Annotated in this window: 97 protein-coding genes, 1 tRNA gene, 1 riboswitch and 1 other annotated feature (1 of these 100 cut by a window edge); of the genes, 52 read left to right on the plus strand and 46 right to left on the minus strand. The window is 68.7% G+C overall.

Features of this window, described 5'->3' with window-relative positions:
- Window positions 1-486: 486 nt before the first annotated feature.
- A complete protein-coding gene (locus ACO2Q1_RS14895; protein ID WP_423330273.1) occupies window positions 487-816 on the minus strand; it encodes a hypothetical protein in 330 nt (109 codons plus the stop codon).
- A gap of 137 nt (window positions 817-953) precedes the next feature.
- Here ACO2Q1_RS14895 and ACO2Q1_RS14900 point away from each other — a divergent pair, with 137 nt between their 5' ends.
- Window positions 954-1,730, plus strand: a complete 777-nt coding sequence (locus ACO2Q1_RS14900; RefSeq protein WP_423330274.1) for a transglutaminase-like domain-containing protein — start codon at window positions 954-956, stop codon at window positions 1,728-1,730.
- 9 nt (window positions 1,731-1,739) lie between these two features.
- On the opposite strand, the gene ACO2Q1_RS14905 is transcribed toward ACO2Q1_RS14900, so the two are convergent.
- Window positions 1,740-3,440: a M1 family metallopeptidase gene (locus tag ACO2Q1_RS14905; RefSeq protein ID WP_423330275.1), complete on the minus strand. Its 1,701-nt coding sequence runs from the start codon at window positions 3,438-3,440 to the stop codon at window positions 1,740-1,742.
- Window positions 3,441-3,632: 192 nt separating this feature from the next.
- On the opposite strand from ACO2Q1_RS14905, the gene ACO2Q1_RS14910 reads away from it, so the two are divergent.
- Window positions 3,633-4,016, plus strand: coding sequence for a hypothetical protein (locus ACO2Q1_RS14910; protein ID WP_423330276.1), 384 nt, complete (start codon window positions 3,633-3,635; stop codon window positions 4,014-4,016).
- 166 nt (window positions 4,017-4,182) lie between these two features.
- Window positions 4,183-4,761, plus strand: coding sequence for a hypothetical protein (locus tag ACO2Q1_RS14915; protein WP_423330277.1), 579 nt, complete (start codon window positions 4,183-4,185; stop codon window positions 4,759-4,761).
- Between the two features lie 78 nt (window positions 4,762-4,839).
- Here the strand turns inward: ACO2Q1_RS14915 and ACO2Q1_RS14920 are convergent, their stop codons facing one another.
- From ACO2Q1_RS14920 to ACO2Q1_RS14935, 4 genes are all read right to left on the minus strand, one after another.
- Window positions 4,840-5,124, minus strand: coding sequence for a DUF1153 domain-containing protein (locus ACO2Q1_RS14920; RefSeq protein WP_423330278.1), 285 nt, complete (start codon window positions 5,122-5,124; stop codon window positions 4,840-4,842).
- Window positions 5,125-5,296: 172 nt separating this feature from the next.
- Window positions 5,297-6,751 carry a flagellar hook protein FlgE gene (gene flgE, locus ACO2Q1_RS14925; RefSeq protein ID WP_423330279.1) on the minus strand — a complete coding sequence of 485 codons (1,455 nt, stop codon included), beginning with the start codon at window positions 6,749-6,751 and terminating at the stop codon, window positions 5,297-5,299.
- Window positions 6,752-6,789: 38 nt separating this feature from the next.
- Entirely contained in the window at window positions 6,790-7,455 is a 666-nt protein-coding gene (locus tag ACO2Q1_RS14930; protein ID WP_423330280.1) for a flagellar hook capping FlgD N-terminal domain-containing protein, read from the minus strand.
- Between the two features lie 4 nt (window positions 7,456-7,459).
- The gene (locus ACO2Q1_RS14935) at window positions 7,460-9,388 is read right to left on the minus strand and encodes a flagellar hook-length control protein FliK (protein ID WP_423330281.1); all 1,929 of its coding nucleotides are present in this window, start codon (window positions 9,386-9,388) and stop codon (window positions 7,460-7,462) included.
- Window positions 9,389-9,784: 396 nt separating this feature from the next.
- Here ACO2Q1_RS14935 and flgK point away from each other — a divergent pair, with 396 nt between their 5' ends.
- From flgK to ACO2Q1_RS14980, 9 genes are all read left to right on the plus strand, one after another.
- Window positions 9,785-11,881: a flagellar hook-associated protein FlgK gene (flgK, locus tag ACO2Q1_RS14940; protein ID WP_423330282.1), complete on the plus strand. Its 2,097-nt coding sequence runs from the start codon at window positions 9,785-9,787 to the stop codon at window positions 11,879-11,881.
- Window positions 11,881-12,810: a flagellin gene (locus ACO2Q1_RS14945; RefSeq protein ID WP_423330283.1), complete on the plus strand. Its 930-nt coding sequence runs from the start codon at window positions 11,881-11,883 to the stop codon at window positions 12,808-12,810. Before flgK ends, ACO2Q1_RS14945 begins: the two co-directional genes overlap by 1 nt.
- A 64-nt stretch (window positions 12,811-12,874) precedes the next feature.
- Entirely contained in the window at window positions 12,875-14,116 is a 1,242-nt protein-coding gene (locus tag ACO2Q1_RS14950; protein WP_423330284.1) for a putative DNA modification/repair radical SAM protein, read from the plus strand.
- Entirely contained in the window at window positions 14,116-15,561 is a 1,446-nt protein-coding gene (locus ACO2Q1_RS14955) for a UdgX family uracil-DNA binding protein (RefSeq protein WP_423330285.1), read from the plus strand. Before ACO2Q1_RS14950 ends, ACO2Q1_RS14955 begins: the two co-directional genes overlap by 1 nt.
- 84 nt (window positions 15,562-15,645) lie before the next feature.
- Entirely contained in the window at window positions 15,646-16,761 is a 1,116-nt protein-coding gene (locus ACO2Q1_RS14960) for an MlaE family lipid ABC transporter permease subunit (protein WP_423330376.1), read from the plus strand.
- Between the two features lie 5 nt (window positions 16,762-16,766).
- On the plus strand, window positions 16,767-17,576 hold the full coding sequence (locus tag ACO2Q1_RS14965; protein WP_423330286.1) for an ABC transporter ATP-binding protein: 810 nt from the start codon (window positions 16,767-16,769) through the stop codon (window positions 17,574-17,576).
- Window positions 17,577-17,589: 13 nt separating this feature from the next.
- The gene (locus tag ACO2Q1_RS14970; RefSeq protein WP_423330287.1) at window positions 17,590-18,528 is read left to right on the plus strand and encodes an MlaD family protein; all 939 of its coding nucleotides are present in this window, start codon (window positions 17,590-17,592) and stop codon (window positions 18,526-18,528) included.
- Window positions 18,525-19,202, plus strand: coding sequence for an ABC-type transport auxiliary lipoprotein family protein (locus ACO2Q1_RS14975; RefSeq protein ID WP_423330288.1), 678 nt, complete (start codon window positions 18,525-18,527; stop codon window positions 19,200-19,202). Before ACO2Q1_RS14970 ends, ACO2Q1_RS14975 begins: the two co-directional genes overlap by 4 nt.
- Before the next feature lie 70 nt (window positions 19,203-19,272).
- Window positions 19,273-20,253, plus strand: coding sequence for a copper chaperone PCu(A)C (locus tag ACO2Q1_RS14980; protein WP_423330289.1), 981 nt, complete (start codon window positions 19,273-19,275; stop codon window positions 20,251-20,253).
- Window positions 20,254-20,269: 16 nt separating this feature from the next.
- On the opposite strand, the gene ACO2Q1_RS14985 is transcribed toward ACO2Q1_RS14980, so the two are convergent.
- The 4 genes from ACO2Q1_RS14985 to ACO2Q1_RS15000 all read right to left on the minus strand — a co-directional run bounded on the left by ACO2Q1_RS14985 (window position 20,270) and on the right by ACO2Q1_RS15000 (window position 23,048).
- The gene (locus ACO2Q1_RS14985; RefSeq protein ID WP_423330290.1) at window positions 20,270-21,124 is read right to left on the minus strand and encodes a hypothetical protein; all 855 of its coding nucleotides are present in this window, start codon (window positions 21,122-21,124) and stop codon (window positions 20,270-20,272) included.
- An 85-nt stretch (window positions 21,125-21,209) separates the two neighbouring features.
- Window positions 21,210-21,863: a 3-oxoacid CoA-transferase subunit B gene (locus ACO2Q1_RS14990; protein WP_423330291.1), complete on the minus strand. Its 654-nt coding sequence runs from the start codon at window positions 21,861-21,863 to the stop codon at window positions 21,210-21,212.
- Between the two features lie 63 nt (window positions 21,864-21,926).
- Window positions 21,927-22,301 (minus strand): four helix bundle protein, encoded by a 375-nt coding sequence (locus tag ACO2Q1_RS14995; RefSeq protein ID WP_423330292.1) that lies wholly within the window; start codon window positions 22,299-22,301, stop codon window positions 21,927-21,929.
- A gap of 42 nt (window positions 22,302-22,343) precedes the next feature.
- Window positions 22,344-23,048 carry a CoA transferase subunit A gene (locus ACO2Q1_RS15000; RefSeq protein WP_423330293.1) on the minus strand — a complete coding sequence of 235 codons (705 nt, stop codon included), beginning with the start codon at window positions 23,046-23,048 and terminating at the stop codon, window positions 22,344-22,346.
- A 267-nt stretch (window positions 23,049-23,315) separates the two neighbouring features.
- On the opposite strand from ACO2Q1_RS15000, the gene ACO2Q1_RS15005 reads away from it, so the two are divergent.
- Genes ACO2Q1_RS15005 through ACO2Q1_RS15015 form a run of 3 tightly spaced genes read left to right on the plus strand, consistent with a single transcriptional unit; the run spans window position 23,316 to window position 26,286 of the window.
- Window positions 23,316-24,461, plus strand: a complete 1,146-nt coding sequence (locus tag ACO2Q1_RS15005; protein WP_423330294.1) for a GNAT family N-acetyltransferase — start codon at window positions 23,316-23,318, stop codon at window positions 24,459-24,461.
- Window positions 24,462-24,463: 2 nt separating this feature from the next.
- The gene (locus ACO2Q1_RS15010; protein ID WP_423330295.1) at window positions 24,464-25,408 is read left to right on the plus strand and encodes a glycosyltransferase family 2 protein; all 945 of its coding nucleotides are present in this window, start codon (window positions 24,464-24,466) and stop codon (window positions 25,406-25,408) included.
- A complete protein-coding gene (locus tag ACO2Q1_RS15015) occupies window positions 25,405-26,286 on the plus strand; it encodes a hypothetical protein (RefSeq protein ID WP_423330296.1) in 882 nt (293 codons plus the stop codon). Before ACO2Q1_RS15010 ends, ACO2Q1_RS15015 begins: the two co-directional genes overlap by 4 nt.
- Before the next feature lie 5 nt (window positions 26,287-26,291).
- On the opposite strand, the gene ACO2Q1_RS15020 is transcribed toward ACO2Q1_RS15015, so the two are convergent.
- The gene (locus tag ACO2Q1_RS15020) at window positions 26,292-28,136 is read right to left on the minus strand and encodes a vWA domain-containing protein (protein ID WP_423330297.1); all 1,845 of its coding nucleotides are present in this window, start codon (window positions 28,134-28,136) and stop codon (window positions 26,292-26,294) included.
- Window positions 28,137-28,333: 197 nt separating this feature from the next.
- Here ACO2Q1_RS15020 and ACO2Q1_RS15025 point away from each other — a divergent pair, with 197 nt between their 5' ends.
- From ACO2Q1_RS15025 to ACO2Q1_RS15035, 3 genes are all read left to right on the plus strand, one after another.
- A complete protein-coding gene (locus tag ACO2Q1_RS15025) occupies window positions 28,334-30,187 on the plus strand; it encodes a monovalent cation:proton antiporter-2 (CPA2) family protein (RefSeq protein WP_423330298.1) in 1,854 nt (617 codons plus the stop codon).
- 102 nt (window positions 30,188-30,289) lie between these two features.
- On the plus strand, window positions 30,290-30,655 hold the full coding sequence (locus ACO2Q1_RS15030) for a hypothetical protein (protein WP_423330299.1): 366 nt from the start codon (window positions 30,290-30,292) through the stop codon (window positions 30,653-30,655).
- A 77-nt stretch (window positions 30,656-30,732) separates the two neighbouring features.
- Window positions 30,733-31,722, plus strand: coding sequence for an SDR family oxidoreductase (locus ACO2Q1_RS15035; protein ID WP_423330300.1), 990 nt, complete (start codon window positions 30,733-30,735; stop codon window positions 31,720-31,722).
- A gap of 4 nt (window positions 31,723-31,726) precedes the next feature.
- Here the strand turns inward: ACO2Q1_RS15035 and ACO2Q1_RS15040 are convergent, their stop codons facing one another.
- From ACO2Q1_RS15040 to mutM, 3 genes are read right to left on the minus strand one after another with little or no spacing between them, the layout of a single operon-like run.
- On the minus strand, window positions 31,727-32,170 hold the full coding sequence (locus ACO2Q1_RS15040; protein ID WP_423330301.1) for a hypothetical protein: 444 nt from the start codon (window positions 32,168-32,170) through the stop codon (window positions 31,727-31,729).
- Complete coding sequence (locus ACO2Q1_RS15045; RefSeq protein ID WP_423330302.1) at window positions 32,167-32,727, minus strand: DUF1697 domain-containing protein; 561 nt, start codon at window positions 32,725-32,727, stop codon at window positions 32,167-32,169. Before ACO2Q1_RS15045 ends, ACO2Q1_RS15040 begins: the two co-directional genes overlap by 4 nt.
- Window positions 32,728-32,731: 4 nt before the next feature.
- On the minus strand, window positions 32,732-33,595 hold the full coding sequence (gene mutM, locus ACO2Q1_RS15050; RefSeq protein WP_423330303.1) for a bifunctional DNA-formamidopyrimidine glycosylase/DNA-(apurinic or apyrimidinic site) lyase: 864 nt from the start codon (window positions 33,593-33,595) through the stop codon (window positions 32,732-32,734).
- 173 nt (window positions 33,596-33,768) lie between these two features.
- On the opposite strand from mutM, the gene ACO2Q1_RS15055 reads away from it, so the two are divergent.
- The gene (locus tag ACO2Q1_RS15055; protein WP_423330304.1) at window positions 33,769-35,007 is read left to right on the plus strand and encodes an argininosuccinate synthase; all 1,239 of its coding nucleotides are present in this window, start codon (window positions 33,769-33,771) and stop codon (window positions 35,005-35,007) included.
- Between the two features lie 738 nt (window positions 35,008-35,745).
- On the opposite strand, the gene ACO2Q1_RS15060 is transcribed toward ACO2Q1_RS15055, so the two are convergent.
- The gene (locus ACO2Q1_RS15060; RefSeq protein WP_423330305.1) at window positions 35,746-37,056 is read right to left on the minus strand and encodes a PQQ-dependent sugar dehydrogenase; all 1,311 of its coding nucleotides are present in this window, start codon (window positions 37,054-37,056) and stop codon (window positions 35,746-35,748) included.
- A gap of 145 nt (window positions 37,057-37,201) precedes the next feature.
- Here ACO2Q1_RS15060 and ACO2Q1_RS15065 point away from each other — a divergent pair, with 145 nt between their 5' ends.
- From ACO2Q1_RS15065 to ACO2Q1_RS15080, 4 genes are all read left to right on the plus strand, one after another.
- Window positions 37,202-37,729 (plus strand): translation initiation factor IF-2, encoded by a 528-nt coding sequence (locus tag ACO2Q1_RS15065; protein ID WP_423330306.1) that lies wholly within the window; start codon window positions 37,202-37,204, stop codon window positions 37,727-37,729.
- An 84-nt stretch (window positions 37,730-37,813) separates the two neighbouring features.
- Window positions 37,814-38,422: a hypothetical protein gene (locus ACO2Q1_RS15070; RefSeq protein ID WP_423330307.1), complete on the plus strand. Its 609-nt coding sequence runs from the start codon at window positions 37,814-37,816 to the stop codon at window positions 38,420-38,422.
- Between the two features lie 130 nt (window positions 38,423-38,552).
- Window positions 38,553-39,149, plus strand: coding sequence for a LysE family translocator (locus ACO2Q1_RS15075; RefSeq protein ID WP_423330377.1), 597 nt, complete (start codon window positions 38,553-38,555; stop codon window positions 39,147-39,149).
- Between the two features lie 95 nt (window positions 39,150-39,244).
- Window positions 39,245-39,817 (plus strand): CC0125/CC1285 family lipoprotein, encoded by a 573-nt coding sequence (locus ACO2Q1_RS15080; protein ID WP_423330308.1) that lies wholly within the window; start codon window positions 39,245-39,247, stop codon window positions 39,815-39,817.
- A gap of 66 nt (window positions 39,818-39,883) precedes the next feature.
- Here the strand turns inward: ACO2Q1_RS15080 and ACO2Q1_RS15085 are convergent, their stop codons facing one another.
- Window positions 39,884-40,624: a DUF6065 family protein gene (locus tag ACO2Q1_RS15085; protein WP_423330309.1), complete on the minus strand. Its 741-nt coding sequence runs from the start codon at window positions 40,622-40,624 to the stop codon at window positions 39,884-39,886.
- Window positions 40,625-40,678: 54 nt separating this feature from the next.
- Here ACO2Q1_RS15085 and ACO2Q1_RS15090 point away from each other — a divergent pair, with 54 nt between their 5' ends.
- The gene (locus ACO2Q1_RS15090; protein ID WP_423330310.1) at window positions 40,679-41,200 is read left to right on the plus strand and encodes a prolyl-tRNA synthetase associated domain-containing protein; all 522 of its coding nucleotides are present in this window, start codon (window positions 40,679-40,681) and stop codon (window positions 41,198-41,200) included.
- A 4-nt stretch (window positions 41,201-41,204) separates the two neighbouring features.
- Here ACO2Q1_RS15090 and ACO2Q1_RS15095 read toward each other — a convergent pair whose 3' ends face one another.
- Window positions 41,205-44,081, minus strand: coding sequence for a M16 family metallopeptidase (locus ACO2Q1_RS15095; RefSeq protein ID WP_423330311.1), 2,877 nt, complete (start codon window positions 44,079-44,081; stop codon window positions 41,205-41,207).
- Between the two features lie 119 nt (window positions 44,082-44,200).
- On the opposite strand from ACO2Q1_RS15095, the gene ACO2Q1_RS15100 reads away from it, so the two are divergent.
- From ACO2Q1_RS15100 to ACO2Q1_RS15110, 3 genes are read left to right on the plus strand one after another with little or no spacing between them, the layout of a single operon-like run.
- Window positions 44,201-45,154 (plus strand): nucleoside hydrolase, encoded by a 954-nt coding sequence (locus ACO2Q1_RS15100; protein ID WP_423330312.1) that lies wholly within the window; start codon window positions 44,201-44,203, stop codon window positions 45,152-45,154.
- A complete protein-coding gene (locus tag ACO2Q1_RS15105) occupies window positions 45,151-46,002 on the plus strand; it encodes a ribokinase (protein WP_423330313.1) in 852 nt (283 codons plus the stop codon). Before ACO2Q1_RS15100 ends, ACO2Q1_RS15105 begins: the two co-directional genes overlap by 4 nt.
- Entirely contained in the window at window positions 45,992-46,627 is a 636-nt protein-coding gene (locus ACO2Q1_RS15110) for a class I SAM-dependent methyltransferase (RefSeq protein WP_423330314.1), read from the plus strand. The genes ACO2Q1_RS15105 and ACO2Q1_RS15110 overlap by 11 nt, the downstream gene beginning before the upstream one ends.
- 39 nt (window positions 46,628-46,666) lie before the next feature.
- Here ACO2Q1_RS15110 and ACO2Q1_RS15115 read toward each other — a convergent pair whose 3' ends face one another.
- The 4 genes from ACO2Q1_RS15115 to htpX all read right to left on the minus strand — a co-directional run bounded on the left by ACO2Q1_RS15115 (window position 46,667) and on the right by htpX (window position 52,492).
- The gene (locus tag ACO2Q1_RS15115; protein ID WP_423330315.1) at window positions 46,667-48,727 is read right to left on the minus strand and encodes an OPT family oligopeptide transporter; all 2,061 of its coding nucleotides are present in this window, start codon (window positions 48,725-48,727) and stop codon (window positions 46,667-46,669) included.
- Window positions 48,728-48,817: 90 nt separating this feature from the next.
- Window positions 48,818-49,657, minus strand: a complete 840-nt coding sequence (locus ACO2Q1_RS15120) for a phosphatase PAP2 family protein (protein WP_423330316.1) — start codon at window positions 49,655-49,657, stop codon at window positions 48,818-48,820.
- A 207-nt stretch (window positions 49,658-49,864) separates the two neighbouring features.
- Entirely contained in the window at window positions 49,865-51,349 is a 1,485-nt protein-coding gene (locus tag ACO2Q1_RS15125; RefSeq protein WP_423330317.1) for a SulP family inorganic anion transporter, read from the minus strand.
- Window positions 51,350-51,384: 35 nt separating this feature from the next.
- Window positions 51,385-51,448, minus strand: a sequence feature (sul1 is cis-regulatory element that is thought to sense ions involved in sulfur or methionine metabolism; They are found in Alphaproteobacteria).
- An 84-nt stretch (window positions 51,449-51,532) separates the two neighbouring features.
- Window positions 51,533-52,492: a zinc metalloprotease HtpX gene (gene htpX / locus ACO2Q1_RS15130; RefSeq protein ID WP_423330378.1), complete on the minus strand. Its 960-nt coding sequence runs from the start codon at window positions 52,490-52,492 to the stop codon at window positions 51,533-51,535.
- 176 nt (window positions 52,493-52,668) lie between these two features.
- Between htpX and ACO2Q1_RS15135 the strand changes: the two genes are divergently transcribed.
- The 3 genes from ACO2Q1_RS15135 (at window position 52,669) to ACO2Q1_RS15145 (ending at window position 58,511) form a co-directional block, all read left to right on the plus strand.
- Complete coding sequence (locus tag ACO2Q1_RS15135) at window positions 52,669-55,149, plus strand: prolyl oligopeptidase family serine peptidase (protein WP_423330318.1); 2,481 nt, start codon at window positions 52,669-52,671, stop codon at window positions 55,147-55,149.
- Between the two features lie 80 nt (window positions 55,150-55,229).
- Entirely contained in the window at window positions 55,230-57,260 is a 2,031-nt protein-coding gene (locus ACO2Q1_RS15140) for a TonB-dependent receptor plug domain-containing protein (protein ID WP_423330319.1), read from the plus strand.
- 180 nt (window positions 57,261-57,440) lie between these two features.
- The gene (locus ACO2Q1_RS15145) at window positions 57,441-58,511 is read left to right on the plus strand and encodes a branched-chain amino acid aminotransferase (RefSeq protein ID WP_423330320.1); all 1,071 of its coding nucleotides are present in this window, start codon (window positions 57,441-57,443) and stop codon (window positions 58,509-58,511) included.
- A gap of 215 nt (window positions 58,512-58,726) precedes the next feature.
- Here ACO2Q1_RS15145 and ACO2Q1_RS15150 read toward each other — a convergent pair.
- Window positions 58,727-58,802 (minus strand) — tRNA-Lys (locus ACO2Q1_RS15150).
- A gap of 189 nt (window positions 58,803-58,991) precedes the next feature.
- Here ACO2Q1_RS15150 and ACO2Q1_RS15155 point away from each other — a divergent pair.
- Window positions 58,992-60,413: an amino acid permease gene (locus ACO2Q1_RS15155; RefSeq protein ID WP_423330321.1), complete on the plus strand. Its 1,422-nt coding sequence runs from the start codon at window positions 58,992-58,994 to the stop codon at window positions 60,411-60,413.
- Window positions 60,413-60,766 carry an Hpt domain-containing protein gene (locus ACO2Q1_RS15160; RefSeq protein WP_423330322.1) on the plus strand — a complete coding sequence of 118 codons (354 nt, stop codon included), beginning with the start codon at window positions 60,413-60,415 and terminating at the stop codon, window positions 60,764-60,766. The genes ACO2Q1_RS15155 and ACO2Q1_RS15160 overlap by 1 nt, the downstream gene beginning before the upstream one ends.
- On the opposite strand, the gene ACO2Q1_RS15165 is transcribed toward ACO2Q1_RS15160, so the two are convergent.
- From ACO2Q1_RS15165 to ACO2Q1_RS15180, 4 genes are read right to left on the minus strand one after another with little or no spacing between them, the layout of a single operon-like run.
- A complete protein-coding gene (locus tag ACO2Q1_RS15165) occupies window positions 60,763-61,107 on the minus strand; it encodes a chorismate mutase (RefSeq protein ID WP_423330323.1) in 345 nt (114 codons plus the stop codon). The genes ACO2Q1_RS15160 and ACO2Q1_RS15165 overlap by 4 nt on opposite strands.
- Window positions 61,079-61,891, minus strand: coding sequence for a ferredoxin--NADP reductase (locus ACO2Q1_RS15170; protein ID WP_423330324.1), 813 nt, complete (start codon window positions 61,889-61,891; stop codon window positions 61,079-61,081). Before ACO2Q1_RS15170 ends, ACO2Q1_RS15165 begins: the two co-directional genes overlap by 29 nt.
- 60 nt (window positions 61,892-61,951) lie before the next feature.
- On the minus strand, window positions 61,952-63,505 hold the full coding sequence (locus ACO2Q1_RS15175) for an amidase (RefSeq protein ID WP_423330325.1): 1,554 nt from the start codon (window positions 63,503-63,505) through the stop codon (window positions 61,952-61,954).
- A gap of 28 nt (window positions 63,506-63,533) precedes the next feature.
- Window positions 63,534-65,777 carry a DPP IV N-terminal domain-containing protein gene (locus tag ACO2Q1_RS15180; RefSeq protein ID WP_423330326.1) on the minus strand — a complete coding sequence of 748 codons (2,244 nt, stop codon included), beginning with the start codon at window positions 65,775-65,777 and terminating at the stop codon, window positions 63,534-63,536.
- 108 nt (window positions 65,778-65,885) lie between these two features.
- On the opposite strand from ACO2Q1_RS15180, the gene ACO2Q1_RS15185 reads away from it, so the two are divergent.
- From ACO2Q1_RS15185 to mntR, 6 genes are read left to right on the plus strand one after another with little or no spacing between them, the layout of a single operon-like run.
- Complete coding sequence (locus ACO2Q1_RS15185) at window positions 65,886-66,233, plus strand: ArsR/SmtB family transcription factor (RefSeq protein WP_423330327.1); 348 nt, start codon at window positions 65,886-65,888, stop codon at window positions 66,231-66,233.
- Window positions 66,230-66,703: an SRPBCC domain-containing protein gene (locus tag ACO2Q1_RS15190; protein ID WP_423330328.1), complete on the plus strand. Its 474-nt coding sequence runs from the start codon at window positions 66,230-66,232 to the stop codon at window positions 66,701-66,703. The genes ACO2Q1_RS15185 and ACO2Q1_RS15190 overlap by 4 nt, the downstream gene beginning before the upstream one ends.
- Window positions 66,700-67,353, plus strand: coding sequence for a glutathione S-transferase family protein (locus ACO2Q1_RS15195; RefSeq protein WP_423330329.1), 654 nt, complete (start codon window positions 66,700-66,702; stop codon window positions 67,351-67,353). The genes ACO2Q1_RS15190 and ACO2Q1_RS15195 overlap by 4 nt, the downstream gene beginning before the upstream one ends.
- 51 nt (window positions 67,354-67,404) lie before the next feature.
- Complete coding sequence (locus ACO2Q1_RS15200) at window positions 67,405-67,890, plus strand: low affinity iron permease family protein (RefSeq protein ID WP_423330330.1); 486 nt, start codon at window positions 67,405-67,407, stop codon at window positions 67,888-67,890.
- Window positions 67,887-68,159 carry a SemiSWEET family sugar transporter gene (locus tag ACO2Q1_RS15205; RefSeq protein WP_423330331.1) on the plus strand — a complete coding sequence of 91 codons (273 nt, stop codon included), beginning with the start codon at window positions 67,887-67,889 and terminating at the stop codon, window positions 68,157-68,159. Before ACO2Q1_RS15200 ends, ACO2Q1_RS15205 begins: the two co-directional genes overlap by 4 nt.
- A 53-nt stretch (window positions 68,160-68,212) precedes the next feature.
- A complete protein-coding gene (gene mntR / locus ACO2Q1_RS15210; RefSeq protein WP_423330332.1) occupies window positions 68,213-68,659 on the plus strand; it encodes a manganese-binding transcriptional regulator MntR in 447 nt (148 codons plus the stop codon).
- Here the strand turns inward: mntR and ACO2Q1_RS15215 are convergent.
- From ACO2Q1_RS15215 to ACO2Q1_RS15230, 4 genes are all read right to left on the minus strand, one after another.
- Window positions 68,641-71,052 carry a glucan 1,4-alpha-glucosidase gene (locus tag ACO2Q1_RS15215; RefSeq protein WP_423330333.1) on the minus strand — a complete coding sequence of 804 codons (2,412 nt, stop codon included), beginning with the start codon at window positions 71,050-71,052 and terminating at the stop codon, window positions 68,641-68,643. The genes mntR and ACO2Q1_RS15215 overlap by 19 nt on opposite strands.
- A gap of 11 nt (window positions 71,053-71,063) precedes the next feature.
- A complete protein-coding gene (locus ACO2Q1_RS15220; RefSeq protein WP_423330334.1) occupies window positions 71,064-72,002 on the minus strand; it encodes an alpha/beta hydrolase in 939 nt (312 codons plus the stop codon).
- Complete coding sequence (locus ACO2Q1_RS15225) at window positions 71,999-73,504, minus strand: MFS transporter (protein WP_423330335.1); 1,506 nt, start codon at window positions 73,502-73,504, stop codon at window positions 71,999-72,001. Before ACO2Q1_RS15225 ends, ACO2Q1_RS15220 begins: the two co-directional genes overlap by 4 nt.
- 109 nt (window positions 73,505-73,613) lie before the next feature.
- Window positions 73,614-75,686 (minus strand): glycoside hydrolase family 97 protein, encoded by a 2,073-nt coding sequence (locus ACO2Q1_RS15230; protein ID WP_423330336.1) that lies wholly within the window; start codon window positions 75,684-75,686, stop codon window positions 73,614-73,616.
- Between the two features lie 77 nt (window positions 75,687-75,763).
- Here ACO2Q1_RS15230 and ACO2Q1_RS15235 point away from each other — a divergent pair, with 77 nt between their 5' ends.
- Entirely contained in the window at window positions 75,764-76,801 is a 1,038-nt protein-coding gene (locus ACO2Q1_RS15235) for a LacI family DNA-binding transcriptional regulator (RefSeq protein WP_423330379.1), read from the plus strand.
- Between the two features lie 173 nt (window positions 76,802-76,974).
- On the opposite strand, the gene ACO2Q1_RS15240 is transcribed toward ACO2Q1_RS15235, so the two are convergent.
- Window positions 76,975-78,624 (minus strand): alpha-glucosidase, encoded by a 1,650-nt coding sequence (locus ACO2Q1_RS15240; protein WP_423330337.1) that lies wholly within the window; start codon window positions 78,622-78,624, stop codon window positions 76,975-76,977.
- Complete coding sequence (locus ACO2Q1_RS15245; protein WP_423330338.1) at window positions 78,621-80,411, minus strand: alpha-amylase family glycosyl hydrolase; 1,791 nt, start codon at window positions 80,409-80,411, stop codon at window positions 78,621-78,623. The genes ACO2Q1_RS15240 and ACO2Q1_RS15245 overlap by 4 nt, the downstream gene beginning before the upstream one ends.
- A gap of 323 nt (window positions 80,412-80,734) precedes the next feature.
- Here ACO2Q1_RS15245 and ACO2Q1_RS15250 point away from each other — a divergent pair, with 323 nt between their 5' ends.
- Window positions 80,735-83,530, plus strand: coding sequence for a TonB-dependent receptor (locus tag ACO2Q1_RS15250; protein ID WP_423330339.1), 2,796 nt, complete (start codon window positions 80,735-80,737; stop codon window positions 83,528-83,530).
- A gap of 122 nt (window positions 83,531-83,652) precedes the next feature.
- Here the strand turns inward: ACO2Q1_RS15250 and ACO2Q1_RS15255 are convergent, their stop codons facing one another.
- From ACO2Q1_RS15255 to ACO2Q1_RS15265, 3 genes are read right to left on the minus strand one after another with little or no spacing between them, the layout of a single operon-like run.
- Window positions 83,653-84,426: an ABC transporter ATP-binding protein gene (locus tag ACO2Q1_RS15255; RefSeq protein WP_423330340.1), complete on the minus strand. Its 774-nt coding sequence runs from the start codon at window positions 84,424-84,426 to the stop codon at window positions 83,653-83,655.
- Window positions 84,423-85,400, minus strand: a complete 978-nt coding sequence (locus tag ACO2Q1_RS15260) for a FecCD family ABC transporter permease (RefSeq protein ID WP_423330341.1) — start codon at window positions 85,398-85,400, stop codon at window positions 84,423-84,425. The genes ACO2Q1_RS15255 and ACO2Q1_RS15260 overlap by 4 nt, the downstream gene beginning before the upstream one ends.
- Complete coding sequence (locus ACO2Q1_RS15265; RefSeq protein WP_423330342.1) at window positions 85,397-86,257, minus strand: ABC transporter substrate-binding protein; 861 nt, start codon at window positions 86,255-86,257, stop codon at window positions 85,397-85,399. The genes ACO2Q1_RS15260 and ACO2Q1_RS15265 overlap by 4 nt, the downstream gene beginning before the upstream one ends.
- Window positions 86,258-86,341: 84 nt before the next feature.
- Window positions 86,342-86,554: riboswitch (cobalamin riboswitch) on the minus strand.
- 107 nt (window positions 86,555-86,661) lie between these two features.
- On the opposite strand from ACO2Q1_RS15265, the gene ACO2Q1_RS15270 reads away from it, so the two are divergent.
- The gene (locus ACO2Q1_RS15270; protein WP_423330343.1) at window positions 86,662-86,985 is read left to right on the plus strand and encodes a YnfA family protein; all 324 of its coding nucleotides are present in this window, start codon (window positions 86,662-86,664) and stop codon (window positions 86,983-86,985) included.
- A 137-nt stretch (window positions 86,986-87,122) separates the two neighbouring features.
- On the opposite strand, the gene ACO2Q1_RS15275 is transcribed toward ACO2Q1_RS15270, so the two are convergent.
- Window positions 87,123-87,779: an OmpW/AlkL family protein gene (locus ACO2Q1_RS15275; RefSeq protein WP_423330344.1), complete on the minus strand. Its 657-nt coding sequence runs from the start codon at window positions 87,777-87,779 to the stop codon at window positions 87,123-87,125.
- Between the two features lie 207 nt (window positions 87,780-87,986).
- Between ACO2Q1_RS15275 and ACO2Q1_RS15280 the strand changes: the two genes are divergently transcribed.
- Window positions 87,987-88,514, plus strand: coding sequence for a hypothetical protein (locus tag ACO2Q1_RS15280; protein WP_423330345.1), 528 nt, complete (start codon window positions 87,987-87,989; stop codon window positions 88,512-88,514).
- Between the two features lie 67 nt (window positions 88,515-88,581).
- Here the strand turns inward: ACO2Q1_RS15280 and cydX are convergent, their stop codons facing one another.
- The 3 genes from cydX to ACO2Q1_RS15295 are packed head-to-tail and all read right to left on the minus strand — an operon-like array spanning window position 88,582 to window position 91,513.
- Window positions 88,582-88,719: a cytochrome bd-I oxidase subunit CydX gene (gene cydX / locus ACO2Q1_RS15285; protein WP_423330346.1), complete on the minus strand. Its 138-nt coding sequence runs from the start codon at window positions 88,717-88,719 to the stop codon at window positions 88,582-88,584.
- A 22-nt stretch (window positions 88,720-88,741) separates the two neighbouring features.
- Window positions 88,742-89,890, minus strand: coding sequence for a cytochrome d ubiquinol oxidase subunit II (gene cydB, locus ACO2Q1_RS15290; RefSeq protein ID WP_423330347.1), 1,149 nt, complete (start codon window positions 89,888-89,890; stop codon window positions 88,742-88,744).
- 30 nt (window positions 89,891-89,920) lie between these two features.
- On the minus strand, window positions 89,921-91,513 hold the full coding sequence (locus ACO2Q1_RS15295; RefSeq protein ID WP_423330380.1) for a cytochrome ubiquinol oxidase subunit I: 1,593 nt from the start codon (window positions 91,511-91,513) through the stop codon (window positions 89,921-89,923).
- 129 nt (window positions 91,514-91,642) lie between these two features.
- On the opposite strand from ACO2Q1_RS15295, the gene cydD reads away from it, so the two are divergent.
- Both cydD and ACO2Q1_RS15305 read left to right on the plus strand, forming a co-directional pair.
- On the plus strand, window positions 91,643-93,319 hold the full coding sequence (cydD, locus tag ACO2Q1_RS15300; protein ID WP_423330348.1) for a thiol reductant ABC exporter subunit CydD: 1,677 nt from the start codon (window positions 91,643-91,645) through the stop codon (window positions 93,317-93,319).
- Entirely contained in the window at window positions 93,316-94,947 is a 1,632-nt protein-coding gene (locus ACO2Q1_RS15305) for an amino acid ABC transporter ATP-binding/permease protein (RefSeq protein ID WP_423330349.1), read from the plus strand. The genes cydD and ACO2Q1_RS15305 overlap by 4 nt, the downstream gene beginning before the upstream one ends.
- Here ACO2Q1_RS15305 and ACO2Q1_RS15310 read toward each other — a convergent pair.
- A complete protein-coding gene (locus ACO2Q1_RS15310; RefSeq protein ID WP_423330350.1) occupies window positions 94,944-95,951 on the minus strand; it encodes an esterase-like activity of phytase family protein in 1,008 nt (335 codons plus the stop codon). The genes ACO2Q1_RS15305 and ACO2Q1_RS15310 overlap by 4 nt on opposite strands.
- Entirely contained in the window at window positions 95,948-97,849 is a 1,902-nt protein-coding gene (cobT, locus tag ACO2Q1_RS15315; protein ID WP_423330351.1) for a cobaltochelatase subunit CobT, read from the minus strand. Before cobT ends, ACO2Q1_RS15310 begins: the two co-directional genes overlap by 4 nt.
- Before the next feature lie 101 nt (window positions 97,850-97,950).
- On the opposite strand from cobT, the gene ACO2Q1_RS15320 reads away from it, so the two are divergent.
- Window positions 97,951-98,970 carry a UbiA family prenyltransferase gene (locus ACO2Q1_RS15320; protein ID WP_423330352.1) on the plus strand — a complete coding sequence of 340 codons (1,020 nt, stop codon included), beginning with the start codon at window positions 97,951-97,953 and terminating at the stop codon, window positions 98,968-98,970.
- A gap of 8 nt (window positions 98,971-98,978) precedes the next feature.
- Window positions 98,979-99,818, plus strand: a complete 840-nt coding sequence (locus ACO2Q1_RS15325; protein ID WP_423330353.1) for a PdaC/SigV domain-containing protein — start codon at window positions 98,979-98,981, stop codon at window positions 99,816-99,818.
- 55 nt (window positions 99,819-99,873) lie between these two features.
- On the opposite strand, the gene ACO2Q1_RS15330 is transcribed toward ACO2Q1_RS15325, so the two are convergent.
- The 3 genes from ACO2Q1_RS15330 to glmS form a co-directional block, all read right to left on the minus strand.
- A complete protein-coding gene (locus tag ACO2Q1_RS15330) occupies window positions 99,874-101,064 on the minus strand; it encodes a winged helix-turn-helix domain-containing protein (RefSeq protein WP_423330354.1) in 1,191 nt (396 codons plus the stop codon).
- 141 nt (window positions 101,065-101,205) lie between these two features.
- On the minus strand, window positions 101,206-102,102 hold the full coding sequence (locus ACO2Q1_RS15335; RefSeq protein WP_423330355.1) for a UTP--glucose-1-phosphate uridylyltransferase: 897 nt from the start codon (window positions 102,100-102,102) through the stop codon (window positions 101,206-101,208).
- A 104-nt stretch (window positions 102,103-102,206) separates the two neighbouring features.
- Window positions 102,207-104,024, minus strand: coding sequence for a glutamine--fructose-6-phosphate transaminase (isomerizing) (gene glmS, locus ACO2Q1_RS15340; RefSeq protein ID WP_423330356.1), 1,818 nt, complete (start codon window positions 104,022-104,024; stop codon window positions 102,207-102,209).
- Between the two features lie 167 nt (window positions 104,025-104,191).
- On the opposite strand from glmS, the gene glmM reads away from it, so the two are divergent.
- From glmM to ACO2Q1_RS15360, 4 genes are all read left to right on the plus strand, one after another.
- Complete coding sequence (glmM, locus tag ACO2Q1_RS15345; RefSeq protein WP_423330357.1) at window positions 104,192-105,541, plus strand: phosphoglucosamine mutase; 1,350 nt, start codon at window positions 104,192-104,194, stop codon at window positions 105,539-105,541.
- Window positions 105,542-106,294 (plus strand): hypothetical protein, encoded by a 753-nt coding sequence (locus tag ACO2Q1_RS15350; protein ID WP_423330358.1) that lies wholly within the window; start codon window positions 105,542-105,544, stop codon window positions 106,292-106,294. It abuts the gene before it with no gap.
- A 207-nt stretch (window positions 106,295-106,501) separates the two neighbouring features.
- Window positions 106,502-107,707 (plus strand): acetyl-CoA C-acetyltransferase, encoded by a 1,206-nt coding sequence (locus tag ACO2Q1_RS15355; protein ID WP_423330359.1) that lies wholly within the window; start codon window positions 106,502-106,504, stop codon window positions 107,705-107,707.
- 179 nt (window positions 107,708-107,886) lie between these two features.
- Window positions 107,887-110,091, plus strand: a complete 2,205-nt coding sequence (locus ACO2Q1_RS15360; RefSeq protein ID WP_423330360.1) for a 3-hydroxyacyl-CoA dehydrogenase NAD-binding domain-containing protein — start codon at window positions 107,887-107,889, stop codon at window positions 110,089-110,091.
- 160 nt (window positions 110,092-110,251) lie between these two features.
- Here ACO2Q1_RS15360 and ACO2Q1_RS15365 read toward each other — a convergent pair whose 3' ends face one another.
- A complete protein-coding gene (locus tag ACO2Q1_RS15365) occupies window positions 110,252-111,088 on the minus strand; it encodes an aldo/keto reductase (RefSeq protein WP_423330361.1) in 837 nt (278 codons plus the stop codon).
- 53 nt (window positions 111,089-111,141) lie between these two features.
- On the opposite strand from ACO2Q1_RS15365, the gene ACO2Q1_RS15370 reads away from it, so the two are divergent.
- Window positions 111,142-112,119: an alpha/beta fold hydrolase gene (locus ACO2Q1_RS15370; RefSeq protein ID WP_423330362.1), complete on the plus strand. Its 978-nt coding sequence runs from the start codon at window positions 111,142-111,144 to the stop codon at window positions 112,117-112,119.
- On the opposite strand, the gene ACO2Q1_RS15375 is transcribed toward ACO2Q1_RS15370, so the two are convergent.
- Window positions 112,116-112,418 (minus strand): hypothetical protein, encoded by a 303-nt coding sequence (locus ACO2Q1_RS15375; RefSeq protein ID WP_423330363.1) that lies wholly within the window; start codon window positions 112,416-112,418, stop codon window positions 112,116-112,118. The genes ACO2Q1_RS15370 and ACO2Q1_RS15375 overlap by 4 nt on opposite strands.
- A 448-nt stretch (window positions 112,419-112,866) precedes the next feature.
- On the opposite strand from ACO2Q1_RS15375, the gene ACO2Q1_RS15380 reads away from it, so the two are divergent.
- Window positions 112,867-113,260, plus strand: partial view of a protein kinase domain-containing protein gene (locus tag ACO2Q1_RS15380; RefSeq protein WP_423330364.1) — the beginning only. Its footprint extends 1,325 nt past the window's final position; only the first 394 of its 1,719 coding nucleotides appear in the window; its start codon is at window positions 112,867-112,869; its stop codon lies beyond the right edge, outside the window.

The raw sequence follows: 113,260 nt of genomic DNA on the forward strand, positions 1-113,260 counted from the left end.
AGATCGGCCGGTCAGCTGCGCTGGTTGGGGGCTGCGCTGACCGGCCTCTTGCCAACCCCAACAACCCCAGTTCAGATCAACCCAGGACTCTCGTTATGGCTGGATGAGAAACGGGGGTCACGTCAGTAGCTGAGGACAATCTTGCGATAGACCGTGGCACCACGCCGAGGACCTGCTAAGGATGACTCGTTCTCACTAGGCGTGCTAGCACATCGATTAGCACAAAGCGAGAAAAACGACTTAAATTACAGTGCTTCGATTGGACTCAAAATCCGGTTCCGCAAGGAGTGTCGGTTCGAGCCCGACCGCCCGCACCACCTTCGCGTGAGGTCAACCGTCTGGAAAGCGACTGACCTTCCGGCGTGGTCGGAAATCAGATTCGCAGAGTAGGGTCTGGCCCCGTGCTGAGCTAGGCGTGCCGGCTGAAGCGACGTCGGGGCCGTGGATGTGCGACGTAGACTGTGACCCCGCCGCGCGCCGTGACCCTCAATAAGCGGGCGGCTGCTTCGGCCCGGACAGGCTGTTCGGCAGTTCGGGCAGGCCCTGCATCTGGCGCAGCATCTCGCGCGTTTCCGCCGTGTTGGCCGCAGAATTGCGCGGGCCGCGGCACACGCGCACGGGGAAGCGCGAGCCGGTCACCGGCTCCATCCGGCAGACGCGGTCAGGCCCGGTCTCTTCCTGAGCGGGCGCGGTGCGCAGGTTGTCGCCGGCGCGGACGTTCGGCACCGACACCCGTTCGGTGGCTTGGGTCGCGGTGTTCTGCGTGCCGGGCAGGGCGGTCTGGATCAGGGCGGCGGCGATAAGGGCGGACAACATGGCGACGCTCCGGTCAATGAACACGGATCGACTATCACGGACGCGAGGCGCGCCTGTCAAATCCACATTCCACAGGCGGGAACGACGCGACCCGGCGGCTCGTTGACCTGGGGTCCGGCAGGGAGCAAAGGGCGGCGATGAAACTGCGTGTCCGTTCCGAGCTGCTCTATCGCTTCGATCCTCCCACGGACGCCATCTTCCTGATCCAGGCCGCGCGGTGGCCCGGCCAGAACGTGCTCGAGGAGCAACTGACCGTTTCGCCCGGCGTGGCGTTCCACGAGGACGTCGATCCCGACTTCGGCGCCCGCACCCTGCGCGGTCATCTGGAGGGCGAGGTGGCGGTCGTCTACGAGGCGGTGGTGGACAATGGCGTTCTGCTGGGCCTGCCGCCCGGCGTCAGTCAGCATGACTGGAACGACCTGCCGCCCGAGGTCCTGATCTATACGCGCCCCAGCCGCTACTGCCCGTCGGATCAGTTCGGCCGCTTCGTGCAGCGGACCTTCGGCGACACGTCGGGCGGCGCGCGCATTCTGGCGATCCTGGACTGGATCCATTCCAACATCGACTACGAGCCCGGTGTGTCAGACTCAGAGACCACGGCGGCCCGGACCTTCATCGACCGGGCGGGCGTTTGCCGCGATTTCACCCACCTGGGGATCACCCTGTGTCGCGCGTCCGGCATTCCGGCGCGCGCGGTCAGCGCCTATGCGCATGAATTGGTCCCGCCAGACTTCCATGCCGTGTTCGAGGTCTGGCTCGATGAAGGGTGGTGGCTGGTCGATCCGACCCGGTTGGCGCCGATCGAGGGTCTGGTCCGCATCGCCAGCGGCCGAGACGCCGCCGACATCGCCTTCCTGACCACCCAGGGGTCCTGCCAGATGGTGCGCCAGTCGGTGACGGTCGTCCCGGCCTGATCGCCGATTTCAGTTCGCCGTCTGCCGCGCGCGCCAGGCTTCGATGAAGTCGAGATCACGCAGCACCCGGTTGCGCGGGTCGATCAGGATGTGGGCGCCGCGCGGCGCGTCGAACGCGCCCCTTCCGCCCGCCATGTCCAGCGTGATCGATCGCCCGTCGATCTCGACCTCCACCGGCATGGGAAAATCGCCCGGCGCGCCGGTCCAGGCCAGGGTCGCGCGGTCGCCGTCGCGCGTCAGTTCCAGCCGCGGCAGGGCCGCCTGATAGACATAGGCGTCGAAGAACCAGCCCAGATCGCGCCCGGCCTCCTCATTGACGATGCGGATCAGGTCGGGGGTCGATCTGTACACGGGCCGGAAGTTTCCGGGCCAAGGCTCGGCGGTGTCATAGATCAGCCGCCGCAGGCTGCGGAAAAACGCCTCGTCACCGATCAGCAGGCGCAGCGAATGGGCGATCAGGGCGCCCTTGTAGTAGAGGTCCAACCCCGGACCCGTGGCCCCGTCGTAGACGGCGCCGGACTCCTGGCTCCTGCCTGACACCAGGGGGAAGCGGTTGGCCAGGGTCTTGCGCATCTCCGCCAGCTCGACCTCCATATAGCGGTCGCCGTTCAGCCAGCGGGCGTAGAGCGGCTGCATATAGGTGCCGAACCCTTCGTGCAGCCACATGTCGTCCCAGTCGACATTGGTCATCTGGTTGCCGAACCATTCGTGGGCCAGCTCGTGCTGCAGCAGCCAGTCATAGCCCTTGCCGTCCAGCTTGTAGCCGTTGCCGTAGGCGTTGATGGTCTGGTGCTCCATGCCCAGGTGCGGCGTCTCGACCACCCCCATCTTCTCGTCGCCGAAGGGGAAGGGGCCGATCACCGTCTCATAGAAATCGAGCATCAGCGGAAATTCGGCGAACAGGGCGGCTGCACGGTCGACGGGCGCGGTCTCCAGCCGCCAGAACCGCATCGGGATCGCGTTGCCGAAACGGCTCTGATAGTCGGCGGCCATCTCGACATAGGGACCGACGTTCAGGGCGATGGCGTAGGTGTTGGGCTGGCGGGCTGACCAATTCCAGGTGGTCGTGCCGTCGGTGTTTTCTGTCTTGCCGAGGAAGCGGCCGTTCGAGGGCGCGGACAGACCGGCCGGCACGGTGATGTGCAGATCCACCTGCGCGGGCTCGCCCTGTGGATGGTCGATGCAGGGCCAGAACAGATCGCACCCTTCGCCCTGCACGGCCGTCGCGACCCAGGGTTTGCCGTCCGGCGTTGTCGACCAGACGAATCCGCCGTCCCACGGCGCGTTCCTCGCTTCATGGGGCGTGCCGGAATAGGCGATCCGGAGCTGAAAGGCGCGGCCGGCCTCGACTCCTGCGAGGTCGATCCAGAGACGGCCGTTCTCGTTCTTCCAGCCGTCGTCCGGGTGAATGTCCTCGCCGTCCATCGCTATGGCTTCGATCGAGAACGCCTCGTCCAGCTCCAGCGGCAGCCATTCGAACGGCGCCGTTGCGGTGAAGTCGAGCACTGCGACGCCCTCGATACGCTCCTCGGCGGGTTCGATCCGGAAAGACAGATCGGCCTTGTCGAACCGCGCCGAAAGCTGCTCGGGCGCCCTGGGCGTCCCGGTGGTCAGGGTGAACCCGGCCGGCGGCGTCGCCTGGGCGGCGGCCATTCCCGGCGTGGCGAGCAGGAGCGCCGGAATGAGCGCTAGGGAGGCAAGGCGGATCACTCGACGGCTCCGAAACAGAACGGTTCTGATTAGGGGCTGGGCGCGGACTTGGCGAGCCTCGGACCTTTCGGGTTTCTCACGTTGATGAACGGAAGCTGAGCGTGGGTGTTCAGGTGGGGCTCAGGCGGGGGGCGGTAGGTCTTGTTTCATCGCTGGCCAGCCCGGTCGGCGCCGAAACCGAGGAGAGATCCAGTGAAGAAGTTCATCGTCCCCGCTCTGTTCCTGGCCGCGGCTTCGGCCGCCGCCGTTCCCGCCGCCGCCCAGAACTACGGCTACGGCCACAATCAGGGCCCCTCGCGGGCTCCGGCCGCCCAGAGCTACGCCAACTGGCAGTCGATCGCCCACCGCAAGGTCAACCTGGACCGTCGCATCGACCAGGGCGTGCGCACCCGCCAGTTGTCGCACCGCGAGGCCGGCCGCCTGAAGGCCGAGCTGAACAGCCTGATCCGTCTGGAGCGCAGCTACCTGCGCGGCGGCCTGAGCCGGGTCGAGCGCAATGACCTGGACCGTCGCTACGACCGCCTGTCCGCCCAGGTCCGCAGCGAGCGCCGCGACCGCGACAACCGCCGCTGGTAACCCTCCAGCCGCCTGAGACGACAGGGCGCGGTCCGAAAGGATCGCGCCTTTGTCATGAGTGGGCTAGACCAGAGGGTTCATGACGTGCGGCCGGTTCCTTGCAGGCGGGCCCCGGGACGTCGTCGGCTGTATCAAGGTGGGAAAGCTGTTGTCGAACAGGTCGTTGATGTCGAGCGCCGTCCTGGCGTGGTGTCTGGCGTCGTCGTTCTGCGCATCCATGGCTCAGGCACAGACCCCCTCCGCTCCGCCGGCGCCGGCGGCGACCCCGATTCCGGTCTGCGGGCTTGAAGGCGAGATCGGCGAGGGGCGCGGACGGATCGTCGCGCTCGGATCGGGCGTCGGCTATCGCGGCGAACTGACCATTCCTCTGGCCCAGGGCCCCGAGACGACCTTGACGGTCGCCTCGGAATTCGCACCGCACCAGCCGGCGGTCGATCGGATCGCGCTCGTCATCGGCCCGGAGGCTTCGCCGGGTGAAGGCGGGCGGTTGGCGGGGGCCTTCGGCGCGCTCGACGGCGGGCGTTTCCCGGTCGGGCGTCAGGGCGAGGTTCCGGACGCGCAGCGGGCCTGGTTCGACGAAATGATGAGCGGCGGAACCCTGACGGCGTCGATGGGGCCGGACTCAGCCCCGGTGACTTATCCTGCGCGGCAGTTCGAGGCCGACTACAACTATCTTCTGGATCTGCTGCAACTGGTGGCCAACTGGGAAATCGCCGGCAAGTGCGTGAACCGTGTCGCCGACTGAGGTCTCGACGCATCGCCTCCACAACGAAAACGGCCCCGTCCAGGACGGGGCCGTTTCATGTCCGGCGATCCGGGTGGATCAGCCGCGATAGTTCTGGATGCGGGTCGTGCGCAGACCCTGCATGCCCCATTTGTCGATGGCCTGCTGCCAGGCCATGAACTCCTCGGCGGTCAGCCGATACTTCTCCAGCGCGTCTTCCAGGCTGAGAAGACCGCCGCGCACGGCCGCCACGACCTCCGCCTTGCGGCGGATGACCCAGCGATCGGTGTTGGCGGGCGGAAGGTCCCTGAGAGTCAGGGGCGTGCCGGTCGGTCCAACCACGTAGTGTTCGCCTTTGCTGTTCAGGCGCCGCTCTTGCAACATGGGCTCAGGCCTCATTCCCCACCAAACTCATAGGGGAACAATAGGCGGCGGCGCCTAAGGTCCATTTAAGCGTCGTGGTGAAGAAGACGATAAGCATCTTCAGGCCCGGACAGCTTTGGATAAGACTGTTGAAGCGGCGATTCATTGTGCCTAACGACTGGTTACCCGCCGATCAGCGTTTGATGTTGATCAGCTCGGCCAGCATTTCATCGGCCGTGGTGATGATTTTGGACGAGGCGGAATAGGCGCGCTGGGTGGTGATCAGGCCTGTGAACTCGGTCGACAGATCGACCGTTGAGGCCTCCAGCTGCGACGCCGCGATCAGGCCCGCGCCGCCGGTGCCGGCCGCCTTGAGATTGTAGGTGCCGGAGTCGCGGCTGACCCGGAAGGCGTTGCCCGAGATCGAGGTCAGGCTGTCGGTCGAGGGGAAGGTGGCCAGGGCGACCTGGGCGATCCGGCGGCTGACCCCATTGTCGAAGTTGGCGGTCACGAAACCCTGCTCGTCGATCTCGACCCCGATCAGACTGCCGAACGGGGTGCCGTTGGTGATGACGGCCTGGACGATGGAGTCGCTGTCGTACTGGGTGAGGCCGCCTGCGGCCGCCGCCAGATCCAGGGTCACGGTCTGGTCGTCGATGCCCAGGTCGGTCGCCCAATTGACTGCTCCGGCGCCCGGCGCGGCGGCGTCCGAGGCGCCGAAGGTCAGGGTGGCGTCGGCGACGTCGGCGAACAGGGCGTCAGCGCCGAGCGCCGCCATGGCCGCGGTGTCGAGGCGTCCGTCCTGGGTGAAGGCGATGATGCCGGTCTTCACCTGGCCGTCCGCCAGGGGCGCTCCTGATACGACGTCGGACGCCGGCGTGGCGACGATCTCAGCGTACCACTGGTTGGGCACGGCGCTCTTCAGCAGGTTCAGCGTCAGGGTTCGCTGCCCGCCCTTGGAATCCGACACCGGCAGGCTGATGGCGAAGTCGGGTTTCACGCCGGTTCCGGCGACGGCGTCGTACTGGGCCATGGAGTTCGCGGCCGGGTCATAGGCTCCGGCGCCCGCCGGCACGGTGGACGCGGCGGCGGCTTCGGCCGAGATGGCCTGGCTGGATTTCAGATTGGCGTTGATCTGGGCCCGCGTGGTGGCTTCGGCGGCGCCGCCGACCGAGGCGACGTTGATCGACCGCAGCCGGTTCAGGTCCGACGGATCGAGCGCGACATTGCCGTCGTCATCCACCGGCCAACCCTGCAGATAGAGGCCGGCGGTGTTGCGCAGATAGCCCAGATCATCGACGCGGAAGGCGCCGGCGCGGGTGAACAGCCGCGCATCACCGGCGTCCAGACCCTCGGCCTTTTCAGTCGTCACGAAGAAGCCCTGACCGTCGATCGCCAGGTCGGTGGAGTTCGTCGTGCGCTGAAGCTGTCCCAACTGGCTGATGAAGTTCCGGGTCGAGGCCATGACCCCGCCCGCCGAATAGTTCACGCCCTGCTGCTGGTTATTCACCAGGGTCGAGAACTCGGCCTGGACACGCTTGTAGCCGACCGTGTTCACGTTCGAGATGTTCTGGGAGATCGCGGCCATGGCGGCGGCGTTCGAGGTCAGTCCGGACACGCCGGCCATCAGGGCGCTGTTGATGCTCATGGGTCAGTCCTTCGGAGAAATCGGGTTGCGTATGGGGATCACGAGGCGGTCGCGGCCTTCATGGCGATGACCGCTTCAAGCGGGACGATGGAGTTGCCGACATTGAGGTAAGGCGTGCCGTCATAGAGCTCGACGCCGCGCACAACCCCGCGCGTCAGCACCTGGCTGGTGACGGTCTGGTCGCCATTCTTGGCGGTGACCTTCAGGGTGTAGACGCCGCCGTCCTGGGCCTGGCCGCCGGCGGTGGTCTTGCCGTCCCAGACAAAGTCGTGAACGCCCTCGGTCTTGCCCGGACCGTCTCCGGTCCAGACGGTCTTGCCGGTGGAATCGATCACCTGGAGCGTGACCGATCCGGCGGAGGCGCCCAGTTCGTAGCTCCAGTTCGCCTGGCCGTTGGTCAGCTTGTCGGCCGTCCAGACCGCCGTGACCTCCTTGCCGATATAGTTGGAGGCGCTGGTCATGCCCTGGGACTGCTGGGCCGAGAGCAGATTGGTCAGCAGGTCGTTGGTCAGCAGTTGCTGCTCGACCCCGGCCATCTGGGTCAGCTGCGCCGTGAACTCGTTGGAATCCAGCGGCGAAAGCGGATCCTGGTTCTTCAACTGGGTCGTCAGAAGCGTCAGGAAGGTCTCGAAATTCGCGGTCAGGCTCGTGCGCGCCGCGCTGGTGTTCGAGGTCCCGGAATAGGCGCCGACAGCGTCAACCATGGGCTCAGACTTTCACATCGACGCCGGCGGGCGTCAGGGATCGGGCGGCCCAGGCCGGGAGGGCCAGGGCGGTTTCGGCGGCTTCCGCCAGGCGCTCGGCGCCGGCGAAGGCGCGCGCGGACTCGGCCAGGAATTCACGGGCGGATCGGCCGTTGCCGCCTCCCGACTGACCGGCGTCACGCTCAGAGAAGGACAAGGCGTCCTGGGCGACGGAGAAGCCGGCCTCCTGCAACTGGCGGCGCAATTCATCCGCACGACCGCGCAGTTCCGCCGCCGAGATCGGACTGTCGAAGGCCAGGCGTGCCGTCAGTCCGCCTTCGGCGTCGATATCCAGCGTCACGTCGACCTGTCCCAGGCCTTCGGGCGTCAGCCCGATTTCGAAGCGGGTCGAGCGTCCGTCCAGGCGGCGCAGGATCTGGGCGCCGAGGGCCGCCGTCGTCTCCGCCGTTGCGGCCGAAATCGACGACAGCATCGAAGTCATCGCGGTCGCCGGGGTCGAGCTGGTCGTCCCGCCAGCGGTCGAACCCGCTACGCCGACGCCGGTGTCGCTCGTGATAGGGGCGACGGCGTCCGTGGGCGTCCTGGGAGCTGCATCGTTCACCTTTAGGGCCGGTGTCAGGCTGACGGCCTTCGCGGGTTTGGACTGGTCAACCGGTGCGGATTGTTCCGGCGCGGCGGCGCCTTCCGCAGCGATCATCGCTTCCTGCGCCGCCCCCTCACGATGACCCGATGCGGTGAGGCGCGAATCCACCGCGACGCCGCCGTTCGGGGCCAGTGTCAAAACTTCGGTGTTGGTCGCCGCAGTTGGAATGGAGGGGGATGAGGACGGAGACGGGATCGAGGGGGCAGGCGATTTCGGCTCGGCGTCCGAAGCGCTTCCGAAGTGCTCCGCGGAGGCCGACACCTGACCCTGCGATGACCCCCGCACCGTCGGGATCAGGGGCGATGGGGCTGAAGACGACGAGGCCGCCGCCCGGATCACCGCCGTCGCCGCACGCTCCGTCGCGCCGGTCTGCGGTCCGGTTGCGGACGGTTCGGCGACCTCCTTCGCCGGTTCGGCGGACTTCGCGTCCAGCCGCGTCACCCCCGCATCGGCCAGAGCCTTGGCCAGGGTGGACGGGGTCTTCGCGTCAGCAGGCGTTGCGACGGTTCCGCCGCCGCGTGACCCCGCCTTGTCTGTCTCGGCGTCCGGAGTTGAAGCTCCAGGCGTCAGTTGGTCGGTCAGCGCCTTGTCCGAAGCGGTTTCGGCGTCGGCGTTCGCCGGTACGGCGACCGTCTCCGGCTGATGCCTGGGCGTGACATCCGTTCTGGCCGAGGCTGAGGGACGGTCGGGCAGAGGTGGCGCGACCGGTGTGGCCGCCTCCGTCAGCCGCCCCGCATCGCCGGGAGTGACGGGTGCGGCGGCCTCCGGCGAATCCTCAGCGGATACCTGGGCTTCGAGATTGGTCACGGCCTGCAGCGAAGGCCCGATCGGCGCCGACGGAGGGGGGGCGAACGCGACAGGGCTCGCAACGGAAGGCTCGATCGGCGCGTCCGAAGCGGTCGTGGTCGAAGCCGGCTCTTCGGCTTTCGGCGCTTCAGGTCCCATCGCCGGCCCGGCCGGTGCCGTCTCCGGTTCGGAGGCGGCTTCCGCACCAGGTTCGGCGTCATTCAGGTCCTGGCTCGAGGCGGACGGGCCCGCCTCATCCTGGGTGAGGGCCGCCGACAGATGCAGCGGAACCCCGGCATCCGGCCTCGGCGCCGCAGCTTTTGCGCCCGCGGCCGAAATGACATCGACCGTCATGGCCGGATCGGAGCCGGCCTCCCCATTCCCTGCTTCGCCGGCGAACGCCTTCATCAAGACGCCGAAGTCGCTGTCCACGGCGGACATGTCCGCGCCCCCGGTCGCCGGAGCGACGGGCGCGAGAGCCGCAATGGAAAGGACGTCGAACATGGGGCGCAGGCGATCCGCAAACGGGGCTATGGGCGGGCGGCGCCTGCTGCGCCTGGTCATTCGGATCGCACGTCGCAAACGCCGGGCCAATTTGTCGCCTGGCCATAACTATCTGTCTTTCATGGAAAACATCGGGAGTCAGCCGGCGCGGGGCAGGGCCTTCGTCGTCGATTTTTGCCGTGTGGAGACCTAAATTTGCCCGGCGCCGTTCGCCGTGCCCGAACTCGACCGTCGCCTCCGCAAAGCAACTGGCCCACAGTTTGCGGTGAACGACGCCATGGATCGGATGGTTTGTCAGAAAGCCAGTAAAATCAGCGCGGTGTGGCAGGCGCGCCGCCGCGACAGCGGGCAAATTGCGCTCGCCGCCGGGCAAGAGCTGCCGGGTCGGGGCGTCTGATGTCGCTGAACTCGATCTTCAACATCGCCAACTCCGGGCTGATCGCGGCCCAGACCCAGCTGCGCGTGGTTTCCGACAACGTCGCGAACGTCTCGACGCCCGGCTACATCCGCAAGGTCGCTGAGCAGGTCAGCCTGGCCAGCCAGGGCGCGGGCGCCGGGGTCGACGTCGCCCGCATCAGCCTGGCGACCGACCGTTTCCTTCAGGCCGCCAGTCTGAACGCCGGCGCCGACGCCGCGCGCTACGGCGTGCGATATGAGCTGTATGACCGGATTCAGAGCCTGTTCGGCGACCCCGGTGGGGACACGGGCCTGTTCAGCCAGATCGACGAGGTGTTCTCGTCTTTCGCCTCCCTGTCCGAGGCCGCTTCGTCCTCGCCCCTGCGTCAGGAGGCCGTCTACAAGGCCCAGGCGGCGTTTCAGGAGTCGGCGCGGATCGCCGGTCAGATCCAGACCGTGCGCGAGGACGCCGACAGCCGCCTCGGCACGGCGGTCCAGACCGCCAATGACCTGATCCAGCAGATCGAGGCCCTCAACGTCGAGATCACCCGCTCACGCGCCATCAGCGGCGACGCCACCGGCGCCGAGACCCAGCAGTCGGCCCTGATCGCCCAGCTGGGAGACCTGATCGACATCAACATCACGCCCCGGACCAACGGCGGCGTCTCGATCCGCACCGGCTCGGGTCTGCTGCTGGCGGGCGCGGGCGCCGCCACCCTGTCCTACCGATCCGCCGGGGCGGTGAACGCCGAGAGCACCTTCGACGACATCTGGGTCACGGAGCCGGGCGGCAAGACCCAGTCCCTGACCGCCGGACTGAAGAGCGGCGAGATCAAGGGGCTGCTGGAGCTTCGCGACGTCGAGGCGCCGGCCGCGGCCGAACGGCTGGGCGAGCTGATGAGCAAGCTCGCCGATGAGCTGAACCGCGCCCACAATGCCAACGCCGCCGTGCCCCCTCCGACCAGCCTGACCGGCCGCAATGTGGGCCAGACGCTGGACGTCGCCCTGGCCGGCTTCACCGGTTCGACGACGATCGCCGTGGTCAATCCGACGACGGGCGCCCTGGTCGCCCGCGCCGACATCGCCTTTCCCGTCGCCGACGCCGCGACCTTCCTGGCGGACGTAAACGCTCAGCTCGGCGGCGCCGCGACCGTCAGTTTCGCCGATGGACGGCTCAGCATCTCGACCGGAACCGCGAACGGCATCGCCATCACCGATGACGCCGGCGGCCCCAGCAACAAGGCCGGACGCGGCTTCTCCCACTATTTCGGCCTGAACGACCTGATCGTTTCGGACCGTCCCTCGAACTACGATCTCGGCCTGACCGCCGCCTCGCCGCATGGGTTCACGGCAGGCGAGACCCTCCGGCTCAAGATGACGGACGCCAACGGCGCCCTGCTTCGCGACGTGTCCGTCGCGGTCCCGGCCGGCGTCGGGACGGTGGGCGAGCTGCTGACGGCCCTGAACAGCGCCGCCACCGGCGTGGGGCGCTACGGCGCCTTCGTCCTGGACCCGACGTCGGGTTCTGTGTCCTTCGTCAGCTCGACCCAGCCGGCCACCAATCTGACCGTCCTCAGCGACACGACCAGCCAGGTTCCGTCCGGCGTGTCGGTCAGCGAACTGTTCGGCGTCGGCGGCGGCGTGCGGGCCTCGCGCGCCGACGGCTTCTCCATCCGCGCCGACATCGCCGCCGATCCCAAGCGGCTGGCCCTGGCGCAACTGAACCTGTCCGTCGCGCCGGGATCCTCGGTGCTCGGTTCGGGCGACGGGCGGGGCGCGGCGCTTCTGGCCGACGCCGGCAATCGCACGGCCAACTTCCAGGCCGCCGGCGGATCGTCCGGCGGCGCGATGTCGCTGTCTCGCTATGTGTCGGACCTCTCGGGCGACATCGGCGCCCGGGCCTCGACGTCAAAGACACGGGCTGAAAGCGCCGACGCCATCCGGACGGAGGCCCAGTCCCGCCAGACCGCCCACGAGGGCGTGAACCTGGATGAGGAACTGGTCGCCATGACCACCTACCAACAGGCGTTCAACGCCTCGGCGCGCCTGATCCAGGCCGCCAAGGACATGTACGACACCCTTCTGCAGATGACCTGATGAACCGCATTTCGACCGCCGGAAACTATCAGTCCGCCCTGCTCAACCTGATGTCGGCACAGACCCGTCAGGCGGACGCCCAGTCGCGCATTTCGACCCAGAAGAACGCCACCGACCTGGCGGGCTTCGGCCGGGGATCCGAAAGCCTGACGGCGATGAAGGCGGCCCAGGCGCGGGTGCAGGGCTTCGTCAACGCGGGGGACGCCGCCGCCGCGCGGCTGGACGCCCAGGACCTCGCCCTCACGCGTATAGGCGACGCCCTGTCCGGCGCCGCCGGCACCATCGGCAACGCCATCGCCAACGATTCCGGCGTGACCCTGCTGCTGGAAATGGACAACGCCTTCCGCGACGTCGCGGGTGGGCTGAACACGCGCCACAACGGCGACTATCTGTTCTCCGGATCTCGCGCCGACACTCCGGCGGTCAATGTCCAGACCCTGGCGGAGCTGACCGCCGCCCCGGACGTCGCGTCCATCTTCCAGAATGATCAGCTGGCTTCCGTTTCACGGCTTTCGGAAGGCGCGCCGACCCGCACCGGCCTTCTGGCGGATGACGTCGGTGCGGCGGTGTCCCAGATCTTCCGGGACATCCAGGCCTATAGCGACGACCCCGCCACCGGACCGCTCAGCGGTACGCTTTCGCCGGCCCAGAAGACCTTCCTCAGCGGCAAGCTGCAGGAACTCCAGGCGGCGACCACGGCCGTGACGACCGTCACGGCGGGCAACGGCGCCCTGCTGAAACAGGTCGAATCGATAACCGCGTCCAATACCGCACAGATCGACTCCCTCTCGGAACTGGTCTCCAACCGCACCGACGCCGACATGGCCCAGGCCATCACCGATCTTCAGCTCGCCCAGGTCGCCATCCAGGCCTCTGCCCAGGTCGTCAGCCAGCTGAGCCAGGTCTCGCTGCTCAACTACCTGCGCTAGGCCCCTTCAGCGATTTCCTACGGCCACGCTGGACGTCGCGCCGTGTCCGGAACATAACGGGAACATGAGCAAGATATCCCTGCGCGAGCGTTTGGCCGTTCTGGCCGACGCCGCGAAATATGACGCGTCCTGCGCCTCGTCCGGCGCGAAGGGTCGCAACTCGATGGACGGCAAGGGCGTCGGCTCCACCGAAGGCATGGGCATCTGCCATGCCTACACGCCGGATGGGCGCTGCGTGTCCCTGCTGAAGATCCTGCTGACCAATTTCTGCATCTACGACTGCGCCTACTGCATCAACCGCGCGTCGTCGAACGTGCCGCGCGCCCGGTTCATCGTCGAGGAGGTCGTCGATCTCACGCTCAGCTTTTACCGTCGCAACTATATCGAGGGCCTGTTCCTGTCGTCCGGCGTCATCCGATCCTCGGATCACACGATGGAGGAGTTGGTCCGCGTCGCGCGGTCGCTGCGTCAGGACCACGATTTCCGGGGTTACATCCACCTGAAGCTCATCCCGGAGGCCGACCCGATTCTTGTCGAGGAGGCCGGGCTCTGGGCGGACCGGCTGTCGGCGAACATCGAGCTGCCGCGCGACGAGGCCATGGCTGAACTGGCGCCCCAGAAGAACGCCCGAACCATCCGTCAGGCGATGGGGCGTGTGCGGCGTCGGCTGGAGGCGGCCCAGGGCGGCGGCCGCTCGCGCGCCCGGCCGCCCGCCTTCGCGCCCGCCGGCCAGAGCACCCAGATGATCGTCGGGGCGGACGGGGCGCCGGACAGTGAAATCCTGACGCGAAGCGCCGGCCTCTATGGGGGCTATGGCCTGAAGCGGGTCTACTATTCGGCCTTCAGCCCCATTCCCGACGCCAGTGCGATCCTGCCGCCGCAACGGCCGCCGCTGGTTCGCGAACACCGCCTGTACCAGGCCGACTGGCTGATGCGCTTCTATGGCTTCGAGGCCGGCGAGATCACCTCCGGCACGGCCGACGGCATGCTGGACCTCGAGATCGATCCCAAGCTGGCCTGGGCGCTGGGACGACGTGATCGGTTCCCGGTCGATGTGAATGCGGCGGATCGCGAGGCTCTGCTGCGGGTTCCCGGCCTGGGCGTGAAGGCTGTCGATCGCATTCTGTCGGTGCGCCGCCATCGCACCTTGCGGCTGGATGACGTGGCCCGGCTGACGCGGTCCATCGACAAGGTGCGCCCCTGGATTGTGGCTCTGGACTGGACCCCGGGCGGGCTGACGGACGCGGCGGATCTGCGCGCCCGTCTCAGCCCTCGCGTCCGGTCGCAACAACTGTCCCTGTTCTGATGCCGACGGCGGAACTGGCGCACGAGACGGATTTCGAGGGCTGGCGGCGCGCCGCCCGCGCCTTCCGGTCTTGGGACGTGCCGCCGTCCGAAGCGGGCTTCCGCGTCGCCGGCGCGCAGAGTACGCCGAGCCTCTTCCAGGCCTCAGCGGCGCCGACGCCCAGATCCGGCGGCTCCTTTTCGACGCCCCGGGCCTTCGTCGATCTGGCCGAGGCGGTGATCTGTCACCGTTCGCCTGACCGGTTCGACCTGCTTTACGGCCTCCTGTGGCGGCTCCGGGATGAGCCCGACCTCATGGCGGTGCTGTCTGACCCCGCCGTCGCCGACGCCCGGTTGAGAGCCAAGGCCGTCTCGCGCGCCGCGCACAAGATGAAGGCGTTTGTCCGCTTTCGCGAGGCCGCGGACGATGACGGCTCGACCTGGGTGGCCTGGTTCGAGCCGGCGCATCGGGTGCTGGAACGGACCGCGCCGTTCTTCGTGCGTCGCTTCGCCAATCAACGATGGTCGATCCTGACGCCGGGCGGCGCGGCGCACTGGGACGGCGAGACCCTGGCGTTCGGCCCGCCCGCCAATCGTGATCAGGCCCCCGACCACGACGAGGTCGAGGCGTTCTGGCGCACCTACTATGCCTCGACCTTCAATCCGGCGCGGCTGCGTGTCCGGGCCATGACGTCGGAAATGCCGCGAAAGTACTGGAAGAACCTGCCTGAGGCGGCGCTGATCCCGGAAATGATCGCCTCGGCCGATGACCGGGCCACCCGGATGGTCGACCGCCAGGCGGCGGCGCCCAACACCCGTTTCCTGCGTGCGCTCGCGCCGGATGCGCCGCTGCCCACCGACCCGACCGCCCCGCCGCCCGCCGACCTCGCCTCGCTGCAGGACCAGGTGCAGGGCTGTCGCCGATGCCCGCTTTGGCGTGACGCGACGCACGGCGTCTGCGGCGAGGGGCCGGCGCGGGCGGACCTCATGATCGTGGGGGAACAGCCGGGCGATCAGGAGGACCTTGCGAATCGCCCCTTCGTCGGCCCGGCCGGGGAGGTGCTGGACGCGGCCCTGATCGAGGCGGGCGTCGATCGCGCCGGGGTCTTCGTCACCAACGCCGTCCGGCATTTCAAGCATGAATCGCGCGGCAGGCGTCGTCTGCACAAGACGCCGGGGTCGGGCGAGGTCCAGGCTTGCAAATGGTGGCTGGACGCCGAGCGAAAACTGGTGCGTCCCAAGGTCATCGTGGCCCTCGGCGCGACCGCGGCCCTCGCCGTGCTGGGGCGCAAGGCGTCGGTCCTGTCGGAACGCGGACGCGTCCAGACGGCCGACGACGGCGCGACGGCCGTCGTCAGCCTGCATCCGGCCTACATCCTGCGGCTTTCGGATGCGAAGGTGCGCGCGGAGGCGCGGCGGAATCTGCTGGATGATCTGCGGCTTGCCCAGGATCGTATCGGCTCCTGAACAGTCCAGAGAACCTTGGCCGTTTCGGCGCGTTATGGCGGTTCGGCCGTGGGCGAGCGCTGCGGTTTCGTCTATGTGAGGGGCATGCGGCCAGCGGATTTTCAGCTTGACGACTCCGGCGACGGCAAGGTTCTGCGCCTGACCGGCGACTGGACGACCACGGGCGTCGGTTCGGCGGCCCGCCGTCTGGCCGGTCGTCTGGGGCCGGACCCTTTGCTGGGCCTTGATCTCAGCGAGCTGGGACGGTTCGACACGGCGGGCGCCCTGACCCTGATTCATGCCGCGCCGGACCTTCTGCCGGACGACGCCTGGCGCGACCGGCCCGAGGCCGGCCGGATCTTCGCCATGGTGGAAAGGCTTGAACGCGAGAGCGCGGCGCCTCCCCGCCGCGCCGACGCCTTCACCCGCACCTTCGCCAAGATGGGCCGGGGCGTCTATGACATCGGGCACGAGATGACGATGTCGATGGCCTTCCTAGGTCGGCTGATGGTGGCCTCGGGCGCCGCCATGCGCCATCCCCGCGGCATCCGTTGGCCGGCCTGGTTCAGCCAGGCGGAGCGCGCCGGCCTGGACGCCCTGCCGATCATCGCCGTCACCAACTTCTTCATCGGCGCCGTCATCGCCTTCCTGGGCGCCAATCTGCTGACCCAGTTCGGCGCCGGGGTTTTCACGGTCCAGCTTGTCGCGGTGGCGACACTGCGGGAACTCGCCGTCCTGATCACGGCCATCCTCCTGGCCGGTCGTTCCGCCTCCTCCTTCGCCGCCGAGGTCGGGTCGATGCGGATGAACCAGGAGGTGGACGCGATGCAGGTGATGGGCGTCAATCCGTTCCAGGCGCTGGTCATCCCGCGTCTGGCGGCCATGATCCTGATGCTGCCCCTGCTGACCTTCGTCGGCATGCTGGCCGGCTTCCTCGGCGGCATGCTGGTGACCTGGAGCCAGCTGTCCTACGGCCCGGCCTTCTTCATCCAGCGGATCAGCGAAGACCCGATGATGGGCACCCATCTGATGGTCGGCATGGTCAAGGCGCCGGTCTTCGCCGTGGTCATCGCGGCCATCGGCTGCCGCCAGGGCATGTCGGTCGCGGGCGACGTCGAGAGCCTGGGGCGGCGGGTCACGGCCGCCGTGGTCCAGGCCATCTTCGCCATCATCTTCCTGGACGCCGTCTTCGCCCTGATCTTCCTGGAGCTGAACCTGTGAAGGCGGTGCAGACGAAGAAGGGCGCCGCGCGCCCGGCTCGCGCCGTGGAGCAGCGCGAGACCCTGATCGAGGTTCGGGGCCTCCTCAGCCAGTTCGGCGAGCAGGTGATCCACCAGGATCTCGACCTCGACGTCGTGCGGGGCGAGGTGCTGGGCGTGGTCGGCGGTTCGGGCACCGGCAAGACGGTGCTGCTCAACACCATCATCGGCCTGAAGCAGCCCGAGGGCGGCACGGTCAGCATCTTCGGCCATGACACCGCCGAAATGACCTCCGAGGAAGCCGCCGAGATCGAACGCCGGACCGGCGTCCTGTTCCAGCAGGGCGCCCTGTTCTCGTCCCTGACGGTGCTGGAGAACGTGGCCTCGCCCCTGGTCGAGCACACGGACCTGCCGCGCGACGTCATCCGCGAACTGGCGGAGATGAAGATCGCCATGGTCGGGCTGAAGCCTGACGCCCATCACAAGAAGCCGGCCGAACTGTCCGGCGGCATGAAGAAGCGGGTCGGTCTGGCCCGCGCCCTGGCGCTGGACCCGGAGCTGATCTTCCTGGACGAGCCGACCGCCGGTCTGGACCCGATCGGCGCCGCCGCCTTCGACCAGTTGATCCGCGACCTTTCGGACGATCTGGGCCTGACCGTCTTCATGATCACCCACGACCTCGATAGTCTGTACGCCATCTGCGACAAGGTCGCGGTCCTGGCCGACAAACATGTGGTCGCCAAGGCCCCGGTGAAGGAGCTGGAACGCTCCGACCATCCTTGGATCCGTGAATATTTCCTCGGCCCGCGCGGCCGGGCCGCAACCCAGGCCGCCTGAGGAGGGCGGACACATGGAAAGAGACGCTCATTACGCCGCCGTCGGCATCGCCACCGTCGCCCTTCTGCTGGCGCTGGCGGTGTTCACCATCTGGCTGGCGCGCCTTCAGTTCAACAAGGACTACGATGTCTATGACATCGTCTTCTACGGACCGGTGCGCGGTCTGTCGGAAGGCGGCGAGGTGCACTTCAACGGCATCCGCGTCGGCGAGGTCACGGACCTGAATCTCGACCCGCAGAAGGGCGATCAGGTCATCGCCCGCGTGCGTCTGAACGGCACGACGCCGGTCCGCGTCACCTCGCGCGCCCAGCTGGAGCCCCAGGGCATCACCGGCCTCAACTACATCCAGATCACCGCGGGCGACGCCAACAGCGCCCTTCTGAAGTCCCAGTATCCCGACAGCGCCGTGCCCGTGATCCAGAGCCAGCCGTCGCCCCTGGCTGAACTGCTCAGCGGCTCCGGCACGGTTCTGGCCCAGACGGTGGACGCCCTGAACCGCATCAACCGCGTCATGTCCGACGACAACATCCGGTCCTTCTCCACCAGCCTGAAGAACGTCGAGTCGCTGTCCACCGAGCTTGAGGCCCGCAAGGGCATGCTGAAACAGCTGGAAGAGGCCCTGACCTCGGCCAACAGCGCCATCAAGGAGTTCGAGGGCCTGGGCGCCGACAGTCGCCGCCTGATCAACGAGGACGGACGCCAGGCGATCGCCAACGTCAATCAGGCCACCCGCGAGGCTCAGCAGGCCATGGCTTCGATCAACCGTTCGGTGAACGGCCTTGAGCGGCCGCTGGATGATTTCGCGACCTCCAGCCTGCCGCAACTCAGCCGTACGATCGAAGAACTGCAGGACGCCACCCGTTCGCTGCAGCAACTGATCGACGACGTGCGGGAAAGCCCGCGTGACTTCATCGGGCGCCCGGCGTCCAAGGAACTGGAGGTGCAACCGTGATCCGCACGATCCTCAAGGCCGGCGTCATGGGCGCCGCCCTGGCGGCGCTGGGCGCATGTTCGATCCTGTCGACGCCGGACCCTGTCCAGCTCTATCGCTTCGGCGCGATGATGGACGAGCCGGCACGGGCGGGAACCACGCCTGCGCCCCTGCTCATCTCGATCCGCCGGGTCGAGTTTCCGGACGCCTCCCGCGACGAGCGCATCCTGGGCGTGACGGGAACCGAGACCGCCTATATCGGCGGCGCCCGCTGGGTGTCTCCGGCGGCCGTGCTGTTCGATGATAGCCTCAACGCCGCCTTCGCCGCCCGGCCGGACCGAATTCGCGTGCTCGACCGGCGCGAGCCGGGAACGACGCCCCTGGTGCTGCGCGTCGCCGTTTCCAGCTTCGAGGCCCGCTATCTCGCCGGACAGGACGCGCCGCCGACGGTGGTGGTCACCGCCCGCGCGCAACTGCGCAATACGCCCGAGCGCGTCCGCGCCGGCGGCGGTCCCATCCGGCCGGAGGACGGACGCACGGTGGAACAGGTGTTCACCGTTTCGGTCCCGGCTCGCGAGAACCGTGTCTCGGCCATCGTTGACGCCTTCGATGCGGCGGTGCGCGACGTCAACGGTCAGGTCGTGGACTGGACCCTGACCTCGGCGCCGGCGCCTCTGGCGGCCACGTCACGCTGAAGCGGGTTCGGACGGTCTTGCGGGGCGATCGATAAGGGCGCTCAATCCCGGCCGAGCTTGGGAGGGCGTCATGAAACGATATCTGGTCACGGTCTTCTGCGGCCTGGCGCTGGCGATGGCAGGAGCACCCGGGGCCGCCGTCGCCCAGCAGGCGCCGGCCGCCGCGCCGTCGGTCTCCTCGGCGCTGGATGCGTTGCGGCCGATGATCGGCCGCACCTGGCGCGGCGCGGCCGTGGGACAGGCTGTGGTCGAGGATGTGATGCGCTGGGACTGGGCCCTGGGCGGTCACGCCGTTCGGATCGTCCACGCCGTCAACGGCGGCGTCTACGGCGGGGAGACCCTGATCTTTCCCGACAAGGACAGCGGCGGCCTGATCTTCCACTATTTCACCACGGGCGGATTCCACACGACCGGAACCCTCGCCCCCGCCGGCGCCGGGGTCTTCGACATTGTCGAGACCGTTCACGGCGCCGAAGGCGTCGAAACCCTGCGCTCCAGGGCGACGCTCGGTGATGACGGCGTCTATCGCACCCGTTCTCTGAAGGTGACCGAGGCCGGGACCGAGACCTTCGGCGGCTTCGACTATCGGCCGGACCCCACCGGACAGCCGATCCTGCCCTGGCTGGCTGGCGCCGAGCCCGAGGTTCGGGCGGGCAGCCTGCGGCTCGAGCGCCGGATCGTCGCCAATCCGGGGGAGGCGGGTCAGGATGCGGCGGCCTATCTCCGCGTCGTCAACGGCGGAGAGGATGCGGACCAGCTGATCGGCGTCCGCTGTGTCTGCGCTGACCGGATCGAACTGCACCGCATCGACCGCAGCGGGCCGCGACCGGACATGGTGACGGACCCTGAATGGACGGTCCCGGCGAACGGCGCCCTCGACGTGCGTCCCGGCGACGCCCTGCATCTGATGCTGATGAACTTCGATCCGGCGAAGGCCGACAATGGCCGGGCTCGTCTGGATCTTGAATTCCGGCGTGCGGGTCGGGTGACGGCGGATTTCGGCCTGGCGCCGGACAGCCGCGCCGGCTGGCGCGCCTTCGGCGCTCCTTGAACTCCAGGCCTGAGATTCAGATCCGCCGCCGCGCGTTTTCGATCCGCCCGTCCGCTTCCAGCCGACGCTTCCGCGCCGTCTCGACCTCGCGTTCGGCGACCGACAGCATGGACAGCACGGTCTCACGCGACGTTGTCAGCCGGGTCTGATCCGGCCGGATGCGCTCGGACGGGGGTTTGCCGCGCCGGTCGCCCTTCTGGCCATCAAGACCCAGCGCCAGCCGCCACTCGGTGTGCCACTCCATCAGGGCGTCGCAGACGGCGTGGATGCGCTCGGCGGCCGACGCATCTGCGTTCTGTCCGCTCCTGACCTGAGGCAGGATCGAGATGGCCGCGTCGCGCGCCTCGGCCAGCCGGCCGGCGCGCAGCGCCAGCGGCGCCTCGGCGTCATCGCCCGCCGCAGCGGCCGCAGCCAGGGCGTGGGCGTCCACCTCCAGGGCGCAGGTCCGCAACTCCTCCCACAGTCGGTCGGCGAAGCCGGAACGTCGCGCGATCGCGCCGCGCCGGACCTGAAGATCGTCCAGCGATTCCGCCAGGGTTCGGGTCACATCGCCGAACCGCCGACGAAACGCCCTCAGCCGCTTGCGGCGGCTGTCGAACAGCCCGCCCAGTCCGCGACGCGTCAGCAGGGCGCTCGGCTCAAGGCCGACCAGACCGGTCCGGAGATGGGCCATGACCGCCAGACATTCGGTCAATTCCCCGCCGCGCATCTCGGCGCGCACCCGATCCGCGGCGCCGGCCAGGGCCTGGCGCACGGGTTCGCCGAAACTCGCGGCCTCTCCGTCGCGGGCCGTGGTCGCCAGGACGAGCAGCCGCTCCCTGGCGTGCGGCGGCGCCCCGGGCAGGGCGCGATAGACGGCGGCGACGGTCATCCTGTCTCTTATCGTGCCGCTTGTCGGCGAGGCCAAGCGGGATCGCGCCTCAGGCGGGTGGATTCAGGTCGCGGGCGAGGCCGGCTCAGGCGACGAGCGCAGGCGCGACGGAATAAGCCGCCTCGGTCCTGGCCGCGACCTCGTCCAGGGTCACGCCCTCGGCAAGTTCGATCAGTTCCAGCCCGGCGCCGTCCGGCTTGACGTCGAACACCGCCAGATCGGTGATAATGCGGCTGACCACGCCGGTCCCGGTCAGGGGCAGGGTGCAGGCCTTCAGCACCTTGGACTGGCCGTGCTTGTTGGCGTGCTCCATGACTACGACCACCCGCTTGACGCCGGCGACCAGGTCCATGGCGCCGCCCATGCCCTTCACCAGCTTGCCGGGGATCATCCAGTTGGCGATGTCGCCGTTCTCCGCCACCTCCATGGCGCCCAGGATCGACAGGTTGATGTGGCCGCCCCGGATCATGGCGAAACTGTCGGCCGAGCTGAAATAGCTGCTTTCGGGGATCTCGGTGATGGTCTGCTTGCCGGCGTTGATCAGGTCCGGATCGACGTCCTCGTCGTACGGAAACGGTCCCATGCCCAGCATCCCGTTCTCGGACTGAAGGGTGACCTCCATTCCGACGGGGATGTAGTTGGCGACCAGGGTCGGTATGCCGATGCCGAGGTTCACATAGAAGCCGTCCTGCAGTTCCTGAGCGGCGCGTTCGGCCAGCTGTTCGCGAGTGCGGGGCATTGGAAAATCCGGGTGTGGGGTGTGGGGTGTGGGGTGTGGGGTGTGGGGTGTGGAATGTGGCGGTTAGTCGAGCTTTGCACGAAGGGAGCGGATCAGAGCGCCCAAGCCTCGACCTAGCCGATCGCATCGGCTCAGTAGCGGGTCGATCTGGGTCTGGGGAGAGTGTCCCACTTCTGCTGCGATAATCAGATGGGTCTCCAGTTCCTTCAGTGAGCCCTGCGCGATCATCAGGTGTCTGACATAGTCCTTGCGGCTGCCTCTGCCGTATCCTTCTGCGATGTTGGCGGGGACGGAGACGGCCGAGCGTCGAATTTGCGAAGTCAGTCCGAACAGCTCGTCCTTCGGGAACTCCCGGGTGACGAAATAGCACGCCTTCACGAGCTCTATGCCGTCCCTCCAGACAGTAAGTTCACGATAGGACGAGAGCGGCGCCGTCATCTTCTGTGCCTCCACACCCCACACCCCATCCCCCACACCCGATCAGACGCTCTCCCGCTGGCGCACTGTTCTCTGTTCGATTCTCTTCTCGAACTGGCCGACGAAAAGCCGATCGACATAGACGCCGGGCGTATGGATGTGGTCGGGGTCCAGCGAACCCGTCGGGACGATCTCCTCGACCTCGACCAGGGTCACCTTGCCGGCCGTGGCCATCATCGGGTTGAAGTTGCGGGCGGTCTTACGGAACACCAGATTGCCGCGCTCGTCGGCCTTCCAGGCCTTGACGATGGCCAGATCGGCGACGAGGCCGGTCTCCATCACATATTTGCGTCCGTCGAACTCGCGCACCTCCTTGCCGTCGGCGACCAGGGTGCCGACGCCGGTGGCGGTGAAGAAGGCCGGGATACCGGCCCCGCCCGCGCGGATGCGCTCGGCCAGGGTGCCCTGGGGATTGAACTCCAGCTCCAGCTCGCCGGCCAGGTACTGGCGCTCGAACTCCTTGTTCTCCCCGACGTAGGACGAGATCATCTTGGCGATCTGACGCGTCTCCAGAAGCTGGCCGAGGCCGAAGCCGTCCACGCCCGCATTGTTGGAAATGACCGTCAGGCCCTTGACGCCCGAGGCCTTCAGCGCGGCGATCAGGTTCTCGGGAATGCCGCAAAGGCCAAAGCCGCCCGACATCACCGTCATGCCGTCGAAGACGACGCCTTCCAGCGCCGCGCGGGCGTCGGCGACGATCTTACCCATACGCTTCCCCTTTTTCATCCAGTGATGAATATTCTTGGCGACGTCTTAGCCGGGGACATCCATAGCCGCAAGCGCAGCGCAGGTCAGCGCCCCACGTGGCGGAGCACCCGCCATGCGAAAACCAATTCTCCACCTAACCTCAGGTAGAGAGACCGCACACGTGACCCTGTGCGCGTTCGTCGCACCCTGGCCGGGAACTTGCATGGAGGCGGTCAGATGAAGCCTGAGTGTGCCACATTGGACGACGCCCTATCGCACAGCGCGGGAATGACGGTCGAGACCGTCGCGGCTGCGGACCTCGTCGCCGCCGACGTCGCTCTATGGGCGGCGCTGCAGGCGGCGGACCCGTTGTTCGCCAGCCCTCTGCTGTCACCCTGGTTCGCTATGGCGGTCGGGCGGGTGCGTGACGACGCCAGCGTCTCGATCTTCCGGCGAGGCGACCGGACCGTCGGCTTCTTCGCCCACCATCGCCGCCCCGGCGGCTTCGGGCGTCCGATCGGCGCGCCGTTTGCAGACTATCATGGGCTGGTCAGCGAGCGGGGCGCGTTCGATGCCTCCACAGACGTCGTCGGCCTGGCGGGCCTGAAGGTCTTCCGGCATGGCGGCCTGGTCGATCCGCATGGCGTCTTCCCGGTTCCGGCCGATGCGGTCGAGGCCTTCAGCATCGACCTGACCGGGACGACGCCGGACGCCTATCTCGAGGCCCGTCGCGCGGCCAGCCCTAAGAAGTTCAAGAACTATCGACGCCTGCTGAACCGGCTACGGGAACTCGGTCCGTTGTCGCTGCGGGCCGATACGGACCTCGCCACGTTCGAGACCCTGCTGCGCTGGAAGCGCGACCAGTTCCACCGGACCGGCGCCCAGGACGTTCTGCGTCCGGCCTGGGCCACGCGTCTGATGCGTGACCTGTTCGAGATGCGCCAGGGACCCATGACCGGTCTCATGCTGACGCTCCGGGCCGGCGATCGACTGGTGGGCGGCCATTTCGGGGTGCGGCAGGAGATCGACGGCCGCGCCGTGTTCCATCCCTGGATCGCCTCGACCGATCCGGATCTGGCCGCCTTCTCGCCCGGCAACGCCTTTCTGGACCAGGCTGTCCGCGCGATGCCCGAACTGGGTCTGAGCATCTATGACCTCGGCGTGGGTCACGATCACTATAAGCGACCGTTCGCCGCCTCGGTTCGGCGTGTCGGCGCTGGTCTTCAGCCCGCGGTCGACGGACAGGGCGTGCTCCGGCGCGCGGCTGAACAGGCCTGGCGCATCGGTCCGCTGGGGCGCTCCGGCGCCGTCGGCAAGGTGCGCCGCCGTCTGGATCATATCGCGACGATCGACACGTCGATCGCCGGGCGGATGCTGGGTCTTGTGGAGGCGGCGAAGGCCACGCGACGCCGCGCCCTGCTGGCCGAGGACTAGTAATGGCGACGCCGCGACTGTCCGTCATCATCCCGACGCGAGGCCGCCCCGGGCCGCTGTGTACGGCGCTGCGTTCGGCGCTGACCCAGGTCGGCGCCCCCGTCTTCGAGGTGGTCGTGGTGGACAATGACGTCGCGCCGACCGCGCGCAGCACGGTCGAGGCGGCGGCTGCGGGGTCGAAGGTTCCAGTCCACTATGTTCATGAGCCCCGCCCGGGGGTGGCCCACGCCCGGAACAGCGGCGTGGCCGCGTCGCAGGCGGATATGATCGCCTTTCTGGACGACGACGAAGAGGCGCCGGAGGGCTGGCTCGCCGCCCTGTCCCGCGTCGCCGACCAGACCGGAGCGGACGTCGTGTTCGGACCGGTGCGAGGCCGGGCTCCGGACGGGGTCGGTCGTCACCGCGCCTATCTGGAACGCTTCTTCTCCCGGTCTGGGCCCGAGCGGTCGGGACTGATCCCAAATTACTACGGCTGCGGCAACAGTCTGATCCGCCGGGCGGCCCTGCCGGACGCCGACCAGCCCTTCGACCCGATCCGCAATCTGATCGGGGGCGAAGACGACCTGCTGTTCGGCCGGATGCAGGCGGCCGGCGCGACCTTCGCCTGGGCCGCCGAGGCCTGGGTGCACGAGGACCCGGCGCCGAACCGGCTGAACCTGACCTACGCCCTGCGGCGCGCCTTCGCCTATGGCCAGGGGCCGAGCTCCCACTGCGCGGCCCAGACGCCGCCGGACTGGCTCGGCGTCGCCGGCTGGATGGGCGTGGGCGTGGTGCAGGCCGCGATCCACGGACCGGTCGGTGTGTTGAAATATGCGCTCGGCCGGCCCGACGCCGCCGACAGCCTGGATCGCGCGGCGCGCGGCCTGGGCAAGACCTTCTGGGGCGGTCCCATGAAGATCGCCTTCTACGGCCCTCACGCCGCCAGCTACGAGAGGCACATTCCATGACCGTCATCACCGACTGGACCCCGGAAAAGGCCGCGCGGATGACCCGCGCCAATCTGGCGTTCCAGCACACCCTGCACGAGCGGCCGATGTTCGATGACGAGGGCCTGATCTCGCTTCTCGACCGCTATCCTCGGGACAAGCTGGGCGTCTTCACCATGGGCGAGGACCCTGTCGACTGGAAAAGCTGGCGACGCGGCGCGCCGGGCGACCTGTCCGGCGAGCAACTGCTCCGCAAGGCGCAGGAAGGCCGCATCTGGCTGAACCTGCGCCACGCCAACGACCACCTGCCGGAATACGCCGCCCTGGAGGAGGAGATCTTCGCCGAAAAGCGGGAACGCGCCGGGCTGAAGACCTTCAGGCGCGATCTGGGCATGCTGATCTCCTCGGCCGACGCCCAGGTCTTCTATCATCTGGACGTGCCCCTGGTGTCGCTGTGGCAGTTGCGGGGGCAGAAGCGGGTCTGGGTCTATCCGGTGGCCGATCCCTGCGTCGGGGATCAACAGCTGGAACGCATCGTCCTGCGCGAGACGGCCGAGCAGATGGCTTTCGACCCCGCCATGGACACCCTGGCGGAGGTCCATGATCTGACGCCCGGCCGAATGGTCACCTGGCGCCAGAACGCCCCGCACCGGATCGTCAACGGGCCGATGCTGAACGTCTCGCTCAGCATCGAATTCATGACCCCGGCGGCCCTGATGCGGGCCAATGTCCTCTACGCCAACGGCGTGCTGCGCAAGACCGGCGCACGGCCGCGCATACAGACCGCACCCCACCCGACGGCCTTGGCCAAGATCGCCCTGGCGCGGGCCGTCAAGGCGGCGGGCGTGTCGCGGACCTTCGAGCGGACCTTGCCCGAAACCTTCCGCCTGGACGCCTGATCCGCTCAGGGCTCCCGGCGCGACGGCAGCCCTTCGGCCGCCCGCACCATCTGAACGAACTCCGCCCGCTCGCCGTACAGATCCTCGCCACGGGCGCCCTGCGCCAGGGTCAGCACCTGGTCCCAGCCGTAGTCGCCCGCCATCCACGGGTCCGCACGCAGCTTCTGGCCGAAGGCCGCCACCGCCATGGCCCAGCGCAGGGCCTCGTCCGGTTCGGACGCGGCCGTCGAGATCGGGGTCTGGATCAACTGCGATCGCGACCGTCCGGGCTGCTTGTAGCGCACCTGAACGAAGCCCAATTCATCGCCCCGCGCAGGTCGCGGCGCCGGCCGATTGGCGTCATAGCGCCGCTGGCCGGTCCGGGTCGGACCGCCGACGGGGGTGATCTCGTAAAGGGCGGTGACGCTGGCGCCCGAGCCGACCTCTCCGGCGTCGACCTGATCGTTGTTGAAATCCTCCTCATTCAGCAGCCGGGTCTCGTAGCCGATCAGCCGCCACTCGGCGACGCGCGCGGGATTGAACTCCACCTGGATCTTGACGTCGTCGGCGATCGGGAAGGCGCCCCGGTCGAAGCGCGGCCCGAAGGCGCGGCGCGCCTCTTCCAGGGAGCCGATATAGGCGGCGACGCCGTTGCCGGCCTGGCTGATCGCCTGCATCCGGGCGTCCTGATAATTTCCGCGCCCGAAACCATAGACCGACAGATAGACGCCCGTGCCGCGCTTCTCGGCGACATAGTCCTCCAGTCGCTTGTTGTCGGTGACGCCCACGTTGAAGTCGCCGTCGGTGAACATGAGGATGCGGTTGACCTTGGCGCGGCTGAAGCTGGCCTGGGCCTGGTCATAGGCGTTGGTCATGCCGGTCGCCCCCGCCGTGCCGCCGGACGCATAGAGGCTGGCCACGGCGCAACGCATCTTCAGCTTGTCCGTGCCCGGCGTCGGGGCCAGGGTCGTCCCGGCTCCCTCGGCGTAATAGGTGACAGCCAGGCTGTCCTGTGGGCGCAGGCGATCGATCGCCAGGTTCATGGCGCGCTTGGCCAGCTCCAGCTTGTCGGGACTGTTCATCGAGCCGGAGACATCGACCAGGAACGTCAGGTTCAGGGGGCGCCGCGACGCCTCGGGCAACTCATAACCCTGCAGCGCCACGCGCAGCACCTGACGCCCTTCGGCCCAGGGCGCGGCGCTCATGCCGGTGACGATGTTGAACGGTTCGGCCTCGCTGCGCGGCGGCGCATAGTCGTAGTCGAAGGCGTTGATCATCTCCTCCACCCGCACGGCGTCGCGCGGTGGGACGGCGCCGTCCTGGATGAAGCGTCGGACGTTCGAATAGGCGGCCGTGTCCACGTCGATGGAGAAGGTCGAGACCGGCTGTTCGGCCGTGCGCTTGACCGGATTCGGCGTGGCGTCGGGATAACGTTCGGTGTCGGCCGAACGCGGCGGCATGACAACGCCATCCACGGTACGAATGCGGCTGCCGCTGACGACCACCTCGCTGACGACGGGAGGGCGCGGCGGTGCGGGCGGCGCCGGCGGGGGCGGGGGAGGCGGAGCGGTCACTGCCGGCCCGGAGTACTCGACGCGGTCTTCCTTCTTCGTCGGTTCGATCCGCAAGGTGATCGGAGGCGGCGGGGCCGGGCGGGTCGGCGCGGCGGCGACTGCAGGGCGCGCCAGTCCGACGGGCTGTCGGCCAGCGCGAGTCAGATCGAAGCCCAGGGGCGCGCAGGCGGCGGGCGTCGCCTCTCCGTCAACGAGGTGTTGCATCGCCGGCGGGGCGAGCAGCGGGGGCGGCGCCGCCCCGACCATCGACACCCCGGCGGCGACCGCCAGCCCCCGGCTCAGGATGGAATGCAGCATGACGTCCTCCCGTCTGATTGATTGCGCACAGTGAGCCGAGCGTCGTTCGTCCAAACTGTGGCCGACGCACGGCGAAATCGGGCACGCAAAGCGCCGTGTCCTCGGCGCCGCAGTCGGCGCTGCGGGAAATCGCCTCCCGCTCGCTTTTTCGCTGTCCGCACCCCACTATCGCACCGTCACGGCAGGAAGGGCGAAGCATGGCGGCGGAAGCGGCGGGCGCGATGGATCTGGGGCACGGGGTGGTCCTGCTGGCGGCGGGCGTCGCGGCGGTGCCCCTCTTCAAGCGGCTGGGGCTGGGCGCAGTGCTGGGCTATCTCGCCGCCGGCCTGCTGATCGGCCCGTTCGGCCTGGGGCTGATCCAGAACGCCGAGGCCATCCTGCACGTCGCCGAACTGGGCGTCGTCCTGTTCCTGTTCATCATCGGTCTGGAGATGCGCCCCGCCAAGCTGTGGGGACTTCGCAAACAGATCTTCGGCCTGGGCGCGGCCCAGGTCCTGGGCTGCGGCCTGCTGCTGACGGGTACGGCCATTCTGTTCGGCGTCTCGGCGCCGGTGGCCTTCGTCGGGGCCATGGGCTTCGTCCTGTCGTCCACGGCCGTCATCATGCAGATGCTGGACGAGGCCAATGAGATCAACACGCCCGCCGGTCAAAAGGCCGTCTCCATCCTGCTGCTGGAAGATCTGGCGATCGTCCCTCTGCTCGCCATTGTCGCCGTCCTGGCGGCCGCCATGGGCGTGGCCCAGGACGGGCCGCCCTGGTGGATCGCCATCGGCCTGGCGGTGGCGGCCATCGGTGGCGTGCTGGTCGCCGGCAAATATCTGATCAACCCGATCTTCGGCCTGCTGGCCAAGCACGGCGGCCGCGAGGTGATGCTGGGCGCCGCCCTTCTGGTGGTGTTCGGCGCCGCCTGGTCCATGCACCTGGGCGGACTGTCGATGGCCATGGGCGCCTTTCTGGCCGGGGTCCTGCTGTCGGACAGCAGCTTCCGCCATCAGCTGGAGGCCGACGTCGATCCATTCCGCTCCCTGCTGCTGGGTCTGTTCTTCCTCAGCGTCGGCATGTCGCTGAACCTCGACACCGTCTTGACCGACTGGCGCTGGGTCGTGGGCGGCGTCCTGCTGTTCATGATCGTCAAGGGCGTCGGCATCTACGCCATCGCCCGCCTGTTCCGTTCGGATCATCGCGAGGCCCTGGAACGGTCCGCCCTCTTCGCCCAGGGCGGGGAGTTCGCCTTCGTCCTCTATGCGGGCGCCCTGACGGCCGGCCTGTTCGACGCGCGGACGGGCGCGATCTTCAGCGCCATCGTCATCCTGTCGATGGTCCTGACGCCGCTGGTGACCCTGGTGGTCCGGCGTTTCCTGCTGCGTCCGGTCGAGATTTCCGCCGAGGGTCTGGAAGGCGTCGAACGCCCCGAGGGTCTGCGCGAGCGGGTGCTGATCGTCGGCTTCGGCCGCTTCGCCCAGGTGGTGTCCCAGCCCCTGCTGGCCCGCGATATCGACGTCTCCATCATCGACAATGACGTGGAGATGGTTCAGGCCGCCTCGCAGTTCGGCTTCAAGGTCTACTACGGCGACGCCACACGGCTGGACGTCCTTCGCGCGTCCGGCGCCGCGACCGCCGAGACCATCCTCGTCTGCATCGACAAGCCCGAGGCGGCCGATCGCGTCGTCGAACTGGTCAAGGCCGAGTTCCCCCTGACCAAGCTGTTCGTGCGCGCCTTCGACCGGGGCCATTCGATCCGGCTGATCCAGGCGGGCGTGGAGTTTCAGATCCGCGAGACGTTCGAATCGGCCCTGGCCTTCGCCGACCATGTGCTGAAGGACCTCGGCGTGTCCGCAGAAGACGTCGCCGAGACGATCGAGGACGTGCGCCGCCGTGACGACGAGCGCCTGACCCTGCAACTGACCGGCGGACTGTCGGCCGGACGCAGCCTGATGCGCGGCAACGCCGTGACCCCGACGCCCGAACCCTACATCAAGCCGCGCCGGCAGGGTCAGCTGTTGAACGAGACCGAGGAGGCCGCTGCGGTCGCCGATCCGGCGACGTCCTGATTGATGCAATCGAGTCACAGCCCGCGCCTATCCACAGTCGTCGGCGACGCTTGGCGGAACGGCGTCGCTTCACCGGCATTGGCCTTTTTGAAGGAGGCCATCATGCCGAGGACGACCAAGAAGCCCGACCTGCATCTGGTGACGGACGACACCCCGACGACCCTGTCGTCACCGACCCGGAGCTCGCCGATCACGCCCCAGGTCGAGAGCGCCGTCTATGACCTGATGCGGGCGCCGGAGACGACGGCCGAGCGGGTCAAGCGCCTCCAGGCCGAGGCCCACGCCCTCGCTCTGGAAGAAGTCGAGGCCATGAACCGGCTACTGGCTCAGGCGGCTGAACGCGCGCGCGACATCGCTGCGGGCGGCGAGGCCTATCCGGTCGGCGCGCGTGAGATCGCCGGCCGTCTGGCGACCGAACTGCCCCAGAAGGTCGAGACCCTGCGGATGATTCTGAACCGGGCGGGCTGACGTCCGGCCGGCGTGGCCGTACGGAACGGTCGGGGCCAGGTGCGCCTTCTGCAAGGGTTCCCTTTCAGGAGGCCGCCATGGACAGATCCTTCACCCGCGACGCCGAGGCCGTCGCCGACCACGAACGCGCGATCCAGGCGCCGATCGACCGGAAGGAAGCGGCGTCCGGGGGCGACGAGCAGTCTGATCAGGCGGTTCAGGCCGGTGCGCGGCCTTATCCCGAGCCGCCCTTTCCGAAGCAGCACCAGCGCAAGCCGGGAGACGAGTCGCGGCTCGACCCGGCGCCGCTTTACGACGCGCCATTTTGGAAGGGCTCCGGCAAGTTGGAGGGATTCGCCGCCCTGATCACCGGCGCTGATTCCGGCATCGGCCGCGCCGTCGCGGTCCTGTTCGCGCGCGAGGGCGCCCACGTCGCCGTCTGTCATCTGGACGAAGATCAGGACGCGGAGGAGACGAGAAAGGCCGTCGAGGCCGAAGGACGTCGCGCCATCGTGCTTCAGGGCGACGTCGCCGACCCGGCCTTCTCGAAGGCGGCGGTGAAGGCGACGCTGGACGCGTTCGGCCGGCTGGACGTCGTGGTGCCCAACGCTGCGTTCCAGGAACATGTCGAGGCTTTCGAGGACCTGACGTACGACCATTTCGACCGGACGCTGAAAACCAACCTCTACGGCTATTTCAATCTCACCCAGGCGGCTGTCCCGCACATGAAGCCGGGCGGCGCCATCGTCATGACGGGGTCGGTCACCGGCCTCATGGGCAACAAGGACCTGCTTGACTATTCGCTGACCAAGGGCGGCATACACGCGTTCGCGCGGTCATTGGGAACCCATCTGGCGCCGCGCGGGATCCGCGTGAACGTCGTCGCCCCCGGCCCGGTCTGGACCCCGCTCAATCCGGCGGACAAGTCGGCGGAGGACGTCTCGACGTTCGGATCGCAGACGGTGATGAAACGCCCGGCCCAGCCCGAAGAAATCGCGCCCGCCTTCGTCTTCCTCGCCTCACCCCAGATGTCGAGCTTCATCACCGGCGAAATCCTGCCGATCATCGGCGGATACGGCGGCGGATGACGTCCTACCGACGCGGCAGCAGCATCAGGGTGAAGGCCGCGCGCGCCAGTTCGGCGATGACGACCATGGACAGCAGCACGTTGGCCGCCGCCACCTGAAGCCGCGTCTGGGACAGGTCCGGCGTCCAGCCGAACAGGGTGGCCGTCGCCAGACCCGCCGCACCGGCAAGGGCTAGCCCGATCAGGATCATCAGGGCGATGTGGCTGGCCTTCAGCGCGGCCGTCAGCGACGGCCCTTCGTCTAGTATGCGGGTTCGCCTGCGAAACAGCCGGCCGATCAGCGCCCCCGCCGCGGCTTCCACCGCCAGAATCAGGGCCAGGGCGCCGAGAAACCACAGCGCCAGATCGCCGGTGTCGCCGCGCCTCAGCGACAGCACCACATGGCTGAAATAGACGCCCCAGACGACGGTTCCGACCAGCAGGCTGATCCAGAGATGGGTCTTCCTCATACGGACTCCGCTCCGACCATTCGCCCAAGTTTCAGCACGGTGTTCCAGTTTCGACCGGTGCCCATCCCCAGCATCCGCGGTGTGGCCTTCTTGAAGATGGCGGACTGGCCCTGTCCGTTCGGGAACCAGAAATAGAGCACGTCGCCGCCCTGTCCCAAGGTGGCGGCTTCCACCGCCTCGCCGCCCTCGGCCAATTCGCGGCACGCCTCCAATGCGCCCGGCTTGACGCCGGCCTTAATGACCATGGCCACAACCTTGGCCGGATCGGCGGCGGCTTCGGCGGCGAACGGGTTGGCGGCGATTAGGTCCGACCACTGGTCCGGGGTGCGGACCATGGCCACGATCTTCAGGCCGAATCGCTTGTCCATCTCGGCCTCGACGGCGGCCTCGAGATCGACAGTCGACCGATCGCTTTCGACCACCAGATTGCCGCTGGCCAGCAGGGTGCGGGGCTCGCCCAGACGCATCTCGGCCGCCATGGCGCGCAGTTCGCCGACCGGCGCGCGGACGCCGCCGGTGTTCATGCCGCGAAACAGGATGATGCGATGCTCGGTCATCCGGTCATCGTCCTTGGCAGACGGGACAGAAAAAGGTCGACCGCCCGCCCTGCGCGACGCGGCGGATGACCCCGCCGCAATCGTTGGTCCGGCACCCTTCGCCTTCGCGGCCATAGACGTCGAAGCGATGCTGGAAATAGCCCTGGCCGCCCTCGGCGTTGGCGAAGTCGCGCAGGGTCGAGCCGCCGGCGGCGATGGCGTCCTCCAGCACGCGCCGGATCTCTGCGGTCAGGAGGTCCAGGCGCGGCCGCGAGACCTTGCCCGCCGACGTCAGGGGTGAGATGCGGGCGCGATACAGGGCCTCGCAGACATAGATGTTTCCCAGTCCGGCCACGATGCGCTGGTCCAGAAGCGAAACCTTGACGTTCTGCGCCTTGCTCCGAAACGCCTCGGCCAGATGGGCGGGGGAGAAGTGGTTGCCCAGCGGCTCCGGCCCGATCGCCGCGAACCAGGGATGGGCTTCCACCGCCTCCGACGCGATCAGGCCCATGAAGCCGAACCGCCGGGCGTCGGCGTATCCCACCCGGGTGGCGCGACCGTCCCGCTTGGCGCACAGGCTCATATGCTCGTGCTTGCCGGCGATGGGGGCGGCCTCCTCGAACTCGCCCAATTGTTCGCCGTCCAGGGTGAACCGGCCGGTCATGCCCAGATGGGTCACCCAGGTCTCGCCCGTCGACAGCGGCATAAGCAGATATTTGGCGCGCCGCTCGATCCGCTCGACCACGGCGCCGTCCAGCCGCTCTGTGAAGCGTTCCGGAAACGGAAACCGCAGGTCCGGCCGGTTCTGACGCACCTGAACCAGCCGCGCCCCCTCCAGCACAGGCGCCAGTCCGCGCCGGACAGTCTCGACCTCGGGAAGCTCGGGCATGGCCGCAACCTAGCGTCGGATCGCGCCGGAGGAAATCACTCCCCGATCCCTCACGCCCGCGGCCCAGGCGGCCGGCTCAGGGAAATCGCCGCATTCCGGCCCTTGCATCCGGGGGCGACAGGCCGTTTAAGCGCGGCCGAACATTCTCCTCCCGCTCCTCAGGGACCGCCGCCATGTCCGAAGCCGCCAAGAAGCCCGTCAAGAAAGTCGTCCTCGCCTATTCCGGCGGTCTGGACACCTCGATCATCCTCAAGTGGCTGCAGACCGAATACAACGCCGAGGTCGTCACCTTCACCGCCGACCTGGGTCAGGGCGAGGAGCTTGGGCCGGCGCGCGAGAAGGCGCTGAAACTGGGCATCAAGCCCGAGAACATCTTCATCGACGACCTGCGCGAGGAGTTCGTGCGCGACTTCGTCTTCCCGATGTTCCGCGCCAATGCGCAATATGAGGGCGACTATCTGCTGGGCACGTCGATCGCGCGTCCGCTGATCTCCAAGCGCCAGATCGAGATCGCCCGTCAGGTCGGGGCCGACGCCGTCTGTCACGGCGCGACCGGCAAGGGCAATGACCAGGTCCGCTTTGAGCTGGGCTACTACGGCCTGAACCCGGACATCCACGTCATCGCCCCCTGGCGCGAGTGGGAGTTCCGCAGCCGGGAGGCCCTGCTGGACTTCGCCGAGAAGAACCAGATCCCGATCGCCAAGGACAAGCGCGGCGAGGCGCCCTTCAGCGTCGACGCCAACCTCCTGCACTCGTCCTCCGAGGGCAAGGTGCTGGAAGACCCCGCCGTCGAGGCCCCCGAGTTCGTGCACCAGCGCACCATCTCGCCGGAAGACGCGCCCGATAAGGCCACCGTCATCGCGATCGGTTTCGAGCGCGGCGACGCCGTCTCGATCAACGGCGAGGCCATGAGCCCGGCGACGATCCTGACCGCCCTGAACCAGTACGGCCACGACAACGGCATCGGCCGTCTGGACCTGGTCGAGAACCGTTTCGTCGGCATGAAGTCGCGCGGCGTCTATGAGACGCCCGGCGGAACCATCCTGATCGCGGCCCACCGCGGCATCGAAAGCATCACCCTGGACGGGGGCTCCATGCACCTGAAAGACCAGCTGATGCCGAAATACGCCGAGTTGATCTACAACGGCTTCTGGTTCTCGCCCGAGCGCGAGATGCTGCAGGCCGCCATCGACAAGTCTCAGGAAAAGGTCTCCGGCACGGTCAAGGTCAAGCTCTACAAGGGCAATGTCTCGGTCATCGGCCGCGAAAGCCCCTACAGCCTCTATGACCAGGACCTCGTCACCTTCGAGGAAGGCGTTCAGGCCTATGACCACAAGGACGCCGCCGGCTTCATCAAACTGAACGCCCTGCGCCTGCGCGTCCTGGCCAAGCGCGACGCCCGTCAGGGATAGGTCCGGGAGGCGTCACGGCGCCGACAGTCGCCGACGTTCCCGACTCCCCTCTCCCGGTTGGGAGAGGGATTGAGCGCACGGCGGCGCAGCCGTCGTCCTGGCGCTCAAGGGTGAGGGGACAATCGCTGCCGTCGGCGTGAGCCGTGTCACGGCCCGTGCGACGGCTGTCGCCGACGTCGAAACCGTCCCCTCTTCCGTCTCGCTACGCGAGCCACCTTCTCCCAACCGGGAGAAGGGAGGACGAAAGCGCGCGAAGGCCGGCTATCGACCCGTTGCAGACTAGGTTTGGCTGTCGATCACCTCGAGGACCCTGCCAAACCCCACCACCTCTGGCCCCCTCTTGGATGGTCCACTCCCTGCCAGCGTGGATTTCAGCGGTGAGACGCGGCCATGACCAGAACGAGATCAGGGTTTCAATCGACTGGCCCGGCATCCATTCGACACCCTCCGGGAGATCGATGAAGCCGATAGTCATCTCGCGGTTACCAGGCCCGAAAAAGTTGTGGTTTGGCCGATAGCTTCCCCGGATGGGACCGGTTCGTCCTCCGTCGGCGGTCGGCAACAAAGTCACTGTAGCGACGACCCTGATGAAGTCGCCTCCCTCAAACCGATCCTGAAAAACGTAGGGGAGCATCGTCCGAAGATAGCAGTCGGGCGGCGATCTGGGCAGACCGCACATGAGTCCGCTCCCACCCGCAGCCGACATTCACCCGGTCCGCTTCGAGGCCCCGCCCGGCCTCACTCCCGCGCGATCCTGAGCACCGCCGCCGCCCGGTCGTCGGCGACCCAGATGGCGCCGTCGCCCGCCACGGCCATCCCCACCGGCGAGCCCTGCGGCCGGGTTCCCCTGACGGCATTCCAGCCCGGCGTCAGCACCCTCGCGCGCGGCGCCGGCGCGTCGGGCGGATAGGGCATGGAGCCGCGCGGGTAGATGGCGTAGCGGGCCGGACGGTCGGTCAGGGGCGCGCCCTCCGCATCGACCTCGATGGCCACGATCCGGCCCGCCGCGCGGCGATGGCCGTGCCAGCTCATCAGCATCCGTCCGCGCAGTTCCGGGAACATCGCCCCCTCGTAGTACAGCATGTCCAGCGGCGCCGCGTGCGGGGGCAGAAGCGACACGGGCGACTGACGCCGCCCGCACCGCGCCTCGGCCGCAGTCCAGCCCGGCAGGGCCGTCGCCATGTCGGTGCAGTAGGGCCAGCCGTAATCGGCGCCGGGCTTCAGCCGGTTGATCTCGTCGAACGGCCGCTCGGGCGTGTTCAGATCGACCGAGTTCTCGGCTTGATAGATGGCGCCTGACCCGTGTCGAACCATGGCGACGGAGTTGCGCAGGCCGGTCGCATAGGGCGTCCATTCCCGGCTCCATCTTCCGTTTCCCAAATAAGCGTAGCGCCGCACCATCGCCTGTCCCGCCCGCTCGGCGCACTGGCCGCGCGCGTCACGGTTCGGCCGACCGCGCGCGTCCACACAGCGGTCCGACGGCGCCCCGACATTGACCAGAAGGGCGCCGTCGCCATCGAAGACGAAGGCCGACAGAGGGTGTCGATTTTCGTGCAGGCGATTGTCAGGTAAATCTGACACCGCCGCCGTTGTCGCCTCCGGCCGAGCCGGGTCAAAAACGAAGATGCGGCTCATCTCGGCGACATAGATCCGCCCGTCCGGCCCCCGCGCCATCGTGTGCGGCATCGACAGACCGCCCAGCAGCCGGGTCCAGCCCACGGCCCCGTCGGCGCCGATCCGCATCCGCCAGATCGCGCCCCGACCGGCGTCCCAGCTTCCCAGATCGGCCACCAGCCAGTCGTCGTCGGCCAGGCGGAACAGGGTGCGCGGCATACGCGGTCCCGGCGTCGTCGCCGACCACTGCCAGACCCGGCCCAGGCACAGGCCCGGCGCCATGCCCGCCTCGACGCGCGGGTGGCCGCCGCAATCGCCATGGACCGCATAGATGCGGGTCGCCGCCTGAGTTCGCGCCTGGGCGCCCAGCGTCTGAGTGAACGCCGCCGCCAGCACCGTCAGTCCCGCCACACCGGCGACGATCGATCCCCGCATTGACCCCGGCTCCTCGTCTTGCGTCTCGCCGACCCGTTTCGTCGATGATCTTCGGACGGCGTCGCGCGTTTCAGGCTTTCACCCTCGCGCGCGGCATGCGACTGCGCCAGAGCCGTTTTCATCGCTGACGCCTTCCGGAGCCGCCATGTCCAGCCCACGTTCCGCCGCCTGCGCCACCCTGCTGCTGACCCTGGCCGCCGGCCCCGTTCTGGCCCAGACCGTTCCGGACGCCGCGCCGCCCGCCGCTCCTGCCCCTCATGTCTCACCTTCGCCTCAGGCCGCCCGCGCCGCACCAGCCCCTGAACAGCCGATGTCGCCGGAGGAGGCCGCGCTCGAGGCCGCCGGCGAGGCCTTCGGCCAGAAGATGCAGGCCATGGCGGAGGAGCTGGGCGCCGCCCTGGAGGCCAAGGGCGGCGACGCCGTTCAGGCCAAGGCCGAACTCGACGCGATCCAGGCCCGATATCAGCCGGACGCCGACGCCTTCGCCGATCAGGTCACGGCCTTCATCCGCGCCCAGGCCGCCCAGGTCGCGGATGCCGCAGGACGGGCTCAGGCCGAGGGCGCCGCCGACATGGTCCGTCCCCAGATCGCGGCCATTCCCGCCCGGGTTCGCGGCGAGATCGAGAATCCGTCGGAAGACGACGGCGAGGAAGAAGCGCCCGCGCCTCAATAACCCGGCGCCACGCCTTACCGCGATTTCACTTGAGCCCGGGGCGCGACGGCGCGACCTTCCGTCCGTCCTGATCGGAGATCCGAGATGATCCGCGCCGTCCAGTCCGCCGCCGCCGCGTCTGTCGCCGCCATCGCCCTGATGGGAACGTCTGCCGCCGCCCAGGCCCCAGCGGCGCCTCCCGCGCCGCCGGCTCCGCCCGTCGCGCCCCAGGCGCCCGACATGGCCGCCGCCGAAGCCGCCATGGAGGCGGCCGCCGCCGCCTTCGAGGCGCGCATGGAAGGCTTCGGCCGCCGCGCCGAGGCGATCGAGGCGGACAAGGGTCTGAGCGACGCCCAGCGCGGCGCCCGCATGGCCGCCCTTTGGGGCGAGTATCAGCCCGAGGTCGCCGTGTTCTCCGCAGCAATCGCCGAACAGGCCGGAGCCATCGCTCAGGTCGCCCTCGCGGGCCTCGGCGATCTGGACGTGGGCAAACTCGTCGCCGACGTCCTCGGCGATCCCGAAGTCCAGCAGGCGATCCGCACCGGCCCGGCCCTTGGCCTCGGCATGGCGACCAACGGCGCCTGGGCACAGAATGATCCGGAGCAGATGGTCACCTATGGTCTGATGGCGCAGTACGGCATGGACCTGGCCATGGACTCGGCCGAAGAGGCGCTGTCGGATATGGAAATCGACGTTCCGCCCACCACGCGCTGATCACCGATCCCAGGCGGCTTGACGGACGGGGCGGCGCGTCCGAAAGCGCCCCCATGTCGCCCTCTCTCGCCCGGTTCTCGTCGTGACCCTGCCGGTCGATCCCCATCTCTACGCCGCTTTTCTCGGGGTGATGGCGGTCATGGCCATGACGCCCGGCCCGGCCAATCTGTTCGCCATCGCCACCGGCATGGCGCGAGGAAAGGCGGCCCTGCCCGCCGCCGTGGCCGGGATGAACGCCGCCACCCTGGTCTGGTTCGGCGCGGCCGCCCTGGGCCTGGGCGCCCTGATCGTCGCCTTTCCCCAGGCCTTTCGCCTGATGGCCCTGGCCGGCGCCCTCTATGTCGCCTGGCTGGCGCTGCAGTCGCTGCGCGCCGCCGCCTGGCCGGCCGCGCCCGCTACGATTTCGGACGGTCCCGGCGTGCATCGCGCCCGCAACGCCTTCTGGGACGGCTTCATGGTCCAGATCGCCAATCCCAAGGCCATCCTGTTCTTCACCGGCGTCCTGCCGCCCTTCCTGGACGCGGGACGCCCCATGGCGCCGCAGTTGTCGATGTTCGCCCTGGGCACGATCGGCATGGATGTCCTGACCATGAGCGCCTACGGCCTGGGCGGCGCGGCCCTGGCGGCGCGCCTGTCGCGACCGGCCTTCCGGCGCGGTTTCGATCTGGCGGTCGGGCTTCTGTTGCTTCTTGCATCCGGACTGATCGTCGCCAGATTGCTGTCCTGAAGGACCGCGACGCTCCGTCCCTTTCGGAACACGCCGCGTTCAGCTTACGTTCAGGTCGTGGGGCGCCATGCTGACGCTCTCTAGGAGTATCGCTCATGACGTTCCGACTTTCCCGCCCGTCCGCCCGGCTTGGCCTCGTCGCCGTCGCCGCCCTTACGCTGTCGGCCTGCGCCACGTCCGAAATCTATCGGCCCGCCGGCGTCAACGGATCGCGCACCGGCTATGCCGAGCAGCGCATCGATGCCGATCGCTACCGCGTCAGCTTCCAGGGCAATTCGGTCACCTCGCGCGAGCGCGTCGAGACGGCCCTGTTGCTGCGGTCGGCGGAGCTGACGGTGGAGTCGGGCTTTGACTGGTTCGCCGCCGTCAACCGCGCCACCGACGTCGACACCCGCTTCCGCGTCGATCCGTACCCCTGGTCCTATTCGCCCTTCTACGGCCGTTACTGGGGCCCGTCGTGGCGTTACTACCGCCGGGGCTACTGGAGCCGCTGGGGCGATCCCTTCTGGGGCCGAGACGATTTCGACGTGCGCCAGGTCGACCGGTTCGAGGCGACGTCCGAAATCATCATGGGCCGGGGCGCCAAGCCCGCCGGCGATCCCAACGCCTTCGATGCGCGCGAGGTGATCTCCAATCTGTCGCCCCGCTTCCCGCGTCCGGCGGAGTAGGCTCAAGCGTTCTTCAGAGAATACACAGGCCCTCCCGTTCGGGGGGGCTGTTTCGTTCGGACGCCGTTATCCGACGCGCGGTGTCTTCAATCGCCGCTTGTTGGCGTGGCTGGCGGGCGCCGCGCCCAGTTCCTCCGGCAGTTCGCCCTTGAAATAGAACCGCTGCCACGCCTCCTTGGCCGCGTCGGGATCGCCCGAGGCCAGGCGGGTGTTGAAATCCGTCCTCTGCCGGTTCCAGGCCTCGAACTGGCCCTTCATCGTCGGATTGGACTCCAGGGCGCGGATCACCGGTTCGAACTGCTCGGTCTTGCGGTGCTCGACCGGCAGGATGAAGCAGAACGGCTCGCCCTTCTCGAAGCGGATGCGACCCGGCCGGGTGAAGATCCAGTTCATCGTGAAGGGGAAGGGCAGCCAGTCCGTCTCGATCAGCCCGACCAGGGGCTGGATGCCGTCCTTCACATGGTTCGGCGCGCCGGAACACTGCAGGCCCCATCCCGGCGGGGTGCGGAACAGATACTGCGGGTGCATGGTCAGGACGCCGCGCGAGAAATGCGAGGTGACGAAATATTTGAGCTTTGGCTGGGGCCGGTCCGGCGTGACGACGATGTCTTCCTGACGCGGCCCGCCGTTCCATTCGGCCGTGAAGCCGTAGGGGCACAGGATCTCCCACCCCGTGGTGTTGGCCATGTTCAGGGGCAGGCAACGATAGGGGTGCCGGCTGGCGAAGGCGTCCATCCAGGCCCGCGACTGCCGTCCCGGCACCAGGTCGCAGGGCGTGTCGTCCATCGGATAGCATTCGAGTTCCAAGGCCGGGCTCCAGAGGGTAACGACAGATGCTTGTCCTCCCTAGCGCCTGAACCGATGCTCTCTCAACCGCTCTATGATCGTGACGCGCTCCTGGCCTGGATGGCGCAGCACGACATCGCCCAGACCACCCACGATCACCCGGCCGTGTTTCGCGTCGAGGAAGGACTGGACCTCAAGGCGGACATGCCCGGCGTCCACACCAAGAACCTGTTCCTCAAGGACAAGAAGGGCCGTCTCTGGCTGATCTCGGCGGCCCAGGACACGGTCATCGACCTGAAAAAGGCGCATCGGCCCATGGGCGCCGACCGCCTGTCCTTCGGCAATGAGGAGCTGATGTGGGAAACCCTGGGCGTCCGCCCCGGATCGGTCACGGCCCTGGGCCTCATCAACGACACCGATCGGCGCGTCACCTTCGTGCTGGATCGTCGCCTGCACGAGGCCGACATCGTCAACTTTCATCCGCTGACCAACACAGCGACCACGGCCCTGGATCAGGCCGCGTTCCGCCAAGTGCTGGCCCTCCTGAACCGCACGCCGATCGTGGTGGATTTCGCGGCTCTTCAGGCCGAAGCCTGAAACGTCAGCGATCGGCGGCGGCGACGGCCTCGTTCATCATCACCGGGTCGCCGTAGCCGAGGGCCTTCAGCCTTTCCGCCTGGGTCGCCGCATCGCCGACGACGACATAGATCATGGCGTCGGTGTCGATGTAGCGGTCGGCCAGGGCCTTGATCTGGTCGACCGTCATGCCGTCGATGACGGCGGCCTCTCGCGCCAGATAGTCGGCGGGCAGGCCCAGTTCGCCGATGTTGGCGAGGACGCCCAGCTTGGCGCCGGCGGTCTCGAACGACCGGGCGCGGCTCTTGCTCATGGCGCTGCGAGTGACGTCGAGGTCCTCGGCGGTGAAGGTCCCGCCGTAGTCACGCAGGATGTCGCGGGCCAGGGTCGAGGCCTCCAGCGTCACGTTCGACCGGACCGAACTGGACAGGGTGAAGTCGCCGAAGCGTTCGTCGCCGGAGAAGCCGGAGCGGACGCCATAGGTATAGCCCTGGCCCTCGCGCAGCTGCTGGGTCAGTCGCGAGGCGAAGCCGCCCCCGCCGAGGCGGTAGTTCATCACGGTCGCGGCGTAGAAGTCCGGATCGGTGCGACGCAGGGCCGGATTGCCGAAGATGATGACCGACTGTTTGGCGTCGGGCACGTCATAGAAATACAGCCTTGATCCGGCGGGCGCCGTCGGGGCGGGCCAGGTCGGGACTGTGGCGGGGCGCGGGGCCCAGTTGCGGCCGAGACTTGCCATCGCGGCCGTCACCGCCGCCTGGTCAGACGGCGCCACGATACGGAAATGGGCGAGGCCGGGGACCAGGGCGTTGGCCTGGAAGGCCTTGAGGTCGTCCATCGTCAGGGCGGCGACCGACGCCTCGGTCCCGAGGGCGCCGCCGCCGAGGATGTGGTCGGGTCCGTATTCGACCAGATCGAAGACCCGGCCCGCGATGGCGCCGGGCTGTGAACGGGCGTCCTGAATGTCGGAGATGGTCGCCGCGCGGGCCAGCTCCAGCTCGGCGGCGTCCCACCGCGGATGCAGCAGCATCTCCTCGACCAGGGCCAGGGTGGGGGCCAGGTTGCGGTCCAGCGTCCGGCCCGAGATGACGAACCGCTCGTCGCCCGCCGAGACCGAGACCGAGGCGCCCAGAGCCTTGAAGGCGTTCTCCAATTCGGCCGGGGTCCTGGTCGCCGTGCCCCGGTCGAAGATCCGGGCCAGAAGGGCGGCGGCGCCGGGCTTCTTCGGATCGTCGAACAGGCGGCCGCCCTCGATGGACAGCTGGAAGGTGGCCAGGGGCAGTTCGGCGTTGACGATGCCGGACACCTTCAGCCCGTCGGGCAGGGCGGCGGTCCAGATCGTGGGGGTGGCGACGACCGGGGCCGGGCCGGCCGGGGGCTCGACCGTGCGGTCGAAGCTGGAGGCGGTGCGCTCATAGGGCTTGTCGCCTGCGCGCTGGTCCACGGCGGGTTCGGCGCCCTGGACGATCGGCTCCTCGACGACATGGGCGACCGTCGATCCCTCGAGCGCCAGCTCCGTCTTGCCCTTGGGCACGAAGGAGGTGGCGATGTGCGGCTTGCCGGCGATGTAGGTGCGATAGACGCGCATCACGTCCTCGGCCGTCACCGCGCGCAGTCGGGCCAGATCGGTGTCGATGGAGCCGCCCGCCCGGTCGTAGAAGGCCAGGGTCTGGGTCTTGCCCAGCACGCTCTCGATCGCGCCATAGAAGCCGGCTTCCGCCGACGTCTTGATGCGGGTCAGGACCTCGGGGGAGACGCCCTCGGCCTCGAAGCGTTTGAAGCCCTCGTCGAGAGCGGCCTGGACCCTGTCCAGATCGACGCCGTCGAAGGCGCGGACCGAAATCGAGACCTCTCCTGCGAGCAAGCTGTTGTCCGAACCGGCGCCGACCGCCGAGGTCAGCTTCTGTTCGTCGATGAGGACTTCGTTCAGCGGCGCTTCCTTGCCGTCGGTCAGGACGGCCGTCAGCACGTCGAGCGCGGCGGCGTCGGGATTGTTCCGCTCCACGCCGGGCCAGGTCAGGGTCAATTCGGGCAGCTGGGCGAAGTTGTCCTCGTGCATCAGACGCTTCGTCCGGGTCAGGCCGGAGGGACGCGGGGTTTCGGTCGGCACACCCGGGCCGCGCGCGATCTCGCCGAAATATTTCTCGATCCAGACCCGCGCCTGGGCCGGATCGAAGTCGCCGGAGATGATCAGGCTGGCGTTGTCGGGCGTGTACCAGCGGCGGTAGAAGTCCTTCACGTCGTCCAGGGTGGCGGCGTTCAGATCGGCCATCGAGCCGATCACGGACCAGGAATAGGGGTGGTCGGCGGGATACAGGGCCTCGGCGATCACCGGCCCTGTCTGGCCATAGGGACGGTTGTCGACCGACTGGCGCTTCTCGTTCTTCACCACCTCCTTTTCCTTGGTCAGGACGGCGTCGGTGACGGTGTTGATGAAATAGCCCAGCTTGTCCGCCTCGGCCCAGATCATCTTCTCGAGGGCGTCGTTGGGGACGGTCTGGAGATAGACGGTGATGTCGTTCGACGTGAAGCCGTTGGCGCCCGAGCCGCCGATGCGCGCGCTCATCCGATCCAGTCCGCCCGGCCCCAGGTTTTCGGAATCGAGGAAGAACAGATGTTCGAACATATGGGCGAAGCCGGTGCGGCCGGGCGTCTCGCGCGCCGAGCCGACATGGGCGGTCAGGGCCACGGCCACCACCGGGTCGGAGCGGTCGATGTTGAAGATGACCGTCAGGCCGTTGGCCAGCTGATAGGTTTCGTGCGGCAGCAGATTGGTCGTGGGGGCGACGGCCTGTCCGGCGGCTGCGGGCGCGGCTTCGGTCGCCAGGACGGGCGCGGCGGCGAACAGGCCGGCGGTGAGGGCGCAGGCGGCGACGCCGGCCAGAAGGTGACGCTGGAACATGAAGGCTTCCCCGGAAATGTGCGCCGGCACGATAGGGCAGGGCGGCCGGGACGCAAGTTAAGGGAAAGCAAGGATCGGACGACTTGCCCCCGGCCGTCCCAGCGGCCAAAGCTGACCCGATGACGCAAGACCTGACGCCGAAACAGGCCCTCATCATCGACTGCGACCCCGGGGTGGACGACGCGGTCGGCCTGTTGCTGGCTCTGGCGGCGCCGCAGCTCGAGGTGCTGGCGATCACCACGGTCGGCGGCAATGTTCCGCTGGAGAAGACCAGCCGCAACGCCCGGATCGTGTCCGCCGCCGCCGGCCGCGCGGACGTGCCTGTCTTCGCCGGGGCGGCGCGGCCGCTGGCCCGGCCTCCGGCGGGGGCGGGGGAGTTTCACGGCGCCGAGGGCCTCGGTGACGAGACCCCGACCGAGCCGCAGACGGCGCTGGCCGAGGGCGAAGCGGCGGACGCCCTCATCGACATCGTTCGCTCGCGCCCCGCCAGGACCGTTGCGGTCGCCGTCATGGGCCCGATGACCAATCTGGCGCTGGCCCTGCGTCGTGCGCCGGATCTGGTCGATCGGCTCGCACCGGTGGTCGTCATGGGCGGAGCGCGGTCCGAGGGCGGCAACATCACCGCCAGCGCCGAGTTCAACATCTGGGCCGACCCCGAGGCGGCCGCCGAAGTGTTCGACAGCGGTCTGAAGGTGATCGCCTTCGGTTTGGACGCCACCCATCAGGTGCGGGCCACCGAGGCCCGGATCGCCCGCATCGAGGCGATCGGCGGCGAGGCCGCCCGGCTGGCCGCGTCGACCCTGCGGTTCTCGCAGCGGATCGAGCGGCAGATCGTGGGATGGGAGGCGGCGCCGTTGCACGATCCCTGCACCGTCGCCTGGCTCATGCGGCCGGATCTGTTCGAGCTCAGGCCGTGCCGGATCGCCGTGGAGACGATCTCTGACCTGACGCGCGGCCATACGGCGGTGGAGTTCCGCGTCGAGGCGGCGGCCGCTCCGCATCTGTGGGCCGTATCTGCGGACGGCGAAGGCGTTTTCGATCTTATCGCCCGAACCCTGGAGGCGGCGGCATGAGACAGCGGATCACGGTGGTCGGCTCGATCAATCTGGACCTGGTGGCCACGGCGCCGCGGCTGCCGGCGGCGGGTGAGACCGTGACCGGGGCGACCCTGGCGCGGCATCCGGGCGGCAAGGGCGCCAATCAGGCCCTCGCCGCCGAGAAGCTGGGCGCCGAGGTCTGGTTGATCGGCCGGGTCGGGGACGACGCCATGGCCGGGGAGGCCCTGGCCCTGATGGAGGATTTCGGCGTCGACCTGTCGGGTGTCGAGGTCGATCCCGCAGCCCCGACGGGGGTGGCCCTGATCGCCGTGGACGGGACGGGCGAGAACCAGATCGTGGTGGCCGCCGGCGCCAATCATATGGTGACGCCGGAACAACTGCCCCAGCGCATCGAGACGGCGCTGATCGTGCAGCTGGAGCTGCCGCTGGAGACGGTCGAGGCGGCGGTCGGACGGGCGACGGGCTTCGTCTGCGCCAATCTGGCGCCGGCCGCGCCGGTGTCGGAGGCCCTGTTGCGTCGCGCCGACCTGATCGTCGTCAATGAGGGGGAAGCCGCCTTCTATGGCGACGCCCTGCATCATGGCGGCGGCTGGGTGGTGGTGACCCAGGGCGCTCGCGGAGCCGAGATGTATCATCGCGGGGTGAAGGTCGCCTGGGCGACGCCGCCCGTGGTGACGGCGGTGGACGCGGTCGGGGCGGGCGACGCCTTCGTCGGCGCGATCACAGTGGCACTGCTGGAGGGCATGGAGGCGCAGGATGCGCTGCGCTTCGCCTGCGCGGCCGGCGCCTGCGCCGCCACCCGGCCGGGCGCCCAGCCTTCCCTGCCGACGCGCGCCGAGGTGGAGGCGTTGATTGGGGCCTGACGCCCGTGCCCTGGAGGCCTTCATCCGTCAGCGGATGAGGGTGTCTTCGCCGCCCGGACTCGACGAACTGCGTCTGCATCTCGCGGGACCCACAGCGGGTCTCCAGCGGTTCATGGGCGAGAACGCCGCCGAGCCCTACTGGGCCTTCGCCTGGGGCGGGGGCCTGGCCCTTGCCCGACATATACTGGATCACCCCGAGACGGTGCGCGGGCGCCGGGTGCTGGACCTCGGCGCGGGCTCGGGCCTGGTCGCGATCGCGGCGATGACGGCCGGCGCGGCCTCGGCCGTGGCGATCGACGTCGATCCGAACGCGGCGGTGGCGGTGCGACTGAACGCGGCGCTCAATCACGTGGCGGTCGAGGCGGTCACCGGCGATCTGCTGGACGGCCCGTCGCCGAAGGGGATCTCGACCGTGCTGGTCGGAGACCTCTTCTACGAGGTCGCGCTGGCCGACCGGGTCTTGGCGTTTCTGCGGCGTTGCCGTGCCGCCGACGTGGATGTCCTGATCGGCGACCCCGGGCGGCGGCCCCTGCCGGTCGCCGCGCTGACGTCGATCGGCGCGCCGCCGAAGGCTGACTTCGGCGGCGCCGTGACCGGCGGCGGCGTGTTCCGTTTCCCGGAGTAGACTTCACGGGAGGGTTGCGGACTTACCGCCTCCGCCTCATCACTCGCCCGACTGCACCTTCTTCGCCACGCCCTTGATCCAGGCGTAGAGCGCCCAGGCGATGGCGGCGAAGGCGACGACGGCCAGGATGGTGGCGGGCCAGGCGGCGTCGGCCGGGATCAGACCGAAGGGCGAATCGTTGTTGGTCCCCACGATCACCCCGGCGTTGAACACCCCGAACAGGCTCTCGCCGACGATCAGGCCCGAGGCCAGAAGGATGCCCATACGCCGTCCGATGTCGGCGAAGGCCGTGCCCTTGATGCCCTTCTCATACAGCCAGCCGGCCACGGCCCCGACCACCAGCATCGTGGTCACCGCCGCCGGCAGATAGAAGCCGATGCCCACCGCCAGCGGCGGCAGCTTCATCCGGCCCTTTGTCGCCCGGTTCACGACGATGTCCAGGACGATCACGGCCACGCCGATCACGGCGCCCACGGCGATCAGGTCCCATCGCAGGTCGCCCGAGATCACACCCCGCGCCAGGGCCGAGATCAGGGTCGCCTGGGGCGCGGCCAGGGCCTGATCCGCGATCCCCTTGGGCCCGCCCTCGAAGCCGAAGGCCGCGTTCAGTTGGCTCAGCACGAAGGGAATGATCAGGGCGCCGGCGAAGACGCCGACCAGCAGGGCGGCCTGTTGACGCCAGGGCGTGGCCTCGACCAGCTGGCCGGTCTTGAGGTCCTGCAGGTTGTCGTTGGCGATCACCGCCACGGCGAACACGACGGCCGTCACGATCAGGGCGAAGGCGACGAACGACGGATCGGCCGGCACGCCCGCCACGCCCATCACCACCAGCATCAGCAGGGAGGCGATGACGATGGCCAGGATGCCCACGCCCGACACCGGGCTGTTGGACGATCCGATCAGGCCGGCCATATAGCCGCAGATGGCCGCCACGGCGAAGCCGATCACCACCACATAGATCAGGCCGCCGATCACCAGCACCGGGGCGCTGGACGCCAGCGGCGTGCCCTGGGTGACATAGGTCAGCAGGACCGCGATCCCCGCCAGGGCGACCAGTGAGATCACCCCCACGGTCTTGATCGGTATGTCCTGCTCGGTCCGGTCGAGCGTCTCGCCCGAGGCCCGCTTCGCCTGGGCCGCCAGGGCCGAAGTCAGGCCGCCGATCAGCGGCCCCAGCAGCTTGAGCAGGGTCCACAGGGCCGCGACCCCGATCACCCCGGCGCCCATGAAGCGAACCTCGCGGCTCCAGACCGTGCCGGCCAGTTCCTCGGCGGGCGCGCCCTGCAGGGTCAGACCCAGCGACTGCACTCCCAGGCCCGACAGCCAGTTCAGGAAGTCCGGCGAGGTCAGCAGCGGCACCACGACCAGCCAGGCGAACAACAGGCCGAACAACTGGGCCAGACCGACCGTCAGTCCGATCAGATGACCGGCGCCGAGCAGGGCGAACTGCATGCCGAAGCCCAGACCCGTCGCCCCGCCGCCGAGGAAGGCCGGAAGCTTGAAGAAGGCCGCCGCCTCATGGGCGAACACCCGCGCCGACGCCAGCCAGCCATAGAGGGCCGATGCGATCGCGCCCCAGATCACCACCCACAGGCCGGCCTTGTTCTCGCGCACCGCCTCGTCGGACTGCTCCGCGCCGGGAGAGCCGACCTTCAGCACTTCGGCGGCGGCGACGCCTTCCGGATAGGGCAGGCCGCCGTTGACGACCAGGGCGCGACGCAGGGGGATGGAGAAGGTCACCCCCAGCACCCCGCCGAGGGCGCAGATGGCCACCGATTCCCAGAACGGAAAGTCCAGCCACCAGCCGACCATGACCAGGCCGGGCAGGACGAAGATGATGGCGCTCATGGCGCCGCCGACCGAGGCGACGGTCTGGACCGTCATATTCTCCCAGATGGTCGATCCCCGGAACGCCCGCAGCAGGGCCATCGAAATGACCGCCGCCGGAATGGCCGAGGCGAAGGTCAGCCCGACCTTCAGACCCAGATAGGTGTTGGCGGCCGTGAAGATCGCCGCCAGGACGCAGCCCAGGATCAGGGCGCGGATGGTCAGTTCGATGCGCTTGCCGCCGGACGGGGCGGATGCGGTGGCGTCGGTCATGGATGTCCCTCTCTTGCGGCGGAGCTAACAGCAGAACTCCGCCGCCCGCAATCGTCGCCAGTGCAGTGGGAAGAGCGTTCGAGCTCAGGCCTAAGCGGTCAGTGGACGCGGCGCCACGAAAGGTGCGCGCCCGACACCGGCGGTGGCTCGCATCGTTCTTGCCGCGAGGATCGCCGTCAGAAGGGTCAGCAGCCAGGACAGGACCACGTCCGACAGGAAATGACCGCCGAACGCCACCCGGTTCAGCGACAGCGCGGCCGCATACAGGACGACGGCCGTCCCCAGCGGCGCGCGCCACGTCGTGGGCGCAAGGGCCAGGACCGCCATCGCCGTCCAGGTGGCCGAGGCCGCTTCACCCGAAGTGAAAGCGCAGTTGCTGGCGCAGCCGTCGCTGAAGCGCCAGGCGGCCGCGAAGGGGGCGTCGCCGCCGAACACCTCGACATTGATCGGTCGCGCGCGTCCCCAAACCCCTTTCAGCAGGCCGTTGATCAGCAGGCCGGGCCCGAGGAGAAAGGCCGCAAGCAGGCAGATCGCCCGTCGCCGCCGCGTTTCGCTGTCGGCCGGGGCCAGAACGCGCGACCAGGCGGCCGGTCCGAACGCGGCGATCAGGGTCGCGGCCAGCACAGCGCCCATGACCCAGGTGGAACTGCGCCTCAGGCCGCGCAATAGCGGGTCGTCGGCGGCGGGAAATCCGGCTCCGGGCTGATAGAAGGCGGCGCTGACGGCCACGTCGATCTGCGGCGTCAGGATGAACAGCAGCGAAACCGCCACGGTCGCGCCCAAGACGACGAGGGTCAGAGGGCACGGCCGCCCCAGGTCGCGCAACCCCGCCGCCAGCCGTCGCGCCTCGCGCCGTGCGAATCGACGTTGTCGCGGCCACATGGCCGTGCGCCGTCCCGACGCCTGAACGTCCGCCGTCATGTCCGTCATGGCCGCGCCCCCCGACGCCGGTCTTTCCGACCTCAGGGCTGCCATGTCTCGACGACGACGACGCGACCGCAAGGTGTCGAAAAGGCCACCATCACGAGACCGACTGGCGAAAGCCTTTCCGTGCGCCAGCGCGCATTCTGCCGCGCCGCGTCATAAGGGGCGGCCGATTGTACGCGGCTTCCCCGAAGTGGGGCGCCGCGCTCGGCCTCAGTGCGCGCCGGCACCGTCGGGCAGGTGCTGTTTCTCGAACCGGCCGACCCGATCCACCAGGGTGCGGGCGGCCGCGTTCATGCCGATGACCTGAACCTCCGCGCCCTGGCGGCGATAGCGAAAGACGACCTTGTCCAGGGCTGCCGAGCCGGTCAGGTCCCAGAGATGAGCGCCGGACATGTCGATCTCAACGCGCGTCGGATGGCCGTGATGCTCGAAGGCGGCGGCGAAGACGTCGGCCGAGGCGAAGAACAGATTGCCGGTGACGCGGTAGCGCAGCACGCCGTCCTCGGGCGTCTCGAGGTCTTCGACCACGACGGTCTTGCCGACCTTGCGCATGAAGAAGATCGCCGACAGCACCACGCCCAGCACCACCCCCTTTGACAGGTCGTGGGTCACGACCACGGTGACGGTGGTGGCGATCATGACGACGGACGACTGGAAGGGCGTTGAGCGGATGTTCAGCACCGACTTCCAGTCGAAGGTGCCGATCGAGACCATGATCATGACGGCCACGAGGGCGGCCATGGGGATCCGGGCGACCCAGTCTCGTAGCGCCAGGATCAGGATCAGCAGCAGGACGCCGGCCCACAGGGTCGACAGACGGCCGCGCGCGCCGGAGGTCACGTTGATCATCGACTGGCCGATCATGGCGCAGCCGGCCATGCCGCCGAACAGGGGCGACAGGATGTTGGCGATCCCCTGACCGCGCGTCTCGCGATCCTTGTCCGAGGCCGTGTCGGTGACGTCGTCGATCAGATTGGCGGTCAGCAGGCTTTCCAGCAGGCCGACGAAGGCCAGGGTGAAGGACACGGGTGCGATGATCGTCAGCGTCTCCCAGGTCAGGGGGACGGCCGGCAGGTGGAACATCGGCAGGGTGGTGGGCAGCTGACCCATGTCTCCGACGGTGCGAACGTCGACGCCCGTGAACATGATGAAGGCGCTGATCATCACGATGGCGACGAGGGCCGAGGGCACGGCCCTCGTCAGGCGCGGCAGGCCGTAGATGATCGCCAGCCCTGCGGCGACGAGCGCGTATGTCTGCCAGCCCCGGCCTATAAGTTCAGGCATCTGGGCCAGGAAGATCAGGATGGCCAGCGAGTTGACGAAGCCGGTCATGACGCTGCGGCTGACGAAGCGGATGTAGCGGCCCAGCTTCAGCAGGCCGACGGCGATCTGGATGAGGCCGCAAAGGATGGAGGCGGCGAACAGGTATTCCAGGCCGTGGTCGCGCACGAGGGTGACCATCAGCAGGGCCATGGCCCCGGTGGCGGCGGAGATCATGGCGGGACGGCCGCCCGCGAAGGCGATGGTCACGGCGATGACCACGCTGGCGTAGAGGCCGACGGCCGGGTCGACCCCGGCGATCAGGGAAAAGGCGATGGCCTCGGGAATCAGGGCCAGGGCGACGACGGTCCCCGCCAGCAGGTCGCGGCGGGGGGAGGCGAGCCATTGCTGGCGCGCGGAGGCGATGACGGACATGGAGACTTCAACGGATGGGGCCGTCTGCGCGGCCCGGTTTCCCGGCGGATCGGCGGCCGGGATAGCCACCCGTCTCCCGACAGGCGGGGCGGGTCCGAGGTGAGGTCCGTCTGATGCCGCGCCGCGCCGCGAAGATCAAGCGGCGCGGCGAAAGGTCAGGCCCGGGAATTCAGGTCCGAGGGGTCAGGCCCACGGGCCCGGATTGCGCGGCGGCGCGTCGGTCACCGGCACGCCGGTCGAGGCGGCGGTCGTCTGGGGAACCGCCAGTCGGCGCGGATCACGGACGCCCGGCAGCTTCATCAGGGCTGCGATGCGGTTATGGGTGGCCGGGTGGGTGGAGAACAGGTTGTCGGCGCCGCGCCCGTTCAGCGGGTTGATGATGAACATGTGAGCCGTGGCCGGATTGCGCTCGGCCGGGACGTTCAGGGCGCCGCGCGCATAGGCGTCGATCTTCTGCAGGGCCGAAGCCAGGGCCTGCGGGTCGCCCGCGATCTCGGCGCCGGTCTTGTCGGCCTCGTACTCCCGCGCACGGCTGATGGCCATCTGCACCAGACCGGCGGCCATGGGGGCGAGGATCATCAGCGCCAGAGAGCCGATCAGGCCCAGGCCGCCGCCGCCCTCTTCCTCATCGCGGTTCCCGCCGAAGAAGATCGCGAAGTTGGCCAGGGCGGCGATGGCGCCGGCGATGGTGGCCGTGACCGTCATGGTCAGGGTGTCGCGGTTCTTGATGTGGGCCAGTTCATGGGCCATCACGCCGCGCACCTCGTCCCGGTTGAGCATGCCGAGCAGGCCCTCGGTGGCGCAGACCACGCCGGTCTCGGGGTTGCGCCCGGTGGCGAAGGCGTTGGGCTGGTCGCCCGGGATGATGGCGACGCGCGGACGCGGCATGCCCGCCCGCTTGGCCATGTCGAGGGTGTCGACCACATAGGCGCGGACGCGGGGGTCAGGGTGGGTCTCGTCCACCAGTTCGGCCCGGTACATCTTCAGCACCAGCTTGTCGGCGTTCCAGTAGCTGAAAAGGTTCATGCCGCCGGCCAGGACCAGGGCGATCATCATGCCGCCGGCGCCGCCGATCAGATAGCCGATGCCGCTGAACAGGGCGGTCAGCAGGGCCAGCAGGGAAAAGGTCTTCAGACTGTTCACGGTCATCCGTCACGATCTGACCCGACATTGGGTCTGAGGCGAAGATGTGAAGTCGGTCGAGCCCGCTCAAGTCCCCGGGCCTGCGGCGGGTTGGCGCGGACTTGACCCCGGTGTCGCTCGCCTCCTAGCTTCCCCCGCCGCGTGTTCGGCGGTGGGGATTATCCGGGGTATTCGATATGCGTAGTCATTCCTATCGCCGCGCGGCGCCGGCCGCTTTCGCCTTGGCTCTGGCCGCGGGGCTGATCGCTCCCGCCGGAGCTGAGGCCTGGGCCCAGAACGCCGCAGCGCCCGTCTATGAACAGCCGCCAGCCCCGATCCCGGCGATTCTGGACGCCGCCCCGACGCCCACGCCCAGCGTCAGCCCCGACCGCAAGACCTTGGCCCTGTTCGAACGCAGCAACCTGCCGCCGATCGCCGAGTTGGCCGAGCCGATGCTGAAGCTGGCCGGGTACCGCATCAACCCGCGCAACAACGGCCCGGCCAACAGCCGGGCGGCCTGGCTGACCGGGCTGAGCCTGCGGTCGATCGAGGGCGGCGCCGCGCGCACCGTGGCCCTGCCTGCGGACGCCCGGTTCCTGTCGCCGTCGTGGTCGCCGGACAACAAGAGCATCGCCCTGCTGCTGGACCGGCCCGAGGGGCTGGAGCTGTGGGTTGTGGACGTCGCCACGGCTCGCGCCCGCAAGCTGACGGACGCCCGGGTCAACGCCGCGAGCGGCTCCGGCTATTCCTGGCTGCCTGACGGGTCGGGCCTCGCAGTTCGGCTGACGCCCGCCGGACGCGGCGCCGCCCCGGTGATCAACCGCACCCCGGCCGGCCCGATCGTGGAAGAGACCCAGGGCCGGGCCGCCCCGGTGCGGACCTATCAGGATCTGTTGTCTGACGCGGGCGACGAGGCCCTGTTCGACCACTATTTCACCTCGCAGCTGGTGATCGCGCCGCTGAGCGGGCCGGTGCGCAACGTGGGCGCGCCGGGCGTGATCCTGGGCGCCTCTTCCTCGCCGGACGGCCGCTATCTGTTGCAGACCCGCGTCAAGCGGCCATACAGCTACGCCACGCCCGCCGGCCTGTTCCCGACCGAGGTGACGGTCACCGACCTGACGGGCCGGGTCGTGCATCAGGTGGCGGACCTGCCGCTGCGCGACAATATCCCGCCGCCTTTCGACGCCGTCGCGCCGGGCCCGCGTTCGGTTCAATGGCGAGCCGACGCGGACGCCGTGCTGGTCTGGGCCGAGGCCCAGGACGGTGGAGATTCTCGCCGTCCGTCCGAGGTGCGCGACCGTGTCTTCATGCTGCCGGCCCCCTTCACCGGTCAGCCGACGACCCTGATCGACCTCAAGGAACGGTTCGGCGGGGTGAACTGGGGCAATGACCAGGTCGCCATCGTCAACAGTCGCTGGTTCAACACCCGTCACGAAACACGGTTCGTGGTGAACCCCTCGCAGCCGGGTCAGGGTCGCGTGCTGATCGAGCGCAACTATCAGGACCGCTACAACGATCCGGGCTCGCCCCTGACCGAGCCCAATGAAAAGGGCCGGTATGTGATGCAGTTCACCGAGGCCGGCCATGTGCTGATGGAAGGCTCCGGCGCGACCCGGGCCGGCTCCTATCCGTTCATCGGGGCCCTCGATCTGGCGACGGGGACGAGCGAGCGGCTGTGGACATCGGCGCCCGGCGAATACGAGACGGTGGTCGGCCTGCTCGATCCGGCGGGCCGCCGGCTGCTGACGCGGCGCGAAACCAAGCTGGAGCCGCCGAACCTGATGATCCGGGATCGGACGACCGGCGCGACCACGGCCCTGACCGATTTCCCGGATCCGGCGCCGCAGCTGGCCAATGTGTCGCGCGAGCTGATCGCCTACACCCGCGCCGACGGGGTGCAGCTGTCGGGCACGCTTTATCTGCCCGAGGGCTATGACAAGGATCGCGACGGGCCGCTGCCGCTGGTGATGTGGGCCTATCCGGCCGAATTCACCGACGCCGCCGTGGCCGGTCAGGTGGTGGACACCGACAACCGCTTCGTGCGTCCGGGCGGCTCAAGCCATCTGTTCCTGCTGACCCAGGGCTACGCGGTGCTGGACAACCCGACCATGCCCATCATCGGGCGTGACGGGGCTGAGCCGAACGACACCTACATCGAGCAGTTGAAGATGAGCGCCGAGGCGGCGGTGAAAGCCGTAGTCGATCGCGGCGTGGCCGATCCGGACAAGATCGCCGTGGGAGGCCATTCCTACGGCGCCTTCATGACGGCGAACCTGCTGGCGCACACCGACCTTTTCCGCACCGGTGTGGCGCGTTCCGGCGCCTATAACCGCACCCTGACGCCGTTCGGCTTCCAGGCCGAGCAGCGCACCTATTGGCAGGCGCCCGAGACCTACTACGAGATGTCGCCCTTCGCCTTCGCCGACAAGGTGAACGAGCCGATCCTGCTGATCCACGGTCAGGACGACGATAACTCCGGCACCTTCCCGGTCCAGTCGGAACGGTTCTATGCGGCGCTGAAGGGCAATGGGGCGACGGTCCGCTATGTCGTCCTGCCGCTGGAAGCGCACGGCTATCGCGCCCGCGAGTCGGTCGGCCACACCCTGTGGGAAACGGTGCGCTGGCTGGATCAACACGTGAAGAACGCGCCGCCGCGCGCCTCGGCCCCCGCGCGATAGGCCGCAGGCCGTCTTCCAGCGGCGCCATTGCCAAATCGCCTCCCGTTGTTGAGAAGGTCTCGCAATAACGGGAGGCGGCGATGGCGGGATCGGTGAAGTGGGCGGCGACGGCCGCCGGACTGGCGGCTGTCGTGCTGGCCGGTCCGGCGATCGCCCAGACCGCGACCGAAGGGCGAACGACGTATCCGGCCGAGTTCTTCGCCGCCGGACAGCCGACGACGGCCCTGGACATGGTCGCGCGCCTGCCCGGCTTCGTCTTCGACGCCGGCGGCGACGTGCGCGGTCTGTCAGGGGCCCAGGGCAACGTCCTGATCGACGGACGCAGGCCCGCCAGCAAGACCGAGGACCTTGAGAGCCTGATCCGTCGCATTCCGGCCGGCCAGGTTCTGCGGATCGAGGTGATCCGGGCCGGGGCGCCGGGCGTCGACATGCAGGGGCTGCCGGTCGTGGCCAATATCGTGCGACGTCAGGGCGGCGCGATCGAGGGGGCGTTCAACGCAGGGACAGAGCGGCACGACGATGGCCGCTGGGCCTGGGAGACCGGCCTGGAGCTGAGCCGCAGCCTGTCCGGCGATCGACGGATCGAGGCGTCCGGCGAACTCTATCGCTATGTCGATGAAGACGCGGGCGACGGACGGCGCGAACGCCGCGACGCGGCGGGCGATCTGGTTCGCGCCAGCCAGGCCGACCAGACCGGCGGAGGCGAAGGCGGACGGCTGTCGGCCGCCTGGCGTCAGCCCCTGGCGGGCGGGACCCTGTCGGCCAACGGGCTGGTCCTTGCCGAACGCTATGACTGGTCGCTCGAGGACCGGTTGCGCCATCCCGGTCCCGGCCTGTCCGTCGTCGACGAGACCGAAGAGGACCGGGAGGCGGAACTCGGCGCCTCCTGGGAGCGGCCGACCGCCTGGGGCAAGGTCGAGGTCATCGGCCTGCAGCGTCTGGGTGACGAAACGGTGGCCTCAAGCGCCCAGAGCGCGGGCGGACGCGAACGGTTCGACAGCGAGGAGACCGCCGGTGAGAGCGTGGGTCGGATCAGCCTGTCGCGCGTCCTGTCGCCCAGACTGACGATCGAGGGCGCAGTCGAGGGGGCGTTCAACTGGCGCGAAGGCGAGGCCCGGGCAGAGGAGGACGGCGTCGTGGTCGACCTGCCGGCGTCGGATGTCCGCGTCGAAGAGCGCCGTGCCGAACTGATGACCTCCGCTGCCTGGCGACCCTCGGGGCGCTGGTCGCTTGAGGCCGGTCTGCGGGTCGAGACGTCCGAACTGCGCCAGGACGGACAGGGCGCCGCCGCCCGGACCCTGACCTACGCCAAGCCGCGCCTGAATCTGGTCTGGACGCCGGAGTCTTCCCGCGAATGGCGCCTGAGGATCGAACGGGAAGTCGGCCAGCTCGATTTCGGCGACTTCATCACCTCCGCCAGCCTGGACACGGGCCAGGTCTCGGCCGGCAACGCCGACCTGTGGCCGGCCGCCAAATGGGTAGTCGAGGCGGTCCATGAGACGCGCTTCTGGGGCGAGGGAGCGGTGACCCTGACGGTGTTCCACGAGGCGATCGAGGATGCGATCGATCGCGTGCCGGTGTCCTCGCCCTCGGGCGTGTTCGACGCGCCGGGCAATATCGGCGACGCCGAGCGCAGCGTCGCCCAGGTGCGGATCGCCCTGCCCCTGTCGCGCCTGGGCGTGCCGGGCGGTCTGCTGAAGACTTTCGTGGAGTTCGCCCATACCGAAGCGACCGATCCCACCACCGGCGAGCGTCGGCGCATGAGCGGCTACAATCCGTTCGAGGCCGAGGCCGAGTTCACACAGGATCTGCCGGCAAGGGGGCTGAAATGGGGGATGTCGGCCTATTTCGGTTCGCCCTATCGCGAATACCGGTTCGACGAGGTGTCGGAGGAGGAAACCGAACCCTGGTGGTCGGCCTTCGTCGAATGGAAGCCGCGCGGAGCCTGGGTCCTGACCCTTGAGGCGGAAAACCTGACCGGACGCGGCTACCGGCTGGACCGCACCCTCTACGCCGGACCCCGCGATGTCTCATCGGTGGCTCTGATCGAGACGCGGCGCCAGTCGTTTGGCCCCTATGTGGGACTGAAGATCCGGCGCGCCTTCGGCTAGGGCGCATTCGCAGTCCATTGGGCCGGGATCGGGGTGGTTTGCGCGCGACCAGCAGGCATCAGCGCCAATTTGACCGACGAATCGGCCTGTCAGGCAAGAAAATCCTCCCCTGACGGTCGCCTCTCTCGCTGCGGCGCGTTAGAAGCACCACATCGACGTAGCGTCCGAAGGAGTCTCGCCGTGAACCATGTTCCGCACCCCGATCCGACCTCTGCCGAAGAGCGCGCGCGCCTCATGCAGGATCCCGGTTTCGGCCGCGTGTTCACCGACCACATGGCGACCATCAAGTGGACGTCTGAAAAGGGCTGGCACGACGCCAGGATCGAACCGCGCAAGCCGTTCCAGATCGATCCGGCCGCCAGCGTGCTGCACTACGCCCAGGAAATCTTCGAGGGCATGAAGGCCTATCGCGGCGCAGGCAACGCCGTGACCCTGTTCCGCCCGCTGGAGAATGCGCGCCGGTTCAACGCCTCGGCCGAACGTCTGGCCATGCCGACCCTGCCCGAAGCCGACTTCATCGGCGCCATCGAGGAACTGGTCCGCGTCGATCGCGACTGGATCCCGGACGGCGAGGGCAGCCTGTACCTGCGTCCGTTCATGATCTCGACCGAGGCCTTCCTCGGTGTTCGTCCGTCCAATGAGTACCTGTTCTGCGTCATCGCCTCGCCGGCCGGCGCCTATTTCAAGGGCGGGGCCAAGCCGGTGAAGGTCTGGGTGTCGGACGACTATACCCGCGCGGCGCCGGGCGGCACGGGCGCGGCCAAGTGCGGCGGCAACTACGCCGCCAGCCTGGTGGCCCAGGCCCAGGCGGTGAAGAACGGCTGCGACCAGGTGGTCTTCCTCGACGCGGCCGAGCATCGCTGGGTCGAGGAACTGGGCGGGATGAACGTCTTCTTCGTGTTCGACGACGGCTCGGTCCGGACCCCGCCCCTGGGCACCATCCTGCCCGGCATCACCCGCGATTCCATCCTGGCCCTGGCCCGCGACGAGGGTCTGCAGGTCGAGGAGGCCAACTACAGCTTCGACGACTGGAAGGCCGATGCGGCGTCCGGCCGGCTGAAGGAAGTCTTCGCCTGCGGCACCGCCGCCGTGGTCGCCGCCATCGGCGAGATCCGCTTCACCGGCGGCACGCAGCAGATCGCCGACGGCCAGGACGGTCCGGTCACCCGGCGCCTGCGTGAAAAACTGACCGGCCTGCAGCGCGGCGTCGGCGCCGACATCCACGACTGGCGGCATGTGATCGAGATGTGATCACGACGCGCGGCCGCCCCGGCCTTCCCGCCCGCGGCCGCGCACCCTAACTTCGGCGAATGGCGAGACCTCGCAAGCGGCGCTGGCGCAAGACCGGCTCGATGATCCCGATCGCCACGGCGATCCTGATCATCTGCGCGCTTGTGACCTGGATGGCGATGCGCTGATCGCGCGCGGCCTAACTTGGCGGACCTATTGTTCCAGAGGGAGGACGATGGTGGGTGATGTAGGGTTCGAACCTACGACCCGCTGATTAAGAGTCAGCTGCTCTACCAACTGAGCTAATCACCCGAACCGATCGTCTGGGCGGGGTCCTGCAAGGGCCGCGCCAACTCCGCCTGTCCCGGATCGGGATCAGCGAAGGAGCGGGCATGTAACGGGTCGGGCGGTGTGATGCAAGCCCATGGTTTCAAATGGCGCCGACTGCGCGCTAAGGTCGCGCTCGGAATCGGAGGGATTCCCAAGCGAGGGGAAAGACGCATGGCCTTTTGGCAGCGGCGCAAATCGATCGACGCCATGGTCGGCGGGCATGGGGGCGGCGAGCGGCTGAAGGCCACGCTCAGCTGGCCGCATCTGCTGGCGCTGGGCGTCGGAGCCATCGTCGGCACCGGCATCCTGACCCTGATCGGGGTCGGGGCGGGGCTGGCCGGGCCGGCGGTGCTGATCTCGTTCGGCCTGGCGGGGCTTGTCTGCGCCTGCGCGGCCCTGGCCTATGCCGAGCTGTCGACGATGATGCCGGCGGCGGGCAGCGCCTACACCTATTCCTATGCGGTTCTGGGCGAGCTTCTGGCCTGGATCGTGGGCTGGAGTCTGATCCTGGAATATTCGCTGGTGGTCTCGGCCGTGGCCGTCGGCTGGTCCGGCTATGCGGTCGGATTCCTCAACGGACTGGACCTCGGCGGCATGAGCCTGGCCCTGCCCCAGGCCCTGACGGCGGGCCCGCACGCCGGAGGGGTCATCAACCTGCCGGCGGTGTTCATCATCGCCGTGGTGACGGGGCTGCTTTTGCTCGGCACCAAGGAGAGCGCGACGCTGAACGCCGTGCTGGTGGTCATCAAGATCCTGGCCCTGATCGTCTTCGTGGCCATCGCCCTTCCGGCGTTCAAGACCGAGCACTTCACCCCCTTCATGCCCAACGGCTTCGGCGCGCCCTTCGTCCAGACCGGGGTGATGGCGGCGGCGGCGATCATCTTCTTCGCCTTCTACGGCTTCGACGCCATCTCGACGGCGGCCGAGGAGACCAAGAAGCCCGAGCGCGACCTGGCCATCGGCATCGTCGGCTCAATGTTGATCTGCACGGCCCTCTATATGGTGGTGGCCGCCGCCGCGATCGGGGCGATGCCGGTGGGGCAGTTCGCCGACAGCGGCGAGCCCCTGGCGCACATCCTGCGCGAACTGGGCCAGGGCACGGCGGCCCAGTGGATCGCGGCCTCGGCGGTGATCGCCCTGCCGACAGTGCTGCTGGCCTTCCTGTTCGGTCAGAGCCGCATCTTCCTGGGCATGGCGCGCGATGGTCTGCTGCCCCAGCGTCTGGCGAAGATCTCGTCGCGCGGCGTGCCGGCCGCGGTGACGATCTTCACGGCCGTGGTGGTGGCGATCCTGGCGGGTCTGCTGCCGCTGGACGAACTGGCGTCCCTGGCCAATGCGGGAACTCTGGCGGCTTTCTGCGCCGTGGGGGTCTGCCTGACGATCCTGCGGCTGCGCGAACCGGGACGCGAGCGGAAGTTCAAGGCTCCGCTGTGGCCGTTGGTGGCCCTGATCACCGTGGTCGGCTGCGTGATCTTCTTCCTCAGCCTGAAGCCCGTGACCCAGTGGGGCTTCCTGATCTGGAACGCGATCGGCCTGGTGATCTACTTCGTCTGGTCGTCGAAGAACGCGGTCCTGGGCAAGGCGCCGGAGTAGTGGCCCGGCGCGACCTGTCCGGCGCGGTGGACTTCACCGTGCTGGACCGCATGACCGGCGGCGACGACGCCATCTCGGAAGAGGTCCTGGGTCTGTTCGTCCAGCAGGCGGCCATGTGGTCGCCCATGCTGGACGTGCGCGCCGAGGGGTGGCGCGACGCCGTGCATACGCTGCGCGGCGCGGCGGCCGGCATCGGCGCGGGCGAACTGGCCGAGGTCTGTCAGGCGGCGGAAAGCGCCGGGAAGGCTGTGGCCCCGGCCGCCCTCGACCACGTCCGCACAGCGCTGGACGCCGCCCTGGCTGACGTCGCGGCTTGGCGGCATGAGCTGATGCTGAGGGGGCTGAAGGGTTAGCCGCGCGTCCGGTCGTAGACGCCGAACTCGTGGGCGATGCAGCGGTCGATCAGGGTGCGCCAGACCGGCTCGGCGATGTCGGGCGACAGACCGGCGGGGCCGGCGGCGGCCAGGACCTTGGCGACGACGTCTTCGATGCGGGCCTGATCATGGACGGCGTCGCGGTCAGGCTTGATGCGGGCGGCGGCGTCCATATAGCGCTGGCGCTCGGCCAGCAGGGTCACCAGGGCCCTGTCCAGGGCGTCGACGCCCTGGCGCACCTCGGCCATGGAACTGCAGGCCTCGGGCGTCGGGCGCGGGTCGATCGTCACATTATCCGACAAAGGCGCGCTCCAGCACATAATCGCCGGGTTCGGCGTTCGAGCCTTCCTTCAGGCCATAGGTTTCCAGCAGTTCGCCCGTCTCCTTGATCATGGCCATGGAGCCGCACAGCATCACGCGATCGGTGTTGGGCGAAAAGCCGATCGGCAGGCCCAGGTCGGCGAAGACGTCACCGGAACGGATGCGGTCCGTGATCCGGCCCGGTGTCTCGAACCGTTCGCGCGTCACGGTGGGATAGTAGACTAGCTGGGCCTTCGCCTCGTCCCCGACCAGCGGGTCCTCATGGACGCCATGGGCGAAGAAGTCGCGGTAGGCCAGGTCGGCGACGTTGCGCACCGTGTGGCAGACGATCACCTGATTGAACCGCGAATAGGTGTCCGGATCGCGCGCCACCGACAGCCAGGGCGCCAGACCGGTGCCGGTCCCGATCAGCCACAGCCGCTCGCCGCCGGTGAGGGCGTCAAGGACGAGTGTCCCCGTCGGCTTCTTGCCCATCAGAACCTGGTCGCCGGGCTGGATCTTCTGCAGGCGCGAGGTCAGGGGGCCGTCCGGGACCTTGATGGAGAAGAACTCCAGCTCTTCGTCCCAGGCCGGGCTGGCGATGGAATAGGCGCGCAGGACCGGCTTGCCGCCTTCGGGGTCGGGCAGGCCGATCATCACGAACTCGCCGGAGCGGAAGCGGAAATCCTCGGGCCGGGCGACCCGGAAGCTGAACAGCTGATCCGTCCAATGCTTGACCCAGACCACCTCCAGCGAATGGAAGGGCGAGGGTTTGGCGGCGACTTGTGGGGAGGCGTCGGTCATCGCCCTGCCTAATAGGCATCGCCGCCCGGTTGCGAAAGGGGCCGGATCGCCCCCGCCGCCTCAGGTGGCCGGGATCGCTCCCGGCGGCGCCCGTCGGGCGCGGGTCTTCTGTTCAAAGGCGTAACCCAGCGACAGGATGCGGGCGTCGTCCCACTTGCCGCCGATGAAGCTGATCCCGACGGGCATGCCCCGATCGAAACCCATCGGCACGGTCAGGTGCGGATAGCCGGCGACGGCGGCGATCGTCGAGGTCGAGCCCTGGGCCCGGTCGTCGTCATCGCGGTCGTTCGTCCAGGCGCGCGAGGTGGTCGGCGCGATAAGGGCGACCACAGAGTGTTCGCGCATCAGCCGGTCGATGCCCTCGGGTCCGGCGAGGCGGAATGAGGTCGCGCGGGCCTCGACATATTCGGGCGTGGTCAGATCGCCCTTGGCCTCGGCCATCTCGAACAGTTCCTGGCCGAACAGCACGGTCTCTGCGGGTGTGGCGGCGTTGAAGGCGATGACGTCGGCCAGGGTGCGGGTTTTGACCTGCGCCGAATCGGTCGAGGCCAGATAGGCGTTCAGATCGGCCTTCAGCTCATACATCAGCACCTGGAAGGACTGGCGACCGATGGTCTGTAGATCGGGGCCTTCGGTGATGTCGATCAGGACGGCGCCGGCTTCGCGCAGCTTCGTCAGATTCTCCTCGAACACGGCCTGGGTCTCGGCGGAATAGCCGCGCGCGAACCGCATGACGCCGATGCGGACGCCGTTCAGGCCATTGGCGTCGAGGGCGGCGACATAATCGACCTTGCGCGCATCGGCCTCCGTCGTCACCGGGTCGGCGGGGTCGCTTCCGGCGATGGCGGTCAGGGCGGCGGCGGCGTCCGACACGGTCGCGGCCATGGGGCCGGCGGTGTCCTGGGAACGGCTGATGGGCACGATATGGGTGCGGCTGACCAGTCCGACGGTGGGCTTGAAGCCGACGACGCCGTTGGCCGAGGCCGGGCAGGTGATCGATCCGTTGGTCTCGGTGCCGATGGCGACGGGGGTCAGGCCGACGGCAACGGCGACGGCGCTGCCCGAGGACGATCCGCAGGCGGTGCGCGCCGGGTCATAGGGATTGGGCGTCAGACCACCGACCGCGCTCCAGCCGCTGATCGAGTTAGACGACCGGATATTGGCCCATTCCGATAGATTGGTCTTGCCGAGGATGACGTAGCCGGCCTCGCGCAGTCGGGCGGCGATCGGGGCGTCCCTGCCGGGGGCGTTGTCGGCCAGGGCCAGCGATCCGGCCGTCGTCGGCATGTCGCGGGTCTCGATATTGTCCTTCAGGAAGATCGGGCGGGCGTCGGGCGGGGACGCCGCATAGTCGGCGCTACTCGTCCAGCGCAGCACCGAACGCGAGCCTTCGGCGTCCAGCAGGCACTTTTCGACCAGGGCGAAATAGCCCTCGGGAGCCGGATTTGGGACGCGCCGAAGCGGGCTGCATCGCTCCAGCGCCTGTCGCGAGATAGGTTCGCGGGACACGACGACCTGAGGCGTGTCGCTGTTCTGGGCCAGGACGGCCGTCGGGGCGGCGATCAGCCATGCCAAGGCGATGAGGATCGGATTACAGCGGCTTCGGACAGTCATTTCGATGATCCTTTGGCGTCATCCGCCCTCAGTGCGACCGTTCGCCGATCGTCCGATCCAGGAAATCCAGATAGGTGCGCCACTGCATCAGCTGGCGGGCGTTGCCGCGCACGCCGTGGCGCTGGCCGGGCCACAGCATCAGTTCGAACGGGGTCGAACGGGCCTGTAAGGCGTCGATGACGCGGGTGGAGTTCTCCAGGATGACGTTGTCGTCGGCCATGCCGTGCATCAGCAGCAGCCGTCCGGTCAGGTTGGGCAGGCGCGGAATGACGTCCGACGCGGCGTAACCTTCGACATTGTCCTGGGGCGTGGACATATAGCGTTCAGTGTAGGCGGTGTCGTACAGGCCCCATTCGGTGGGAGGGGCGCCGGCGATGGCGGAGGCCAGTCCCATCTTCGGCTCGGTCAGGGCCATCAGGCTCATGAAGCCGCCGTAGGACCAGCCCATCATGGCGATACGGTCGCCGTCGACATAAGGCAGGCTGCGCAGATAGTTCGCGCCCAGCACCTGATCCTCGATCTCGGGCTGGCCCATCTTCAGGTACAGCGCCTGTTTGAAGGCCGCCGAGCGGTCGCCCTCGCCCCGGTTGTCGAGGCGGAAGACGATGTAGCCGGCCTCGTTCAGCAGTTGGGTCGTGGCCGGTTGCCAGCCCTTCTTCACACCGCCGCCCGACGGACCGCCATAGACCTGCATGACGACGGGATAGGTCTTCGACGGATCGAAACCGGGCGGGGTGGTCATCTGCCAGACGAGGGTCTCGCCATGGCTGTCCAGCGTCCCGAAGGTCGGGGTCTGGCGGCGCGAGACATAGTGCCAGAAGGGGTGACCGTCCTTCAGTTCGTTCCGTTCGATCCAGCGCACGAAGGTCCCGTCGGCGCGATAGAGGCCCGACTGGGGCGGGGTGTTCAGGTCGCTGTAGTTGCCGACATAGGCGGTGGCCGTCCGGTTCATCGTCGCGCCCCACCAGCCGCCGGCGGGCGTGACGGCGGCGGGCGCGACCGTGCGGCGAAGCGAGGCCCGGAACATCTGCTGCTCGATCGGCAGTTCCTTGTCGTCGCGCATCGACGCGGTGAAGAAGACATCGCCGGTCGCCTCGTTGACCCCGTTCAGCCCTTTGACCGGAAAGTCGCCGCGCGTGATCGCCCGCAGGCGGCGGCCGTCGCGGTTGTAGAGATAGAGGTGACGCCAGCCGGTCTCCTCGGTCGACCAGATGAAGTCGCCGGACTTCAGTGCCTTGAAGTCGTGGGTCAGAGGAACCCAGGCGTCCGAGGTCTGGGTCGCGATCACACGGGCCGCGCCCGTGGCCGGATCGACGGCCAGCAGGTCCAGCGTCTTCTGATCGCGGCTCAGGCGCTGGACATAGAGCGTCTTGCCGTCCGAGGCCCAGTTCACCCGCGCTAGATAGATGTCGGGATTGGATCCCAGATCGACCTTGACCCGCGTTCCGGCCGCCCTGTCCTGCACATACAGTTCGACCACGGCGTTGGGCCGCCCGGCGCGCGGATATCGTTGCTGGATCGTCGAGGCCCCGCCGCCGGTGATGTCCAGTCGCGGAATGACGTCCACGGTCGATTCATCGGTGCGTTGCAGGGCGACATAGGCCTCGTCCGGGCTCCACCAGTAGCCCGTGTCGCGATCCAGTTCCTCCTGGGCGATGAACTCCGCCGCGCCCCAGGTGATCAGGTCCTTGCCGTCGGTCGTGACGGCGGTCTCCGCCCCGGTCGCCAGATCGAGGATGTAAAGGTTCTGGTCGCGGACGAAGGAGACGAAATTGCCCTTGGGGCTGACCTTGGCGTCGATCTCGTCGCCCGCGGTCTCGGTCAGGCGGCGGACGGTTCCGTCGGCGCGCGCGGCCAGGAAGATGTCGCCCTCCAGCGGAGCCAGGATGTAGCGGCCCTGTTCGTCCCACGAATATTCGACCACCCCCCGCTGGGAGATGCGCATCCGCTCGCGCCGGGCCTTCTCGGCCTCCGACAGCTCGCCGGCGTCGGGAACCAGGGCGCGGGCGTCGATCAGCTTGAACGGCTCGCCTGCGCCGGTCGGGGCGGCCCACAGGTCCAGCACCTGCACATCGTCGGGCCGGGCGCGAAGGAAGGCCACCAGTTCGCCGTCCGGCGACAGGCTGACCCCCTGGGCCACGGGGCCGTTCAGGGCCGGATCGGCGAACACGCGCTCGGGCGTCAGGACGGCGGGATCGGCGGCCGAAGACGTCTGGGCCAGGGCGGCGCCGGCGACGGCGGAAAGCAGGGATGCGAGCAGGACGGTTTTCATGGCGCCGGACGCTAGCGGCGCCGCCCGCGGCCGTCATCCCCCTTTCGCGCGCTGCGGCGAGACGACCGGCGGTTGACAGGCCGGCGTTGCGGCTAAATACTTAAGTCAATGCTACAGTATCAAGGTCAGCCTCTCGATCTCGCCTTCCAGGCCCTGTCCGATCCGGGACGGCGCGCCATGGTCGAGCGTTTGAGCCGGGGGCCAGCCACGGTCAGCGAACTGGCCGCCCCCCTGCCCATGACCCTGTCGGCCGTGGTCCAGCATCTGAAGGTGCTGGAGGAGGCGGGGCTGGTCACCAGCGAGAAGACGGGGCGGGTGCGCACCTGCACGCTCGACGTCGCCGCCATGACCCAGGTTGAGCGCTGGGTCGCCGAACGACGTCGGTTCTGGGAGCAGCAGTACGACAACCTCGAGGCCTATCTGGCCCGCACCGCCCCGGAGGAGGGCCGGACATGACCGTCACCAACGCCACATTCACCATCGAACGGGTGGTCAAGGCCACGCCCGCGCGGGTGTTCGCCGCCTATACGAGTCTTGAAGCCAAGAGCGCCTGGTTCAAGGCGCCGACGGACTGCGAAACCCTGGCCCGCGACTTCGACTTTCGCGTCGGCGGCAGGGAGCGGTTTCACGCCCGTTGGCCGGGCGGACTGATCACGGACTTTCAGGCCGTCTACCACGACATCGTCGAGAACGAGCGGATCGTGCTGGTCTATGACCTGTTCCACGACGAGGTGAAGCTGTCGGTGTCCCTGCAGACGATCGAGCTGCGGTCCGAAGGCGACGGCGTGCGCCTGATCCACACCGAACAGGGGTCCTATTTCACCGGCGGGGTGGAGGCGGTCCGGGGGCGCGAACACGGCACGACCTGGCATGTCGACAACCTGGTCGCGACGGCGGAGGGGCGCGCGACGTCGGCCTTCGCATGACCGTCGAACTGTTCGCCCATCCCTTCTCGTCCTATTGCCAGAAGGTCCTGATCGCCCTGTACGAAAACGACGTTGCCTTCACCTGGCGCATGATCGAGGATCCCGGCGTCGGCGAGGAACTGGCCCGGCTGTGGCCGATGAAACGGTTTCCGATCCTTCGCGAGAACGGGCGGGTGGTGATGGAGACCAGCGCCATCATTGAATATCTGCAACTCCATCATCCCGGCCCGGTCCGATTGATCCCGGATGATCCCGAACTGGCGATCGAGGCGCGGATGATGGACCGGGTGTTCGACAACTATATCATGACGCCCCAGGGCAAGTTCGTGTTCGACGCCCTGCGCCCGGCGGAAAGTCGCGATGCTTATGGAGTCGAGGAGGCGCGCCGGATGCTGGACGTCAGCTACGACTGGCTGGACGGACGGATGAAGGACCGCATCTGGGCGGCGGGAGACGATTTCACCCTGGCCGACTGCGCCGCGGCCCCGTCGCTGTTCTACGCCGACTGGACCCATGCGATCCCGGATCGGTTCGAACACCTGCGGGCCTATCGGGCGCGCCTGCTGCAGCGGCCGTCGTTCGCCCGGGCGGTCGAGGAGGCCCGACGGTTCCGTCACTATTTCCCGCTGGGGGCGCCGGACAGGGACTGACCGGCGGTCGGGCGCGGCGGAACCCGCGGCAAGCGTGGCCGTTCCGCCGGAATGGAAAAGCTGTTCATCCGCTTCGCGACCCTGACGGCCAAGGTGGCGGGCAAGCCGTGGACCTTCATCGCCTGCGTGGGCATCGTTCTGGTCTGGGCCGTGACGGGGCCGATCTTCGGGTTCAACGAGACCTGGCAGCTGGTGATCAACACCGGCACGGCCATCATCACCTTCCTGATGGTGTTCCTGATCCAGAACACCCAGAACCGCGACGGCGCAGCGATGCAGGCCAAGCTGGACGAGCTGATCTACGCCACGCGACGGGCCGACGCGCGGTTCATCGGCATCGAGCATCTGACAGATGAGGAACTGGCGCGCATCCTCGATGAGGTCGAGAAGCGCGGCATCGAGGTGCACGACGGCAAGCCCGCGCGGGCGATCAGGGGCAAGCCCGGCGCCCGCGCCGAGGCGGTCCAGGCCGAACAGCCCGCAGAGGTCAGAAAGTCGCCCACCCGGACCGGCGCCGGCCGCCGGGGCGGCAAGTGAGCGAGGTTTGGCCGACAGTCGTGGGCACGGCGGCGGCCCTGGCCTCGATCGCCAGCTTCGCGCCCCAGACGATCAAGATCTGGCGTGAGCGTGACGCCGACGCCGTGTCGTTGAAGACCTACAGCCTGACCCTGACCGCCTTCGCCCTTTGGGTGGCCTATGGAGTCCTGACCTCGGCCTGGCCGCTGATCACGTCGAATGCGGCCGCCTTCCTCATGGCCGCGACGGTGGTGGCGATGAAGGTGAAGTTCGGCGGTCGCTCAGGATGAAACCCCCGCCGGGATGAGCTAGGTTCGCCTTTCCACCTCCCGGAGACCTCGCCGTGAACGCCCCGACCGGCCCCGCCCGGCGCGCCGCCGCCTTCCAGCGCATGCGTGACGCCCATTCCACCGAGATGGCCGAGGACTATGTCGAGCTGATCGGCGACCTCATCGCCGAGTTGGGCGAGGCGCGGCTGACCGACCTGGCCGAGAATCTGGGCGTCAGCCACGCCACGGCGGCCAAGGTCGTGGCGCGGCTCCGGCGCGAGGGGCTGGTGGACGGTCGCCCGTATCGCGCCCTGTTCCTGACCGAGACCGGCAAGGCGATGGCGGCGGCCTCGCGCGAGCGCCACCGGATCGTCCATGATTTCCTCATCGCGCTGGGCCTGGACGAACTCACCGCCGAGGCCGACGCCGAAGGCATGGAGCACCATGTCAGCGCCCGGACGCTGGAGCTCTTCCAGGCGCTGACGGAGAGGTTGACGGCCGGTCAGGGCTTGCGGGCGTAACGGGCCTCGACCGGGGCGTAGCGGTCCCAGACCTGACGGTCCGCGATCGAGCGCAGCAGCTTCAGATATTCCGCATGGGTCCAGGCCAGGGGCGTGGCGGAGTCCGTGGGTTGGCCCAGGCGATAGTTGCGGGGGGTTGGATTTCCGACGCCGTCCCAGGCCTGCTCCGGCAGCATCAGGCCGTCGGCGACGAACCGCTCCATGCCTCGCACGTAGGTGCGGCGCAGGGTCTGGATGTCGGTCCCGGCCGCCAGCTCATAGTGGCCGCGCTCGCCGGTGAAGAAGGGCCAGACCCGGCCGCGCTGGCCGGGCGCCATCACGCCGCCGACGCCGTAGTTGGCGCCCGTGACGTGATCCTCGCCATAGCCGTCCACGCCGTATCGACGCCAGCCGGGCGTGGTGTCGCCCGCCGGGCCGAAATCGTAGCGCACCCGGAAAAGGTCCGGGAAGGACTGATCGTCGTATTCCGGCAGGGTGGCGAGGATCGAGGGGGCGTCCGGCGCCCGCACGCCGTAACGCACCAGCTCCAGGAAGCCGCCGTCGACGACCTTGTCCTGGGGCTGGCCGGGCTGGCCGTTGTTGTCGCCCATGCGGGCGTCGCTGTTGGGGTTCTCGGTCTTGGACAGACGCATGAAATAGCGACCGTCGCCGAGCGCGCCCTCGGTGGTGAACATCCGCTGTTCGATCTTTCCGGCATAGTCGTCGGCGGCGGCCAGATAGCGGTCGGCCGAGGCCGCATCGCCGGAGGCGCGGGCGATGTCGGCGGCGGTGACCAGGCCGGAGATCACGGCGGCGGTGGTCGAGGGCGAATGGCCGTCCTGTTCCTCCCACCGCTCCTGCTGGGTGTAGGGCGGGGTGATCGTGGCGTCGTTCCAAAGGATGCCGACCTTGCCGCCGTCCACCAGGAAGTCGGCGGCGGGCTTGATCATCTGACGATACGCGGTCGCCATCTCGGTGTCGGAGACGACGCCGGCCTTCCACAGCTTCCAGCCCAACATGATGGGCATGGCGGTCTGGTCCAGCTGGACCCCCACCCATTCGACCTCTCCATCGACATGGGTCTTTTGCAGGAACCAGCCGGTCGCGCCCGTATTGCCGGACGTATCGGCGCGGACCTGAACCTGGGGCAGGTAGCGGAAGGCGGCGGCGGGCGTCTGTTCATCGCCCAGGGCCAGCATGGCCATGGCCACCTGATAGAAGTCGCGCGGCCAGACGGCCTTGTAGCCGGTCGAGGGTTTCGAGGCGTCCACCGTCTCGCCCCAGGGGTTGGACAGGCTTGCGATCAGGGCGCCGGCGTGGGTGCGGTCCTCCTGCACCTTCAGCATCAGGGCCGAGGCATAGGCCAGCTTGCCGCCGTCCATCGCCTGATCCGCCATGCGCGGCAGCTGATCGAGGGTGGCGATATAGTCCTCCCAGCCGACGCGTTCGCCCTCGCCGTTGAAGCGGCCGAGCACCTCGTCGAGGCCGGTGGTGAAGCTGGCGTCGGCGGCGCCTTCCGCCTCAGCGCGGCTGTGGCCGAAGCCGATGACGAAGTCGCGGGTCAGGCTCTGGCCCGCCGCGACGGCCGGCAGGGCGCCGGTCAGGACGACCGCGCCGGGCGTCTCCCCGGTCGAGGCGTAGGCGTTGGTCAGTCGGCCGTTCGCCTTCAGGTCCGTCAGACCGTCAGAGGCGCCGAGGAAGCCGGCGCTGGCCGTCTGGAACGGCGCGCTGGGCCGAAGCGCCAGATGGACGTTCCCCTCCGAAGCGGTCAGGACGTTCGCCGACGCCTGGGCCCGGTCGCCGCCGCCGGTGTTGGCCATGTGCGGTTCGAGGACCAGATAGGGGGTCACCTCGCCGCTCAGAGCCTTGACCGTCACCCGCAGGATCAGGGCGTTGCGGTCCGGGTCGGTGAAGACCTGTTTGACCATCTCATAGCGACCCGCGTCGTCGGTCGTGGCCACGCGATAGGCGGGCGACAGCGGCCGCCCCTGCGCGTCCACGTGCAGATACTCCGTGCGGGCCGTTGTGTTCTCGCCCTCGACCGACAGGCCGGCTTCCGACGCCATGACAAAACGCAGATCCTTGATCTGGGCCTCATGGATAAGGCCGTACATGGTCTCGGTCAGGACGCCGTCGGCCAGCGAGAACCAGACCGTCGACACCGCGCCCGTCGGGCCGCCGTCGGCGTAGCGGCCGTTCACATAGGCCTCGTAGGACGACCCGGCCCCGGTCTTGGCCGCGCTGGCCCAGAAGGTGGCGGCTCCAGGCGCGCCGGGGGCGACGGCCGAGGTCTGGACGGTCGGCGCGGCGGCGACGGGCGGCGCGACCTCGGTCGTGGCGCAGGCGGTCAGGGCGAGGGCCGAGACGGCAGCCGAGGCGGCGAGCTTCAGGCTCGGGCGGATCTTGAGGGTCATGGTCGGCCTCTCTACGCGGGGATACGGGTCGGGTTCAGAAGGAAGGTCAGGGGAACGTCGAGACGGCTGTTCCACGACGCCTCATTGTGCTGGGCGCCCGGGAAGACCAGGCTGGTGAAGCGGTCCGGGCCATAGCCGGTGCGGCGGAAGGCGGCGTCCACATCGGTCTGGAACTCGGCGTAGAAGCCGTCCAGCGTCTCGTCGCCTCGGTCGAAGTAGAAGCGGTGGGCGTTCGGCGCCGGCAGGCCGCGCTCGATCACCCCGGTCCAGGCGGCGACCAGCCGCTCTCGCCAGGCGTCAAGCTGCGGCCCGGCCTCCAGACCCTGGACCTTCAGCGGCCAGTGGGTCGACAGGCAGGCCGCGGCGGAGAAGACGTCGGGGCGCTTCATCACCGCATACATGGAGATCAGCCCGCCCATGCTGGAGCCGGAAATCATGGTGTCGGCGGGGCCGGTCAGGGTGCGGAAACGGCCGTCGATCCGGGGCTTCAGTTCCTCCGTCAGGAAGCGGATGTAGCCGTCCGACAGGGCCGGCCCGCCATAGATGGACTGCACCTCTCCGCGCATGTCGTCGGCCAGGGCGGCCAGAAGGTCGGCGGGGATGTATTCGCGCAGGCGCAGGTCGGTGTTCCAGACCCCGACCACGATGGGCGCCCGGACCTGACCGCCCGCGATCAGCCGCTCCAGATGTTCGTCCACGCCCCATTCGCCGAAGTTGGCGGTCTCGGCCTCGAACAGGTTCTGGCCGTCGTGCATGTAGAGAACCGGATAGCGGTCATCCGACACGTCGTAGCCGGGCGGCAGCCAGACCGTGACGTTTCTCGGCTTCACATTAGCCGAGGACACGTCGGAAAGACGGACCAGCCGGCCCCTCGGAGGTTCGGCGGCGCGCACGAGGGCCGGAAGGGCCAGGCCCGCCGACGCCAGGGCCAGAAGCGTGCGCCGGTTCATGCCGTCTCCTTCACCCGCAACGCCGCCATCGCGGCGAGGACGAAGGAGACCGCGCCGAGCACCAGGGCCCAGATGGCCTGGCCGTCGAAGAGCGACTTCAGGATCAGGCCCAGAACGGTCGCGGCCAGCAGTTGCGGCACCACGATGAAAATGTTGAAGACGCCCATATAGACGCCCATCTTCCGGTCCGGCACGGCCCCCGCGAGGATGGCGTAGGGCATGGAGACGATCGAGGCCCAGGCGAAGCCGACCCCGATCATGGGCAGCCACAGCAGGCCGGGCTCGCGGATCATGAATATCCCGAACAGGCCGAGCGCGCCCAGAACCAGCATCAGGGCGTGGGTCGCGCGCTTGCCGATCCGCTTCGCCAGCGGTGGCAGGGCGAAGGCCGCCAGGGCCGCCACCCCGTTGTAGACGCCGAACAGCACGCCCACCCAGTCGGCGCCCGCCGCATAGGCGGTCGAGGTGGTGTCGGTCGCGCCGTAGTGGACGGCGGTCACGGCGGAGGTGGTGTAGATCCACATCGCGAACAGGGCGAACCAGCTGAAAAACTGCACGACGGCGAGGCCACGCATGGTCTCCGGCATACGGAAGATGTCGTTCAAAATCTCGGTCGCGGCGTTGCTCAGGCCCCGGCCCTGCATCATGCCCACGGCGATCATCAGCAGGCCGAAGCCGACGAAGAAGCCGGCCAGCACCAGCAGCTCCTTCTCCAGATCGAACAGGCCGATCAGGACCAGGCCCAGCACGCCCAGCGCCGCGCAGACCAGACCCGACCCCATCCAGCCGCGCACCGACCGGGCGGGTGGTTCGGGCGCATCGTCCTCGGGCGTCGTGGCGCGGGCCCGCTCGAAGGCGGCGATCTGTTCAGGGCTGTACTCCCTCGTCGTCAGCACGGTCCACAGCACGGCCGTGAACATGCCGAAGGCGCCGACGTAGAAGGCGATCTTCACCGACAGGGGCACGACCCCGTCCGCCGCCGTCGAGGCCACGTTGAAGACGTTCGACAGCAGCCAGGGCAGGCAGGAAGCGAACACGGCCCCGGCCCCGATGAAGAAGCTCTGCATCGCATAGCCGGTGGTGCGCTGCTCCTCGGGCAGGTTGTCGCCGACAAAGGCGCGGAACGGCTCCATGGTGATGTTGATCGAGGCGTCCATGATCCACAGCATGGCCGCGGCGAACCACAGCGACGGGCTGTTGGGCATGGCGATCAGGGCCAGGGTCGTCAGGATGGCCCCGACCAGAAAATAGGGCCGTCGGCGGCCCAGGGGCGTCCAGGTGTTGTCGCTGAAATGGCCGATGATCGGCTGGACCAGCAGGCCCGTCAGGGGCGCGGCGATCCAGAGGATGGCGAGCGAGTCCACCTCGGCGCCCAGGGTCTGGAAGATGCGGCTGGTGTTGGCGTTCTGCAGGCCGAAGCCGATCTGGATGCCGAAGAAGCCGACGCACATGTTCCAGATCGCCAGCGGCGACAGGCGCGGACGGTGGGACAGCAGGCTCATCCGCGACGCCCCAATGCGAGCAATGATGATGAAAGCGAGCAGATACTGACGTGAGAATTCGACGACGTGTTTCGTGAGGAATTCGGCGACGTTGGATACGGTCGAGTCGTCATTGTCCTCGGCGGCCCCTTCCGGTCGGAACGAAGCGGATCGCCTGACCGCCGCCGGGGGCGAGGGCCAGGGTCAGGACGTCGGCCGAGGTGACGGTCTTCTGCTCGATGACGATCGACTCGCGCTTGCCGCGATAGTCGGCGTCGGGACCGTCGCGATAGATCTCGGCGCGATAGGTTCGGCCGGGATCGAGGAAGGACAAGGCGGCGGTCAGGACGCGAGGGTGCTCGTCGGTGATGGCGCCCAGGGCCCAGACGTCCCCGCCGCGTTCCTTGCGGGCGATGACGACATGGTCGCCCAGCTCGGCGGCGAGGACCCGGGTCTCCTCCCAGTCGACCGGCACGTCCTTGATGAACTGGAACGGCCCCGGGTTGGTCTCGTAGTTGACCAGCAGGTCGGCGGCCATCTGGATCGGGCTGTAGATCACCACATAGAGGGCCAGTTGCTTGGCCCAGGTGGTCTGGACCCCGCCCGGGCTGCGCGTCTCCATGCCGAAGATGCCGGGCGTATAGTCCATCGGACCGGCCAGCAGACGGGTGAACACCAGATTGCTCTCGTGCTCGGGCGGATTGCCGGGATTCCCCCAGGCCGAGTACTCCATGCCGCGCTGGCCTTCGCGGCTGATGATATTGGGATAGGTGCGGCGCAGGCCGGTGTCCTTGAACGGCTCGTGGGCGTTGACGGCCACCTTGTGGCGGGCGGCGACCTCGACGACCTTCATATGGTGCTGGGCCATCGCCTGGCTTTCGTGCCAGGTCATGGCGACCTTTCCGTCGGGCCCGGCGACGCGCGCGCCGCCCGCGTCGGCGACATAGCCGGTCTTCACCGAATGGACGCCCAGCCGTTCGTACAGGGCCATGGCCGCCTCCAGCTGCGGCTCATAGACGAAGGCGTTGCCGCCGGTCTCGTGGTGGCCGATCAACTGGACGCCCTTCGAACGGGCGTGGGCGCAGACGGCCTCGATGTCGAAGTCGGGATAGGCCTCGGTGAAGGAGAAGTCCGAGCCGTTGGCGAACCACTGGCCGTCCCAGCCCTTGTTCCAGCCCTCGACCAATACCCCGCCGAAGCCGTGTTTCGCGGCGAAATCGATATGTTTGATCGCGTTCTCGGTCGTGGCTCCGTGCTTGGGGCCCGAGTTCCAGCTCTTCAGCTCCAGGTGCATCTCCCACCAGACGCCGACGTATTTCATCGGCTTGAACCAGCTGACGTCGCCCAGCTTGTTGGGCTCGTTCAGGTTCAGGATCAGGCCGGACTCGATCAGGCCGGCGCCGGTGTCGGCGATCTGCAGCGTGCGCCACGGCGTGTTGAAGGGCAGGGTGCGGACCACGGCGGCGTTGGTCAGACCGGGGGTCAGCTGGGCGCGGAACTTCGTCCCCTCCGATCGGCGCAGGTTCATGCCCGCATAGTCGACGCAGGCCGCCTCGTGGATCGAGACGTGCAGGCCGGAACGGCTTTTCACCGTCATCGGCGTCTGTGCGTTGGCCACTGCGTCGATCGGCGTGCGGTTGTAGAGGTATTCCTCGCGGTTCCACTCCCAGGCGGGGCACCACAGGGCCTCGCCGTTTTCGGCCAGGTTGAATTCGGTCAGCTCCGAACCGATTCGGGCGGTGGTCAGGCCGGGCTGTTCGGGGAATTCGTAGCGGAAGCCCAGGCCGTCGTCATAAAGGCGGAAGACCACGTCGAACCGGCGGGCCAGGCCGCCCGTCTCCGCATAGGTGACGCGGAACTCGTTGTAGTGGTTACGGATCAGGCGGCGCTCGCCCCAGGGCTGCTCCCAGGTCTCGTCAAAGGCGACCGGCTGGGTGGCGGTCAGGCGCAGGCCCCGCTCCAGCGCCGGGGCGTCGGTCAGCAGGAAGCCCAGTTTAGACGCCTCGACGACCGTGCGGCCCTGACGATGGACCGAATACATCGGCCGTCCATCATTGTCGGTGGTCGCTTCCACCGTCAGAACGCCGCCGGGCGAGGCCGCGCGCGCGGCGTTCGGCGCCGTCTGGGCGCGAACCGGCAGGGCGGACAGGGCCGAAACCCCTGCGGCGGCGGCCGTCAGGCTGAGAAAGGATCGGCGCTGCATCATCGGATCACTCCACGCATCAGGGACTTGCCAAGCTCGACCGGAGCACGGCAGGAAAGTTTTGCAGAAAATTTTGCATCGCCGGGGAGGGCGAGCGCACGGTGAGCCGACGGACCACGCGACTGGAAGACCTGGCCCGGATGGCGGGGGTGTCGATCTCGACCGCCTCGCGGGCGCTGAACGACAGTCCGGCGGTCAACGACCGGACCAAGCAGGCGATCTGGAAGCTGGCGCGCGAGCACGACTATCCGTTCCGCCGCTACATGCCCGCCGGCCCGATCGGCGCCCAGGGCACGATCGCCCTGGTGACGCCGCGGCCGCAGGGACGGGAAGGCCGCCTCAGCGATCCCTTCTTTCTGGAGCTTCTGGCCGGGGTCGGCGAGGCGGCGCGCGAGCGCGGCTGCGACCTGATCATGAGCCATGTCTCGCCGGTCAGTTTCGACGACGTCTCGGCCGCCATGACCACCAGCCGCGCCGACGGGGTGATCTTCCTCGGCCAGTCCAGCCTTCACGCCGCCTTCAACCGCATGGCGGAGACGGAAGGACGGTTCGTGGTCTGGGGCGCGGAGCTGGCGGACCAGGCCTATTGCTCGGTCGGATCGGACAATATCTCCGGCGGGCGTCGGGCGACCTCGCATCTGGCGCGGCTGGGGCGCAAGCGCATCGTCTTCCTCGGCGACCTCGATCCGCCCGAGGCGATGCAGCGGCAGCGCGGCTATGTCGAGGCGCTGGAGGGGGCCGGTATTGGCGTCGATCCCGACCTGATCGTCCCGGCCCATTTCGAGGTCGAATCCGCCGAGGCCTCCGTCGACGCCATGATCCGGCGCGGACTGACCTTCGACGGCATCGTCGCGGCGTCCGACCTGATCGCCCTCGGCGCGGTGCGGGCCCTGCTGCACGCGGGCGTTGACGTGCCGGGTCAGGTGTCGGTCATCGGCTTCGACAACGTGCCCTTCAGCCGCTACTCGCGCCCGGCCCTGTCCACCATCGCCCAGGACACCATGAAGGCCGGCCGCCTGATGGTCTCCAAGCTGCTGGACAGCCCCGGCGATCGCGCCGCACGCTCCGAACGCGTCCCGACCGACCTGATCGTGCGCGAGACCTGCGGGGGGTAGGGTTCCTCTCCTTCTCCCCTCGGGGGAGAAGGTGGCCCGGAGGGCCGGATGAGGGGGCTGCTGGATACGGATCGAATTGCTAAGGGCAGGAACAGCGGCGCCGCCCCCCTCATCCGAGCGGCTCCGCCGCCCACCTTCTCCCCCGAGGGGAGAAGGATATGGTCGGACAGCCTTCAACCTGCCCGCGCCAGCAATAGCCCGGCCAGCGAGGGCAAGGGGCCCGTCGCGTCGGCCGCGACATTCACCGCCTCGACCACCGACCAGCCGTCCGGCGTGGCCCAGTCCACGGTGTCATGGCCCAGGTTGAAGACGCAGAGCAGGGCGTCATCGCCTTCGCTGCGCTCGAAGATCAGCAGGTTGGACGCCGAGGTCATCGTCATGGCGCCGGTCCGCAGGGCGGAGAACCGGCGGCGCAGGCCCACCATCCGCCGGGTCAGGTGCAGCATGGAGCCAGGGTCGGCCTCCTGAACGTCGACGGACATCGGGACGTGCCGCGGATCGACCGGCAGCCAGGGCTCGACGGACGAGAAGCCCGCGTTCGGGCGGTCATGCCGCCACGGCATCGGCGTGCGGGCGCCGTCGCGGCCCAGGGTCTCGGGCCAGTTGGCGATCGCTTCCGGATCGACCAGCCGGTCATAGGGGACATGAGCCTGCGGCAGGCCCAGTTCCTCGCCCTCCCAGATGAAGACGTTTCCACGCAGGCACATCAGCAGCAGCATGCACATGGCCGACACCTGCTTCTCATCACGCCCCTCCGCCCAGCGTGATACGGCGCGCGGCGCGTCATGGTTGGAAAAGGTCCAGCTGGGCCACCCCTCGCCCTCGACGCCCGGCCACATGGCGGGGCCGCCGTCCACCAGCTCCGTCGTCAGCCGGTCGGCGTACAGATAGAGAAAGCCATAGGCCGAATGCAGCCGGTCGGCGCCCTGGGTGTAGAGCTTCATCTCCTCATTGGCGCGGTCGCCCCCGACCTCGGCCACCAGGAAGCGGGCCCGGCCGGACTCGGCGCCGACCCGGTCCGCCAGCTTGCGCAGCCGGGTCAGGAAGGCCGGGATCTCCGGCTGTGACTGGTTGTGGATCTTGTCCTGGAAATCGAAGGGTCGGGTGCGTTTGCCGTTGCCGACCAGCGGCGGATTGTCCGTCAGCTTCGGGTCGTGCATCGAGAAGTTCAGGGCGTCGAGGCGGAAGCCGTCCACTCCCCGGTCCAGCCAGAACTTCATTGCGCCCAGCAGGGCGTCCTGCACCGCCGGATTCCTGACGTTCAGCTGCGGCTGCTCCTTCAGGAAGTTGTGCATGTAGTACTGGCGGCGGCGCGCATCCCAGGTCCAGGCCGGGCCGCCGAATACCGACTGCCAGTTCGACGGCGGCGACCCGTCGGCCTTGGCGTCGGCCCAGACATACCAGTCGGCCTTGGGGTTGGTCAGGCTGGAGCGGCTTTCCTCGAACCAGATGTGCTCGTCGGAGGTGTGGGAATAGACCTGGTCGATGATGACCTTCAGGCCCAGCTCATGGGCGCGGGCCACCAGGGCGTCGAAATCGGCCATGGTCCCGAAGATCGGATCCACGCCGCAATAGTCGGCCACGTCATAGCCGAAGTCCTTCATCGGCGAGGTGAAGAACGGCGACAGCCAGACCCCGTCCACGCCGAGGGAGGCGATGTGGTCCAGATGGGCGGTGATCCCCGCCAGATCGCCCACGCCGTCGTCGTTGGAATCGGCGAAGCTGCGCGGATAAACCTGATAGAGCACCGCGCCGCGCCACCATTCGGTGGGCGTGGCCGCGTCGATCTCGACGGTCGGAGAGGTCAGGGTCTGGACGTTCAACGCGCGCTTTCCGAAGTGCAGATCATATAGTCGAGGGCCGGGACGGTAACCCGGATGGTCCCCGGCGCCGAGGCGGCGGCGGGGCAGGCGCCGCGGGCGGCCGACCACGTCGCGGAGGCCGCATCGACCTCCACATTGGCCGTCACCGGAGCGGTGGAGGAGTTGAACAGGATCAGCGTCTCACCCGGTTCACCGTCGATCTTGCGAGAGACCGCGAACAGGCCGGGCGTGTCGCCGGCGAAGCGCACGGTCTGACGTCCCCGGCGCAGGGCGGGCAGGTCCCGGCGCAGCTTCGCCATCTCGGCGATGCGGACATAGAGGGGGGCGCTGGTGTCGAACGGGGCGCGCCGCCCGCCGAGGATCTTGTGGGCCGCATAATCGGCGACCTGGCCGCCGAACAGGTCGGCCCGGGCCGCGCCATAGCCGCCGATGCCGGCGAAGCCCTGTTCGTCGCCATAGTAGATCGTGGGCACGCCGCGCGAGAACATCATCAGGGCGTGGGCCAGGGTCGCGCGGGCCAGAAGCTCGTCGTCCGACGCTTCGGGATGTGCCTTGGCGATGAAGCCGCCGATCCGGCCCATGTCGTGGTTGCCGAGGAAGGTGGGCAGTTGCATCGCCCCGTTCTCTCCGCCCTCATAGACGGCGTCGGCCATGAACAGTTTGGCCAGGGCGTCGGTCCCCTTCACTCCGTTGGCCACGTCGGTCGCCGTGGTCTGGAAGGCGAAGTCGAGCACGGCCGGATACCGGTCCACCCGGGTGAACCTGGCCAGCATCGCCGGGTCGTGGTCATAGACCTCGCCGAAGATGTGGAAGTTCGGAATGCCCTTGGCTCGCGCCCGCTCCAGCATGGCGGGGACGAAGGCCTGCCAGAAGGCCGAGTTCACATGGCGGGCGGTGTCGATGCGGAAGCCGTCGATCCCATAACGGTCGATCCAGTCGCCGTAGATGTCGATCATGCCCTGGACGACACGCGGATGTTCGGTGAACAGGTCGTCCAGCCCGGCGAAGTCGCCGTCCAGCGAGCTCTCGCCCGCGAACGTCGTGTCGCCCCGGTTGTGATAATAGATCGGGTCGTTCAGCCAGGCCGGAACCTTGACCGTCTCCTCGCCCGCCGGGACATAGGGCGTATAGGCGTAGTTCGGGTCGGTCAGCCGGGTGAAGTCGGTTAGGTCAAAGCCGTCGTTGATGGCCGCGCCGTCCGGCCCGCCGCGTCGCGTGTAGGGATAGTCGGCCCGGCTGCGATAGGCGCAGTCGTTCTTCGGGCATTCGCGGTAGCGGATCACATCGGCCGTGTGATTGGCGATGATGTCCATATATACCTTCATGCCGCGCGCATGGGCCGCCTCGACGAAGGCGGCGAAGGTCGCCTCGTCGCCGAAATGCGGATCGACGGTGGTGAAGTCGGTGATCCAGTAGCCGTGGGCGCCCGAGAATTCGCGGCCCGGTTCGCCCTGGACCGGCTTGTTCTTGAACACCGGCGCCAGCCACACGGCCGTGGCGCCCAGCCCCTGGATGTAGTCGAGGCGGCGGATCAGTCCGGCGAGGTCGCCGCCGTGATAGAAGCCTTCGTGGGTCGGGTCGAAACCGTGATCCAGACGACCTCCGGCGATCCCGCCCGTGTCGTTCGTCGTGTCGCCGTTGTCGAACCGGTCGGGCAGCAGGAAATAGATCACCTCGTCCTGGGGCAGACGGGCGCGGAAGTCGGTGTCGGTCGTCGTGTCCGCGGGACGGGGCGCGGCCAGTCCCGGCTCCGCGAAGGCCGCTAGGGCCGCGCCCAGCAGCATCATCGCGAGATGTCTTGGTTTCCGGCGCGCCGCCATCGTCGAATCCTCCCTGACATCCGGACCGGCTTGACCGTCGATCTCTCGTGTTTGCAAGATTTTGCAGCAACTCTTGCGGCTGTCAACCGCCGTTGGTGCGGGCTATGCGTCAGTCTCCTCGCCGATGTTGCGGCGCAAACAAGGCTGAATCCGATACTGAGCCAGGGTGATCTCGGGCGAATTTGTGACACAGCCACATTACGGGCTTGCAAGGTTGTCATAAGTTTGCATAGATTTGCGGAAGCCGAGATCGCAACGACAGAAACGCGTCGGCTCCAGGGAGGATGAAGATGTTCACTCGTTTCACCACGCGCGCACGGCTGCTGTCCGGCGTCGCCCTCGGCGTGAGCGCGGCCCTGACGGCCGGCGCCGCCGCCGCCCAGTCCCAGCCGGCGACGCCGGACGAGGACGCGACCCAGGTCGAGGAAGTCGTCGTCACCGGCATCCGTCGGTCGATCGAGGCCTCGATCTCGGCCAAGGCGCGCAACACCTCGATCGTCGAGGTCATCTCGGCCGAGGACATCGGCAAGCTGCCCGATATGTCGATCGCCGAATCTCTGGGCCGCCTGCCCGGTCTGGCCACCCAGCGTCTGGACGGCCGCTCGCAGGCCCTGTCGATCCGCGGCCTGGGCCCGGACTTCACCACGGCCCTGCTGAACGGCCGTGAACAGGTCACGACCGGCGACAACCGCGGTGTCGAATTCGACCAGTATCCGTCAGAACTGCTGTCCAGCGTCGTGGTCTACAAGACCCCGGACGCCGGCCTGATCGGCCAGGGCCTAGCCGGCACCGTCGACATGCGGGTGGTGCGTCCCCTGGCCTACGGCCGTCGCGCCCTGGCCGCCAACGCCCGTTATGAGTGGAACGACATCGGCGCCCTGAACTCGGGCACGACCGACAACGGCAACCGCTTCACCCTGTCCTACATCGACCAGTTCGCCGACGGCACGATCGGCGTGGCCCTCGGCTACGCTCACATGTCGTCGCCGTACCAGTCCGAGCGGTTCAACGCCTGGGGCTATCCCAACTACAGCGACGGCAATCTGCTGACCGGCGGCGTGAAGCCCTATGTCATGTCGTCGGAGCTGGAGCGCGACGGCTATATGGGCGTGCTGGAATGGGCGCCGAACGACCGTTTCCACTCGACCCTCGACCTCTTCTATTCGAAGTTCGAAAACACCCAGACCCTCCGTGGCATCGAATTCCCCCTGGCCTGGGGCGGATCGTCGGGCGACTGCGCCTCGGTCGGCAATGTGGCGACGCCGAACGTCTGCCGTCCGGGCCCGTCCCTGCGTCCGGGCTATACGGTCGAGGATGGCCTGATCGTCGCGGGCACCTGGGACAACATCAAGGGCGTGGTCCGCAACGACCTGAACAAGCGTGACAGCGAGATCACCTCGATCGGCTGGAACACCGAACTGGTCGCCAATGACGACTGGACCCTGACGGCGGACCTCAGCTACTCCAAGGTCGAGCGCGAGGACATCATCCTCGAGACCAACGCCGGCACCGGACGCAACATCAACGGCGCGCTGGACACCCTGGGCTTCCGTCTGACCGACAACGGCGTCACCGAGTTCACCAGCCAGCTGAACTACGCCGATCCCAACCTGATCAAGATCACCAGCGCCCAGGGCTGGGGCGGGGACGTCATCCCCGAGGGTCAGGCCGGCTACATGAACACCCCGTCGATCACCGACGAGATCAAGGCCGCCCGGTTCCAGGCGCGTCGCGCCCTGCACCAGAGCCCGTTCAGCGCCATCACCTACGGCGTCAACTACACCGAGCGCCAGAAGGACTTCGTCAACGACCAGTTCTATCTGGGCGTCCCCGGCGGCGGCGACCTGACCGTGCCGGCGCAATACCTGCTGGCCCCGACCGATCTCGGCTATCTGGGGATCTCCCAGATGATCAGCTACGACGCCCTGGGCGTGGTCAACAGCGGCCTGCTGAACCTGATCCGCAACCCGAACGCCGACGTCCTGTCCGGCAACTGGGAAGTGACCGAGAAGGTGACGACCGCCTTCATCAAGGCCGACATCGACCACAACCTGTTCGGCCTGCCCCTGACCGGCAACGTCGGCATCCAGTACGTGCACACCGACCAGTCGTCGAACGGCTTCTCCGCGCGCCAGATCGGCCCGGGCGTGGCCGAGACCGTGGCCGTGACCGGCGGCGCCGAGTATGTCGAGTTCCTGCCCAGCGCCAACTTCATCCTGGAGATCGGCGACGACCTGTTCGCCCGCTTCGCCGCGGCCCGCACCCTGGCCCGGCCGCGCATGGACGACATGCGCGCCTCGCGGAACTACAGCTTCAACACCGCCCTCAACATTCCCGGCGCGCGTCCCGACGTGAACTCGCCCTGGGGCGGCGGCGGCGGCAATCCCGAGCTGCGGCCGTTCATCGCCGACGTGGCCGACATCTCGATCGAGAAATACTTCGCCAACCGTCGCGGCTATGTCTCGCTGGCCGGCTTCTACAAGCAGTTGCAGACCTATGTGTACAACCGCAACCAGATCTTCGACTTCACCGGCTATCCCACCGGCGGCGTGACCCCGGTGATCAATGAGGGGATCGTCGGCGCGCCGGACAACGGCGACGGCGGCTGGATCAAGGGCGTGGAGTTCGCGATCTCGACCCCGTTCGACATCTTCCATCCGATGCTGACCGGCTTCGGCATGCAGTTCAGCGCCTCGGCGACGGACAGTGAGATCCAGCCCGATCCGACCCAGGCCCCGACCACCCTGCCGGGCCTGTCGGAGACGGTGGTCAACGCCTCGATCTACTATGAACGCGCCGGCTTCCAGGCTCGCGTCTCCAGCCGCTACCGCTCGGACTTCCTGGGCGAGGTGGCCGGCTTCGGCAACGGCCGGACCCTGCGTTCGGTCGCCGAGGAGAATGTGATCGACGCCCAGATCGGTTACGAGTTCCAGTCCGGCTGGCTGGAGGGCCTGTCGATCCTGGCCCAGGCCAACAACCTGAACGACGAACCGTTCCAGACCTTCCAGAACGGCGACGAGCGCCAGACCATCGACTACCAGCACTACGGCCGGACCTTCCTGATCGGTCTGAACTACAAGTTCTGACCCTGCCTTCCTGAGCTGACGCGCGTCACTTTCCTCCCCGACGTGTCGTCAAAGACTGGGCCGCCCTTCTCCGGAAGGGCGGCCATTTTCTTGACTCGTCGAAGGCGCAGCGCAGGCGTTGGTCAGGACGGCAGCATGTCGATCAGGCGGCCGGCGGGGCTCTCGTATATCCGGGCGTCCACGCCGTAGGCCGCCCGGATGTTCGCCGGCGTCAGGGCGTCTTCCGGCGCCCCATCGGCCAGGATCGCGCCATCGGCCATCAGCACGATCCGATCGGCCAGCCGCGACGCCAGCGTCAGGTCGTGCAGGGTCAGGACGACGCCTCGCCCCTGATCGGCCAGCGACCGGAACAGGCGGGCCGCCTCCATCTGATGCGCGGGGTCGAGGCCGGTCAGCGGCTCGTCGGCCAGCAACCATTCCGGCGATCCCGCCAGGGCGCGGGCGATCAGCACGCGGGCGCGCTCTCCGCCTGACAGCGTCTGCACGATCCGGTCGGCCAGTTCGACGGCCGAGGCGGCGGAGAGGGCCTGATCGACCGCGGCCTGATCCTCGCGCGTCAGGCCCCGCGCGCCGGTGAAGGGCGCCCGGCCGAGGCCGACCAGGGTGCGGGCGGTCACCGGCCAGGCGATCTCGGGCGTCTGGGGCAGGACCGCCAGGCGGCGGGCGCGGTCGCGGTCCGGCAGGATCCGCAGATCGGACTCGCCCATCCGGACCTGGCCCGAGGCCGGAGCGGTCAGTCCGGCCAGGGCGTGCAGCAGGGTGGACTTTCCGGCCCCGTTGGGCCCCAGCACCACGGTGACCCGGCCGGGGGTCAGCGACAGGCTGACGGCGTTCAGGACCCTGCGGCCGCCGAGCCGCAGCGACAGGTCGCGACAGGACAGATCGGCCGGGCTCATGCCATCCGCCTCCGCTCGGCCAGCAGGATCAGCAGGAAGAAGGGCGCCCCGACCGCGGCCATGGCCACGCCGAGACGGATCTCGACCGCCGCCGGGATCAGCCGCACCAGAACATCGCCCGCCAGGGTTATGGCGGCGCCGCCCAGGGCCGAGGGCAGCAGCAGGGCCCCCGGCCTCGCCCCGACCAGAGGGCGCAAGAGATGCGGCGTCACCAGGCCGACGAAGCCGATCACGCCCGTCACCGCCACGGCGCCGCCCGCCGCCAGACCGACGCCGAGCGCCAGCAGGGCCCGGGTGCGGGGCAGGGAGACGCCCAGGGAACGGGCGCCGGTCTCGCCCAGGGTGAGGACGTCCAGCGCCGGTCCCGTCGCCGCCAGCAGCAGGCATCCGGCGACGATGAAGGGCAGGGCCAGTCCCACCTCGTCGAAACTACGGTCGGCCAGCGAACCCATCAGCCAGTTGACGATCTCGGCCACGGCCCACGGATTGGGCGCCAGGCTGAGGGCCAGAGAGACCCCGGCGCCGGCGATGATGTTCAGCACCGTCCCGGCCAGGATGAAGCCCACCAGACCCGAGCCGCCGCCGGACAGCAGCAACAGGATCGCCACCCCGATCAGGGCGCCGGCCATGGCGGCGAAGGGCTGGACCCAGGGGCTGACGACCGTGGCGCCGTAGTACAGGGCGATGACCGCGCCGAGGGCGGCGGTGGACGACACGCCCAGCACGCCAGGATCGGCCAGGGGGTTGCGCGTATAGCCCTGCAGCGCCGCCCCCGACAGACCCAGCGCCGCCCCCACCAGCACGGCCAGGATCGCCCGGGGCAGGCGCAGTTCGAAGACGATGGCCCAGCGAGGATCGAGGTCGGGCGAGGTCCAGGCGCTGAAGGGAACCCACACCGGCCCCGCCGTCAGGCTGAGCGCGAACAGAAGCGCCAGTCCAGTCAGCAGGGCCGCATACAGTCGGGCGGACGTCATGCGCGGCCCTCCACGCTGCGACGCGCGGCGGCCAGGGCGCGAGCGGTCTGCATCAGCACCGGCCCGCCGCAGAACATCAGCTTCTCGGGAAACACCGCCCGGTTCAGGCGCGGCGCCAGCCGGTCCAGGGCCGGATGGCGCATCGTCCGCTCGGCCCAACCGGGCGATCCGGGCCAGGGCTCGCCGGTCAGCAGCAACTCGGGCGGATCGGCGATCAGCCGTTCCAATGACAGGGTTCCCGAGCCTGTCAGCCCATAGCGGCCGGCGACATTGGCCAGCCCCATCCGGCTCATCATTTCGTCCATCAGGGTGCCGGGCCCCGAGACGAAGCCGCCGGGCATGAAGACGAGGGCGGGGATCGTCCGGCGGCCGGGCGTTGGAGCGCTGTCGCGCAGCACGGCATCAATGGATCGGACCAGGGCCTCGCCGCGTGCGGGCTCGCCGACGACGGCGGCGACGCGGCGGACCTGCTCCAGACTGGCGGCCACGGTCGCGGGCACGTCGAACCGTTCGACGCGAATGTCGAGACGGCCCAGGGCGGCGGCGGTCCGCGCCCCGCCCCACTGGTCCCCGAGGACCAGATCCGGCCGCAGGGCCAGAACCTCCTCGGTCGTGCCCCGGGTGAAGGGCAGGGTCCGCGCCGCTTCGGCGATGGTCGAGCCGTGGCGGTCGCGCGAATAGCGGCTCAGGGCGGCGATCCGGCCGGGCGCGACCAGGCGGATCAGGATGACGTCCAGGCAGGGATTCAGGGACACGATCCGGCGAGGCCGGTCGGCGGCGCGAACCGGTGCGGCCGCCAGGGCGATCGCGCCGGTCAGCAGGGCGCGGCGGCGAAGGGACGGGGCGGCTGACGGCATGGCGAACCTTCGGGCGGACCTGGGACGACGAACGGCTGTCGTCGGTCGGGCGGGCCCGCTTCCTCCGACGCACCCCGGCCGGATGAAGGACGACGGCGACGGGCAGGTCTCCTGACTCGCGGGTCGTCGCCGTCGCGCCGCCTTCCCGGGGCGCAGCCCTGACGGACCCGGTTCCCAGTGGCGTCCGGCGCACGGCTCGCCGCCTACAGTTGCGGGGGCAGTCGGGGCTTTGGACCCCGTTCCCTTTTCACCCCGAGGCCTGGACGACGCCGGGGAACCTGTCGCGCCGACAGGGGTAGTCCAGTCACGGGGTCGCGGCAAGGCGAGCTTGCGCCGACCGCCCGCCTTTCGTCGCGAGCGCCGGCGTGACACGGTGGGCCTTCTCCCCGCCGCCCATGGACGCCATGAAAACCGCCCTCGTCTATCCCCTGGCCGCTCTGGCCGAGATCGCCGGCTGTTTCGCCTTCTGGGCCTGGCTGAGAAGCGGCCACTCAGTCTGGTGGATCGTGCCCGGGACGGTCAGCCTGGCGGTCTTCGCCTGGCTGTTGACCCTGGTCCCCAGCGAGGCGGCAGGCCGCGCCTTCGCCGCCTATGGCGGGGTCTATATCTGCGCCAGCCTGATCTGGATGCGTCTGGTGGAGAAGGCCTCGCCCGACCGCTGGGACCTGATCGGCGGGGCGGCCTGTCTGATCGGCGCCGCGATCATCCTGTTCGGCCCGCGAGGGTGATTTTCAGCGAATGCTGCGGGGAGGTGTTCCAGGCCTCGGCGCCGTCCGTAAAGAAGGGCGGGTGATCCCGGGAAAGCCAGGGATCACCCGCGACGGCCGTTCCTGTGGAGGAGGGATGACGGATCGGCCGGACCGGATCAGAACTTGCGCGCGACGCCGATGGAGACGACCCAGGGGTCCAGGTCGACGTCGCTCTTCAGGGCGCCGGCGTTGATGGAAGCGTCGGTGCTGAACCAGACCTTCTTCACATCGACATTGAGGCTCCACGGACCGGTCAGGCCGATGTCCGCTCCCGCCTGCGCGGCGAGACCCACGCCGTCGTCCAGCTCGACGTTGAAGCCGTTCCGGTCATCCCCGCCGTAGAACAGCATGGCGTTGACGCCGGCGCCGACATAGGGGCTGAAGCGGCCCTGTGTCAGGGGGCGGTACTGGACGGTCACCACAGGCGGCAGAACCCAGGTCTCGTGCACCGCCACGTCGGTGGCTCCACCCTGGGCGCGCACCTCATGCCGGGTCGTGCCGAGGATGCCTTCGACCGCCCAGTGGTCAGTGATGAAATAGGTGAAGCCGAGGGTCGGCATGGTGCTGTCGCCGACATCGACATGCAGGCCCGACGCGGCGCCGGCGGCCGTCGTGACGGCTGCGTCGGTGTTCGACGAGACATTGCTGACACGCCCGGAAACGACCCAGTCGCCCGCGCGCGGCGCGGTCCAGTGTGTTGGGGTCTGGGCCAGCGCCGGCGTCGCGAAGGCGGCGGCCAGGACGGCGGAAAGGAGAAGGGTCTTGGATGTCATGGCTTTCTTCTGTCCCGACGCCGGGTCGCCTCATGCGGCCGGATCAGCGTCTTGGTCGGCCAGATGAGCCAGGCCCGCTCCATCGGCCTTGATCCATCTCAAAACCACAAGAAAAATGTGGATTTACGGGTCCGGTTGACCGTCCGGTTCGCTCTGTCAGCGTTCGTCAGTGTCGGTCGACGGGGTTTGGCGTCTCATCCTCACGTCATGAGAACGCTGTCGCTGTCCATCATCGCGGTTCTGATTTTCGGAGGGGTCGCTCAGGCCCAGTCGATGAACGTGCGGGGGATCACCGACGACGTCCTGCGCGACATCTGCGGCCCCTTCTCGCGCGATCGCGACATGTGGGCGGTGTTGGGGGCGGCGGAACGGCTCGGATATTCGGTGATGAGCCACGATCCGGTCAATCTGAGGATCGGCGCGGCGGACGCCCAGCCTCCGCCACGGGGGCTGGTCCTGTTCCGCCGCCATCGCGGCACGGTCCGGCTGAGCATGGAGTATGGCCGCGGCCTGTGCGGCGTCGGCATCGAGGAGGGAACCGTGCGGACGGTGGCCGAGGCCGCCGGACCCCACCTGCGGGCCCTCGGGCTGGAACCGGTTTTTGAGGCGGTCGACGAACGACCCGCCGTGTCGGTCTGGCGTGGTTCGGGCCTCCAGGTCGTGATCGCCGGCAGCCTGCATCACAGACCCGGCGTCGAACTGGTGCTTGAGATCGCCCCTGGCGGCGCCGATTGAGGGCAGGTGCAAAAACGCCCGGAGCGAACCTGGCTCCGGGCGTGATCGGTTTCGAAATCCGGGAGGGTCAGGCCGCGTCGTCGGGGTCGGGCGCCGACAGGCCCTCGTCGCCTTCGTCGAACAGGCGGAACTCGTGCCAAAGGCCGTTCAGCACGCCGAAGCCGACCGCCAGCCCGAGGCCCAGAATCCAGGTGAAATACCACATGGCGAATGTCCTTTAATGAGGGTCAGTAGAGGTCGGGGTTGGTCTTCAGTTCGCCGGTGGAGGCTCGGCCCCACAGCACCCGATAGACCCAGGCGGTGTAGATCAGGATCAGCGGCAGGAAGATGATCGTGCACACCAGCATGATGAACAGGGTCAGGTGGCTGGACGAGGCGTTGAACACCGTCAGGCTGGACTGGGGATCGACCGAACTGGGCAGGATGAAGGGGAACATCGACAGGCCGACCGTCGAGATGATCCCGACCGCCGACATCGAGGATCCGCCGAAGCCCAGAGCCGCCGACCGCTTCCACAGGCCGATCGTGGCCAGGGCCGCGCCGAGGAAGCCCAGGACCGGAGCGACCAGCATCCACGGATAGCGGCCGTAGTTGTCCAGCCAGGCGCCCGGCGAGGCCACGACTTCCGTCCGCAGCGGATTGGAGACGCCGTGCCCGTCGATCGCGCCCACGACGCTGAACCCCAGGCCGCCGAAGGCGACATACAGGCCGCCCAGGGCGAACAGGACCAGGCTGAGAACGCCGGCGATCGTGCCGAACCGGCGGGCGCGATCCACGACCGGACCCAGCTCGCCCTTGACCGAAATCCAGGCCGCGCCGTGCAGCACCAGCATGGCCACCGACAGCAGGCCGCTGAGCAGGGCGAAGGGCGTGAACAGACCCAGCAGATGCCCTTCGTAGAAGGACCTGAGGTCCGTATCCAGGCGGAAGGGCGCGCCGATCAGGACGTTGCCGACGGCCACGCCGAACACCAGGGCCGGAACGAAGCCGCCGATGAACAGGCACCAGTCCCAGAACGACCGCCATTTCGGGTCGGGCCGCTTGGACCGGTACTTGAACGCCACGGGCCGCAGGATCAGGGCGCTCAACACCAGGAACATGGCCAGGTAGAAGCCGGAAAAGCTGACGGCGTAGACGAAAGGCCAGGCGGCGAAGATCGCGCCCCCGCCCAGGATGAACCACACCTGGTTGCCTTCCCAGGTGGCGCCGACGGTGTTGATGACCATGCGGCGCTCGGCGTCGTTGCGTGCGACGAACGGCAGCAAGGCCCCCACGCCCAGGTCGAAGCCGTCGGTCAGGGCGAAGCCGATCAGCAGCACGCCCAGCAGGCCCCACCAGATCAGGCGAAGGGTCGCGAAGTCGAGAGGAAGTTCCATTGAGGATGTCCTTTGCGGATCTGGGGGCGGTCAGGCGACGACGGGGGCCGGGCCGGCCGGCGCGGGCGTGTCGGGTTCGGGATCAGCGGCGTCGGCCGCGAAGGCCTCCTGCTCGGCGAACGGCCCCTTCCTGATCGTGCGCAGGATCAGGCCGACCTCGACCACCGCCAGGGCGCCGTACAGGACGGTGAAGCCGATGATCGTCGCCCACAGCTGCGGCACGGTCAGGGACGAGGCGCCCAGGAAGGTCGGCAGGACGCCGTCCACGGCCCAGGGCTGCCGGCCCATCTCGGCCACGATCCAGCCGACCTCGGCCGCGATCCAGGGCAAGGGCAGAGCCAGCACGGCGAGGCGCAGGAACCACTTCGTTTCATGCTTCCTGAGGGTGCAGAGAACGAAGGCCGTGGCGAACAGGGCGATCATGGCGAAGCCGATCCCGGCCATGACGCGGAAGGTCCAGAACATCAGCGGCACGTTCGGCACCGTGTCCCAGGCGGCCTTGCGGACCTGCTCCGGCGTGGCCGTGCGCGGGTCGGCGACATAACGTTTCAGCATCAGGCCGTAGCCCAGGTCGTTGCGGTGGGTCTCGAAGTTGGCGCGGGCGACCACGTCGTCGGGGTCGGCCTTGACCCTCTCCAGGGCGTCATAGGCCAGCATGCCGGATTCGATCCGCGTCTCGGCCACGGCGACCAGGGGCAGGATGCCCTCGACCTGGCCGTTCAGGCTGCGGGTGGCGATCAGGCCCATCACCCAGGGCAGCTTGATCTCGCCGTGGGTCTTCTGCGCCTCCATGTCCGGCCAGCCGACCACGGTCAGGGGCGCGGGGGCGGGCTCGGTGTGCCACATGGCCTCGATGGCCGCGAGCTTCATCTTCTGGTTGTCGGTCAGGGCGTAGCCGCTCTCGTCGCCCAGAACGACGACCGACAGGGACGAGGCCAGGCCGAACGCCGCCGCCACCGTCATCGACCGCTTGGCGAAGGCCTTGTGCCGCCCCTTGAGCAGGTAGAAGGCCGAGACGCCCAGCACGAAGACCGAGGCGATGACATAGCCGGCCGAGACGGTGTGCACGAACTTGGCCTGGGCCACCGGGTTGAACAGGACGGCCATGAAATCCACGACCTCCATCCGCATGGTGTCGGGATTGAACTGGGCGCCGACCGGGTTCTGCATCCAGCCGTTGGCGATCAGGATCCACAGGGCGGACAGATTGGTGCCGAGCGCCACCATGAAGGTGACGAACAGGTGGGCGTGCGGCTTCAGCTTGTTCCAGCCGAAGAACATCAGACCCACGAACGTCGCCTCCAGGAAGAAGGCCATCAGGCCCTCGATCGCCAGGGGCGCCCCGAAGATGTCGCCGACATAGTGGCTGTAGTAGCTCCAGTTCATGCCGAACTGGAATTCCATGGTGATGCCGGTCGCCACGCCGATGGCGAAATTGATGCCGAACAGCGTGCCCCAGAACTTGGTGATGGTTCGCCAAATCGGACGCCGGGTCATCACATAGATCGACTCCATGATGACCAGCATGAAGCTGAGCCCGAGCGTCAGCGGCACGAAGAGGAAGTGATACAGCGCCGTCAGGGCGAACTGCAGTCTTGAGAGGTCGACGACCGCCAGGTCGATCATGGCATGGCTCCGAAACGGCCGGACCGGCGGGCCCGACGACGATGACTCGGGACTAGACCCCCATCTGAACCCGTGCCTTGATCTGGATCAATGCGCGCCCGCGCTCACGCGCGCAGGGGAGGGCGTATGACCGTCCAGGACCTGTCCTCGCCCGGGAACGTCCCGTCCGCCGGCCCTTCGGCCCCCGCGTCGGCATTCGACGCCCGCGCCTGGTTGAGGGCCGCCGGCCGCGCGGCCCAGGGCCGGTTGCGGCTCGCGGCCGTCCTGACGATCGCCGACCTGATCCCCGTGGCCGGGTTCGCGGCGGGCCTGGCCATGGCGATCGACAGCCTGACCCGCGCCGGGTCCGACCCGGCCGAAACGACGCGCGCGCTGGCCTGGGCGGGACTGGCCGTGACCTGTCTCATCCTGCGCGGCGTCCTGGCGCGGGCGGCAGCCGCGATCGGGATCGAGGCGGCCCGTCACACGAAGGCGGGCGTGCGTCGCGCCGTGTTGGAGGACCTGTTCGCCGGCCGCCGCTCGACGCGGGATGGCGTCGTCGCCGCCGCCGAGGGAGTCGAGGCCGTCGACGGCCACTACGCCCGGTTCGCCACGGCGCGGACGGTGGCGGTCGTGGCGCCCCTGGCCGCGATCGCCGTGATCGCCCTGGCCAGTCCGGTTGTGGCCGCGATCCTGGCCTTCACCCTGCTGACCTTCGCGGCGGCCATGGCCTTGGCGGGGATGGCCGCCGCCGAGGAGAGCCGGCGCCAGTTCTCGGCGCTGGAGCGGCTGTCGGGCCTGTTTCTGGACCGGGTCCGCAACCTGCCGGCGGTGCTCGCCTTCCAGGCCGAGGATCGCGTCGCCGCCGAGACGGCGCAGGCGTCGGGCGACCTGGCGGCGCGGACCGGGCGGGTGCTGAGGATCGCCTTCGCCTCCTCCGCCATTCTGGAGTTCTTCTCGGCCCTGTCGGTGGCCCTGGTCGCCGTCTACTGCGGGTTCAACCTGTTGCGCCTGCTGCCGTTTCCCGTGCCGGAGCAGTTGGACCTGGCGCGGGCCTTCTTCGTCCTGGCCCTGGCGCCGGAGGTCTATGCGCCCATGCGCCGGCTGGCGGCGGCCTATCACGACCGTCAGGCGGCCGAGGCGGCGGCGCCGACCCTCCGGCGTCGCGGTCCCAGGTCGACGACAGCCACAGCCGGACGCCCGCTGCTGACCGACGCGCCGGGCATCCGCTTCCGTCAGGTGACGGTCGCCTATGACGGCGCCGCGCCGGTGCTGGACCGGTTCGATCTGGAGATTCGGCCCGGCCAGATCGTGGCGATCACCGGGGCCAGCGGCGCGGGCAAGACCACCTTGCTGAACCTGCTGCTGGGGCTGGTCCCGGTGTCCGAGGGATGGGTCGAGGTCGACGGCGCGCCGTCACCCACGGACGGCGGTCTGGCCGGACTGGCGGCCTGGGCGGGACAGGCGCCGGTGATCGTTCCGGGCACGGTCGGCGACAACATCCGCCTCGCCTGGCGCGAGGCCACGATGCGACAGGTCCTGCGGGCGGCCTCGGCGGCCGGGCTGACCGGCGATCTGGACCGGAGGCTCGATGAGCGCGGCGGCGGCCTGTCGGGCGGCGAACGGCGGCGGCTGGGTCTGGCCCGCGCCCTGCTGAAGCCCGCGTCGGTGCTTCTGCTCGACGAACCCACGGCCAATCTGGATCCGGCCGCCGAGACGGCGATGCTGGAGGTGATCCGCAAGGCGGCGGTCGGGCGCACGACCCTGATCGCCACCCATTCGACGGCGGTGATGGCCCTGGCTGATCGCGTGGTGCGACTGTGAGCGCGCGGCCCCCCTCATCGGTCGCGGCCATGGTCGCGGCCCAGCGTCGCGTTCAGGCCGGCCGGCTGGCGCTGGCGGCGTTCGCCGGGGCGGTGGTCTCGGCGGCGGCCGTAGGTCTGCTGGGTCTGTCGGGCTGGTTCATCACCGGCGCGGCCCTGGCCGGAGCGGCGGGATCGGCGGCGGCCCACGCCTTCAACTATATGATGCCCAGCGCCGTCATCCGCCTTCTGTCGATCGTGCGGACGGGCGCCCGCTACGTCGAGCGGACGGCGGGTCATGAGGCGGCGCTGCTGGCGCTGGCGGCCCTGCGGCCCCAGCTGTTCGCCGCCTTCGCGCGCGGGGCGCCGGACCGGACCCTGGGTCTCGCGGCCGGGGAGGCGTCGTCCCGCCTGGTGGAGGACGTCGACGCCATCCAGACCCTGTTCGTGCGCCTGTCCAGCCCCTGGGCGATGGGCGCCGGCGCGGCGACGGCGGCCGGACTGGCGCTCCTGGCGGGACTTCCGGCCATGGTGGTGGTGCTGGCCGGCATGGCGTCGTCGGGCCTCGGCGCCGTGTGGGTGGGGCGGCGCGTCGCCCCGGCCGCCCGACAGGCGCAGGTGGCGACCGGCGCCTTCAAGGCCCGGCTGGCGGCCCTGTCGGCCGCGACGTCCGAACTTCGCGCCTATGATCTCGCCGCCTGGGCGGTTGAGGAGACGTCGACGGCCGCGACGGACATGGATGCGGCGCGGGCCGAGGCGGCGCGGCGCGGAACCGTCGCCCTGGTCTGGCAGGCGGCGTGCGCGGGTCTGACCCTCGGCGCGACGGTCTTCGCGGCGCGCGAGGCCGCCCCCGCCCTGGTCGCCCTGGCGGCCCTCGCGGCGGTCACCGGGGTTGAGGCGGCGGCCGGTCTGGCCAACGCCCTGCGCGACAACGGCGCCGCCCAGGGGGCGACCGCACGCCTCGACGATCTGGCGTCTCCGGCGCACAGCCGTCCCGATCCGCCCGTTCCGTCAGGCGCAGGATTGCAGACGGCCCTGCTCGGCCGCGCCGTCGTCCCCCCCGACCGGATCGCGCTCGCCGGGCCGTCCGGCTGCGGCAAGACCAGCCTGATCGAACGTCTGCTGGGCCTCCGGTCTCCGGTCGAGGGCGAATGGCGGGTCGGCGGCGTCGATGCGGCCCAGGCCTCGCCCGCCGCCGTGCGCGCCCTGTTCGCCTATGCGGCGCAGGAGGTGCGGCTGCTCGACGCCACGGTGCGCGAGAACCTGCGTCTGGCCGCGCCGCACGCCACCGACGACCAGATGTGGGCCGCTCTGGACGACGCCGGTCTGGCCTGTCGCCTGCGGATGTCGCCGGCGGGACTGAACGCCCCCGTCGGGCCGGACGGCGCGCGGCTGTCGGGCGGCGAGCGCCGTCGCCTGTCCCTGGCCCGCGCCTATCTCAGGGACGCTCCCTGGCTGGTGCTGGACGAGCCGACCGAGGGCCTGGACGCCGCGACCGAGGTCCGTGTGCTGGACCGCCTGGAACGTCGCCTGACCGAGCGCGGCCAGGGCCTCATCCTGATCAGCCACCGCGCAACGCCCCTGACGCTGTGTCGGGTCGTGATCCGCCTGGGCGAACGGGAGCCGACGCGGCAGGCGGCGCTCAGCTAGGAACCCGAGGGGCTCAGATCGAACGCCAGCAACAGGGTGCGCTGGGCCGGGTTGTTGTTGTCGTCCGACAGGATGTAGAGGCGGGTGCGTCCCTCGCGAGCCTCGGCGGCGACACCCTCGAAGTTGTCGGTCGTCCCCGGCAGTTTCAGCTCGATCAGCACGGGGCCCAGGCTGCCGTCCGCCGCCATCCGTCGCACGCGGGCGCGGGCGTCGATCGGCGGCGAGTATGACCTCTGGATCACGAACCAGCCGTCGCCCGCCGGATCGCGGTCCATTCCGGTGATGCGGTAGTGCCGGTCGGTCAGTGGCGGATCCGGCGGCGCCTGGACCTGACGGCAGCGAACGGGCGTGCAATCCCAGACTCCGCCGTTCTCGCCCGTCGCCCGCCAGCCGCGTCCGTCGTGGGAAGTGGCCAGCCCCTCCATGCCATCATTCTCGGGGAAGACGGCGTCGGGCATGCGGACGGCGACCGGCCGCGCGTTCAGCGCAGGCAGCCGCCCATAGTCCCAGATCCGGTGAATGCGCTCGAAACTGACCAGCAGGCGGCCGTCGTCCAGAAGGGCCAGCCCCTCGGCGTCGCCATCGGCCTTGTCCTGGATCGGCTGGCCGTCGGCCAGGGTCAGGCGGCGGAACGACAGCCCGGTCAGCCCCGTCAGCCGCCCGGCGGCATCCAGCGTCAGCCGCCCGCGCGCCAGGTCCCCCGCGTCCGAGACGGTGACGAAGCCGCCGTCCCCGGTCAGTTTGAAATCCGACAGGCTGCGCAGGGGCGAGGCCGGATCGACGATCAACTCCACGCCCCCGGCGAAGGTCACGCCGTCCGCCAGCGCCGCTCCGCCCGGCAGGCCCAGTCCGACCGGCCGCGTCGAGGACGGCGCCGGAATCCAGCCGTCGACGGCGGGTTGATAGGGGATCGGCCCGCTCGGCCCCCCGGCGCAGGCCGTGACCGCCGACAGCAGGCCGATGGCGACAAGGCGTCGCCAGGACACGAGGCGGGGTGAGATCATGCGGCGCGTCTCCGGCCTGCTAACGGGGCGGCGCGACCCTTGGTCCGGGCCTTTTCGGCCTTCGGATCGAACAGCTCGGCCAGTTTCTCGGTCATGGCCCCGGCCAGCTGTTCGACGTCCACCAGGGTCACGGCGCGGCGATACCAGCGGGTCACGTCGTGGCCGATGCCGATGGCCAGCAGTTCGACCGTCGACTGGGTCTCGATCCGCTCGATCACCTGACGCAGGTGCTTGTCCAGATACAGGGCGGCGTTGGCGCTCTGGGTCGAATCGTCGACCGGCGACCCGTCCGAAATCACCATCAGGATGCGCCGCGCCTCGGGCCGGGCCATCAGCCGGTCGTGCGCCCAGGTCAGGGCCTCGCCGTCGATATTCTCCTTCAGCAGCCCCTCGCGCATCATCAGGCCGAGGTTCTTCTTGGCCCGGCGCCAGGGCGCGTCGGCGGCCTTGTAGATGATGTGGCGCAGGTCGTTCAGGCGCCCCGGATTGGCCGGCTTGCCGGCGGTGATCCAGGCCTCGCGCGACTGTCCGCCCTTCCAGGCGCGGGTGGTGAAGCCCAGGATCTCGACCTTGACCCCGCACCGCTCCAGTGTCCGCGCCAGGATGTCCGCACAGACCGCCGCCACCATGATCGGCCGCCCGCGCATGGAGCCGGAGTTGTCGAGCAGCAGGGTCACCACCGTGTCGCGGAACGGGCTGTCGCTCTCCATCTTGAACGACAGGGGGCTGGTCGGATCGGTGATGACGCGGGTCAGGCGGGCGGTGTCCAGAACGCCTTCCTCCAGGTCGAAGGCCCAGGACCGGTTCTGCTGCGCCATCAGCCGCCGCTGCAGCTTGTTGGCCAGGCGCGCCACCACCGACGACAGGGCCGCCAGTTGCTGGTCCAGCAGGGACCGCAGCCGGTCCAGCTCCATCGGGTCGCACAGCTCGGCGGCGTCGATCACCTCGTCGAAGGCGGTGGTGAAGACGCGATAGGTCTCGATGTTGCGGCCGTCGTCCTGGGTCTGCTGCCGGTTGGGCAGGTCGCCTTCGGACAGTTCGGGGCCGTCGTCGCCCATCTCGCCGTCCTGGGGCGCGGGGGCGCCGTCCGGGCGCGCGTCGCGGTCGTCGCTGTCCTCGGTTTTGGAGTCGTCGCCCTCCATCGACTGGCCGCCGTCGCCGCCGGGCTCCTCGTCCTCGTCCTGATCGTCCTCGGGCTGGTCCTGGGTCTCGGGCGAGGAATCGTCCTGACCGTCCTCGTCGGACGTATCGTCCGCCGTGCCGTCGCCGGGATCGAGGTCCAGCGCCTTCAGCACCTCCTTCAGGGCGGCGGCGAAGGCGGACTGGTCGTCGGCGGCCTGGGCCAGCCGATCCAGCGGCAGGCGCGCCTTGCCCTCGATGTCGTCGCGCACCAGGTCCAGCATGGCGCCGGCGCCGTCGGGCGCGCGCCGCCCCGTCAGCCGTTCGCGCAGCAGCAGGGCCACGGCCTCGGACACCGGCACCCGCTCGGCCTCGGCCCGCAGGGCGCCCATCCGTTCCAGCCGGGTCAGCAGGGCCGCGTCCATATTGGCGCGCACGCCGGCCAGGGACCGCGCTCCGACCGCCTCAACCCGCGCCTGTTCCGCGGCGTCATAGACCTCGGCGGCGTCCGGAGACGGCGGGCGCAACCGCGCGCCCACGGCCGCATCATGATGGGCCAGCCGCAGGGCCAGCCGGTCGGCCTGGCCGCGCAGGGAGGCGCTCTCGGGACCGGACGGATCGCGCGGCGGATGCGGCAGGGTCAGGACGCCGTTCGACAGGCGCGGCCCGTCAGATCCGAAGGTCACCTCCAGCTCGGCCTGTTCGGCGAGCGCCCGCGCCGCGTGCGACAGGGCGCGCTTGAAGACTTCGGCGGGGCTGTCGGAGGAGGCGGCGGCCATGCTCCCCCTCTTAACGAACGGCGGCGGCGAGGAAAGGGCCGCGACCTCGGAAAACGTCAAACCGGCTCCCGTCGCCGCGCCGCACCGGCTATAGGTCCGCCATGTCCAATGCTCCGCTTCCCGACGCCGCGCGCCTGAACTGGGTCGACGCCCGGGCGCCGGAGGCGTTGAAGCCCTGGCTGAAGCTGGGCCGGTTCGACCGGCCCATCGGCATATGGCTGCTGCTCCTGCCCGGCTGGCAGGGGATCGCCCTGGCCCTGGCCGCCTATCGGACCACGCCGGGACTTTATCACCTGTGGCTGTTCGTCGCCTTTGCGATCGGGGCCTGTCTGATGCGGGCGGCGGGCTGCGCCTTCAACGACATCGTCGATCGCGACATTGACGCGAAGGTGTCGCGCACGGCGGGACGGCCCATCGCCTCGGGGCGGATTTCGGTGAAACAGGCCTGGGCCTTCATCGTCGCCTGTTCGCTGGTCAGCCTCGCGATACTGCTGACGCTGAATCTGACAGCGGTGCTGCTGGGCGTCGCGTCCCTGGCGCTCGTCGCGGCCTATCCCTTCATGAAGCGGATCACCTGGTGGCCCCAGGCCTGGCTGGGCATGACCTTCAACTGGGGCGCGCTGATGGGATTCGCGGCGGCTTTCAGTGATGCCGAACGCGTCCGCTTCATGACGGAGATGCTTGCACGAGTCGGCGTGTCGCCGGGAACGGAAGTCTATTTTGTCAGCTCCCCGATCCATAACGCTCTACCTGCGATTTTCCTCTGGCTCGGCGGCGTGTTCTGGACCCTGGGTTACGACACCATCTACGCGCTTCAGGATATCGAGGACGACGCCATGGTCGGGGTGAAGTCCTCGGCGCGCAGGCTGGGCGCGGGGGTCGGACGCGGCGTGGCGGTCTTCTACGGACTGGCGATCCTGTTCGCGGGTCTGGCGGCGCTGAATGCGGGTCTCGGTCCGGTGTTCTGGCTCGGCCTGATCGCCTACGCCGCCCATCTTTTCATGCAGGTTCGGCGGCTTCGCCTTGATGACGCGGCGCTTGCGCTCAAGCTGTTCAAGTCGAACCGCGAGGCGGGCCTGATCCTTCTCGCCGCCATCGCGTTGGGCTCCCTGTCGCTATGAGGATGCAGATGTCTCTCTCCCGCTCGTTCAAAGCCGCCATCCTGCTGGGCGCCGCCGTGTCCGTCCTGGCCGCCTGCAACCGGGGTGAGGAAGAGACCGCCGCACCGCCGGCCATTCCCGCCGGCCCCAGCGCCGCGCCCGCCTCGACCGCGCCCCTGGCTTATGAGTCCGAGAACGCCTTCGCCAACGTCAAACTGACCCTGCCCGAGGCGGTGAAGGGCCAGCCGGACCTGCACAAGGCGCTGTACGACGCCTCGGTCAAGGATCTGCAGACCTTTGTCGAGGGCGCCCAGGCCGACCGCACCGAGGCCGGCGGGGACGGCGGCCTGCCGCCTTATGAGAAGCAGGTGACCTTCGACACTCCCGTCGACACCGGCAAACTGTTCGGCCTGACCACGTCGGCCTATGAATTCACCGGCGGCGCCCACGGCAACACCGCCTATTCGACCGTGCTGTGGGACAAGGCGCTGAAGCGGCGCATCGACCTGAACGCCCTGCTGCGTCCGGGCGCCGACCGTGCGGCTCTGGACCGGATGCTGTGCGCGGCCCTGAACGTCGAGAAGAAGGTCCGCGACCCCCAGGCGGCGGTCCTGACCCTGGGCGAGCCCAAGCCCGGCTCCTACTGGTCCTGTCCCGGACTGGCCGAAACAGCCGTGGGCCTCGCGCCCTCGACCACGCCCGGCAAGGCGGGCGGCCTGACCTTCCTGATCGGCCCCTATGTCGCGGGCCCCTATGCCGAGGGCGCCTATCGCATCGACCTGCCCCAGGCCCAGATCCGCGCCCTGCTCAACCCCGCCTACGCCGACGAATTCGCCGGCGCCCCGCCCAAGCGACCGGCGACCACCTAAAGCGCCGTCGGCGGGTCGCAGGCGATCCGGATGCGGCAGGATCGGTCGAGGTCCATCACAGTTCCCCCGTCAGCGCCTCGGCCAGATCTCCCGGCCCGGCCACCTCGACACGCTCAAGCCCCAGCCAGGTCGCCATGCGGGTCAGTTCGGCGGCGAGGCGGGCAGGGGTGGCGTGTGTGGTGTCGGGCTCTCGCCACGCTGACTGGACCAGCAGGACGCCGGACTTGCGGTCGGATTTCAGATCGACGCGCGCGGTGATGGCCTCGTCCTCGAGGAAGGGCAGCACATAGTAGCCGTGGACGCGCTTCTCGGCCGGGACGTAGATCTCCAGCCGCACGCGCACCCCGAACAACCTTTCGGTGCGGTCGCGGGTCCAGATCAGGTTGTCGAACGGCGACAGCAGGGCCTGGCCCTCGACACGACGCGGGCGGCGGGCGTCAGGCGTGAGGAAGGCGGGCCGGTCCCAGCCGGCCACGGCCACGGGCGTCAGCTCGCCAGCCTCGACCAGTTCGGCGATCCGCGCGCGGCTGGCCTCCAGCGGCAGCCGGAAATAGTCGCGCAGGTCGGCGGCGGTCGCCACGCCCAGGGCGCGGGCGGCGATGCGGATCAACTCCCGCTGGGCGTCCGCGGGCTCGGGCGTCGGCAGATGGACGATCCGGTCGGGCAGGGCCCGTTCGGTCAGGTCATAGACACGCTCGAATCCACGCCGGGTCCTGGTGGTGATGAAGCCGGACCAGAACAGCCATTCCAGCGCCCGCTTGCCGTCAGACCATTGCCACCAGCCGGGAGCGCCGCGCGGACCCGTTGCAAAGTCGCCGCCGGTGACCGGTCCGCGTCGCTCGATTTCGCGCAGCACCTCTTCGATGTAGTCCCGACGTTCGCTGCCGAAGCGGGCGAGGCCGGTCCACATGGCGCCGTCGCGGGCCAGGGCCATGCGCCAGCGGAACAGGGGCTGCGTCTCGAGCGGCAGAAGCGACGCCTCATGCCCCCAGTACTCGAACAGGCCGGGACGAGACCCCCAGGCCAGGCCCTCCAGGGCGCCGCGCGGATAGGCGCCCAGGCGTGAGAATCCCGGCAGATAATGGGTGCGCGAGACGACGTTGACGCTGTCGATCTGGATCACGCCAAGGCGGCGAGCCTGATCCAGCAGATGGCGGCGTTCGGGTGTTGCCGGACGCGCCTTGCCGAACCCCTGGGCGGCCAGGGCGATGCGGCGGGCGGCGCGGGCGCCGATCCGTTCGGTCATCCGGGTCCACCGTGCGTCCCGGCGAAGGCCGGGACCCAGATGGAAAATGCCAGCAGAAATGCGATCGGCAAGAGGCTGAACCCGTCAGTTCGGTGTCCGTGATCTGGGTCCCGGCCTTCGCCGGGATGCACGGCGGAGGGATCAGAGCAGCTTCTCCACTGCGGCGCGGGCGGCGGCGCCCAGGTCGGGACGTTTCAGGGCCAGGGCGACGTTGGCGCGCAGCAGGCCGATCTTGTCGCCGCAGTCGTGGGTCACGCCGGCGTATTCGACCGCCGTGAAGCTCTGGTCTGTCATCAGCCGGGCCATGGCGTCGGTCAGCTGGATCTCGCCGCCGGCGCCCGCCGTCTGGTCGGTGAGCAGGTCGAAAATCTCGGGCTGCAGGATGTAGCGGCCGGAGATGGCCAGGTTGGACGGGGCCGTGCCCTGCGGCGGCTTTTCGACCATGCCTTTCATGCCGATGCGTCGGCCCTGACGTTCGCCGCCGTCTGAGGGATCAGCGGGGTCGACGACGCCGTATTTGTGGGTCTCGCTGTCGGGGACCGCCTCGACGCCGATGATGTTGCCGCCGACCTCGTTGTAGACGTCGATCAGCTGCTTCAGGGCGCCCGGCTGGCTGTCGACGATGACGTCGGGCAGCAGGACGGCGAAGGGCTCCGGGCCGACGATGTCGCGGGCGCACCAGACGGCATGGCCCAGACCCTTCGGCTGCATCTGGCGGGTGAAGCTCATCTCGCCGGGACGGGCCAGTTCGGCGTTCATCGTCGCCAGGATGTCGGTCTTGCCCTTGGCGGCCAGCTGGGCCTCCAGTTCGATCTGATGATCGAAATAGTCCTCGATGGCCTGCTTCGAACGGCCGGTGACGAAGACGATGTGCTCGATCCCGGCCTCACGCGCCTCCTCGGCGATGTAGGACAGGATGGGCCGGTCCACGACGTTCAGCAGTTCCTTGGGCGTGGTCTTGGTCCCCGGCAGCACGCGCGTGCCCAGTCCGGCGACAGGAAGCACGGCCTTGCGGACGCGGCCGATGGTGGTCGTCATGATGTTCAGCCCTGAAATATCCCCGGCCGCAGCCTAGGGCGCCGATGGTCGGGGAGCAAACGCGGACCGTCCTCAGGGTGATCCCGAGGACAGTCCCGCCGATGTCATTCGACCGTGACGGACTTGGCCAGGTTGCGCGGCTGATCGACGTCGGCGCCCTTCACCACGGCGACATGATAGGCCAGCAGCTGGATCGGCGCCGACATCACCAGGGTGGAGATCAGCGGATCGGACGCGGGCGCCGTCACCACGACCCTGGCGCCTTCGGGCGCGTGCTTCGCGCCCTCGGGGTCGGTGATGAAGACCACCTGGCCGCCGCGGGCCATGACCTCGCTCATGTTCGAGGCCGATTTCTCGAACCAGGAATCATAGGGCGCCAGGATGATGATGGGCGTGGCTTCATCGACCAGGGCGATCGGTCCGTGTTTCAGCTCCCCGGCGGCGTATCCCTCGGCATGGATATAGCTGATCTCCTTGAGCTTCAGCGCGCCTTCCAGCGCCAGGGCGGACATGGGGCCACGGCCGAGGTAGAGCACGTCCTTGGCCTTGGCGACGTCGGCGGCGATGTCCTTGAGCGCATCCTCCAGCCCGATGGCCTCGGCGATCAGGCGGGGGGCCTCCAGCAGGACGCGGACCAGACGCTTCTCCTCGGCCTCGTCGATGCGGCCGCGCGCCCGGGCGGCGGCCACGGCCAGGGCGATCATGACCGAGACCTGGGCGGTGAAGGCCTTGGTCGAGGCGACGCCGATTTCCGGCCCGCAGTGGATCGGCCAGACGACATCGGCCTCGCGGGCGATGGTGGATTCCGTGGCGTTGACCACGGCGGCGGTCTTCATTCCGGCCTCGGCGCAGTGACGGAAGGCGGCCAGGGTGTCCGCCGTCTCGCCCGACTGGCTCATGGCGATGGCCAGGGCGTTGGGGCGCAGGGCCGGCTGGCGATAGCGGAACTCCGAGGCGATCTCGACGTCCACCGGCAGGTCGGCCAGTTGCTCGATCAGATAGCGGCCGATCATCCCGGCGATCCAGGAGGTGCCGCAGGCGACGATCTGGATGCGGTCGATGGCGGCGAAGTCGACGCCGTCGATGGCCGTGCGGCCGCTCAGGGTGTCCACATAGGCCGCGATGGTGCGCTGGCACCCTTCGGGCTGATCGTGGATCTCCTTCTCCATGAAATGGCGATAGTTGCCCTTCTCCATCAGAACGGCCGAGGCGGGCACGGTCTTGATCGGGCGATCGACCTCCGTGCCGGCGACGTCGAAGACGCGGGCGCCGCCGTGGGTCGCCACGACGAAGTCGCCGTCCTCCAGATAGGTGACCCGATTGGTGAACGGTCCCAGCGCCAGTCCGTCCGAGCCGATGAACATCTCGCCGTCGCCGTGGCCCACGGCCAGGGGCGGGCCGTGGCGGGCGGCCAGGATCACATCCTGTTCGCCTGTCACCAGCACGCACAGGGCGTAAGCCCCCGACAGGCGGTCGATCGTCGCCTTGAAGGCGTCCAGCGGCGACAGCCCCGTCGCCAGTTCCGAGTCCAAAAGGTGGGCCACCACCTCGGTGTCGGTGTCGGAGGAGAAGACGCGGCCGGCGGCCTGGAGTTCGGCCTTCAGCTCGGCGAAGTTCTCGATGATGCCGTTGTGGACGACGGCGACGCGGCCGGCGATGTGCGGGTGGGCGTTGCGTTCGGTCGGGGCGCCGTGGGTGGCCCAGCGCGTATGGCCGATGCCGGTGGTGGCGACGAGGGGATCGGCGTCGAGAACCTTCTCCAGTTCCTTCAGCTTGCCCGGCGCGCGGCGGCGCTGCAGCACGCCGTCGACCTGGGCGGCGACGCCGGCGGAATCATAGCCGCGATACTCCAGTCTCTTGAGGCTCTCGACCAGGCGCTCCGCGACAGGTTTCGTCCCGACGATGCCGATGATGCCGCACATGGGGGGACTCCTGAAGCGGGGATGAGGAGGCGGGCGTCCGGGGTGACGCCTTCGCCCCCATGTTCTAGTTAGGCCGTTCTAGGCAAGGCCTACTCCGGCGACACCTAAAAAGCGGTTTCTCAAGATTTCCGCGCTAGGCGCTGGGCGGACGGATAACGGGAGCGGACATGGGCGAGCGCAAATATTTCGGGACCGACGGAATTCGGGGCAAGGCGAACGCTCACCCGATGACGGCCGAGGTGGCGCTGCGCGTGGGCCTGGCGGCGGGCAAGCTGTTCAACACCGGCCACGATCGTCGGCACCTGGTGGTCATCGGCAAGGACACCCGCCTGTCGGGCTATATGATCGAGCCGGCCCTGGTGGCCGGCTTCTCGTCGGTCGGGATGGACGTTCGGACCTTCGGCCCTGTCCCGACGCCCGGCGTGGCCATGCTGACCCGGTCGATGCGCGCCGATCTGGGTGTGATGATCTCGGCCTCGCACAACGATTTCGCCGATAACGGCATCAAGCTGTTCGGGCCCGACGGCTACAAGCTCTCCGACGAGATCGAGCTGAAGATCGAGGCCATGATGGACGAAGGTCTGGATCAGGGTCTGGCGGCGGTGGATCGCCTCGGGCGGGTCAAGCGCATCGACGACGCCCAGGCCCGCTACATCGAGATCGCCAAACAGGCCCTGCCGAAGCGACTGGGGCTCCAGGGCCTGCGCATCGCCATCGATTGCGCCAACGGCGCGGGCTACAAGGTCGCGCCCACCGCGCTCTACGAACTGGGCGCCGAGGTGCTCCCCGTGGGGGTGGAGCCGAACGGCCTGAACATCAACGCCGATTGCGGTTCGACCCATCCCGGCGCCCTGGCGGAGGCGGTCCGGACCTATCGCGCCGACATCGGCATCGCCCTGGACGGCGACGCCGACCGCGTGATCATCTGTGATGAAAGGGGCCAGATCGTCGACGGCGACCAGATCATGGCCCTGATCGGTCTCGATTGGGCGCGACGCGGCAGACTGAGCGGGGGCGGGGTGGTGGCCACCGTCATGTCCAATCTGGGACTGGAACGGCGACTGAAGGCCGAAGGGCTGACGCTGGAGCGGACCAAGGTCGGCGACCGCTATGTCATGGAGCGGATGCGCGAGGGCGGCTTCAACATCGGCGGCGAGCAGTCGGGCCACATCATCCTGCATGACCACGCCACGACCGGCGACGGCCTGATGGCGGCGCTGCAGGTGCTGGCCGTGATGGTCGAGTCCGGCAAGCCGATGAGCGAGCTGGCGCGCCAGTTCGAGCCCGTTCCGCAACTGCTGAAGAACGTCCGCTTCGCCGCCGGCCGTCCGCTCGAGGACGACGGGGTCAAGGCCGCCATCGCCGAAGCCGAGGCCGCGCTGAACGGCTCGGGCAGGCTGCTGGTGCGGCCATCGGGCACTGAGAAGCTGATCCGCGTCATGGCCGAGGGGGACGACGCCGCCCTGGTCCGCCGGGTGGTGGATGACGTCGCCGGAGCCGTCAAGGCCGCCGGATAGGTGACGCCGCCGGGCGACGGCCTGGCGGCCCTGCAACAGGTTCTCGACCTCGGCCAGATCATGCAGGCCATAGAACGCACGGCCCTGTGGGTGTCGCCGGACACCTTCCGCCTGTTGCCGGTCTGGTACCCCGAGCATGCGCGGCGCGCCTATGTCTACAAGGGAGACTGGTCCGAGCCGCTGAGGACCCGCAGCCGGGGCACCGGCCATGACGAGCGGACCCCTGAAGGCAATGTCTACGCCAACCGCGCCCTGACGGCCGCGCTAGGCCTGACCGCACGCCAGCGGCCGAACTGGTCGTGCTGCCATATCTGGAGCGCCGACGCGCGTTGGGCGGGCGCCGGGAATGCGGTGGCGCAGGACCGGCGATACTTCACCTGCCTGGCCAATATGGTGCTCCTTCCGACGCCGCTGAAAGCCTTCACCGACGCGATGCCCGAGGTCCGGGGCATGCTGCGCGCCGGCGCCCGACGGCTGTACGGCTGGGTGTGCGAGCACCCGGACACGGCGGCCGAAGCCGATCGCCTTGATGAATGGGAGGCCGCCGTCGCCTATCCCCGGTCGTGGGCCAGGGGCGATTTTCCCGGGGTCCGGGACCTGACGCCGGACATCAGGGCCGCCGCAGACCGACGTCTGGACGCCCTGCGGCGAGACCTGGCTCAAGCCGGACCCTACTACCCGCGCGAAGAGGTCCGGTCCGCCCTGGCCTACTGGCGCCTGAACCTGGAGACGTCGGAGCGCCGAGCCCGGTGATGGAGGTCCGGAACAGCTTGGGCCCATCGGCAAATCGGCCGAGCAGAGATCGGGCGCTCACGACGGTCATCAGGATATTACTTGACGTTGACGTAAACGTAGGGTTTCTGGCGGGCACGCTCGACTCCGTCCCGTCCCTCAAGCCGCAAGGCCCGATCCATGGGTGTGGGCGCCGAGCGATAGGGACAAGAACAAGGAACGCACCTGATGGCCGACGCCTATATCTTCGACGCCGTTCGCACGCCGCGCGGCAAGGGCAAGAAGGACGGGTCCCTGCACGAGATCACCGGCCTCAGCTTGGCGGCCCAGGTGCTGGAGGCCCTGCGGGACCGCAACGACCTGGACACGTCGAAGGTCGATGACGTGGTCCTGGGCTGCGTGACCCCGGTGGGCGAGCTGGGCGCCGACATCGCCCGCACGGCCGTGCTGGCGGCGGGCTGGGCCCAGACGACGGCGGGCGTGCAGATCAACCGCTTCTGCGCCTCCGGTCTGGAAGCCGTGAACATGGCCACCGCCAAGGTGAAGTCCGGCGAGGCCGATTTCGCCGTCGGCGGCGGGGTCGAGGCCATGAGCCGCGTGCCGATGGGCAGCGACGGCGGCGCCTGGCCGACCGATCCGTCGATCGCCATCCCCGCCTATTTCGTGCCGCAGGGCGTCTCGGCCGACATGATCGCCTCGAAATACGGCTTCAGCCGCGACGACGTGGACGCCTATTCGGTCGAGAGCCACAAGCGGGCCGCCCGCGCCTGGGCCGAGGGCCGGTTCAAGGGCTCGGTCGTGCCGGTCAAGGACCAACTGGGCCTGAACATCCTCGACCATGACGAGACCGTGCGTCCCAACGCCGACATGCAATCGCTGGGCGGGCTGAACCCGTCCTTCGCCATGATGGGCGAGATGGCCTTCGACGCCGTCATCGGCCAGCGCTATCCCGAGGTCGAGAAGGTCAATCACGTCCACACGCCGGGCAACTCCTCGGGCATCGTGGACGGCGCGGCGGGCGTGCTGATCGGTTCGCTGGAAGCCGGCAAGGCCCTGGGCCTGAAGCCGCGCGCTAAGATCTTGGGCGGCGCCTCGATCGGTTCGGAGCCGTCGATCATGCTGACCGGGCCGGAATATGTGACCCGCAAGCTGCTGGCCAGGCTGGGCATGGAGCCGGGCGACATCGACCTGTATGAACTGAACGAGGCCTTCGCCGCCGTGGTCCTGCGCTACATGCAGGCGCTGGATATCCCGCACGACAAGATGAACGTGAACGGCGGCGGCATCTCGATGGGCCACCCGCTGGGCGCCACGGGCGCCATGATCACCGGCATCGCCCTGGACGAGCTGGAGCGGTCGAACAAGTCGACGGCCCTCGTCACCCTCTGCATCGGCGGCGGCATGGGCACCGCCACCGTCATCGAACGCGTCTGAGTTTAGCCGGGCGCGTCAGCGCCCAGAGAAGGGTTCATCACAACGACCACAACGAATTCACCAAGAGCACCACGAGCGCCGAGCCCGTAGTGCCCGCTGTGTCCCGTGGTGTCCGTTGTGATGAACTGAACTCGGTCAGCCTCAAGAGCTGACGTTTCAGAATGAAGGGCCTTCGGCCAATGGAAAACTTCAAGATCGACATCGACGCCGACGGCATCGCCCTGGTCACCTTCGACGTGCCGGGCCGTTCGATGAACACCCTGACCTCCAGCGTCATGGCCGAGATGCCGCAGCTGGTGGAGACCATCAAATCGGACGACGCCATCAAGGGCGCGGTCCTGACCTCGGGCAAGGCGAGCGGCTTCTGCGCCGGCGCCGATCTCGGCGACATGGCCGGCGGCATGCTGGCGGGCGGTTCGCTGCAGCAGGCGTTCGACGCCGGCTGGCGGATGAACGGCGCCCTGCGCGCGCTGGAGACCTGCGGCAAGCCCGTGGCGGCCGCGATCAACGGCCTTGCGCTCGGCGGCGGTCTGGAACTGACCCTGGCCTGCCACTACCGCGTGGTCGGCGACAGCCCGAAGATCCAGCTCGGTCTGCCCGAGATCAAGGTCGGCCTGTTCCCCGGCGGCGGCGGCACCCAGCGCCTGACGCGCCTGATCGGCGTGCAGGCGGCGATGATGGCCATGAGCGAGGGCAAGTCCTTCCGCCCGAACGACGCCAAGGGCGCGGGCATCGTTCATGAGGTCGTGCCGGCCGGGACCGAGGTCGAGGCCGCCAAGGCCTGGATCAAGGCCAAGGTCGAATCTGGCGGCAAGGCTCAGCAGCCCTGGGACGACAAGTCCTTCAAACTGCCCGGCGGCGGCCCCTTCCATCCGGCGGGCATGCAGAATTTCGTGGTCGGCAACGCCATGCTGCGCAAGCAGTCGTTCGGCAACTATCCGGCCGTGGCCAACCTGATGAGCGCCGTGTTCGAGGGCGTTCAGGTGCCGATGGACGCGGCCCTGCGCATCGAGACCCGCTACTTCATCAAGACCCTGATGACGCCCCAGGCCCAGGCCATGATCCGCAGCCTGTTCCTGTCGAAACAGGAACTGGACAAGGGCGCCGTGCGTCCGGCGGGCGTGCCGAAGTCGGACCCCAAGAAGGTCACCGTCATCGGCGCCGGCATGATGGGCGCGGGCATCGCCTATGTTCAGGCCCTGGCCGGGATCGAGACCATCCTGATCGACCGCGATCAGGACGCCGCAGACAAGGGCAAGGCCCATGTCGAGGAGCTGCTGAAGAAGCGCCTGTCGCGCGGTCAGATCGATCAGGCCAAGTATGACGCCCTGCTCGGCTCGGTCACCGCCACCACCGACTACGATCTGATCAAGGGGTCGGACCTGGTCATCGAGGCGGTGTTTGAGAACCGCGAGATCAAGGCCGACGTCACCAGGCGCGCCGAGGCCCAGCTGGCCGAGGGCGCCGTCTTCGGCTCCAATACCTCCACCCTGCCGATCACCGGCCTGGCCGAGGCCTCGGTGCGGCCCGAGGACTTCATCGGCATCCACTTCTTCTCGCCGGTCGACAAGATGATGCTGGTCGAGATCATCATGGGCGAGAAGACCTCGCAGGAGGCCCTGGCCAAGTCGCTCGACTATGTGCTGAAGATCAAGAAGACGCCGATCGTCGTGAACGATTCCAGGGGCTTCTACACTTCGCGCTGCTTCTCCACCTTCCTGATGGAGGGCATGGCCATGCTGGAGGAAGGCTGGTCGCCGGCCCTGATCGACAATGTCGGCCGCATGACCGGCATGCCGCGCGGCCCGCTGGAAATGCACGACGACGTGGCCCTGGACCTGTCCTACAAGATCGCCAAACAGACGGCGCTCGACCTGGGCGACAAATACGTTCCGGCCGAGGGCGCGGACATCGTCGCGAAGATGGTCGAGGGCGGACGGTTCGGCCGCAAGAACGGCATGGGCTTCTATGACTATGCGTCCAAGCCCAAGACCCTCTGGCCGGGCCTGGCCGATCTGGCGCCGACGACCAAGAAGATCGACGGCCCTGAGGAGCCGGGCGCCTTTGATCAGATCGACGAGCTGAAGACCCGCCTGCTGTACCGCCAGGCGGTCGAGGTGGCCCGTTGCTGGGAAGAGGGCGTCATCGACGACCCGCGCGAGGCCGATCTCGGCGCCATCCTGGGTTGGGGCTTCGCGCCCTGGACCGGCGGCCCGATCACCCTGATCGACCAGACCGGACTGAAGACCTTCGTCGAGACCGCCGACCGCCTGGCCGCGACCTACGGCGACCGCTTCAAGGTTCCCCAGCTGCTGCGCGACATGGCGGCCAGGGGCGAGACCTTCTACGGAAACTTCGCGGGCAACCAGAAGACGGCGGCCTGATCGTTTCCTTCTCCCCTCGGGGGAGAAGGTGGATCGCGAAGCGAGACGGATGAGGGGGCTGGTTGATCCAGTCCCCTTTTTGTCTTCGGACTCGCGGAAAGCACTCCCCTCATCCGGCCCTCCGGGCCACCTTCTCCGCCGAGGGAGAAGGGAGGCAGTGTCAGATCATCTCCAGCGGCTTCGCCGTTTCGGGGGCCGGGAAGGCCGCGTCCAGCCGTTCCAGGTCCTCGGCGTCGAAGCGGATTTCCAGAGCTTCGGCGTTCTTCTCGACGTGCTCGACGGAGGACGTCTTGGGGATGGCGATCACCCCGTCGTGCAGCAGGGTGAAGGCCAGGGCGATCTGGGCCGGGTCGGCGTCGTGGCGGTCGGCGATGTCGACGATCAGCGGATGCTGCAGCAGGCCGCCGCGCCCCAGGGGCGAATAGGCCATGACCGGCATGTCCCGGGCGCGCATCCAGGGCATCAGGTCGTGTTCGATCCCCCGCGAACCGAGGTTGTAGAGCAGCTGGTTGGCGGCGCAGAGGTCGCCGCCGTCCACCGCCTCCAGCCGCTGCATGGCGTCCAGGTCCAGGTTGGACACGCCCCAGCGGACGATCAGCCCCTCGTCGACCAGCTCCTGAAACGCCTCGACCGTCTCCTCCAGCGGAACATTGCCCTCCCAATGCAGGAGGTAGAGGTCCAGCCGGTCGGCGCCGAGCCGCTCCAGCGATTTCTCGCAGGCCAGCACCATCTTCAGGTCCGAGGCGTTCTGGGGCAGGACCTTGGAGACGAGGAACACCTCGTCGCGGCGGCCCTTGATGACCTCGCCCACCAGCCGTTCGGCGCGACCGTCGCCGTACATCTCGGCCGTGTCGATCAGGGTCAGCCCCAGGTCGAGGCCGCGCGACAGGGCGGCCTGTTCCGCGTCGGCGCGTGACGGGTCGTCGCCGATCATCCAGGTCCCTTGGCCCAGGGCCGGGACGGTCGTACCGTCGGCGAAGGTGACGAGGCGGGTCATGACCTGAACCTTGATCAAGCGGCCGGAAAACGCCCGGCGGGGGAGAGATGCCGATGCGGACCCACCGGATCAAGACCGACGGCCTGACGCAGCAGGTGCTGGAGGCGGGACCGGAGGACGGCGAACTGGTTGTCCTGGTTCACGGCTTTCCGGAACTGGGGATCAGCTGGCGGGCCCAGGTTCAGGCGCTGGGCGCGGCCGGCTATCGGGCCGTGGCGCCCGACATGCGCGGATACGGCGGAACGGATCGGCCCGAGGCGCGAGACGACCATACGATCCTGCATCTGGTCGGGGATCTGGTCGATCTGGTGCGAGCGCTGGGGCGGGATCGGGCGGTGGTGGTCGGCCACGACTGGGGGGCCAATGTCGCCTGGCATGCAGCCCTGATCCGGCCCGACCTGTTCCACGCCGTCGCCTGTCTGTCGGTGCCGTTCCAGCCGCGCATCCCGAAGGGACCGCCGACGGTGTTGATGCAGGCGCTGGCCAGGCGGGTGGGCCTGGGCGAGTTCTACATCAATCAGTTCCAGGCGGAGGACGCCCATCTGGAGTTCGAGGCCGACGTCGCCTCGGCGCTCCGCCGCGGCTTCTACGCCTATGACGGGGCGACGCCCGACAATCGCCGCTCGACCGGGTTTCAGCCGGAGGGAACCACCTTCCTGTCGGCCGCGCCCGACGACGCGACCCTGCCCCCATGGATGAGCGAGCATCACTTCGCCGAATATGTCGAAGCCTTCACCGTCTCCGGCTTTCGCGGGCCGCTGGACTGGTATCGCTGCATCGACCTGAACTGGAGCCTGACGGCGGCCTTTCAGGACCGCAGGATCGAGGTTCCGGCGGCCTTTCTGGTCGGGGACCGCGATCCGGTGCGGGTCTACGCCGGCCAGCATGAGGCGCGGATGAAGGACTGGCTGCCCGACCTTCGCGCCCAAGTCGTCCTGACCGGCGCCGGGCACTGGGTGCAGCAGGAACGGCCCCAAGAGGTGAACGCGTTTCTAATGGAATTTCTGAGTGCTCGTGGCAGGCCTGACTAGGCCTTCGTGCGAGAAACCTCCGTCGATGCAGGGAATATCTGGTCGAACCCATTCTCATCGAATCGCATCCCTGAATACGCGACCTCGGCGTCGTCCGGGAGTTCGATCGTCACCAGAAGATCGTTCTCATCAATTGCTCGCTGCACGTGTCGGTGGGCGTCTTCCAGCGATTTGGCCGTTCGCACGAAGATGGCCGATTGGCCGCCATGCCAGGCAGGTCCCAATTCGAACGCGGCCGCTGTCGCCGAGTGGCGGACGCCGTCAGCGCAGTTCCCGAGGCTAATCATCAAGGTTCGCATGTCTCGGCTCCGAACTGCGCTGTACCAGCATGCGCGGCTCTGTAGGGCATGCAAGATCGATCTCATCAGGCTCAATGCATTCTGACGCATTGTGCTCGCCGCGCGCCGGGTGTTTCCTGCCGTCATACAAGAGGAGGTCGCCGCATGCGTTTCGCCATTCTCGCCGTGCTTTCCGCCGCCGCACTGTCCGCGTGTGCGACGCCCCCCGATGCCTCTTCCGCGACCAAGGCCTATGCGGCGGCGGCTGAGGCCTGCGCACGACAAGGGGGAACCATGTCGCCGTCCATCGGCGCGCGACCGGGACCCTATGAGTATCAGTGTCGGTCGTTGCAGCAATCCGATCCCTATCCGCTCCCCCGGCGCGAGACCCAATAATCCGGCGCGCGCCGCCATTGCCTTTTCCTCCGTGTTGCGGTGCAACTAGGCGCGCATCCTCCCCGGAGAGCCCATGACCCCCGACGCCAGGCTGGAGATCGCCGCCGGCTTTGCCTCCGAACGCGGCCCACGCGCGGACAATCAGGATTTCGGCGGCGTGCATATCGGCGACGATGCCGAACAGAGGGTGCATGGGGTCATCGCCGTGATCGCCGACGGAGTGTCGGGCGGCAAGGGCGGGCGCATCGCCTCGGAACTGGCGGTGCGCAACTTCATCGACGGCTATCTGGACCAGAACCCCATGGCGGGGGTGGCGGCGGCCGGGCTGAACGCCCTGCGCGCCTATAACCGCTGGCTGCATTCGCGGGCGCGCAGCGATCCGTCGATGGAAGGGGCGGCGACCACCTTCACCGCCGCCGTCATGAGGGGGCGGGAGGCGACGGTGCTACACGTGGGCGACACCCGCG

The organism is Brevundimonas sp. VNH65 (assembly GCF_049445955.1).
In the GTDB taxonomy this organism is placed as follows: Bacteria; Pseudomonadota; Alphaproteobacteria; order Caulobacterales; family Caulobacteraceae; genus Brevundimonas.

Bases quoted from the DNA above. Each gene is read 5' to 3' on its own strand.
- ACO2Q1_RS15015 (WP_423330296.1), top strand. From the start codon at position 25,405: ATGACCGTCATCACCGACTGGACCCCGGAAAAGGCCGCGCGGATGACC.
- ACO2Q1_RS15215 (WP_423330333.1), bottom strand. From the start codon at position 71,052: ATGACCCTCAAGATCCGCCCGAGCCTGAAGCTCGCCGCCTCGGCTGCC.
- ACO2Q1_RS15065 (WP_423330306.1), top strand. From the start codon at position 37,202: ATGTCCAGCCCACGTTCCGCCGCCTGCGCCACCCTGCTGCTGACCCTG.
- ACO2Q1_RS15000 (WP_423330293.1), bottom strand. From the start codon at position 23,048: ATGGGTAAGATCGTCGCCGACGCCCGCGCGGCGCTGGAAGGCGTCGTC.
- ACO2Q1_RS15185 (WP_423330327.1), top strand. From the start codon at position 65,886: ATGCTACAGTATCAAGGTCAGCCTCTCGATCTCGCCTTCCAGGCCCTG.
- ACO2Q1_RS15265 (WP_423330342.1), bottom strand. From the start codon at position 86,257: ATGCCGTCAGCCGCCCCGTCCCTTCGCCGCCGCGCCCTGCTGACCGGC.
- ACO2Q1_RS15335 (WP_423330355.1), bottom strand. From the start codon at position 102,102: ATGACGACCACCATCGGCCGCGTCCGCAAGGCCGTGCTTCCTGTCGCC.
- ACO2Q1_RS15075 (WP_423330377.1), top strand. From the start codon at position 38,553: ATGGCGGTCATGGCCATGACGCCCGGCCCGGCCAATCTGTTCGCCATC.
- ACO2Q1_RS15200 (WP_423330330.1), top strand. From the start codon at position 67,405: ATGGAAAAGCTGTTCATCCGCTTCGCGACCCTGACGGCCAAGGTGGCG.
- ACO2Q1_RS15195 (WP_423330329.1), top strand. From the start codon at position 66,700: ATGACCGTCGAACTGTTCGCCCATCCCTTCTCGTCCTATTGCCAGAAG.
- ACO2Q1_RS15135 (WP_423330318.1), top strand. From the start codon at position 52,669: ATGCGTAGTCATTCCTATCGCCGCGCGGCGCCGGCCGCTTTCGCCTTG.
- ACO2Q1_RS15080 (WP_423330308.1), top strand. From the start codon at position 39,245: ATGACGTTCCGACTTTCCCGCCCGTCCGCCCGGCTTGGCCTCGTCGCC.
- cydX (WP_423330346.1), bottom strand. From the start codon at position 88,719: ATGTGGTATTTCACCTGGATTCTGGGCCTCGGGCTGGCGGTCGGCTTC.
- ACO2Q1_RS14990 (WP_423330291.1), bottom strand. From the start codon at position 21,863: ATGCCCCGCACTCGCGAACAGCTGGCCGAACGCGCCGCTCAGGAACTG.
- ACO2Q1_RS14960 (WP_423330376.1), top strand. From the start codon at position 15,646: ATGCGGCCAGCGGATTTTCAGCTTGACGACTCCGGCGACGGCAAGGTT.
- ACO2Q1_RS15375 (WP_423330363.1), bottom strand. From the start codon at position 112,418: ATGCGAACCTTGATGATTAGCCTCGGGAACTGCGCTGACGGCGTCCGC.
- ACO2Q1_RS15225 (WP_423330335.1), bottom strand. From the start codon at position 73,504: ATGAGCCTGCTGTCCCACCGTCCGCGCCTGTCGCCGCTGGCGATCTGG.
- cydB (WP_423330347.1), bottom strand. From the start codon at position 89,890: ATGGAACTTCCTCTCGACTTCGCGACCCTTCGCCTGATCTGGTGGGGC.
- ACO2Q1_RS14985 (WP_423330290.1), bottom strand. From the start codon at position 21,124: ATGACCGTCGCCGCCGTCTATCGCGCCCTGCCCGGGGCGCCGCCGCAC.
- ACO2Q1_RS14915 (WP_423330277.1), top strand. From the start codon at position 4,183: ATGTCGAGCGCCGTCCTGGCGTGGTGTCTGGCGTCGTCGTTCTGCGCA.
- ACO2Q1_RS15100 (WP_423330312.1), top strand. From the start codon at position 44,201: ATGACGCAAGACCTGACGCCGAAACAGGCCCTCATCATCGACTGCGAC.
- ACO2Q1_RS15095 (WP_423330311.1), bottom strand. From the start codon at position 44,081: ATGTTCCAGCGTCACCTTCTGGCCGGCGTCGCCGCCTGCGCCCTCACC.
- ACO2Q1_RS15360 (WP_423330360.1), top strand. From the start codon at position 107,887: ATGGAAAACTTCAAGATCGACATCGACGCCGACGGCATCGCCCTGGTC.
- ACO2Q1_RS15245 (WP_423330338.1), bottom strand. From the start codon at position 80,411: ATGATGCTGCTGGGCGCGGCCCTAGCGGCCTTCGCGGAGCCGGGACTG.
- ACO2Q1_RS14955 (WP_423330285.1), top strand. From the start codon at position 14,116: ATGCCGACGGCGGAACTGGCGCACGAGACGGATTTCGAGGGCTGGCGG.
- flgK (WP_423330282.1), top strand. From the start codon at position 9,785: ATGTCGCTGAACTCGATCTTCAACATCGCCAACTCCGGGCTGATCGCG.
- ACO2Q1_RS15030 (WP_423330299.1), top strand. From the start codon at position 30,290: ATGCCGAGGACGACCAAGAAGCCCGACCTGCATCTGGTGACGGACGAC.
- ACO2Q1_RS14980 (WP_423330289.1), top strand. From the start codon at position 19,273: ATGAAACGATATCTGGTCACGGTCTTCTGCGGCCTGGCGCTGGCGATG.
- ACO2Q1_RS15005 (WP_423330294.1), top strand. From the start codon at position 23,316: ATGACGGTCGAGACCGTCGCGGCTGCGGACCTCGTCGCCGCCGACGTC.
- ACO2Q1_RS15125 (WP_423330317.1), bottom strand. From the start codon at position 51,349: ATGTCCGTCATCGCCTCCGCGCGCCAGCAATGGCTCGCCTCCCCCCGC.
- mutM (WP_423330303.1), bottom strand. From the start codon at position 33,595: ATGCCCGAGCTTCCCGAGGTCGAGACTGTCCGGCGCGGACTGGCGCCT.
- ACO2Q1_RS15165 (WP_423330323.1), bottom strand. From the start codon at position 61,107: ATGTGCTGGAGCGCGCCTTTGTCGGATAATGTGACGATCGACCCGCGC.
- ACO2Q1_RS15060 (WP_423330305.1), bottom strand. From the start codon at position 37,056: ATGCGGGGATCGATCGTCGCCGGTGTGGCGGGACTGACGGTGCTGGCG.
- ACO2Q1_RS15325 (WP_423330353.1), top strand. From the start codon at position 98,979: ATGTCTCTCTCCCGCTCGTTCAAAGCCGCCATCCTGCTGGGCGCCGCC.
- ACO2Q1_RS15275 (WP_423330344.1), bottom strand. From the start codon at position 87,779: ATGACATCCAAGACCCTTCTCCTTTCCGCCGTCCTGGCCGCCGCCTTC.
- glmS (WP_423330356.1), bottom strand. From the start codon at position 104,024: ATGTGCGGCATCATCGGCATCGTCGGGACGAAACCTGTCGCGGAGCGC.
- ACO2Q1_RS15330 (WP_423330354.1), bottom strand. From the start codon at position 101,064: ATGACCGAACGGATCGGCGCCCGCGCCGCCCGCCGCATCGCCCTGGCC.
- ACO2Q1_RS15040 (WP_423330301.1), bottom strand. From the start codon at position 32,170: ATGAGGAAGACCCATCTCTGGATCAGCCTGCTGGTCGGAACCGTCGTC.
- ACO2Q1_RS14945 (WP_423330283.1), top strand. From the start codon at position 11,881: ATGAACCGCATTTCGACCGCCGGAAACTATCAGTCCGCCCTGCTCAAC.
- ACO2Q1_RS15090 (WP_423330310.1), top strand. From the start codon at position 40,679: ATGCTCTCTCAACCGCTCTATGATCGTGACGCGCTCCTGGCCTGGATG.
- ACO2Q1_RS15280 (WP_423330345.1), top strand. From the start codon at position 87,987: ATGAGAACGCTGTCGCTGTCCATCATCGCGGTTCTGATTTTCGGAGGG.
- ACO2Q1_RS15180 (WP_423330326.1), bottom strand. From the start codon at position 65,777: ATGAAAACCGTCCTGCTCGCATCCCTGCTTTCCGCCGTCGCCGGCGCC.
- ACO2Q1_RS15220 (WP_423330334.1), bottom strand. From the start codon at position 72,002: ATGAACCGGCGCACGCTTCTGGCCCTGGCGTCGGCGGGCCTGGCCCTT.
- ACO2Q1_RS15370 (WP_423330362.1), top strand. From the start codon at position 111,142: ATGCGGACCCACCGGATCAAGACCGACGGCCTGACGCAGCAGGTGCTG.
- ACO2Q1_RS15115 (WP_423330315.1), bottom strand. From the start codon at position 48,727: ATGACCGACGCCACCGCATCCGCCCCGTCCGGCGGCAAGCGCATCGAA.
- ACO2Q1_RS14935 (WP_423330281.1), bottom strand. From the start codon at position 9,388: ATGTTCGACGTCCTTTCCATTGCGGCTCTCGCGCCCGTCGCTCCGGCG.
- ACO2Q1_RS15070 (WP_423330307.1), top strand. From the start codon at position 37,814: ATGATCCGCGCCGTCCAGTCCGCCGCCGCCGCGTCTGTCGCCGCCATC.
- ACO2Q1_RS15320 (WP_423330352.1), top strand. From the start codon at position 97,951: ATGTCCAATGCTCCGCTTCCCGACGCCGCGCGCCTGAACTGGGTCGAC.
- cydD (WP_423330348.1), top strand. From the start codon at position 91,643: ATGACCGTCCAGGACCTGTCCTCGCCCGGGAACGTCCCGTCCGCCGGC.
- ACO2Q1_RS14895 (WP_423330273.1), bottom strand. From the start codon at position 816: ATGTTGTCCGCCCTTATCGCCGCCGCCCTGATCCAGACCGCCCTGCCC.
- ACO2Q1_RS15190 (WP_423330328.1), top strand. From the start codon at position 66,230: ATGACCGTCACCAACGCCACATTCACCATCGAACGGGTGGTCAAGGCC.
- ACO2Q1_RS15255 (WP_423330340.1), bottom strand. From the start codon at position 84,426: ATGAGCCCGGCCGATCTGTCCTGTCGCGACCTGTCGCTGCGGCTCGGC.
- ACO2Q1_RS15310 (WP_423330350.1), bottom strand. From the start codon at position 95,951: ATGATCTCACCCCGCCTCGTGTCCTGGCGACGCCTTGTCGCCATCGGC.
- ACO2Q1_RS14900 (WP_423330274.1), top strand. From the start codon at position 954: ATGAAACTGCGTGTCCGTTCCGAGCTGCTCTATCGCTTCGATCCTCCC.
- ACO2Q1_RS15035 (WP_423330300.1), top strand. From the start codon at position 30,733: ATGGACAGATCCTTCACCCGCGACGCCGAGGCCGTCGCCGACCACGAA.
- ACO2Q1_RS14950 (WP_423330284.1), top strand. From the start codon at position 12,875: ATGAGCAAGATATCCCTGCGCGAGCGTTTGGCCGTTCTGGCCGACGCC.
- ACO2Q1_RS15270 (WP_423330343.1), top strand. From the start codon at position 86,662: ATGAAAACCGCCCTCGTCTATCCCCTGGCCGCTCTGGCCGAGATCGCC.
- ACO2Q1_RS15120 (WP_423330316.1), bottom strand. From the start codon at position 49,657: ATGACGGACATGACGGCGGACGTTCAGGCGTCGGGACGGCGCACGGCC.
- ACO2Q1_RS15025 (WP_423330298.1), top strand. From the start codon at position 28,334: ATGGCGGCGGAAGCGGCGGGCGCGATGGATCTGGGGCACGGGGTGGTC.
- ACO2Q1_RS14995 (WP_423330292.1), bottom strand. From the start codon at position 22,301: ATGACGGCGCCGCTCTCGTCCTATCGTGAACTTACTGTCTGGAGGGAC.
- ACO2Q1_RS15260 (WP_423330341.1), bottom strand. From the start codon at position 85,400: ATGACGTCCGCCCGACTGTATGCGGCCCTGCTGACTGGACTGGCGCTT.
- ACO2Q1_RS15045 (WP_423330302.1), bottom strand. From the start codon at position 32,727: ATGACCGAGCATCGCATCATCCTGTTTCGCGGCATGAACACCGGCGGC.
- cobT (WP_423330351.1), bottom strand. From the start codon at position 97,849: ATGGCCGCCGCCTCCTCCGACAGCCCCGCCGAAGTCTTCAAGCGCGCC.
- ACO2Q1_RS14920 (WP_423330278.1), bottom strand. From the start codon at position 5,124: ATGTTGCAAGAGCGGCGCCTGAACAGCAAAGGCGAACACTACGTGGTT.
- ACO2Q1_RS15355 (WP_423330359.1), top strand. From the start codon at position 106,502: ATGGCCGACGCCTATATCTTCGACGCCGTTCGCACGCCGCGCGGCAAG.
- flgE (WP_423330279.1), bottom strand. From the start codon at position 6,751: ATGAGCATCAACAGCGCCCTGATGGCCGGCGTGTCCGGACTGACCTCG.
- ACO2Q1_RS15020 (WP_423330297.1), bottom strand. From the start codon at position 28,136: ATGCTGCATTCCATCCTGAGCCGGGGGCTGGCGGTCGCCGCCGGGGTG.
- ACO2Q1_RS15140 (WP_423330319.1), top strand. From the start codon at position 55,230: ATGGCGGGATCGGTGAAGTGGGCGGCGACGGCCGCCGGACTGGCGGCT.
- ACO2Q1_RS15155 (WP_423330321.1), top strand. From the start codon at position 58,992: ATGGCCTTTTGGCAGCGGCGCAAATCGATCGACGCCATGGTCGGCGGG.
- ACO2Q1_RS15250 (WP_423330339.1), top strand. From the start codon at position 80,735: ATGTTCACTCGTTTCACCACGCGCGCACGGCTGCTGTCCGGCGTCGCC.
- glmM (WP_423330357.1), top strand. From the start codon at position 104,192: ATGGGCGAGCGCAAATATTTCGGGACCGACGGAATTCGGGGCAAGGCG.
- ACO2Q1_RS15365 (WP_423330361.1), bottom strand. From the start codon at position 111,088: ATGACCCGCCTCGTCACCTTCGCCGACGGTACGACCGTCCCGGCCCTG.
- ACO2Q1_RS15055 (WP_423330304.1), top strand. From the start codon at position 33,769: ATGTCCGAAGCCGCCAAGAAGCCCGTCAAGAAAGTCGTCCTCGCCTAT.
- ACO2Q1_RS15010 (WP_423330295.1), top strand. From the start codon at position 24,464: ATGGCGACGCCGCGACTGTCCGTCATCATCCCGACGCGAGGCCGCCCC.
- ACO2Q1_RS15175 (WP_423330325.1), bottom strand. From the start codon at position 63,505: ATGACTGTCCGAAGCCGCTGTAATCCGATCCTCATCGCCTTGGCATGG.
- ACO2Q1_RS14930 (WP_423330280.1), bottom strand. From the start codon at position 7,455: ATGGTTGACGCTGTCGGCGCCTATTCCGGGACCTCGAACACCAGCGCG.
- ACO2Q1_RS15230 (WP_423330336.1), bottom strand. From the start codon at position 75,686: ATGCAGCGCCGATCCTTTCTCAGCCTGACGGCCGCCGCCGCAGGGGTT.
- ACO2Q1_RS15105 (WP_423330313.1), top strand. From the start codon at position 45,151: ATGAGACAGCGGATCACGGTGGTCGGCTCGATCAATCTGGACCTGGTG.
- ACO2Q1_RS15170 (WP_423330324.1), bottom strand. From the start codon at position 61,891: ATGACCGACGCCTCCCCACAAGTCGCCGCCAAACCCTCGCCCTTCCAT.
- ACO2Q1_RS14970 (WP_423330287.1), top strand. From the start codon at position 17,590: ATGGAAAGAGACGCTCATTACGCCGCCGTCGGCATCGCCACCGTCGCC.